This is a genomic window from Novosphingobium sp. HNCC26DJ243 (assembly GCF_057180545.1).
Map to the genome: position 1 here is coordinate 450,435 of NZ_JBXUGN010000001.1, position 114,081 is coordinate 564,515.

A 114,081-nucleotide genomic window follows, 5' to 3' on the forward strand; every position below is an offset into this window, starting at 1 on the left:
ATCGACGTGATCCGGGCCGGGCGTAAGCGTGCCATCTGCCTCGAGAATGTCGCCCGGCGCGGCCAGAGCAGCATAACGGCCATCGGCAGTCGCGCCTTCGCCCTTCGCTGCGATGCGGACGATCAGGCCGGGATTGGTCATGGGAGGCACTCTGCAAGGGCGGGACGAATGGCGTGGGCCAGTTCGGCCGGACCGAAGGCAGCACCGCAAAGCCGCGCCGCTTCGGCGTGGAGCCATAGACCTTCCTGCGCCGCACGCAATGCCTCACCGTGGACCGCCAGACGGCTTGCGATCGTTCCGGCCAGAACGTCCCCGGTCCCCGCGACGGAAAGCCACGAGGATGCACGAGGTGAGACGACCACTTCCCCCGCAGACGTTGCGATGACGCTGTCGGGCCCCTTGAATACGACGACTGCGCCGGTTGCCTTGGCCAGAGCCAGTGCCCGGTCTCGCCGCAATGGGGCAGGAGACAGGGAATAGCTGCGTTCGAGCGCTGCCATCTCCCCTTCGTGCGGGGTCAGTATGCAGCGCTTGCCAGTTGGCATAGTAGGTCGCAGGAGAACGAGCGCATCGGCGTCGATGACGGTTGGCGTGTCAGCCTGCAACATTTGCCAAAGCAGTCGCGACGCATCATCGGTGCGGCCAAGACCCGGCCCGATGAGCATGGCAGCAGCGCGCCGGTCCTTGAAGACCGAGGCCACATCACTGACGACCAGTTCGGATGGAGCGGCGACAGGGGCTTGGCCGGTCCCCAGCTTCACATAGCCTGCACCCGCTCCCTGAGCTGCCATCGCAGCAAGCATGGCTGCCCCCGGCATTTCGCCACCAATAATGCCAAGCAAGCCTCGGCGATACTTGTGAGCGTCTGCAGAAGGTGGCTGAATGGCGGGCTTGGTCAGAACCTGCGCCACACCCGCCTGCTCGGCAACGCCGATATCGACAAGGCGCAGCGCTCCCATCGACCGGCAGGCCGGCATCGCGAAATGGGCGTGCTTCCATGCGCCCAATGCGATCGTCACCGTCCAGTCGGGCAGTCCCTTATTCAAGGCCAGACCGCTGTCGCTTTCGATCCCGCTCGGCAGGTCAATGGCAATGCGATGAGGATGCCGTTCTGCCAGTCCGGTCAGAAGGTCGTACAGGTCCTGCGGCAGGCCGCGCGTCAACCCGCTTCCGAACAGACAGTCCACCAGCACGTCGCCTGTCAGAGCCGTCTCTGCAGCAACGACTTCCCCCCGGTAGAGAATTCGCGCCGTGCGTGCCGCCTCAGTCGCTGGTTCCCGCGCGGCGATTGCGCGTACGGGGTTGCCAAGTTCGCGAAGGTATTCTGCAATGACCCAGCCATCGCCGCCGTTGTTGCCGGGGCCGCACAGCACGGTCACCGAGCGACCGGCAGCAATCCTGCGGACCCACTCCCCCGCACCGCGCCCGGCGCGCTGCATCAGATTATCGACATCAATTCCCTTTGCGACGAGTTGCTCTTCGGCCTGGCGCATTTGCGCCACAGTGAGCACTTGCCGGAGGCAGCGCTCACGGCTGCGCGACATCGCTCTTCATCCGCGCCGGAAAGCGGTAGCGATCTGAGCCGACCACGACCTCGAGCACGCCTTCGGACGACCAGTTCGCGACCGCTTCGTCCGCCCCATCGGCAGCGACCACGCCGCGACCGTCATCGACCATTTCGAAGCGTCGGAATGCACCGTCTTTGTGACGCACGGTCAGGAAACGGCGCTCGCCAACGCGCGAATCTTCGACAAAGCAATCAGGCGCGAACTTGGCCGCACCCGATATCATGCAATCGATCACGCGGCCCTTGGGGGCATCTTCCTTTGCCGAGCAACCGGCAAGAGCAGCGGTGGCTGCGAGGAAGAAAAGCCCCCGCACTGGCTTACCGTTCCAGCTGCGAAACGTCGCGCACGGCTCCGCGCGATGCGCTGGTGGTCATCGCGGCGTAGGCCTTCAGCGCGTCCGAGACCTTGCGCGGGCGCTCCTTCGAAGGCTTCCAGCCAAGCGCCTGTTGCGCGGCGCGGCGCTGCGCAAGCACTTCGTCCGAAACCGCCAGATTGATGGTGCGGTTGGGAATGTCGATCTCGATCACGTCGCCATTCTCGACAAGGCCGATCTCGCCACCCTCGGCCGCTTCGGGCGAGGCATGGCCGATCGAGAGACCAGAAGTGCCGCCCGAGAAGCGCCCGTCGGTCAACAGGGCGCAGGCAGCGCCGAGGCCCTTCGACTTGAGATAGCTGGTTGGGTAAAGCATTTCCTGCATGCCGGGACCGCCCTTGGGCCCTTCGTAGCGGATCACGACAACGTCGCCCGCAATGACCTGGCCCGTCAGCACCGCCGTTACAGCGGCATCCTGGCTCTCGTAGACCTTGGCCGGGCCAGTGAACTTGAGGATTTTTTCGTCCACGCCCGCGGTCTTCACGATGCAGCCTTCGCGCGCGATATTGCCGAACAGCACGGCTAGCCCGCCGTCCTTGCTGAAGGCGTGTTCTGCCGAGCGGATCACCCCTGCCTCGCGATCGAGGTCAAGCTCGTTCCAGCGACGATCCTGCGAGAAGGCGACCTGAGTGGGAACACCGCCGGGAGCCGCCTTGTAGAATTCCTGCACCGATGGCGCGTTGGTGCGCTTGATGTCCCACAGGTTGAGCGCATCTGCCATCGTGCGGCTGTGAACGGTTGGCAGGTGGGTATGGAGCAATCCTGCGCGGTCAAGCTCACCGAGGATGGCATAGATGCCGCCGGCGCGATGGACGTCTTCCATGTGGACGTCGGACTTGGCGGGTGCGACCTTGGACAGGCACGGCACCTTGCGGCTCAGCCGGTCGATGTCGGCCATGGTGAATTCAAGGCCCGCTTCATGCGCGGCGGCGAGCAGGTGAAGCACCGTGTTGGTCGATCCGCCCATGGCGATGTCGAGGCTCATGGCATTCTCGAACGCCTCGAACCCGGCAATGGCACGCGGCAAGGCGCTTTCGTCGTCCTGCTCATAGTACCTCTTGCACAAATCGACGATCAGGCGCCCGGCTTCGAGGAACAGGCGCTTGCGGTCAGCATGGGTAGCAAGGGTCGAGCCGTTGCCCGGAAGCGAAAGGCCCAGCGCCTCGGTCAGGCAGTTCATCGAGTTGGCGGTGAACATGCCCGAGCACGAACCGCATGTTGGACAGGCCGAGCGCTCGATGCTCTGCACTTCCTCGTCGGTATAGGCTTCGTCGGCAGCGGCGACCATGGCATCGACCAGATCGAGCGCCACTTCCTTGCCGCGCAGCACGACCTTGCCAGCCTCCATCGGCCCGCCCGAGACGAACACGACCGGAATGTTGATGCGCAGCGCCGCCATCAGCATGCCCGGCGTAATCTTGTCGCAGTTCGAGATGCAGACCATCGCATCGGCGCAGTGGGCGTTGACCATGTATTCGACGCTGTCGGCGATCAGGTCACGGCTGGGCAGCGAGTAAAGCATGCCGTCGTGTCCCATGGCGATGCCATCGTCGACCGCGATCGTATTGAATTCCTTGGCGACGCCGCCCGCCGCCTCGATCTCGCGCGCGACCATCTGGCCCAGGTCCTTGAGGTGGACGTGGCCGGGCACGAACTGGGTGAAGCTGTTAACGACCGCGATGATCGGCTTGCCGAAGTCGGAATCCTTCATCCCGGTTGCACGCCACAGGCCACGCGCGCCTGCCATGTTGCGGCCATGGGTGGTAGTGCGTGAACGATAGGCGGGCATGAGGAAACTCCGGACAGGGAATCAGGCTTTTTTGCGACTTGCCAAGTGCCCTAAACCAATGCGACCGCCCGTGTCGAAGGTATTAATTACAACCAGGTCAGCAGTAATCGACGGGAAACTTCCTAGCTGATTTCAACGGCAACCTGATTGGCGATCCGGGCCAGTCGTTCCGCCCACTCGGCCTGTCCCTGGGGATGGCCGACAAGGTCTTGCCTGATCTCGATGCCGAGATAGGGCCGGCCCTCCGCTTCGGCGTGGCAGTTCATCGTCGCGTTGAGCAGCCGCCCCGAATAGGGCTGCTGATCGCCCACGCAGAGACCCTCGGCTGCAAGCAGGGGAATCGCGATCCGCGCCGCGCGATCGTCCTCGTTGTAGAGCACGCCGACGTGCCAAGGACGCGGCGCGTCGCTCGAAGCCAGTTGCGGCGTGAAGCTGTGGAGCGACAGGATCAGCGCTTGCGGCGTCTCAGCCAGAAGATCGGCCAGCGCCTCGTGATATGGGCGGAAAAAGCGCGCCAACCGCGCCTCGTGTCCCGCATGGTCAAGCGCGTTGCCGGGTATGGCGTGGCCGTCGCTGGCGATGGGAACGACCGTGGGCAAGTGTTCGTCGCGGTTGAAATCGCACACAAGCCGGCTGACGTTGCCCTGAAATGCTGCGATACCGGCACGCTGGGCCATCAGCGCGCCGACTTCCGCGACGCCTATGTCCACCGCGATGTGCTGGTCGAGCAGTTCCGGCGCTATCCCGAGATCGATGTCTGAGGGCACGAGATTGGAAGCGTGATCAGAAACGACAAGGATGCCACCGAAGCACGGCGTTCCAAGAATGCGGTAGGCTTCGCTCATCGCAGGGCTCCGCTCATCGTCCACCAGTTTTCGGGCATCGATGCCTGCGCGCGATCGCGTTGGTCGGCCGAGTCATAAAGCGCAAAGCAGGTTGCGCCCGATCCCGACATGCGCACCAGCCATGACCCCGTGCTGCGCAAAACGTCAAGGACTTCGGCGATCTGTGGAACGAGTGCCAGTGCCGGCATTTCGAGATCATTGCGCCCCTGCAGGGCCATCTCTCTGAGATCGGCACCTTCGAGGGGACCGCGATCGATCCCGTCCCACGCGCTGAAGACCGGCCCTGTCGCCAGCGGGACGCGGGGATTGACGAGAAGCACCGGGCATCCGGCGAGATCGTTGTCGACGATCTCGAGGTCGGTCCCCGTACCACGCCCGATGCAGGCACGGCTTTCAACACAGGCAGGAACGTCGGCGCCCAACCTGGCAGCCCTCTCCTGCCAATTGTCGGGCAGGCCATGGGCCGCGCGCACCATGCGGAATATCGCGCCCGCGTCGGCAGAACCTCCACCAAGCCCTGCAGCGACAGGCAGGTTCTTTTCGAGCGTGACCGCCCAGCCCGGTCCGTGCGGAAGACCGGAAAGCGCCTTGGCAACGATGTTGCCGAAAGGATCGTTCAATGCGCCACCGAATTCGCCGACGACATGGAGGCTGTCCCGGGCGGCGGGCGTCGCCGTCAGCTCGTCGCCCGCATCGACGAAGGCAAACAGCGTTTCCAGTTCGTGGTAGCCGTCATCGCGCCGTCTCCGTACGTGCAGAGCAAGGTTGATCTTGGCGTAGGCAGTTTCGGACAAGGTCATGGCTGTGAAACCCTGAAACGACGAAAGCGCCGAGGCAACCCCCGGCGCTTCGCCTTCCCCAACCCTTTCGGGCCAGACCGATCACATATTCGGATAGTTCGGGCCGCCGCCGCCCTCGGGCGTGACCCATTCGATGTTCTGGGTCATGTCCTTGATGTCGCAGGTCTTGCAGTGGACACAGTTCTGGGCGTTGATCTGCAGGCGCGGGTTGCCCTCTTCGACGCCAACATACTCATAGACGCCTGCCGGGCAGTATCGCGTTTCCGGGCCTGCATAGATCGGAAGGTTGATCCGTGTCGGGACAGTCGGGTCCTTGAGCACGAGGTGGCACGGCTGGTCTTCCTCGTGATTGGTGTAGGAGAACGCCACGCTGGTCAGGCGATCGAACGTGATCACGCCATCGGGCTTGGGATAGGCGATCGGCTTGTAGAGGTCGGCACGCTGGGTTGCCTCGCTGTCACGATGATGCTTCATCGGCTTCCAGATACCGAAGCCGCCAATCGTGCGCAGCCACATGTCCGCGCCCGCAAGCACCGTGCCCAGTTCACCGCCGAACTTTGCGACGAGCGGCTGGGCGTTCTGGACCTTCTTGAGTTCCTTTGCGATCCAGCTTTCACGGACGGCGGTGTCGTATTCGACCATGTCGTCCTTCTCGCGGCCCGCAGCGATAGCGGCCACGATGGAGTCGGCTGCCAGCATCCCGCTCTTCATCGCGGTGTGGCTGCCCTTGATGCGTGGCACGTTGACGAAACCTGCCGAGCAGCCGATCAGTGCGCCGCCGGGGAACGACAGGCGCGGCACCGACTGCCAACCGCCTTCATTGATCGCGCGCGCACCGTACGACACGCGGCGACCGCCCTCGAGTATCTCGCGGATCGCGGGATGCTGCTTCCAGCGCTGAAATTCCTCGAACGGGTAGACGTAAGGGTTGGCGTAATCGAGCGCGGTGACGAAGCCCAGCGCCACCTGGTTGTTGGCCTGGTGATAAAGGAAGCCACCGCCCCAGGAATTCGATTCCGACAGCGGCCAGCCCTGCGTGTGCAGTACCCGACCGGGAACGTGCTTGGCGGGATCGATGTCCCACAGTTCCTTGATGCCGATGCCATAGACCTGAGGTTCGCAATCGCGCTCGAGATCGTAATGCGCCTTTAGACGCTTGGTCAGGTGGCCGCGCGCGCCTTCGGCAAACAGCGTGTACTTGGCGTGGAGCTCCATACCGGGCTGGTAATCGCCCTTCTTTTCGCCATCGCGACCGACGCCCATATCGCCAGTGGCGACACCCATAACCGCGCCGTTCACGTCGAACAGCACTTCGGCGGCGGGGAAGCCGGGGAATATTTCGACGCCCAGTTCCATCGCCTGATCGGCGAGCCACCGGCACAGGTTGCCAAGCGAGCCAGTATAATTACCCTCGTTCGACATGAACGGAGGCATCGGCCAGTGGGGAATGCTGGTCTTGCCCGTCTTGGAGAGCACCCAGTGCCAGTTGTCGGTCACCGGCACTTCAGCCATCGGACAGCCCATCGTGCGCCAGTCAGGCAGCAGTTCGTCCAGCGCCCTGGGATCGACCACCGCGCCTGACAGGATGTGCGCGCCGATTTCGGAGCCCTTCTCGAGCACGCAGACCGAAAGCTCGGCATTGGCCTGCTTCAGCCTGATCGAGGCCGCAAGCCCGGCCGGCCCACCGCCGACCACAACGACGTCATACGGCATCGACTCCCGTTCGCTCATGCCCTGCACTCCCGATTAATTGCACGCTTGATTTCACCAATTGCCTTGAAAGAGCGGGCCTTGAAGGTCAAGACCGCAAATCTGACTGTGAGGAGTGACAGCTTGCCCGACACTGGCGACGCCAGACCCCATGATTGGGAGGTTGCCCTTACGGCAGCGCTGGATTGGTGGCGCGATGCAGGCGTGGACGGCACCTACGTTGACGATCCGCAGGACTGGCTGGCGGCAGCACAAGTGGCGTCGGCGGATCAAGTCACCCTGCCGCTGAAGCCGTTGCGTGACCTCATGGTTGCCACGGATTCGGCCCCAGCGCCAGAGGCACTCGACCGCTCGAATTGGCCCGCGCGGATCGAGGATTTCGCGACGTGGTGGCTGGCAGAGAAAAAGCTCGCCCCGACTGGACTGCGACGCCTGGGCCCGGTCGGCCCTGCCCGCGCCGATCTTATGGTGCTGGTTCCAATGCCCGCCGCAGATGATGGCGAGGCTTTGCTGACAGGTCGGGCAGGCCGGTTGCTGGAAGCCATGCTGTCGGCAATGGGCATCGACCGGGCTAGAACCTATCTTGCCTCGGCGCTGCCCGCGCATGTGCCGATGCCCGATTGGTCGACGCTAAAAACCATCGGCCTTGGCGACGTGCTCCTGCACCACATCGCGCTGGCGGCCCCGAAGCGCATGCTCATTCTTGGCGCATCGGGCGTTTCAGCGCTTCTTGGACACGACCCGCCGAATTTGGCTCACGGTTTACGTGCAATTAATCAAGAGACTGCAGGTATGGCCGTCATGCCGGCCTGGGATCTCGACGCCATGCTGGCTCGCCCTGCGCTGAAGGCAGGGTTCTGGAGCCGCTGGCTCGATTGGACGGGGACACAAGAGTGACTATCGCTCGCGCTGCACGATGCACGCTGATCGCGCTTGCGGCTTCCGCCGCAGTCGTAGCTGCGGTGCCTGCCCAGGCCAACAGCGCCGCTGCGGACTATTTCCGTGGCCGCGCAGATCGAACTGCCGTGCCCTCATTGCTGAGCCAGGACGACCGCACCTATTACAAATCGCTATTCGGTGCGATCGAGCGTGAAGACTGGACGCAGGTCCAATCGCTGTTCGCCCAGCGTGTAGACGGTCCGCTTCACACGGTAGCCCGTTCCCAGTACATCCTTGCTGCGACCTCGCCCAAGGCCGAGCTCGGGCCGATCTCGGACGTGCTCAACACCGCGCCGGACTTGCCTTGGGCCGAACAGCTTGGCCGCCTTGCCCTCAAGCGCGGCGCAAGCGACGTGCCAACGTTGCCGCAATCGCAGCGCTTCATTTCACTTCCCAATGTTTCCAAGCGCATTCGGCCGCGCTCGGTCAGCGACGGCACGATGCCGACAACCGTGGCCGATGCCATTGCCGAACGGATCAAGCTCGACGATCCGGTTGGCGCGCGTGTCCTGCTCGACGGCGTGGACGCAACGCTCTCGGCCGAAGCGCGTGCCGAATGGCGCCAGAAAATCGGCTGGGCATTCTATATCGAGAATGACGATGCCACCGCGCGGGCCATTGCACTGACGGCGGCAGAGGGCACGGGCCCGTGGGTGTCCGAAGCCTACTGGACGGCAGGTCTAGCCAGCTGGCGCCTGGGCGACTGTCTTTCGGCTGCCGACGCGTTCGAAAAGACCGCCGGCTCTGCCCACAACGACGAACTCGCGTCGGCTGCGCACTACTGGGCAAGCCGCGCCTGGGTCCGATGCCGCAAGCCGGAAAAGGTTTCTGCGGCCTTGCGTTCGGCAGCGCGATATGGCGAGACGCTTTACGGCATGATGGCGTCTGAAGCGCTGGGCCTGCGTGACAGCCAGGCGCCCGCAGCTCCCGATTTTTCGGCAGCTGACTGGCAGATGCTGCGCAACGTCCCCAATATCCGAACCGCCGTGCAACTTGCCGAAATTGGCGAAGACGGGCTGGCCGACGAAGTTTTGCGCCATCAGGCCCGTATCGGCGAGCCGGGCCAGTATGCGCCGCTTTCCCGCCTTGCGCGCGATCTCGGCCTGCCTTCGACGCAATTGTGGATGGCCTACAATTCGCCGTCGGGCGCGCGACCAGATTCTGCGGCGCGTTTTCCCGCTCCCAAGTGGGTTCCGGCCACAGGCTGGAAGGTCGATCCGGCCCTGCTGTTTGCTCACTCGCTACAGGAATCCAATTTCCGCACCGCGGTTACCAGTCCCGCTGGCGCCAAGGGGCTGATGCAGGTCCGTCCGGGTACGGCGCGAGACATGGCGCGGGTCGATCCGGCGATGTCCGGGCGCGAACGCCAGCTTGATCTGCCGGACGTCAATCTCGCTTTCGGCCAGCAGTATCTGCAGCAGTTGCGCGATTCGGAAGCCACGCAAGGGCTGCTCCCCAAGGTCATGGCGGCATATAATGCAGGTCCCCTGCCCATCTCGCGCTGGAACACCGAAATTCGGGGCGGCAGCGATCCGCTGTTGTGGATGGAATCCATCCCCTACTGGGAAACACGCGGCTACGTTGCCATCGTGATGCGCAACTACTGGATGTATGAACGTCAGGCCGGTGGCGCATCTGAAAGCCGCCTCGGGCTCGTCCAGGGCATGTGGCCGAAATTCCCGGGCCTTTCGGGTGCAGAGAACGTCAGGATCGCATCGCGTGGCAATTGATACTTCGCGCACATTCAAGCCGATCAATATCGCCCTGCTCACCGTTTCCGATACGCGCGGACCGTCCGAGGACACATCGGGCGACATTCTGGCCGAGCGCGTAAAGGCCGCAGGCCACAAGCTGGCCGCGCGCGCGCTGGAAAAAGACGATGCCGACCGTATCGCCAGCCGCCTCAACAACTGGATAGATGATCGCGCGGTCGATGCGGTGATCATCACCGGCGGCACGGGCCTGACCGGGCGCGATGTAACACCCGAAGCGCTCGACCGAGTGAAGACGCGCGACATTCCGGGCTTTGGCGAACTGTTCCGCTGGCTCAGCTACAAGACCATCGGCACCAGCACGATCCAGTCGCGCGCCTGCGCCGTCGTGGCGCGCGGAACTTACATTTTTGCGCTTCCCGGTTCGAACGGAGCCGTGAAGGATGGCTGGGACGGCATACTTTTGGAACAGCTCGACAGCCGTAACCGGCCCTGCAACTTCGTCGAACTGATGCCGCGCCTGCTGGAAAAATAGCACGCGCTCTTGCGCAAAAGTTCTCATTATGTTCTAAACCTGTCATGGCGGTTCATGGCAGAGGTGCGCAATCCGGGCAGGCCCCTACCCGGCTGGGCCTGCCCGCGCGCGAGGGCGATTTGGATTGGCTCGACGAGCGCGAAGGGGTCGACGGTCCTGGCCCGCGACTGCGCACAACGGTAACGATCGAACATCCACGCTCGATCCTGTCGTTCAACAAGTCGCCCGATATCCCGTTCGACCGATCAGTGAACGCCTATCGGGGCTGCGAGCACGGCTGCATCTATTGCTATGCCCGACCGACGCACGCCTATCACGATCTCTCGCCGGGCCTGGATTTCGAATCGAAGCTGTTTGCCAAGCCGGACGCCGCCAGGCTCCTGCGTGAAACGCTGGCCAAGCCTTCGTACAGCCCGGCACCAATCGCGATGGGGACCAATACTGACCCATATCAGCCCATCGAAGGACGCTATCGCATAACCCGAAGCGTGCTGGAACTTTGCCTGGAACTTCGCCATCCGGTGACTATCACCACCAAGTCGGCACGTGTGCTCGACGATCTGGACTTGCTGAGCGAACTGGCGCACCACAACCTAACTGCCGTCGGCATCTCCGTCACCAGCTTAGATGCGCGGCTATCGGGGCTACTTGAACCACGGGCATCGTCGCCCGCCAAGCGGCTCGACGCGCTTGCGCGACTGGTCGATGCCGGCATACCGACCCACGTGTCGGTAGCCCCCGTTATCCCCTCGATCACGGATGCCTATCTCGAGTCCATTCTCGAACAGGCCGCCCGCCGTGGGGTAACGTCGGCTAGCTGGATCATGCTCCGGCTTCCGCACGAGGTCGCTCCACTCTTTCGCGAATGGTTGGACACGCATTTCCCGGACCGCGCATCCAAGGTCATGTCTATCGTGCAGTCCGTTCGCGCCGGACGCGACAACGATCCGTCATTCTTCACGCGGATGAAGCCGACCGGAGTCTGGGCAGATCTCTTTCGCACCCGTTTCCGCGTAGCCTGCCGCAGGCTTGGGATAGGCAAGGCCCATGTCGACCTCGACTGCTCGAAGTTCAGGAAGCCTGGCCGGGGAGGTCAGCTTGACCTGTTCTAGCCTCGAAAGCGTATCAGCCGACTGTCCGCCACGGCGGCAGTCCGGTGCGGCAGTGCGTCGCGGGCATAGGCCTCGTCCTTGACCATGGCGAAGAACGCGTCGGCATCGGGATAGCCCATGACGAACGCTTCATCCCATTCACCTTCGGGCCCGGTAACGACGCATTCCATCGGCGCTTCCCACACCATCGCCGCCCCTGAACCAGCAACAATTGCCTGAAGCGCCGCGATGTAGATCGCGTATGCCTCGCGCCCGGTCAGTCCTTTGCCGTGGTTGGGATGGTCGGCGGGATAATCTGCCAGATCCTTGAACTTTATCAGGTTCAGCATGTGTATCGGCGTATCGCGAGGAAGCTGTTTGAACCTGTCGAAGTTCTCTCGGCCGGGATCGATGTAGACTTCGCCCATGTCAGGCGGCCCAGACCCAATCGCGGAACTGTTCGCGTAAATCCTTCTTGCTGATCTTGCCTGTCCCGGTGTGCGGGATCTCGTCGACGAAGGCGACCGCATCGGGGATCCACCATTTCGCCACATGGCCTTGCAGGTATTTGCGCAGTTCGTCCTGCGAGACCTCCATGCCCGGCTTGCAGATCACCACCAGAAGCGGGCGTTCGTCCCATTTCGGGTGATGAACACCGATCGCAGCCGCCTCGGCGACGGCAGGGTGGCCCACGGCCGCATTCTCAAGCTCGACCGAACTGATCCATTCACCGCCCGACTTGATCACGTCCTTCGTACGATCGGTCAATTGCAGCGTACCGTCCGGATGGATCAGCCCGACATCGCCGGTATCGAACCACTGGCCCGCGACTACGGCGTCTTGTTCGGCCTTGAAATAGCGTTTGACGATCCACGGACCGCGGACCTGCAAAGCACCGGATGTTTTGCCGTCGCGGGGCAAGACCTTGTCCGGATCGCCCAGATCGACGCAGCGAATTTCCACCCCGAATGGCGGACGCCCTTGCATGACCTTGACGCTCACCTGGTCGTCCAATGTCAGGTCGTCCCAGTTCCAGGTCTCGGCGCCGGTCGTCCCGATCGGCGAAGTCTCGGTCATGCCCCAGGCATGGGCGACGCGAATGCCGTTGCGCATGAAGCGCTCGATCATGGCCCGCGGCATCGCCGATCCCCCGCAGACCACAGTCTTGAGGCTTGCCGGAATTTCCCCTCCCGTCGTGTCGACATGTTGCAGAAGCGCCAGCCAGACGGTCGGCACACCGGCCGAGCAGGTAACCTGCTCGCGGTTCATCAACTCGCACAGCACCGCGCCATCATTGATTGCCGAGTAGACGAACTTGGCCCCCGCTGCCGCGCCGGCCCAGGGCAAACCCCAGCTGGCGGCATGGAACATCGGCACGATCGGCAACATCACGCTGCGGCAGTCCATTCCGAATACGGGTGGGCTGATCGCCGTCAGCGCATGAAGCATGGTCGAGCGATGCTCATAAAGCACGCCCTTGGGATTTCCCGTGGTGCCGCTGGTGTAGCAGAGCATGCACGGATCGCGCTCGTCGCCGTCGTGCCATTCCGCATTGCCGTCCTCGGCCGCGATCCACTCCTCAAAGTGAATTGCCGGCTCGCTGCCGTCGAAGCAGATGTAGTGCTCCACGGTCGGCCAGCGCGATTTCATGCGCTCAACGATCGGAGCCCACTGGCGGTCGAACAGCATCACGCGGTCTTCCGCGTGGTTCACGATGTACTCGAGCTGATCGTCGAACAGGCGGGGATTGAGCGTATGAAGAATTCCACCCACACCCACAGCGCCGTACCAGCTGACCAGATGCCGGGAATGGTTCATCGCCAGCGTCGCGATCCGGTCGCCCGGTTTCACGCCAAGGCGACGAAGTGCCTGTGTCATCTTGAGGGCATCGCGGCGAATTCCGGCCCAATCGGTCCGTGTTTCCGATCCATCCGCCCAACGGGTGACGATCTCGCGTTTTCCATGTTCGCGGGCGGCGTGATCGACGAGATGCGTTACCCGCAGCTTCCAATCCTGCATCGCACCAAGCTGACCCGTCACATCGCTCTCCATGCTTTTCTATTCTACCAGCCGCAGGTGCCTTTCGGGCCGAGCCGACAGCGCCACATTGGCAAGACCTTCTATCGAAATCAATCGCTCGATTAAGTCGCTGTCCAGTTTAAAATCATTGCCGAGCCGGATCAGCGGCTCCTTCGGGCCTCCCGTGCGCAAACGGGCCAGCACTTCGCCCTTGCCGCCAGGATCGCGCGGCAGCAGCATTGCCAGTTCGGCAATTGCCTGAGTGCTCGATACGTCGAGCTTCAATTGCATGCGCGACGCACTGGTAACCGATGCCAGAGGGCGGGCGCCGCGTACGGTCACCCGCGGTGGCTCGTCGGGGTTGGGCCGATCGAGTTCAACGTTGAGCAACACGCAAGTGCCCTCGCGCGCCCATTGCTGGAACGGTTCGACAAGGCTTTCCTCGAAGCATGAGGCGGAGAACAGGCCCGAGCTGTCCGAGAAGTCGGCCATGACGAAGTCCTTGCCCTTCTTCGTCTTTCGCTTCTGCACGTTCTCGACCAGCGCGGCCATGACTGCAGCGGAGCGTCCGCCGGGCTCGCCGGTGCCCGACATCAGGCTGCCATAGGTGCGTGCGCCATTGGCCGAGGCAACCGCACGATATTCCTCGACGGGATGTGCGGCGAAATAGAACCCGAAGTTTTCGCGCTCGGCTGCCATCTGGTCGGCGCGCGACCAGGGCTTGGCTTCGGCAAGGCGGGTTGCGGGCACAGCATGATCGTCGCCACCGAACAGACCGCCCTGGCCCGAGGTGCGTGACCGCGAGGCTTCGTCAGCCACGGCCATCAGCAGTTCGGCATTGGCAATCACTTGCGCACGGTTTGGCTCGAGGCAATCAAGTGCGCCGCCTGCCGCCAGCGCTTCGAGCTGCCGCCGGTTCATCGATCCTGCCGGTATGCGGCGGAACAGATCGTCGAGCGAGGCGAACGGCCCCTTGGCGTCCCGCTCCTCGACGATCTGTTCCATCGCCTTTTCGCCCACGTTGCGCAGACCCGCCAGAGCATAGCGCACCGCATATCCGTCGTGAGTCCGCTCGACCGTGAATTCGGCCACTGAATGATTGATGTCAGGCCCTGCCAATGCAACGCCGTTGCGGCGCATGTCGTCGACGAAGACCGAAAGCTTTTCCGACTGATGCATGTCGAAGCACATCGAGGCAGCGTAAAACTCATGCGGGTAATGCGTCTTCAGCCACGCCGTCTGGTAGGCGAGCAGCGCATAGGCGGCAGCATGAGACTTGTTGAAGCCGTAGCCCGCAAACTTGTCGATCAGGTCGAACAGCTCGTTCGCCTTGGGCGCGGGAATGCCAGAAACCTCGCGACAACCATCGACAAAGCGCTGTCGCTGGGCGTCCATCTCCGCCTGAACCTTCTTGCCCATCGCGCGACGCAGCAGGTCGGCGTCTCCGAGCGAGTAGCCGGCCAGGATCTGCGCGGCCTGCATGACCTGTTCCTGATAGACGAAAATGCCGTAAGTCTCGGACAGGATGCCCGCGAGCTTGTCGTGCGGATATTCGATCGCTTCCAGCCCGTTCTTGCGGCGACCGAACAGCGGAATGTTGTCCATAGGACCGGGGCGGTAGAGCGAGACGAGCGCGATGATGTCGCCAAAGTTGGTCGGCTTAACTGCCGCCAGCGTGCGCCGCATGCCTTCTGATTCCAGCTGGAACACGCCCACCGTGTCGCCCGACTGGAGCAGCTTGTAAGTCTGCACGTCGTCCCAGGCGAGCGCCGACAGATCGATTTCGATCTGGCGCTTGCCCAGCAGATCGACCGCCTTGCGCAGGACCGACAACGTCTTGAGGCCGAGAAAGTCGAACTTGACCAGCCCGGCGTCTTCGACATGCTTCATGTCAAACTGCGTGACGGGCATGTCCGAACGTGGATCGCGGTAGAGCGGGACGAGCTGAGCCAGCGGCCGGTCACCGATCACCACGCCGGCTGCGTGAGTCGAGCTGTTGCGTGGCAGGCCTTCGAGCTGCATCGCGAGATCGATCAGGCGCTTGACCTCAGGATCGCGGTCGTACTCACGCTTGAGTTCGAGCACGCCATTGAGCGCGCGCGGCAGCGGCCAGGGGTCGGTGGGATGGTTGGGCACCATCTTGCACAGCCGGTCGGTCTGGCCATAGCTCATCTGCAGGATGCGCCCGGTATCGCGCAACACAGCGCGGGCCTTGAGCTTGCCGAACGTGATGATTTGCGCGACGTGGTCGAGCCCGTACTTGCGCTGGACGTAGCGGATGACCTCGCCGCGCCGGGTTTCGCAGAAGTCGATGTCGAAGTCCGGCATCGAAACGCGTTCGGGATTCAGGAAGCGTTCGAACAGCAGGCCCAGCTTGATCGGATCGAGATCGGTGATGGTCAGCGCCCATGCAACGAGGCTGCCCGCGCCCGAACCACGTCCCGGACCCACCGGAATTCCCTGATCCTTGGCCCACTTGATGAAATCGGCAACGATCAGGAAGTAGCCGCCAAAGCCCATGCGGTTGATGATGCCGACTTCGAACTCGAGCCGGTCGCGATAGACCAGCACCTCGTCCCAGACCCCGGCCTCGGCCAGCAGCGGATAATCCTGCGCATCGGGCTTGGCATCGGGTCCAAGGCAGAGCACGCGATCGAGTTCGCCATGCGTTTCGGCGGGATAATAGGGCTGCATGCGCAGCACGAGACCCTTGCGGCTATCCACAGCGCACATCCGGGCTTCGCCTTCCTGATCGCCAGCAAGGCTTGGCAGGATTGGCTTGCGCTTGGGCGGCATGACTGCGCAGCGCTGTGCCACGACAAGGGTATTGGCGAGAGCTTCGGGCAGATCCTTGAACAGCTCTGCCATCACCTCTGCAGGCTTGATCCACCATTCCTTGCTCGAACGGGGACGGTCGGCACTGTCGACGTGGGTCGAGCTGGCGATGCACAGCATCGCATCATGCGCATCGTAGAAGGCCCGGTCGGCAAAGCACGCAGGGTTGGTGGCAACCAATGGCAGATCGCGGGCATAGGCCAGGTCGATCAGCGCAGCTTCCGACGCTTCTTCCACAGGATCGTTGCGGCGGCAGATCTCGATGTAAAGGCGCTGCGGAAACAGTTCCTGCAACCGGTCGAGGTAGGTCTCCGCGGCCGATTGCTGCTGCCCGGCCAGCAACCTCGCCAGCGCCCCTTCTCCGGCCGCCGTCAGGCAGATCAGGCCATCGGTGTGCCCGACAAGGTCAGCCAGCACGACATGGGCATCGAATTCGAGCGGACGATCGAGGTGCGCGCGGCTCACAAGGTGGCAGAGATTGTCGTAGCCCACCGTATCCTGCGCATAAAGCGCCACCCAGTCGATCGTGGGCGATGCCGGACCGAAGCCTGTCGCCGCGCCTTCCCGGTCAGGCCGGGCCACTGCGAGCATCGTGCCGATGACGGGCTGCACGCCCATGTCCTTGCACGCCTTGGCATAGGCGACGCTGCCGTAGAGACCGTTGCGATCGGTGATTGCGGCGGCAGGAAAACCACGTTCAGCTGCCGTCTTCGCGATAGCCTTGGGATCGATCGCGCCGTCCAGCATCGTGTAGGACGAGAAGATGCGCAGCGGAACGAAGGAGGCGTGGGGCATGGCTGCCAAGGTAGGATCAGCAGCCCGATTCTGCGAGGCGTTGGGGCGGCTTTATCCACTCTCGATTAAGCGCGCCGATCGCTTGTGTCCGCAAATGCAGCGGGATCAGAGCAACGCTTCGATGTCCTTGGCGATGCTTTCGGGCTTGTCGGTCGGGGCATAGCGACGCACAACCTTGCCATCGCGACCGATCAGGAACTTGGTGAAGTTCCACTTGATTGCCCTGGTGCCCAGAAGGCCCGGAGCCTCGGCCTTCAACCAGTCGTAAAGCGGGTCCGCGCTGCTGCCGTTGACGTCGATCTTGGCCATCAGCGGGAAACTCAGACCGAAGTTCACCTTGCAGAAGCTTTCGATCTCGTCTGCCGTGCCCGGCTCCTGCCCGCCGAACTGGTTGCAAGGAAACGCAAGGACTTCGAAACCGCGCTCGCCATACTGCTTCCAAAGCGCTTCAAGACCATCATATTGCGGGGTGAAGCCACACTTTGACGCGGTGTTGACCACCAGCAGGACCTTGCCCTGCTTTTCGGCGAGATCGATCATCTCGCCGTTGGGCTTGCGCGCCTTGAAATCTGCAATTGTGCGGGGGTTCATCATTCCAGACCTTCGGCCTTGGCAATCTCGATTATCTCGACAACGTTGAGTGATTTGCCGCCCGCGACATCGATCACCAGCCGAGCACGTTCATCAGTCGACATGGCGACAACCTGTGCCACCAAATCCCGCAAGGGAGCTTTTCTCAGAACGTTGAAATTGTACTGCATTTCCGAGCCGGCATCATCGCGCTCGTGCAGCGTCGCCTCGGCATTCCAATCAAGACCGGACATGACTTCTCCCCTTGTCGCCCGAAGAAGTCGCACGACAAGGGAAGTATATCAACGGCAAATGGCGGATATGTCAGCCGGGAAAATCGGTCCGGTTCGCAAGTGCGGCAATTTCGGCTGGCGAGTACTGGCGGTCGCCAGATTTCTCGATGACCATGTTTTCGCGATCGTCGGCGGGCATACGCGTGAACAGGCGGACCATCTCAGCAAACGAGCCAGAATGCAGCGAGGCAAATCCGTGGAATACGCCATCTGCCGCCTCACGGCGCAGAATGGTCGCATGGTCCTGCCAGTATTCGAGGCCGGCGGCTTCAGCGCGGATCGTGGTGTTCATGGGAATCCGATCTCCTTCTGCGCGGTAAAACGCATCAGTCGAAACTCGTATCCCTAGACCAGCACGCCTTCGTGGAGGCGCACCACGCGGTCCATCCGCAGCGCCAGTCGCTCGTTGTGCGTTGCGATCAAGGCAGAACTGCCCTCGCCGCGCACCAGCTTGAGGAATTCCTCCAGCACGCGGTCGGCGGTCGCCTCGTCGAGATTGCCGGTGGGCTCATCGGCCAGGACAAGTTCGGGACGATTGGCCAGGGCGCGCGCCACGGCGACACGCTGCTGCTCGCCGCCCGAAAGCTGGCTGGGACGGTGATCGAGGCGCTTGGCAAGGCCTAGAGCGCTGAGCAGTTCACTCGCCCGCGCATCGGCTGCGCTGCGCTCGGTCCCCGCCACCAATTGCGGCAGGACCACGTTCTCGAGCGCGTTGAAATCGGGCAACAGGTGGTGGAATTGATAGACGAACCCGAGATGGTCGCGGCGAAGCGCGGTCCGGTCGTCTCCCGAAAGCTTAGACGCGTCGGTCCCGGCAATCTCGATCAGACCGGAAAAGCCGCCCTCGAGCAGGCCGATCGCCTGAAGCATGGTCGACTTGCCCGAGCCCGAAGGGCCAAGCAGCGCCACGATCTCGCCCGGATGAACCTCGAGGTTCACGCCGCGCAGGACGTCGATCGTCACCCCGCCCTGGCTGAACGAGCGGCGCAGATCGGAGAGGCGAACGACGGGACTGGTGGACATCGGATCACTCATAACGCAGCACCTGGACAGGATCGGTGCTCGCCGCCTTCATCGCAGGGTAGAGTGTTGCCAGGAAGCTGAAGAGCAGCGCCATCAGGCAGATCGTCGTGATCTCGACGGGGTCCGAGCGGCTCGGCAACTCGGTAAGGAAGCGGATCGACGGGTCCCACAGGTTCTGTCCGGTCACGAACTGGATCGCATTGACGATAGGCTGGCGGAAAAACAGGAACACGAAACCGAGTAGCAGGCCCGACAGCGTGCCCAGCGCCCCGATGACGAAGCCGATCGTCACGAAGACCTTTAGCAGCGATCTGCGCGTTGCCCCCATGGTCCGCAGGATCGCGATGTCGCGCGTTTTTGCGCGCACCAGCATGATCAGCGACGACAGGATGTTGAACACCGCCACCAGCACAATGATCGACAGCACGATGAACATCGCAACGCGCTCGACCGCGAGTGCCTCAAACAGGCTGGCGTTGATCGTCTTCCAGTCGGTGATCACGGCTTGCCCCGCCAGTTGCTGCTTGAGCGGCCCCAGGGTGTCCATGACCGTGTCGGCATTGGTCGTCGAGACTTCGATCATGCCGATGGTATCGCCCGTGAGCAGGAGCGTCTGGGCATCCTGGATAGGCATTACCACATAGGCCTGATCGTAATCGTACACGCCGACCTCGAACAGTGCCGACACTGTATAGGCGATTTCGCGCGGGACCGTACCGAATGGCGTTGACCGTCCCTGCGGATTGATGATCGTGATCGTGTCGCCAACACGCGCACCAAGATTTTCGGCAAGCCTTGCGCCAAGGGCGACATTACTCGTCCCGGGTCGCAGCGAGCCAATGACCCCGTCGACGCGCTTGTCCTCGAGCCGCTTGATGTCCTCGTCGGTATTGCCGCGCACGAGGATTGCCTCGACCCGGCCATTGAAGCTCGCGAGCAGGGGCTGTTCGATCAGCGGCGATGCATGCGTCACGCCTTCGGTTGCCTGCACGCGCTTGAGGATGTCCTGCCAGTTGTCCAACCGCCCGCCATAAGCCTGAATGATGGCGTGGCCATTGAGCCCCACGATCTTGTCAAGCAACTCGGCGCGAAAGCCGTTCATCACGCTCATGACGATCACGAGCGCAGCGACGCCCAGCATCACGGCAATCAGACTGATGCCGGCGACAAGCGCGATGAACGCCTCCCCGCGGCCCGGCAGCATATAGCGCTTGGCGATGGTCCATTCGAACGGTGACAGGATCAAGCAGCAGCCCTTTGGAAGCGATTGGCCAGTGCGGCGTGCCCGGATGTAGGACCACGCGCGGCAAACGGCAATGGCTCAAGCGTGGGTTGGTTCCCCGCCTTCGAGCCGTGCGACGCGTTCCCGCATGCGGCGAAGCTCGGCCATGCGCCGGGATCGCTCACACGAGATTGGCAAGCCGGCGAGCACAGTCACGCCCACATAGAGCTGAAAGAACTGGATACGGTCACCGTAGTCCACATCCATCAAGGCAATCGGCCCCATTTCAAGCGCGGTCATCGTTCCGCCGATGATGATCAATAGGACAGGAAGCGCAGCGATCATCGCCTCTTCGAGAACCGCCGCGCCCACGACCAGAAACAGCAACGGAAAGACGAGCAGCACGCGCATGTCGAGCGAGAAAACGACCACCGTCAGCAAGGTGTATGCCACGAGGATAACAAGCGCCGAGGGCCAGTTTTCGCCACCGGGGAAGAAACTGCGCCCACGCGACGTCCGCCAGTAAACGAACCTGAAGATCGGGAGGCAGGACATGAGGCCGAGCGAATGGCCGATGATCCAGTGCGTGAAATTCTCGAGCGGATCACCGCTGCCGACCACGGACGCGACCAGTGTCGCCAGGCCGCCGCTGGTGAGCGGGATGATGAGACCGATTCCGATGTAGTAGGCCGCGATCCATTCCAGCGTGTCGTCGGGCCAGAAAGCGACCGAAATGCGACGCATGACCATTGCCGCAGCGGCGGCTTCACCGACATTCACAATCGCCATCGGCCCTGCTGCCGCCCAGCCCAGACCGAACGCACCAGTCGCGACGGCGCTTGCCGCGCCGCATGCTGCAAGGAACGATGCCCAACGCTTTTCGGGTGTGACCACCAGTCGGCCGGCCAGAAGAGCATTTGCAACCCAGACCATTGCAATGCCCCCGGAGAACCGGGAAAAGTGCACGGTGAAAACCGCCATGACGAAGAACGCCAGACCGACTCCGAGTGGACTCGCAAGACAACGGAACAGCCGCATCCTGCTGTTCCTGAACGAAATTAGTTAAGATTTAGCGCCTGTATCAGCGCAAAACCACGGCGATAAGGTAGGAAAGTGTTGCGGCCAGAACCGCAAATGCCACAAGCAACAGGATCGCGTTTCTGATCATATGCACCGTGCTTGCTCCGTTTTGCCCATCCACAGGATGCGACTACGCGCCAGTCCCGTTGCCGGTTCCGAAGCTTGCACTTGCCAATGTGCACAAACGTCGCCATTTGAGCGCCACGTTTGGCCGGCGCTTGTGCGCCCACGCGAGTCCACGGGACCCATGATTTCACAGAACCAGATTTCCGACTCCACCCCTTGGGACATCGGATCGGACGCAAGCGATGACGACGGCGACAAGCTGCGCGAAGAGTGCGGCATTTTTGGCGTACTCGGCGTTCGTGACGCTGCGGCGACAGTCGCACTCGGCCTGCATGCGCTTCAGCATCGCGGCCAGGAGGCGGTGGGCATCACCAGCTTTGACGGGCAGGAGTTCTATTCGCGCAAGGGCATCGGCCATGTCGCGGCGAACTTCTCGACCGGTTCGGCCATTGCCGAACTGCCGGGAATGATGGCCTCGGGTCACGTGCGCTATTCGACAACCGGTGGCGCCGGCCTGCGCAACGTGCAGCCCCTGTTCGCCGATCTCGCTTCTGGCGGGTTCTCCATCGCGCATAATGGCAACATCTCGAACGCGATGTTCCTGAAGCGCGATCTGGTGCGCAAGGGCGCGATCTTCCAGTCAACCTCGGACACCGAGGTGATCATCCACCTCGTCGCGACAAGCCGCTATCCAACCTTGCTGGACCGCTTCGTCGATGCCTTGCGCCTGGTCGAAGGCGCCTATTCGCTCATCTGCATGACGCCGGAAGGCATGATTGCCTGCCGCGATCCGCTTGGCATCCGCCCGCTGGTCGTGGGCAAGATGGGCGACGCCTTCGTCTTCGCATCGGAAACCGTGGCCCTCGATGTTGTCGGTGCCGATTTCCTGCGCGAAGTCGAACCGGGCGAACTCGTACAGGTCGATCTTGACGGCAATCTCAGCAGCCATCGCCCGTTCGGCAAGCCCGACGCCCGTCCTTGCATCTTCGAGCACGTTTACTTCAGCCGTCCGGATTCGGTCATGGGCGGCAGCTCGGTCTATCAGGTGCGCAAGGCAATCGGCGCGCAGCTGGCAATCGAGAGCCCTGCAGATGCCGACCTGGTCATCCCGGTTCCCGACAGCGGCGTGCCTGCCGCGCTGGGCTACGCTCAGCAATCCGGCATCCCGTTCGAGCTCGGCATCATTCGCTCGCACTACGTCGGGCGGACGTTTATCCAGCCTTCCGACGGTGCGCGCAATGCCGACGTCAAGCGAAAGCACAACGCCAACCGTGCGCTTGTCGCGGGCAAGCGCATCGTCCTGATCGACGATTCAATCGTGCGCGGAACAACGAGCCTCAAGATCGTGCAGATGATGCGCGATGCCGGTGCCGCCGAAGTCCACATGCGCATCGCCAGCCCGCCGACCGAGCATTCCTGCTTCTACGGCGTCGACACGCCCGAGCGCTCGAAGCTCCTGGCCGCCCGAATGGACGTTGCCGCGATGGCAGAGTTCATCCACGCCGACAGCCTGGCGTTCGTGTCGATCGATGGCCTCTACCGTGCCGTTGGCGAACCGCAGCGCAACAATGCCTGCCCGCAGTACTGCGACGCATGCTTTACCGGGGACTACCCGACCCGTCTTACCGACCTTGCCGATCGGGAAAGCCCGGATCAGCTTTCCTTCCCGGTTGAAAAGGTCGCCTGAATGAGCGGCGAAGGCGCACTGGCAGGGCAGCTCGCGCTGGTCACCGGAGCCAGCCGGGGCATTGGCGCTGCCACGGCCAAGGCGCTTGCGGCAGCGGGGGCCCACGTGATCCTCGTGGCCCGCAACGCCAAGGAACTCGAGACGGTCGAGCAGGAGATATTCGACGCTGGCGGCAGTGCCACGATCGCGCCGGTCGACCTGACCGAAGCAGACGGCATTGCCCGCCTCGCCACGGCGATAAGCGGGCGTTGGGACGCACTTGACGTTCTGGTGATCAATGCCGCCGTCCTGCCCACCCTGACGCCGGTCTGGCAGATCGACGCGCGAGAGTTCAACAATGCCCTGACTCTCAACGTGCTTGCCACGCAGGCACTGCTCGCAGGATTTGACGGGATGCTCCGCAAGAGCCGCAATGCCCGGGTGATCGGCGTGACCAGCAGCGTAGGCGCCAAGCCGCGGGCATACTGGGGCGCTTACGGATCATCCAAGGCCGCGTTCGACGCCCTGCTCGACAGCTATGCGCAAGAAGTGCGCAACACGTCGTCGATCCGCGTCTGCGTCCTCGATCCGGGCGCGACGCGCACCAAGATGCGTGCCAAGGCCTATCCCGGCGAAGATCCCCAGAGCGTCAAGGCGCCCGAAGCTGTCGCGGATCGTATCGTGACGATTCTTGGTGAACAATTCGACAGCCCGCACCGCGCCCGGGTTAACCACGTCTGATCAGCCCGAATTAACGCACTCGGAGTGATTCTCGGGCAAGTCTGCAGGCATGTGCCTTCAGGCAAGCCGAAATCGGGCGAGGACGTTCGGGCATGAGCACGACCGACAGCAATACCGGGGACTGGAACACCGGCACATACAGCCAGGCAGCGCTTGAAGACCGCTGTGCACCGCGCCTGCGCGTCAGTATCCCGGCCTCGCTGCGCCCCTCGGGGGGCCGCGGTTTTCAGACCGTGGTGACCGATCTGTCCTTGGGCGGCTTCTGCGCCAATTCGCTTCAGCGCATGTATCCGGGCAACCGCTGCTGGCTGACCATGCCGGGGATGGAAGCGCTGCAGGCCGACGTGGTCTGGTGGGACAGCGGCCGGGTGGGCTGCGCCTTTGCCAACCTGCTGAGCCCGATCGTGCATGACAATATCCTTGCCCGCTATCGCGGCGACGGGGTGTTCAGGCGAATCTGAGCGAGCCCGCTGATCCATTATGAACGTAACATGACTGAATTGTTGCCAAAGCCCTAGGCCACACCTACTGCTGTTCTGTAATTCAATTCGCTAGGGGCGAGCGAGTGACGGCAGCAGACAATAAGATTGCGGATGAAACTAATCTGCCAATAATGTGGCTGGCGTCTTATCCAAAGTCGGGAAGTACATGGCTACGGATCATACTTCGCGAGATTGTTGCTCCGGGATCAGAGGATCCGGACATTATTCCCTCGGTTCAGAAGAAGACTACCCCAAAAAGCACGGCAATTCTTCACCTGCATGGCAAAGCATCCCGCCTTTTTCGGACGCATTGCCACTTCGGCAGTTCGCGCATCGCTCCCTATGATCATCTCTCCATGGGAGCGATCAGCATCTATCGCCATCCCATCGATGTCTTTCTATCGGCGCTCAACTATTCCGCAGTCCGCAAGCATGCCGAGAGGTTCATCGGTGGTGTGCCAAAGACCGTCGAGGAAATCCTCAAAGACGGCGAGATGGATCACTATGTCGAAGAGTTCATTTCCGACCGCGGCGTTGCCACCTTTGCAGATGTATCCGGGCCGCTGACCGACCACTTTTCCGGCTGGCAATTTGGCACTCGCGACCTTGGTCTGCCGTTCCTGCCGATACGCTATGAGGAAATGTTCAGCGACCCGGCCGCCGCAATCACGCAAATCTTCGAATTTCTCGAGATCGAGCCCCCTCACGGCCGCATCGACGAAATCGTCAGCATGGCTGACGCACAGACCAAGGTTGACGGACGTTTCTACTGGAAGCGGCGGTCCTACAATTTCCTGGAAATGCTGCCGCAACATTGCATCCGGCGGTGTGAAGAGGCCCTCGCTGGCTCATTGGAGCAGCTGGGGTACGAACCGACGACCCGCGCCCCGATCAACGTAGCGGCTTCACGATAGTCACCTGGCTCACGTTGATCCCGCCCCCGCGAAAACCGCCTTCGCAATACATCAGGTAATAGCGCCACAAGTCGATGAACCTGCGATCAAAGCCGATAGGAAGACGATCCTCGGCAACCGCGCGGTCAAGCGCCTCACGCCAAAGTTTCAGCGTGCGAGCATAATCCAGCCCGAATGCTTCGGGTTCTTCCCACACAAGACCACGCTCGGCGGCGAGCGAACGGAATTCGCGCTCGCTGATCAACAATCCGCCGGGAAAGACGTAGGCCTGGATGAAATCCGCGCTTGCGGCATAGGCATCGAACAACTCGTCGCGGATGGAGATGTACTGCAGGGCTGCGCGCCCTCCTGGCTTCAGGCAGCGCGCGAGACAATCGAAGTACGACGGCCAGTATTCGCGACCGACCGCCTCGACCATCTCGACGCTGGCGATGGCATCGAACTGGCCTTCGACATCGCGATAGTCCTGATGGCGGTATTCGATGCCGCTCAGTGCCGTGGTCGCAAGCTCGCGCCGGGCCCATTCGAGTTGTTCGTCCGAGAGGCTGATCCCCGTGATCCGCGCACCCGATGTCTCGGCCAGACGGCGGGCAAGATAGCCCCAGCCACATCCGATCTCGAGCACATGGCTGTCGGGCGTCAGATCCAGCCGCTCACCGAGCCGGTCGACCTTGTTCGCCTGCGCTTCGGCAAGGGAAGCGCCAGGATCGATGCCGTGCCACATGGCGCTCGAATAGCTCATCGTCTCGTCGAGCCACTGGCGGTAGAAATCGTTGCCGAGGTCGTAGTGCGCAGCGATGTTCCGGCGGGCCTGCGCCTTGGAATTTCGCCGTGCCAGATTGAGCAATCGTCCTGCCCACCGCCACGGCCCCTTGGCGCGGCCGACATCGCCCAACGTGTCGGCATTGCGCATGAACAGGTCGAATATCTGGACCGGATCGGGACTGTCCCATTCGCCTGCAACCCAGGCATCGTACCAGCCGATCGAACCAGCCGTCGCCAGCCGAACGAGCGCGTTCCAGCTGCGTAATTCTATCCGGGCGACGGGGCCTTCGCCCCTGCCCCCGACCTTGCGCGTGGAGCGATCCGGCAAAGTCGCTATGATCGTGCCCTGGACAAGACCCTTGTCGATACGTTCGACCGCACCGGTGAAGGATCCTGCAAAAAGATGCCCGATCCAACCGCCGAGTGCGGAAATATTCCGTCCCCCGGCGACCAGATGCCCTCCCCTCGTTGGCGTCTGCGCGTTCATAAGCCGCATATGCGTCGGCAGGTCATACGGTGCAAGGTCAGGCTTGCTTCATGCACTGATGGGCAGCAAGCGCCCGTGCGCGCGCTTCGGCATGAGCAACAATCTTGGATGGATATCCGCGCGGGGGCACGGCCGGGTCATGAATCCGGTCATCGGAAAGGTTTGCAAGTTCAGGCACCCATTTGCGAATGTAATGGGCGGCCTCGAATTTGGGCGATTGGGTCAGCGGCGCCATGATCCGGACGAACATGTTCGAATCGACGCCCGTACCCGCCGTCCACTGCCAGTTGACCGCATTGGAGCCATAGTCGGCATCGACGAGCGTGTCCCAGAACCATCGTTCACCCTCGCGCCAGTCAATCAGCAGATGCTTCACCAGGAAACTTGCCGCGATCATGCGCACGCGATTGTGCATCCAGCCGGTTTGCCAAAGTTCGCGCATGCCGGCGTCCACGATGGGGTAGCCCGTCCGCCCTTGCTGCCACGCCTTCAGACCGTCCGGATCAGTGCGCCACTCGATCCGGTCGTAGGCTTCGCGAGCGTTGCGCGATCCGTAGTCCGGAAACTGCAGAATCACGTTCTGGGCGTAATCGCGCCAACCCAGTTCACCAAGGAAGACGTCCACCGATCCGCGCGCCTCTGCGACGCGATGCCAAACTGTCGCGGGCGAAATCTCGCCGAAATGCAGGTGAGGCGAGAGCCGTGACGTTCCTTCGATCGATGGCAGATTGCGGCACTCGCCGTAGCGACTGGCGCGCTCGGCAAATTCTTCCAGTCGGTCAAGCGCACCGGCTTCGCCGGGCGTCCATTCATCGCGCATGCCGCCAGCCCAATCCGGCTTGGATGGCAGCAGGTTCCAGTCCTCAAGGTTCTCGGAGGTTGGCCAGACCTCCGGGGCATCAAGCCTGTCCGGTGCCGCTGTTGGCGCCCCCGGTGGCATCCGTTGGCGCAGAGCGTGCCAGAACGGCGTGTAGATCTTGTACGGCGCTCCTGCGCCAGTCACAACAGACCCCGCCGGCGCGAGATAGTTGCCGTGATGCAGGACCAATTGGAACGCCTTGGCGACAGCGCGTTCGACATTGCGCCACCAAGGTTCGTAATGGTGCAAGGCATGGACGGTTCGTGCCCCTGTCTCTCTCCGCACCGCAGCCAGCTCTTCATGGCATTTGCCGCGCTTGAGGATCAGCCGTGAACCGCGCCTGCGCAGATCGGCATCGAGGCTGGCCAGGCTATGGTGCAGCCACCAGCGAGAAGCTCCGCCCATGCGGCAGTGCCGGGGAGCCTCATCATCGAGCACGTAGACAGGGATGACCGGGCCGTCGCTTGCAGCCGCCAGAATTGCTGCCTGATCCGCGAGGCGCAGATCCCGTCGCAACCAGACAATGGACGGGGGAGCCCCGGCGGAAGACGTCACAATCGGCATTTCCTGTTGCAATGGCGAAGTCGTGGGGGAACACCACCGGTTTAAACCCGTTCCCCTGCATCGCATGATGAACAACGCATCGGACAAATACCTGTCCCAAAGGACACATGGTTGGCGCATCGCGTCCGGACACGCTCTTCTGGCGGCCGCAGTGTGCTGGCTGGGCTTCGCGTTCGTGACGTTCGCCGTTTCCACGGGCCGCAGCGAGGCGATTGACAGCGCCGGCCTGATGTTCTGGCGAAGAGGTGCAACATTGCTTCCGGCGGGACCCGCATGGCTGCTCGAAGCCGTGCGTGATATGACCGGGCTTGGCGGCGTCCTGTTGAGGAACATGATCGCGCTGGGTGCCTTGACCGCGCTGCTGTTCTTGCGGCTTCGCCGTGAAGCCGTGCTGCTGGCGGCCACCATTGCGGGCGGCTGGATCGTCAATACCCTAGTGAAGCTGGCAGTGGGGCGGCCTCGACCGATGATCGTGCCGCATTTGACCGAAGCTGGCGGACAAAGTTTTCCCAGCGGCCACAGCTTCAATTCAGCCGTTGTCTACATCGCGATCGCACTGGCTTTTGCCGCAATGAGCCCGCGCCGCAGCGTGCGATGGACGTTAGTCGGCTTCGCGATCGTGCTGAGCGTTGCCGTCGCCATCAGTCGCGTCTGGCTTGGTGTGCATTTCCCGAGCGATGTTGCTGCTGGCTGGTTCGGCGGCGCGGGCTGGGCCTTCCTTGCCACTGCCATCCTGCATCGCCCGGCAAAGGCGGTTGCCGAGCAGGCCGACGATGCGCTCGCCCAGATCACGCCTGGCAGTTAGCAGGTCCTCAGCCGGACCACGGTGTTGAAGTTTCGTGCCATCGCGGGGCCGGTGAATCGCGCATCGCCGAACGTTACGACGCTTTCGCAACCGTGGGTTTCGATTTCTGCGACCGGCATCTGCGACCATGCGAGAAATTTCCGGACCTCTGGCCCCGATTGCGCCGCGCGCTTCACGATCGGCAGGCTCATGTTGTCGGCAAACGGCTGCCCACGATCCAGAGGATGTGACAGGCTGACGGTGGGATCGAACCTGGCAAAGGTGATCCGTCCGGCTTCGCGCCAGATCAGGTCCCGCTCCCAGAACTTCACCGGCGAGGGCGATGCGAACAGCCGGTCCGGCTGCGGGTAAGGTTCGCTCATCACCACGGCATCGCGGGCGAGCGCCGAAATGGCGATGTTGACCGCAATGAACAGAACGCACCCAGCAAGCGTCGCCACGGCAGGCACACCCTTCTCTCTTCGCCGCGCCAGCCAGATTCCCAGCCCGAGCATCGCCAGCAACCAAGGTGAGACGATGAACAGGCCGTCGGTGTGGAACCAATGGTCGCTGAACGGCGAGAGCAACTGAATTGCATAGACGTTCTGCAAATCGAGCAGCGGGTGCGAGATTGCGCCAATGTAGCTCAGCAGCACCAGCCACCCGAAGCGCAAGGGGGCCGCATCGACCGCGATCCGGCCGCGCGAAACTTGCCATTTGTCCAGCAGCCACAGCAGACCCGCCAGCAACGGCGGCATCAGTACGACGCCACCGACCAGCCCATGGGTGAATCCACGATGCATCGCCAGCGGCGCCCAGGGCACCCAGCCAAAGAAGATGTCGATGTCCGGCATGTTCGCCGCGAGCACCAGCGCCGCCAATCCCTTGCGCGTGCGATGCTTTAGCCCGGTTTCGGCAAGAACCCATCCGACAAGGCTGTGAGTCAGGTTGTCCAATCGGTGACCTCAAACAGGAAAAGGCCGCAAGGGCGCGAGTATGTCGCATCCTTGCGGCCTTCGAAGACCATTGCAAACCCGGTCGTCAGACCGGGTCGGCTGCCGTTCCGCTTACCGTCCAGGTCTGGCCCTTGGCGAGCAGCTTGGCGAGATTCGCATCCTTGCCTTCGCGCGACTTGGCATCCTGTCCGAGCAGAGCGTCCTCGTAGGTCGGGCGGGGATCGTCATAGATTACGCCCAGTGCCATCGGGAACGGCCCGAAAGGCATTTCGACCAGCATGTGTGCAATCGCGCGGTTCTTTGCGTTGTGCACGATAACGCCGGCGGCCTGCCAGTCACCATCCACGACATCGACCACCTTGAGGCTGAGCGTCTCCATGTCGAGCGCGATGCCCTTGATGCCGCCCGACTTCTCGCTGCCGAAAAGCATCGGCTGGCCATCTTCGACCCAAAGCTGGTTCTGGTCGGCCGCGCCCTTGGCGACGAAGTCGTCAAAGCGGTCCTTGTTGTAGACGATGCAGTTCTGGAAAATCTCGACGAACGAGGCACCCTTGTGCGCGTGCGCGGCCTTGAGCACGCCCGACAGGTTCTTGGATACGTCATAGGCCCGCGCGATGAAGCGCGCACCCGAACCTAGCGCAAAAGCGCAGGGGCTTGCCGGACGATCGACCGAGCCGAGCGGCGAAGTCGGGCTGTTGGTGCCTTCGCGGCTGGTCGGCGAGAACTGGCCCTTGGTCAGGCCGTAGATCTCGTTGTTGAACAGCAGGATCTGCACGTTCACATTGCGACGCAGAATATGCATCGTGTGATTGCCGCCAATCGACATGCCATCACCGTCACCCGTCACCAGCCAGACGTCGAGTTCAGGGTTGGCAAGCTTGATGCCCGTGGCAAACGCCGGTGCGCGCCCGTGGATCGTGTGGAAGCCGTAGCTTTCAACGTAGTAGGGGAAGCGGCTCGAGCAACCGATGCCGCTGACGAACACGGTGCTCGAAGGATCGGCGCCGATTTCGGGCAGCGTGCGCTGCACGGCCTTGAGGATTGCGTAGTCACCGCAGCCCGGGCACCAGCGTACTTCCTGGTCGGTTTCCCAGTCCTTGAGCGTGGTCTGGACCGCGATCTTGGTCATCTCGTTCATGGGTTAACACTCTTGATGCTGGGCAGCTGCGTATTGTCGGCGTCGACCTCGCCCCCGGCGTGACCACCGAGTGCGTCGTCGATTGCGGCTTCGATTTCCGCGATCGTGAAAGGCTGGCCGCTGGTCTTGTTGAGCGGCTTTGCATCGATCAGATACTGGTCGCGCAAGACGGTCTTGAACTGGCCGGTGTTCATCTCGGGCACGAGCACCCTGTCGTAGCCCTTGAGAAGCTCGCCCAGATTGTTCGGCAGCGGCCAGACGTGGCGAACGTGGATCTGTGCCACATCTTGTCCCTTGCGGCGCGCACGGCGCACGGCCTGGTGGATCGGACCGTAGGTGCTGCCCCAGCCCACAACCGCGAGCTTGCCCGAGGTCTCGCCAAGGATCACGTCTTGATCGGGAATACTGTTGGCAACGCCATCGACCTTGGCCTTGCGGGCGTCGGTCATGGTCTGGTGGCTGGCCGGACTGTAATCGATGTTGCCGGTGCCGGGGTTCTTCTCGATGCCGCCGATGCGGTGCATAAGGCCCGGAGTGCCTGGCTTGATCCACGGACGCGCGCCCTTCTCGTCGCGCGCGAAAGGCAGCAGTTCGCCGTCCGGCCCGTTCTTCTCGGTGAGGAACTTCGCCGGGAACGGCTTGAAGCTGGCGGGATCGGGCACCTTCCACGGCTCTGCCGCATTGGCGATGTAGCCGTCCGTGAGCAGCATGACCGGGGTCATGTATTCCACCGCGATGCGGCAGGCCTCGATTGCGACTTCGAAGCAATCCGCTGCCGAACGCGCCGCGATGACCGGCATCGGCGCATCGCCGTTACGGCCATAGATCGCCTGATAGAGGTCCGATTGTTCGGTCTTGGTCGGCAGGCCGGTCGACGGACCGCCGCGCTGCGAGTTGACGATGACGAGCGGCAGCTCGGTCATGATGGCAAGGCCCATCGCCTCACCCTTCAGCGCGATGCCCGGTCCCGACGACGAGGTGACGCCAAGCTGGCCCGCATAGGACGCGCCGATGGCCGATGCGATCGCCGCGATCTCGTCCTCGGCCTGGAAGGTCGTGACGCCGAACTCCTTGAGCCGCGCAAGGTTGTGCAGGATCGCCGAGGCGGGCGTGATTGGATAGCCGCCGAAGAACATCGGCAGCTCGGCCAGTTGCGCACCCGCTACCAGACCAAGGCTGATCGCCTCGGCGCCCGTCACGGTGCGATAGAGGCCTGGCTCGCTCTCTGCCGGAGCGATGTGATACTGCTTGAGCGGTCCAGCCAGTTCGGCTGTCTCGCCATAGGCGTGGCCGGCGTTGAGAGCAGCGATGTTGGCATCGGCCAGCACCTGGTTCTTCTTGAACTTGGCGTTGAGCCAGTCGATCAGCGGCTGCCGGTCGCGGTCGAACATCCACAGCGCAAGACCCAGCGTCCACATGTTCTTGCAGCGCAGCGCTTCCTTGTTGCCAAGGCCAAAGGGCTTCACCGCCTCGAGCGTCATCGCCGAGATGTCGAACGCCAGCAGTTGCCAGTTCTCGAGGCTGCCGTCCTCGAGCGGGTTGACCGTGTACTTGGCCTTCTCGAGGTTGCGCTTGTTGAACTCGCCGGTGTCGGCGATGATCAGGCCGCCGCGCTTCAATGCGCCGACGTTGGTCTTGAGCGCCGCCGGGTTCATCGCCACGAGAACGTCGGGCTGGTCGCCCGCCGTATCGATCGCGGTCGAGCCGAAGTTGATCTGGAATGCCGAAACACCGAACAGCGTGCCCTGCGGCGCACGAATTTCAGCGGGGAAATCGGGGAAGGTCGCCAGGTCATTGCCGGCGAGCGCGGTCGAGAGCGTGAACTGCCCGCCGGTCAACTGCATGCCGTCGCCCGAGTCACCTGCAAAGCGCACGACCACCGCTTCTGGGGTCAGTTCGTCCTTGCCGCCGGTCAGTGCGTCCGGTCCTTCAACTATTGTCGCCATATCGTCCTCTGCTGCGTGCGGAAGGAACGTGCCTTCCGCCATAAGCCGCGTCTCAATGAACCACGCGCCTATGCCCCTCCCGTTCCAATCGCAAAGAAGAAAAACTCCTGCGAGAGAAAAATCGGCACACGATGATGATTCTGTCTGCGAAGGCTAGTCAAGTTGCAATGACGGACTTACCCCGATGTCGATAACGATTCCCGCAGGCTATCCCGGCAGGATAACGAGGAGAGACCATGACCGACCATTTCGTGCGCCCCGACGTGAAGGCCTTCCTCGATTTCCTTAACGGCACGCAGGCTCCGCCAATGAGCCAACTCCCGCTCGAGATGGCCCGCGCGAGCTATATCGCGATGGGCGAACTGGCCGAACAGCCGCCGCGCGAACTGGACGTGATCCGCGACCTGACCTGCCCCGGACCTGGGGGCGACATAAAGCTGCGCCTCTATGACCTGCGCGAAGCTCGCGAACCGGGACCGGCAGTCGTGTTCATGCACGGCGGTGGCTTCGTCATCGGTGACCTCGACAGCCACCACAGCCTGTGCACGGAGATTGCCGCCGAGCTGGACATGCCGGTCATCGCCGTGGACTACCGCCTCGCGCCCGAACACCCCTTCCCCGCCGCGCCCGACGATTGCGAAGCCGCGAGCCGCTGGATCGCCGCAAACTCGTCCGCTCTGGGCCGCGAGATCACCGGCCTCATCCCGATGGGGGATTCTGCCGGCGGCAACCTCACCATCGTCGTCACACAGGCGCTGATGGAAAAGCCCGCTGCCGTTCCGGTTGTCCTGCAGGTGCCGATCTATCCGCTCAGCGATGACAAGCCCGACCACAAATCGTTCCTCGATTTTGCCGAGGGTTTCCTGCTGACGGCCGAGACGATGACCTGGTTCGCCGACGCCTACAAGGCCGTCATCGGCGACAAGCGCGCCTATCCGATCTACGGCGACCATTCGACCGCGCCGCCAACAGTGCTAGTGACGGCAGGGCTCGATCCGATTCGCGACAGCGGTCGGGTCTATGGCGCGGAACTGATCCGGGCCGGGGCGGAGGTCGTGTTCCTCGAGATGAAGGGCACGATCCACGGCTTCACGCAGGTGCGCAAGGCGATCCCGAGCGCGCAGGCAGACATGCAATCGATCTTCGCAGCCGTGCGGCTGCTGCTGGAAAGGTCAAGATGAACGATCAATCTGCCGGGCTTCCCTATCGCCCTTGTGTCGGGGTCATGCTGGTAAATGGCGCCGGGCGCGTGTTCGTCGGCAAGCGGATCGACAACAAGGAAGGCGACGCCTGGCAGATGCCGCAAGGCGGCATAGATGATGGCGAGGAGCTTCATCCTGCCGCACTGCGCGAACTCGCCGAGGAAACCGGCGTTTCGGCAGAGTTGGTTACGATCATTGCCGAAAGCCGCGAAGAGCATTTCTATGACTTGCCCGACGAACTGCTCGGGCGACTGTGGGGCGGAAATTATCGCGGGCAACGCCAGAAATGGCTGCTGCTGCGATTTGGCGGCAATGACGAGGACATCAATCTCAATGCCCATGACCCGGCCGAATTCCTCGACTGGCGCTGGGTCGAGCCCGAGCAACTGCCTGACCTGATCGTGCCGTTCAAGAAGCGGGTCTATCGTCAGGTGGTCGAGGAATTCCGCGACCTGATTTGACCGGTCAGTTGCTCTCGATCTTGGGCTCGGGCTTCACGGCTTCGGCCGAGACGACACGCGGCGCAGGTCCGCGGGCGATTGCGGCGGCAAGGTCCGCAGTTTCAGTGCAGCCCTTTCCGCACAGGCCTTCAAGCCGGGCCAGATTGCGGCGCGCCTTCTCCAGCGCGCCCTTTTCGACCATTGCTCCGCCCTCGCCCGAGATCGCGGCGACATTGTTCGGGTCGCGCTCCAGCGCCTCACGGTAATAGTGGATCGCCTTGCCCTGCAGGCCATCGCGTCGCGCGGCATCGGCCAGTGCAACAAGCGGTGCGGGGCTTCCCGGCTCGATAGCCAGCGCGGCTTCGAAACTGTCGGTCGCTGTGCCGATATCGCCCTTTGCCATCGCGGCCCGGCCATCCCTGATGAGAGCTTCGACACGCGGATCAACAGGAGCGGAGCTCTTGGCCGTGCTCATGCTGCCGGTAACGCCAACGATCAGGGACAAGGCAAGAGCCACGGGGGCGTAACGCATCAACAACTCCTTGAGCCGGCGACCACTGCTGAATGAACCGGCTTGCATGAGCGCTCAGTTAACACGCCGGACGATTGTTGCGAAGAAAAACCCGTCGGTCCCTTCGGACAGGGGCGTGAGCCGCCATCCATGCCCGCGGGCGCGCCCGGCCGGCAATGGTGGTATTGCCACGTCCCATCCGGGGTTGGCCCGCAGGAAGCTCCCGATCCGGTCCGGCCCTTCGGCATCGAGCAGCGAGCAGACAATGTAGGTCAGCCTGCCACCCGACCTGACCAGGCGCGAGCCGATGTCGAGCACATTGGCCTGCATCGCATGATAGCGGGCCAGCGCCTTGGCGTCGAGCCGCCAGCGGGCCTCGGGATTGCGTCGCCATGTGCCGGTGCCGGAACAGGGCGCATCGATCATCACCGCATCTGCCTTGCCCTCGAGATCCGCCAGCGCCTGCATCTCACGGCCGGGGTCGAGCAGACGCGTTTCTACCAGCACGCCCGCGCGAGCCGCGCGATCGGGCAGGCGTGAAAGCCGCGCGCGGTCGATATCGCAGGCAATCAGCTTGCCCCGGTTGGCCATCGCCGCCCCGAGCGCCAGGGTCTTGCCCCCGGCGCCTGCACATAGGTCAACCACCGCTTCGCCCGGCTGGGCGTCAAGCGCAATGCAGGCGATCTGGCTGCCTGCGTCCTGTACTTCGAACAGGCCTTCGGAGAATTCGGGCCAGCTTTCGGCTGCAGTCCCGGATGGAAAGCGCAAGCCCTGCGGCGCAGCCACGAACTCACCTTTTGTCTCGAGCCGCTCGCGCAGGTCGTTGCGGGAAATCTTGATAGCGTTTGCGCGAATGTCGAGCGGAGCGCGGCCAAGAAGCGCCGCCTGCTCATGCCCATCGAGCCCGGAGGCCTCGAGTTGCCTGACCAGCCACTGCGGCGCAATCCCGCCACCGGCAACCGGTTCCCCCTCGACCAGCGGCGCAGGCCCATAGCTCGACCCATCGAACAGAGCGGTCAACGCGGCGTCGCCTTGGGCAAGGCGCAGCATTGCCGCCCGCCCATTCTCAGGCACGTCGCCACAGGCCCGGATGGCGTTCCACGCCAGATCGCGGATGGCGCGACGGTCCTTCGAGCCGACAAAACGCCGCGCCCTGAACCATTCCGCCGCGATCCGGTCCGCCGAAGCGCCCTGCCCTCTCGCCGCAGCGATCACCGCATCAAGGATGTCGATCGCCGCCTGTACGCGCGCAGAAGGCGTCACCCTTGCAGCCTCAGCCGACCTTGTAGTTTGGCGCCTCGCGCGTGATCGTCACGTCATGGACGTGGCTTTCGCGAAGGCCCGCATTGGTTATGCGAACGAACTGCGCACGCTTGCGCAGATCCTCGATGGTGGCGCTGCCGGTGTAGCCCATCGCCGCCTTGATGCCGCCGACAAGCTGATGGACAACGTCCTTGGCCGGGCCCTTGAACGGCACCTGGCCTTCGATGCCCTCGGGCACCAGCTTCATCTGGTCCTTGATGTCCTGCTGGAAATAGCGGTCCGCGCTGCCGCGCGCCATCGCCCCGACCGAGCCCATGCCGCGATACGACTTGTAGGCGCGACCCTGGTAAAGGAATGTCTCGCCCGGCGCTTCCTCGGTTCCGGCCAGCATCGAGCCGATCATCACCGTGCTTGCGCCTGCGGCCAGTGCCTTGGCCGCGTCGCCCGAAGTGCGAAGGCCTCCATCTGCGATCACCGGAACGCCCGACTTTTCGGCTTCCTCGGCACATTCCATGACAGCGGTGAGCTGCGGCACGCCGACACCCGCAACGATGCGCGTGGTGCAGATCGATCCCGGCCCGATGCCGACCTTGATCCCATCGGCGCCTGCATCGACCAGCGAGCGCGCGGCCGCTGCGGTGGCGACATTGCCGGCGATCACCTGAACGGAATTCGAAAGCTTCTTGGCCGCCTCGACAGCGCGCGCCACATCACGATTGTGACCGTGCGCGGTATCGATGACAACGACATCGACCTCGGCCTCGACCAGGGCCTGAGTGCGGAGCAGGCCCTTTTCTCCCACGGTCGTCGCGGCGGCGACGCGCAGGCGGCCCGCGGCGTCCTTGGTCGCGTTGGGGAAAGTGACCGCCTTCTCGATATCCTTGACCGTGATCAGGCCGATGCACTTGAACGCATCGTCCACCACAAGCAGCTTCTCGATCCGGCGCTGGTGCAGGAGGCGACGGGCATCGTCCCCGCTTGCCCCGAGCTTTACCGTCGCAAGGTTCTCATGCGTCATCAGCTCGCGGACGGGCTGCTGCGGATTGTCGGCGAAGCGGACGTCGCGGTTGGTGAGAATGCCGACCAGCTTGCCCGATGCCTCGACAACGGGGATGCCGCTGATCTTGTGCTGGCGCATCAAGGCCTGAGCCTCGCCCAGCGGTGCATCAGGCGTGATCGTGATGGGGTTGACGACCATTCCGCTTTCGAAGCGCTTGACCGCCCGGACTGCGGCGCACTGCTCTTCGATCGAAAGATTGCGGTGGAGCACGCCGATTCCGCCGAGCTGTGCCATGACGATGGCCATGTCCGCCTCGGTTACCGTATCCATTGCCGACGACAGGATCGGGATGTTGAGGTGGATGCCCTTGGTCAGGCGCGTGCGCGTATCGGCCTGCGAAGGCACGATGTCCGACTCGGCAGGACGCAGAAGCACGTCATCGAAGGTAAGGCCGAGAGGGATATCCATGATGCGCGCCACTTCCATGTGTCCGGGGAGATTCGTGGCGGCCCATGTAAACAGGAAGGCCCGGTTCCGCTAGGGGGTTTGGGCCCGCTTTTGCGAGGGTCCCGGATAACGCCTGGGATCGGCGAAGGCGCGGACAAGTTCGACCTGCAGCGCGACGTCGTCGGCCATTCCGCGATAGTCGATCGACGGTCCCGCCTGATCCCCCGGCCTGTGGTAAGTATCCTCCATGAACCGCTCGATGCGATCCATGTCGCCATAGCTGCTGCTGACCATGACCGCAGGCACATCGTGCTGCATCAAGACCCAGCTGTCCTGCCGCTTTATATAGGCATTCGGACCGTCGCCCGGCGCGAGCCTGCGCTTCATTCGCCGCACGACATCGCCGATCAGCGGATCGAGCGGCGTCAGACCCTTGCCGACGATCCCGATTGCGCCACCCGGAGGCACAAGCCCCGTGCTGTCCACATTGAACGCGGCAACGACGCGGTCAAGCGGGATCGGCGGATCTTCGGCGAAAGCCATCGCGCCAAGCAATCCCAGTTCCTCGCCCGTCGTCGCCACAAAGTAGACATCGCGGTCCATCGCCTTGCCCCTGGCAAGCTGCCGCGCCGCTTCGGTCACCACGGCCAGACCGCTGGCATTGTCGACCGCGCCGTTGCAGATCAGGTCTTCGGCAGGCGGTTCGGCGCATTCGCCGAAATGATCCCAGTGCGCCATCATCAAGACCGCGCCCGCTCCGGGATTGCGGCCTGGAATGCGCCCGATGAGATTGTGGGTCTTGATCCGCGTCTCCCGGCTCGTCGCTTCCAGGGTGCCCGAAACACCCAGAGCGTAGGGCGCAAAGGCCGGGCTGGCGGCATCGGCTTTCAGCCTCGCCGTCGTCGGATAGGCCGAGCCGCTCAGGAGCAAATCCGCCGTGGCAGGTGTCATGAAGGCTTCGATCTCGTTTCCGATCTTGTCGCCCGCAACGGCATATCCCGCTCGCCTGCGCCGGGACATGACATCTTCCAGCCCCCGATCGTCATCAAGGATCGTGACGACTGCCAGAGCCCCTGCATCCAGCAAGCGCCCTGCCCGGTCGCCGGCGGCCTGCCCGTCGATACCTGCCGGCAGGCTGTCGAGCATCACCGCCACGCGACCGGCAAGTTCTGCCCGGGGTACGACAGGTGAAGCGGCATGTCCCATGAAAACTAGCGGCGCATCCAGCACGAGGCTGCGCAGCCCCGACGTCACCACGAATACGCTGTCCGCCGGAAGGATAAGCCGCTTGCGGCCACGCATGAAACTGGCGCGGGACATCACGGGTTCGCGTTCGACCAATTCGACCGGCGCGAACCACCCGCTGCCAGGAATATTCGTGCCCGCCTCGAGCCCGATGTCGAACCACTGTCGCGCGAGGTAGCGCAGGGTCTGGGTCTCGCCATCCGTACCGGGCTCGCGCCCTGCGAAATCATCGCTGGCCAGCGTTTCAACATGGGCCTGAAGCGCCGTTTCGAGTGGAGTGGGTTTCCGGGGTGCAGGCTTGGCGGCGACGAGCAGAAGCGCGCTGCAAACCAGCGCCCCCGTCATCGTCAGTCGCCAGCCCCCCGCACGCTTCATCGCCGCCCTCAAACGCTTCGTCGCAATCCCTTGCTCTCAAAAGCAGCAACGACGCGCAAGTTCCCAATTGGGCCAAATCACATGAACGGGAGTTTACACAAGCGCCCCTAGAGCGGTTATTCGGCCACCCAGCCGCCGTCCATGTTGTAGTTCGCGCCGGTGATGTTCCGCGCCTCATGTCGGCACAGGAACAGCGCCAGAGCCGCAAGGTCTTCGGGCTGCACGAATTCCTTGGTCGGCTGACGCACCAGCATCACGTCGTTGATGACCTGCTCCCGCGTCATGCCGCGCGCCTTCATCGTATCGGGAATCTGGTTTTCGACCAGTGGCGTCCAGACATAACCCGGGCTGATGCAATTGGCGGTCACGCCGTGAGTCGCCAGTTCCAGCGCCAGCGTCTTGGCAAGCCCGGCGATGCCGTGCTTCGCCGAAACGTAGGCCGCCTTGAACGGCGATGCGGTAAGAGAATGCGCCGATGCGGTGAAGATTATCCGGCCCCACCCCTTTGCCTTCATGCCGGGAATGGCGAGCCTGCAGGCATCAAAGGCAGAGGTCAGATTGAGCGCGATGATTGCGTCCCACTTTTCAACCGGAAACTCCTCCACGGGCGCGACGTGCTGCATGCCTGCATTGTTGATGAGAATGTCGACTGCCCCGAATTCGGCCAGGGCGGCGGCCACCATGGCTTCAGTGCCTTCGCGCCGGGTCAGGTCGGCCGGGGCGTAGATCGCGCGGCCGCCACTGGTGGCGGAAAGTTCCGCGCACAGAGTGGCGATCTGCGCAGGGTCTCCGAACCCGTTTAGTACGATATCGGCACCCTCGGCCGCCAACGCCTTTGCGTAAGCCAGGCCGATGCCCGAGGTCGAGCCGGTCACAAGCGCGCACTTGCCCTTCAGGAACATTCAATTACTCCGGAGATTCTGGGTACCAGTAGCCAACTGGCATCGCGGTCCGCACCGCGCTTGTCCAGTGGCCAGTGCAAAAAGGGGATGCCCGATGCGGCTCGACGATTTCGACGGTTCCATCAATGTCGAAGACCAGCGCGGCGGTGGAGGCCGCTTCCCGATGGGCGGCGGCGGCAAACTCGGCTGCGGTTCGATCGTGATCGCTTTGATCGCGGCTGTGGTTTTTGGCGTCGACCCCGCGCAAATGCTGGGCTCGCTCCAGCAGGGTCAGGTCAGCGCTCCGGTCGAGCAGCAGGGCGGCGCTTCGGTGGCCGAGAGCTGCTCGGTCAACGAATTCAGCCGCGAGAGCTGCAACGCCCTGTCCTCGCTCAACAAGACCTGGCAGCCGTTGTTTGCGCAGGCCAATATCAATTTCCAGGCACCCAAGCTGGTGTTCTATTCCCAGGCAGGCCAGTCGGGCTGCGGCGCGGCACAAAGCGCGATGGGACCATTCTATTGCCCGAGCGATGCCGGGATCTACATCGACACGGATTTCTATACCGATATGGACAAGCAAATGGGCGCGGGCGGCGATTTCGCCCGCGTTTACGTGATGGCGCACGAATACGGCCATCACATCCAGAACATGCTTGGCACATCCGACCAGGTGCGCCAGTTCCAGCAGCGCAACCCAAGCCAGGCCAACCAGTTCTCGGTGCGCCTGGAACTTCAGGCCGATTGCTACGCGGGGGTATGGGCAGGCCGCAATCGCGACCGGATTGAAGCGGGTGATATCGAGGAAGGCATGCGTGCTGCCCACCAGATCGGTGACGATACCCTTATGAAAGCTGCCGGCCGTCGCCCGGTCGAGGACGCCTTCACCCACGGCAGCGCAGCTCAACGCATGCAGTGGCTGCGCAAGGGCCTAGAAACCGGTGACGAGGATCAGTGCGACACTTTCAAGGACATCTGAAAAACCTCTCCGGAACCGAACGGCTTCCAGATGCTTCTTTTGGCAAAAGGGGGCACACTATGACTTTCACCAAGGCTCTTCGGTTCGCACTACTGCCTTGTACTTGTGCCATCGCCGTCCCTGCCTTCGGGCAGACGGCGGTGTCGCAGGACAATGTTACCGCTGGTGACGTCGTCACCACACCGCTCAGCGATCTCAACATCAAGAAGGACGAGGTTCCTGAGCTGCTCGTACGCGCACGGGCCAAGCCGTATGACCTATCAGGTCTCAGCCGCTGCCCCGCAATCGGTGCTGAAGTCGCGAAGCTCGACGCGGTGCTGGGCGACGATATCGACATCGCGCGCGATGATGGCAATTCGACAATCAAGATGGGCAATATCGCCAAGTCTGTAGTCAGTTCGCTGATCCCGTTCGGAGGGGTGATCCGCGAGATCAGCGGCGCCAATGCCCAGCAGCGCAAATGGAACGAGGCGATCTATGCCGGATCGGTCCGGCGCGCCTTCCTCAAGGGTGTAGGCCAGCAGCGCGGGTGCAAGTACCCTGCCCGCACCGCCACCGCTAACGATGCGCAAAAGCTTTGGGCCAAGCGCGATGCGGCAGAAGCTGCCGCAAAGGCCGCCAAGGATAATTCTTCCAAGTCGTCGGAAGGCAAATCAAATTCCAAATCCGAAAAGGACTCGAAGAACAACTCCGGCAACTAGGAAGGTCGACCGACCTTCCCGTCACAACGGCAGACCTCAGCTTTCGCGGCTGAGCCGCTCAATCTCGGCATCGAGTTCGCGAAGAACGTCCTTGCGGATCTCATTCGACAGACTCTTGTCTCCGGCTATCTCTTCACGCGCCTCGCGCACGCCCTTGAGCGCCTGCGCCATGGCATGCTTCTCCATGTCCCCCGGCGTGCCGCACATGCGGATGCGGACGCGCGTCAGCTTGCCGTTTTCCTCTGCCGTGGTGTCGACGTCGGAGATTGCGTCCTTGTCCGTGCAGTGCGAGCCGCCATGCTCGGTAACCACGTCGGTAATGCCTTCGCCGCTGTCGTCGAGAACGATCACGCGCTGTTTCATCATGCGATGGTCATCACCTGCCATAGGCGGAACGGGCGGGATCGGAGGGATGCGCGCATCGGCGGCTGCTACACGCTGCTCGACCTCCGCATCGCTCAGCGGTCGGGCGGTCTGGAACACGAAAGTCTTGCCGTCGCGCGTAATGGTCCGGACGTATTCCTTGCCGTCCTCGCCTCCGTGCTTCTCGACGATCACGATCTGCCGCGCCATCTCCGGAGGAGCGGGAGGAGCGGGAGGCGCTGGCGGCGCAGGAGGTGCAGGCGGCGCGGGAGGTGTGGGTGGCATGGGCGCATCCACAGCGCCATAGGCAATCGACCCGGCGGTCACTGCCAGCACGGCCCCTGCTAGCAGGGCGAACTTCGTAACGGTGTTCTTGGTCATCGAACCGACTCCCGAAAGGGGCCGCTGCCGGCCCCAAAAAGCATTGTGCCGGGAATACACATGTCCCGGCACAAGCTGTTTCGGTGTTCGACGAACCACCGGTCCTGCTGGACGGGCGTCAGGTGCTTAGTACACGCGCTTCTTTGGCTTGATGTACTCGACGTCGTCGGTGAGCGTGTATTCGTGGACCGGGCGATAGTCGATGCGCACTTCGCCGCCCTTTCCGCCCCAACCGTTGAACCAGGCCGCGGTGTGCTTCATCCACTCGGCATCGTTGCGATCGGGGAAATCCTCGTGTGCGTGCGCGCCGCGGCTTTCCTTGCGGTTGTGCGCCGAATGCATCGTCACGGCAGCCTGGCTGATCAGATTGTCGAGTTCGAGCGTTTCGACCAGGTCCGAGTTCCAGATCAGCGAACGGTCGGACACGTTGATGTCCTCCATGCGCTTGTAGGTCTCGGCGAGCTTGACCTTGCCTTCGGCCATGAGTTCGTCGGTGCGGAACACCGCCGCATGGGCCGACATCGTGCGCTGCATCTCGATGCGCACTTCTGCCGTGGGCGATCCGCCCTTGGCATGGCGGAAGTGATCGAGACGGGTCAGCGCGAGGTCAGCACTGTCCTTGGGCAGCGAGTTGTGCGCAGTGCCGGGCTTGATCAGTTCCTTGAGACGCAGACCCGTGGCGCGTCCGAACACGACAAGGTCGATCAGCGAGTTCGAGCCGAGGCGGTTTGCACCGTGGACCGAGACGCAGGCCGCTTCGCCGACAGCGAACAGGCCGGGGATGATCGTTTCCGGATTGCCATCCGCGCCGATCGTCACGACTTCGCCGTGATAGTTCGTCGGGATGCCGCCCATGTTGTAGTGAACGGTCGGAACCACCGGCAATGGCTGGCGGGTCAGGTCGACGCCGGCGAAGATTTTGCCGCTTTCGGTGATGCCCGGCAGACGCTCGGCCAGCACCTTCTGGTCGATGTGATCGAGGTGCAGGAAGATGTGATCCTTGTGCGGACCGACGCCGCGACCTTCGCGGATTTCGAGCGCCATCGAACGCGACACCACGTCGCGCGAGGCGAGGTCCTTGGCCGAAGGCGCGTAGCGCTCCATGAAGCGCTCGCCCTCGGAGTTGGTCAGATAGCCACCCTCACCACGAGCACCCTCGGTGATCAGCACGCCCGCTCCATAGATGCCGGTCGGGTGGAACTGGACGAACTCCATGTCCTGCAACGGGAGCCCCGCGCGCAGCACCATGCCGCCACCGTCGCCCGTGCACGTATGGGCCGAGGTTGCGGTGAAGTACGAACGGCCATAGCCGCCGGTTGCCAGCACCACCGCGTGGCTGCGGAAGCGATGGATCGAGCCATCGTCCATGCACAGCGCGATCACGCCACGGCATTCGCCGTTCTCCATGATCAGGTCGATCGCGAAATATTCAATGAAGAAGTCGGCGTCGTACTTCAGGCTCTGTTGATAGAGCGCGTGAAGCATGGCGTGGCCGGTACGGTCGGCAGCGGCGCAAGTGCGCTGGACCGGCGGGCCCTCGCCCATGTTCTGCATGTGACCGCCGAAAGGACGCTGGTAGATCGTGCCTTCGGCATTGCGGCTGAAGGGAACGCCCGCGTGCTCGAGTTCGTATACCGCCGCAGGCGCTTCGCGCACCATGTATTCGATGGCGTCCTGGTCACCCAGCCAGTCCGACCCCTTGACGGTGTCGTACATGTGCCAGGTCCAGTGGTCCGGGCTGTTGTTGCCGAGCGATGCGGCAATGCCGCCCTGCGCCGCGACGGTGTGCGAACGGGTCGGGAAGACCTTGGTGATGCAGGCCGTGCGCAAGCCTGCCTGGGCCGAACCCATCGTGGCGCGCAGGCCCGATCCGCCCGCACCCACGACGACCGTGTCGTAGGTGTGGTCGATGATCTTGTATGCCGGCTGAGCGGAAGTGGAAGCCATGACTTACGCGCCCCCCAGAGCGATGCGAAGAACCGAAAGGATGCCGAACGCGGCAGCGGCGAAAGGCACGATGTTGACCAGCAGCCAGGCCGCGATCTTGCCGCCTTCCTCGTGGACGTAATCCTCGAGCATGACCTGCACGCCCATGCGCGCATGGGTGAAGGTGTTGATCATGATCAGGATCAGCGCGATCGACGGCAGCGGCCGTGCAACCCAGCCACGCACGGTGGCGTAGGAATAGTCCGGCAGCAGCGCGAGGCTGGCGATCAGGAAGGTGATCAGAACGAGGTTGCCGACAGCCGTGAGGCGCGCGGTAAGCCAGTGATGCGTGCCGTGGTGGCTGGAGCCGAGGCCCCGCACGCGGCCGATGGAAGTGCCGTTACCCATGAGGCTTTGCCTTTTCTTGAATTGCCATGTCCCGCCGGCGCTCAGCGCAGCAGCAGGAAAGCCCAGAACAGGACGGTGGCGCCGATCGAGAAGACCAGCGTCGCGATTGACCAGCGTGCATTGGCTTCAAGCTCGTAGCCTGCACCGATGTCGAGGATCAGGTGACGGATGCCCGAAGCGGCGTGCTGGAAGAATGCCCAGCTTAGGCCGACAAGCACGACCTTGCCGAGGATCGCTGTGACAGATTGCAGACCGCCGCCAGCGCCCGTCCACGTATAGTCGAGGAACGACTGGTAGCTTTCCGGGCCGCTTGCCAGAGCACCGATCCACCACAGCAGGAGACCGAGCCCTGCAAAGGCCAGCCCGTTTCCGGTGACGCGGTGTAGGATCGAAACCAGCATCGCCGGGCCCCAGCGCCAGATCTGGAGATGCGGCGAGATCGGCCGTGCTTTGCGCGCCTGCGCCATGAACAAACCCCCTTGAAGTCAGCATGGGTCGGGCAAACGCCCAGACCGGGATGCGATTCGTATTAGTCGAATTGATCGACCGTGCAAGCGCGCCGGGGATGTAAAAAAGGACAGCCCGTTGCGCGCACCTGCAAGCGCTCCTAGACAGCGGCCATGACCTTTCGTCCATCCCTGATTTTCGCGTGTGCCGCGCTGGTGTTCGGCAACTCCGCCTTGGCAGCAGCCGCACCACAAGCCGCTGACCCTGCGGCGGGCAAGCGCTTTGCCGAGCAGTGTGCCGGCAAGGAAAGCTTCGACGATCCCGCCCCGCCCGTGCACATATTCGGCAATGTATGGTACGTCGGCACCTGCACCGTGACGGTCCTGCTGCTGACTTCGCCGAAGGGTCACGTACTGGTCGATGCAGCAACTGAAGGCGCAGTGCCGCATGTCCTGGCAAACATTCGCGCTGCGGGCTTCGACCCCAGAGACGTGCGCTGGATCGTATCGAGCCATGAGCACTTCGACCATGTCGGCGGCCTCGCCCTGCTCAAGCAGGCGACCGGCGCGAAGGTCGTCGCCCGCGCCGAGGCCGTGCCGGTCCTGCGTAGCGGCAAGGTAAGCCCGGCCGATCCTCAAGCGCAGGAGATCCATGGCTTTACCCCGGTCCGGCCGGACAAGGTGATGAAGGCAGGCGGAGTTCTGAAGGCGGGTCCCCAGAGACTCACCATGATTGCAACCCCGGGCCACACGGAAGGATCGACGAGCTGGTCGTGGACGAGCTGCGATGGCGCGACGTGCGAGAAGTTCACCTACCTCGACAGCATATCTGCCCTGCCGCTCGGCACGTATCGCTTTGCCGATCACCCTGATCGCGTCGCCATGTTCCGCAAGACCTTCGACATGATCGATGCGATGGATTGCGGCATCGTCCTGACCCCTCATCCCTCGGTCAGCGCGATGGTGGAGCGGATGGCGGGTACCGAGCCGCTGCGCGAGCCAGAGGACTGCCGCGTGATTGCCAAAGGCGCAAGTGCGCGGCTCGATACGGCGTTGCTGCCATGAGTTGGAAAGTCACCATATTCGCCCCGCGCGACATCGTGCAGGCTGCACTCGTGGCACATGAGGATGCGTGGAACTGGGACCACGATATCGTCATCGCCGGGAGCGAGATCGCCGAGGACAAGCCTGAGGATTGGCAGCTGGAAGCCTGGCTGGATCGCAAGCCGACCAGGGCCGACCAGACCATGATCGCCGACCTGTTCGAAGGCAAGCCGCCGAAACTGCAGATCGCCAGGCTGCCCGAAACCGACTGGGTGACGTTGAGCCAGCAGGGAGTCGAACCGATCCGCGAAGGCGCATTCCACGTTCATACGCCTGAATACCCGCCGCTCGATCAACCCGGTGTGCGCGATTTCGTGATCCCGGCCAGTCAGGCCTTCGGCACCGGACAGCACGCGACGACGGCGGGATGCCTGGCGATGCTCACGCACATGAAACGACAGGGCGTGCGAGTGAAGAATCTCGCCGATATTGGCACAGGCACGGGCCTGCTCGGCTTTGCCGGCCTGCACCTCTGGCCCGGCGCACGCGCTGTGGCGAGCGATATCGACGCCGTATGCGGGCCGGTCGTTGCCGAGAACGCCGAGAACAACGGCATCACGCTCGGCGATGGTGCCGGCCGCATGGCGATGGTTATCGCTGCGGGCATGGATCATCCGCTCCTGCAGGCGGCCGGCCCCTATGATCTGCTGATTGCCAACATCCTTGCCGGCCCTCTGGTCGAACTCGCCCCGGCTTTTGCACAAGCGGTTGTCCCGGGCGGCAGCGTGCTGCTGGCAGGCCTGCTCGAAACGCAGGAAGCAGGCGTTCGTGCGGCCTATCGCAAGGCTGGACTGCGTCTTGCCGCGCGCATGGTGCGCGGCGACTGGTCGATCCTGTGGCTGCGTCGCCGCAGCGGAGGCCGGGTACGTTCGAGCAGGGTCGGCGCACTGCCGGACTGGTCGAAGCGCTGGTAACTCCCGTTCAGCTTGCACGCCGCCGCATCAGCGGGTTTGCAGGGTATCGCAAAGCAAGCGCAGCGCTGTTCCGGTGAACGCCGCCATATTTGCTAACCGGTCGTCACTGCCCGTGGCGACAAGGCTCGATGCCTTGAGACCGTCAGGCCCGACGACCGCGACGGCGCTCGTCCCAGAAGCGACACCGAGCGGGTGGACGCTCTTGCCTCCCGCGGCGCCGGTTTCGGCAATTCCCCAGTCCGCGCTGTAACGCTCCCGGATCAGTTCGGCTTGGGCGATGGCGTAGGCTTCGGTTGCCGAGTTCAGCCCGCGCAGCGATCCCGGTGGATGCCCGAGCACGACCCGCCGCCCCTTGAGCGTGTAGATTACCCCGCCACCAAGGTAGAATGCCGAGGCTCCGGGCATGGCCAGCAAGCTCGCCGAGATCAACCCGCCGGTTGCGCCGTCGACAACCGCGATCGTCTGGCCGCGCGCCTTGAGCAGCGCACCGGCTTCTGCTCCGATCGCGGCAAGTGCCTCCAGCATCAGGTGCGCGAGCCGAGCATGGCGAGGCCGAAAGCGACGAACACCCCGCCGGTCACCCGATTGAACAGAGTTCTGAGCGACGGTCGCTTAAGCGCGCCCGCGATCGACCGACCGCCGACTGCGTAGACAAAGAACCAGGAAATCTCGACGACGCCGAAGGTCAGGACCATGATCGCGAACTGCGGCAGTTCGGGGCGGCTGGCATCTATGAACTGGGGCAAGAAGGCTGCGGCGAAAAGCAGCGCTTTGGGATTGGAAATGCCAACGCCGAACGCGGTTCGAAACACGCGCACGTTCGAGATCGTCGGTGGGATTTGACCGCCTTCGAGATCGACTTCAGCATCGCGCGCGGTCCAGGACTTGTATCCGAGCCACAGCAGGTAGGCCGCGCCCGCCACGCGCAGGACCGTGAACGCGCCCGGCAGCGCCGAGAGCAGCGCGGTCAAGCCGAGTGCGGAAGCCGTGAGCAGGCTGACGACCGCAAGAAAACAACCCGCCATCGCGAAGATCGATCGCGGCAAGCCCAGTTCTACGCTCCGGGTCATGACGTGAAGCATGTTGGGGCCGGGCGAACCCGAAATGAAGAAGACGGTGACGACGAACACCCACCAGGTATGAAGATCCATCGCGCCCCTACCCTGCGTTCCTGACGATTTCGGCCCATGCGGCTTCGTCTATGACGTCAATCCCGAGCGCGGCCGCCTGCTTCAGCTTCGATCCCGCGCCGGGACCTGCAACCACGAGGCCGGTTTTTGCGGAAACCGAGCCGGCGGCGCGTGCGCCCAGGGCTTCGGCTTGCGCCTTGGCCTCGTCACGGCTCATGGTTTCAAGTTTGCCGGTAAATACCACGATCTTGCCAGCTACCGCGCTGGCTTTGGTTTCGACGACATAATCGGGGGGCGAAACTTCCGAGAGCAGGTCTTCCCAGACCTCCACGTTATGATGCTCGTGGAAGAAGTCGGCGAGTGCTTCGACGACGACCGGACCGACGCCATCGATCGACAGGAGTTCAGCCGTCGCATCACGGTGCGCGTCTGAATCCGTGTCATTCGATACCGTATGGGCAGCTTCCGCTGCCTCACGCAACCGGGGCAACGTGACGAAGCGCTTCATCAGATCGCGCGCCGTGACCGCGCCGACATGGCGGATGCCAAGACCGAACAGGAGGCGCGCGGCATCGGGCGTGCGCTTGGCCTCGATCGCTGCCAACAGGTTGTCCACAGACTTGTCCTTCCAGCCTTCGCGCCCGACGATGTCGGCACGGCGCTTGCGCAGGCGGAAAATGTCGGCGGGGCTCCCGAGCCAGCCAAGCTGGTAGAATTCGACAATGGTCTTCTCGCCCAGCCCCTCGATATCGAGCGCGGCCCGGCTGACGAAGTGCTTGAGACGTTCGACACGCTGGGCCGGACAGATCAATCCGGCGGTGCAGCGGACATCGACCTCGCCTTCTTCGGCCACGGCTTCGGACTGGCATTCGGGGCAACGATTGGGAAAGTGATAAGGATCGCGCGGCTCATCGCGGCTCAGATTCTCGACCACTTGCGGGATCACATCGCCCGCGCGCTGCAGGACGATGCGGTCGCCGATGCGAAGCCCGAGACGGCCGATCTCGTCGCGGTTATGAAGCGTGACGTTGGTGACGGTTACGCCGCCGACCAGAACGGGCTTGAGCCGACCGACCGGCGTCAGCTTGCCGGTGCGGCCCACCTGGATGTTGATGGCGTCGAGCGTGGTTTCGGCGCGCTCGGCGGGGAACTTGTGCGCCATGCCCCAGCGCGGCGCCTTCGCGACAAAACCGAGCCGCTCCTGCCAATCGAGCCGGTCGACCTTGTAGACGACGCCGTCGATATCGTACGGCAAATCCACGCGTTGCTCTCCGATGCTGCGGTAGTGGGCCAGCAAGTCTTCAGTCGAAGTGCAGCGCACCAGCAGCGGCGAGACCGGCACGCCCCAGCGCGCAATCTTCTGCATCATCTCAAACTGCGTCGCGGCGGGCACTTCGCTGGCTGCGCCCCATCCGTGCGCAAGGAAACGCAAGAACCGGCTACCCGTGACACTGGCATCCTTCTGGCGCAGTGAACCGGCGGCGGCATTGCGCGGGGTCGCAAAGATCTTCTCACCCTTTTCCGCCTGCGCATCGTTAAGCGCGGCAAAATCTGACTTGGCCATGTAGACCTCGCCGCGGATCTCGAAGACGGCGGGGATGTCGAAGAGCCCCTCGCCTTTCAATTCCTGCGGAATATCCTTGATATGCGCGACATTGGCGGTGACGTCTTCGCCCACCTGCCCGTCACCGCGCGTGGCCGCACGGACGAGCTTGCCGTTTTCATAGCGGAGCGAACAGGAGAGACCGTCGATCTTGTCCTCAGCGGTCATCGCCACTTCCACAGCATCAGGCAATGCGAGGAAGCGGCGGACGCGCGCGACGAATTCTGCAACTTCCTCATCGGAAAAAGCATTGTCGAGGCTCATCATCCGAACCTCGTGCGCGACCTTGCCCAGCGGCGATGACGCAACCTCGTGGCCAACCTGTGCGCTTGGGCTGTCGGGCCGGATCAGATGCGGGAATGCAGCCTCGAGTTCCGCGTTGCGGCGAACAAGCGCATCGTATTCTGCGTCGGAGACTTCGGGCGCGTCCTCGGCATGATAGAGCCGGTTGTGCCTTGCAATCTGACGCGCAAGCCGCATCAGTTCATTGGCGGCATCCGCTTCGGTCAACGCACTCATGCCTTCCCGCCCCTCCTCCTCAGAGTATGGGGCCGAGGGGTGGTTCTGGTTCAACGCTTGCCCCCTGCTCTCTCAACCTCAGCCCGCGCACCGAACCCGGCGATGATCGGGCGTGCCTTGCGGATGGCCTCCTGCACTTGCGGCAACCCGAGGCTGGCCTTGTGCGACGCTTCGTCCTTCCACACCTCGGTGATCCAGATCGAATTCTCGTCGGCCTTGTCGCGCCAGATCTCGTACGACAGGTTGCCGGGCATGTCCCGGATGCCTTCGGCAAGGTAGCCGATCAGTTCTTCGCGCTTGCCCGGAGCGGACAGCATCTGGCCGATGATCGCATAGACCTTGGCGGGATCGACTTCTTCCATGGTGTGCCCTTTCGAGGCGAGCAGCAGCGCGGCTGCGGTGCTGCCGATGAATGTGCGGCGCCCGATCATCTGGACCGGGATCATGCCTGTTCGAGCAGGCGGTCGGCCTGAGCGCGCGCCTCAGCGGTCACTTCGGCGCCCGAGAGCATGCGCGCGATCTCTTCCTTGCGGGCGGCGGCATCGAGCAGGCCGACCGAGGTGCGCGTGACGGTGCCCTGGGAGGACTTGGCGATCATGTAGTGCCGGTCCCCCCGCGCCGCGACCTGCGGGCTGTGCGTGACGGCGAGGAGCTGGCCGCCCGAGGCAAGCCGCGCAAGGCGCTCGCCAATGGCGCTGGCGACGGCGCCGCCGACGCCGCGGTCGATCTCGTCGAAGATGATCGTGGCAGCCCCGCCCTCCTCGGCAAGCGCAACCTTGAGCGCGAGAATGAACCGCGAAAGTTCGCCGCCCGAAGCGATCTTGCCCAAAGGCGCGAAATCGGCGCCGGGATTGGTCGAGATGAGGAATTCGACCGCGTCCATGCCACCTGCGCCCCAGCGGTCCTCGGGCAGGCGCAGGACGGCGGTGTGAAACTTTGCCGAATCGAGCTTCAAGGGCGCCAGTTCTGCGGCGACCGCCTTGTCGAGGCGACGGGCAGCCTCGGCACGGACGACCGAGAGCGTCTCGGCCTTGGCCTGATAATCCAGCGCCGCTTCGCGCGCAGTGCGTTCGAGCTTGCCGACCTGCGCCTCCCCACCTTCGATCGCGTCGAGCGCGTCGCGCATCTCATGCATCTTGTGCGGGAGCTCGTCGACCGTGCAGCCGTGCTTGCGGGCCGCCGCACGCAATTCAAACAGGCGCGTCTCGATGCGATCGAGCAAGGCGGGATCGTGGGCGAGCAGTTCGGCCGCACGGGCCAGCTTGTCTTCGGCCTCGCCCGCCTCGATCACGGCGCGGTCAAGCGCTTCGAGCGCTTCGGCAAGCATGGGGTGTTCAGAGGCGATCCGATCAAGCCGGCGGGCGGCGCTGCGCAAGGTGGCGAGCGCGGAATCCGACCCTTCCCAAAGACGCTGGAGTTCGACGAGATCGCCCGACAGGCGTTCGCCCTTCTGCATGTCGGCGCGCTGGCCGGCGAGTTCGTCTTCCTCGCCTATTACAGGAGCGAGCGCGTTGAGTTCGGCAAGATGAGCGAGAAGGAGGTCCTGTTCTTCAGCAGCCCTGGCTACCGCAGAACGGGCCTGCGCCAGCGCGTCTTCAGCCTTGCGCCATCTGCTCCACGCCTGCTCGACGCCGGCGACATCGGCACCGGCGTAGCGGTCGAGCAGGGCGCGGTGACCGCGGGCGTTGACCAGACCGCGATCGTCGTGCTGGCCGTGAAGTTCGACAAGACTGCGCGCAAGGTCGCGCAGCAGGGCGACGCCGACGGGCTGGTCGTTGATGAAGGCCTTCGATCCGCCATCGGCCTTGAGACGGCGCTTGACGATCAGCGGCTCGCCCGGCTCGATATCGACCTCAGCCTCGGAAAGCGCGCCGCGCAAAGGATCGGGCAGGCGATCAAACTCGAATGTGGCGACGACGCTGGCCTGGTCTTCCCCCGCGCGGACAAGGCCGCTGTCGGCACGATCACCCAGAACGAGGCCCAGCGCATCGAGCAAAATCGACTTGCCCGCGCCGGTCTCGCCCGTCAGCACGCCGAGCCCGCTGTCGAACGAAAGGTCCAGTGCTTCGATGAGCACGACATTGCGGATCGACAGGCTGGTGAGCATCGCGACCGATTCTCTAGCGCCTTGAACGCGCTTCGTCACCAACGTTCCCCACTTGTTTCATCGGCGTGACACCCTGCCACACGCCCGCAACGCGAATCCGCCATTGCTGCCTCCGAACTGGAGAAAGGTGCGCATCATGGCTTTCCGCGCGAAATGGGACGGTTCGTCGTCCTTCAAGTCCTCCTCGGAGCTGCTCTCGTCGATCCCGGCCTGGCTGGACATGCCCGAGCCGCGGGGTTTTCGCCCCAAGCGCAAGCTGCGCACGGTGTTCATTTCCGACGTCCATCTTGGCACGCGCGGCTGCAACGCGGCGCTTCTGCTCGATTTCCTCGCCTCGATCGAATGCGAGACGCTCTATCTGGTTGGCGACATCGTCGACGGATGGCGGCTACGCAAGGGATGGTACTGGCCCGACGAGCATAACGAGGTGGTGCGGCGCGTACTCAAGATGGCGCATCGCGGCACGCGTGTGGTGCTGATCGCGGGCAACCATGATGAAATGCTCCGCCCCTATGCCGGCATGGAGTTCGGCGGTGTCGAGCTGGCGCTTGAGGCAATCCACGAGACCGCCGATGGCCGACGCCTGCTGGTAACGCATGGCGACGGGTTCGACGGCGTGGTGCTCTACGCCCGCTGGCTCGCCTTCCTTGGCGACAAGGCCTACTCGCTGCTTTTGCGGGCCAATGGCTGGTTCAACGTGGTGCGACGCCACCTCAAGATGCCTTACTGGTCGCTCTCGGCCTATCTCAAGAAGCGCGTGAAGAACGCGGTCCAGTTCGTCTGCGACTATGAAGAGGCCGTGGCCCACGCCGCGCGCGACATAGGTGTCGATGGCGTGGTTTGCGGGCACATCCACTGCGCCGAAATCCGCCAGATCGGTGATGTCACCTACTACAACGACGGTGACTGGGTGGAAAGCTGCACCGCTCTGATCGAGGAACGGGACGGCTCGATGGCGATCCTCGACTGGGCCGAGGAAACCCGCCGCGCCGCAGCGCTCAAAGCCGCGCTCGCACCGATACCCGCGCTTGAGGAGGAACCGGCATGAGAATCGCGATCTGTACCGATGCCTGGCACCCTCAGGTCAATGGCGTGGTCCGCACGCTAGCCACCACGGTCGATCGGCTGATCGCGCGCGGTCACGAGGTTGAACTGATTACGCCTGGCCAGTTTTGCACGATGCCGCTCCCTGGCTACAGCGAAATCCGGCTGGCGATGGCACCACGCTTCGGCACGCGGCGCACCCTAGCAGATTTCGCGCCCGACATCGTGCACATCGCGACCGAAGGCCCGATCGGCTGGAGCGCGCGCAGCTGGTGCAAAGCCAACGCCGTGCCGTTCACCACTGCCTTCCACACGCGATTCCCGGAATATGCCGCCGCACGCACCGGGCTGAAGCCCGAACACTTCTGGCCGCTCATGCGTCGATTCCATCGCCCGAGCAGCGCTGTGCTGGTATCGACGCCAACGCTTGCCGACGAGCTGGCTGCACAGGGCATCGGTCAAACCCGTCAGTGGACGCGCGGGATCGACCGCGACCTGTTCCACCCCCGGCACGACCCCCTGCCCGAACTGGCGGCACTCCCCGGCCCGGTCCTGCTCAGCGTCGGACGCGTTGCGGTCGAAAAGAACCTCGGCGCTTTTCTGGATGCCGACGTGGAAGGCACAAAGGTCGTCGTTGGTGACGGGCCGGATCTTGCCCGTCTCAAGGTGCGCTACCCGGACATTCGCTTCCTCGGTGCCCTGCACGGCACGGACCTGGCACGCGCCTATTGCTCGGCTGACGTCTTCGTGTTCCCGAGCCGCACCGACACGTTCGGCCTTGTGATGATCGAGGCGCTGGCCTGCGGCGTGCCTATCGCGGGATTTCCCGTTCCTGGCCCCCTCGATGTAGTGGGCCTGCAGGGCTATGGCCCGGCGAACATGTTGCCCATGTGCGTAGGCGCGGTTAACGAAAATCTGGCGCTCGCCATCCGCAAAGCCCTGCGTTGCGATCCACTTGGCGCAGCCGTCCATGGCGCCTCATTCAACTGGGAACGCTCAACTGACCAGTTTCTCGAGGCCGTTAGCGGTGCGATAGCGCCGGTTCACGAAGTTGCTTTCGCGTAGCACGCACGCAAACAAAGGCCGGCAGATCATTGATCTGCCGGCCTGATTGCCTACGCCAGATCGCGGACCTTCGGCTCGCGGGCCCAGTGGCGCACGGGGCCTGTGGAGAGCAGTTCCTCGTTCGGGACCACGCCATCGTCGGGAAGGACGCCGGCCTTGTCGAGAATGATCTGCGTGCCCTTGCAGTGGGCAATGGTCTTGCAGTGGCCATAGGCATCCATGAACCATTGAACGGCTGCGCCCTGCTTTGCCAGTTCGGCTGCAGCGTCAGGCATGAGCACCGAGGCGACGGCGTCGAAGAGGACCGATGGCGAGCCGTCGAGCTTGCCGTGCGCCTTGAGCGTGCCACCCTTCACCGGAATGCCCCCGACCTTGGGCGCGACCAGAAACACGGTGCCACCGGCGTCCTCAACGCCCTTTGTCAGCGTGTCGATCATCGCCTTGTCCGAACCTTCGGCGAAGAGAATGCCGACCTTGCGGCCTTCGAAGGTGTTCATCGATTGCTTCTGGATCGAGAGCGCATCCGAAGTGGGCAGATCGACCGGCTCGCGCGCGGCAGGAGCTGCCGCGGGCAGGTCCATCGCGAGACCTGCAGCGACGCGGCCTGCCAGATCCTCATCGATATTCCGCAAGCGTGAAAGCACGCGCAGGCGGACATGCTCGAGCGTCACCTTCGACAGTTCGAACACCAGTGCCGATGCAATATGCGCTTGTTCGCTGGCGGTTTGTGACAGGTAGAACATCGTCGCCTGGCTGTAGTGATCGGCGAACAGCTCTGCACGAACGCGAACCTTCTCTGTCGGATCATTGCGTTCTGTATTTTCGCCGAAGGTGCTGAAGCCCGTTTCCGGCATGGCGCGGGGACCGGAGTCTTCACCCGCCTCATCAAGGCTGTTCGGTTCGTAATTCGCGCGGCCCGTGGGAACGAGCGTCTGCATCAGTCCATCGCGTTGCATGTTGTGGAAAGGGCATTTGGGTGCATTGATCGGGATCTGATGGAAATTGGTCGTGCCCAGACGCGATTTCTGCGTATCAAGATAGGAGAACAGGCGACCCTGAAGCAGAGGGTCGTTGCTGAAATCGATGCCGGGGATCACGTTGGTGGGCAGGAACGCCACCTGTTCGGTCTCGGCAAAGAAGTTGTCGACGTTGCGATTGAGCGTCATGCGCCCGACGATCTGCACCGGGACCTCCTCTTCGGGGATGAGCTTGGTTGCGTCGAGCACATCGTAAGGCTGCTTTGCCGCCCATTCCTCGTCAAAGACCTGAACGCCCAGATCCCAGGCGGGGAAGCTGCCTGAATCGATCGATTCGAACAGATCGCGGCGGTGGAAATCGGGATCTGCTCCGGCAATCTTGACCGCCTCGTCCCAGGCAAGCGATTCGATTCCCAACACCGGCTTCCAGTGGAATTTGACGAACTTGCCCTCGCCCGCCGCATTGACGAGGCGGAACGTGTGAACGCCAAACCCTTCCATGGTGCGTAGGGTGCGCGGGATCGCGCGGTCGGACATGGCCCACATGATCATGTGCATCGATTCGGGCATCAGGCCGATGAAGTCCCAGAAGGTATCGTGAGCACTGGCCGCCTGCGGATAGCCGCGATCGGCTTCCATCTTTACCGAATGCACGAGGTCGGGAAACTTGATTGCGTCCTGGATGAAGAACACCGGGATATTGTTACCGACAAGATCCCAGTTGCCCTCCTGCGTGTAGAGCTTGACCGCAAACCCGCGCACGTCACGCGGCGTATCGATCGAACCTGCACCACCGGCGACGGTCGAAAAGCGGACGAACACAGGACAAGTGGCACCGGCTTCCTGCAGGATTCCCGCCTTGGTCAGTTCGGGGATGGGGTTGGTGCATTCGAAAACGCCGTGTGCGCCCGAACCGCGCGCATGGACAATGCGCTCTGGGATGCGCTCGTGATCGAAGTGGAAGATCTTCTCACGAAGGATGAAATCTTCGAGCAGCGTCGGCCCGCGCTCGCCAGCCTTGAGGCTGTTCTGGTTGTCGGCGATCGCGTGGCCGAAGTTATCGGTCAAAACGGCTTTGCGATCTGCATCGGCACCAAGGTCCTGATGGGTTTCGCCGCCACTGCCTTCAGTAGTCTCGAAAGGAAACGCGCCTGCGCCTGGTTGGTGATCGCGAAGGGCATTTTCGGTGGCGGGAGTGGGTTTCGGCGTGGTCATTGGGCTCTCCGGTGGGGTCGGCAAAGATTCGCCGACCACGGGGTCGCCCATCAACGGTATGGGGCAATGCCGGTTCCGCTCCCGGCAATTGTTATGATGCCAAACAAAGAAAAAGACGCCCCCTCTCAGGAGCGCCTTTCGAATTGTTGGGAAATGCGGGCTTCAGATGGCCTGTGTGCCGGGCGCGTATTTGTTCATCAACTCGAACGAACGCTCGTACCACTTGCTGCCCGGGTAGTTGGTTCCAAGCACTGCTGCCGCCTTCTGTGCTTCGACCGGCAGGCCAAGCGAGAGATAGCTTTCGACGAGGCGATAGAGCGCTTCGGGCGCGTGGCTTGTGGTCTGGTACTTCTCTGCAACGGTGCGGAAGCGCATCGTACCGGCAAGCCACTTTCCGCTGCGCTGGTACATGCGGCCGATTTCCATCTCCTTGCCGGCAAGGTGATCGTTGATCAGGTCGATCTTCAGGCGGGCGTCGGCGGAGTAATCGGTGTTGGGATAGCGGCGGACCAGTTCGTTCATCGCGGTCAGCGCCTGCTGGGTGATCTTCTGGTCGCGCGTCACGTCGCTGATCTGCTCGTAATAGCAGAGCGCGACGAGGTAGTAGGCGTAGGGCGCGTCCTTGTTGCCTGGGTGGATCGAAAGGAAGCGCTGTGCCGACTGGACCGACTTGGAGTAATCGCGCGCTGCGTAGTAGCTGAAAGCGCTCATCAACTGGGCACGGCGGGCCCAGGGCGAATAGGGGTGCTGGCGCTCGACCTCGTCGAACAGCGCTGCTGCCTGCTTGGCATCGCCACGGTCAAGACGGTCCTTTGCGGCGGCATAAAGCGTGTCCACGTCACGCGCGACATAGGCAACATCCTTCTTGCCCTTGCTGCCCGAGCAGCCCGCGGTAAGCCCCATGGCAACGGTGGCGGCAGCGAAAACGGCGAGGCGCACAGGGCGGCGGACAAGAAGCGTCATGCCGACCCTATAGCCAGCAGGTTCCTGAACGCCAAGTGAAGGTTGCAGGGTTTCACACTTCTGCGAACGGTGGCTCGACCGCAATCGGATCGGCAAGGGTGATCCGGTCGAGAATCGCGGCGGTATCGTCACGCAACTGGAGCATAAGCCCGCGCAGGCGGCACTCGGCCTCGGGGAGGCAATTGTTGCAGTGTTCGTGCGCATTGCGGGCTGCGCAAGGCACCAGCGCAAGGCTTCCGCGCGTCAGCCGGATGATGTCGCCATAGCGGATATCGACCGGAGGCAAGGCAAGTTCATATCCCCCGTCCCGCCCGCGATGCGAGACGACGATACCTTCGCGCGCCATTTCAGAGAGAATGACTGTCAGGAACTTGCGGGGAATGTTCTGGGCTTCGGCGATCGCATCGAGCCGGATCGCGCCCTGACCCCAGGTGTCGGCCAGGTGTTGCAGGGCACGGATCGTGTAACGCGTCTTTTGCGAGAGCATGGAAAATAGATGAACGCTCGGACGCGAAAGTCAACGCGTCCGGTAGAATTACCTGTTCAGGATCGGATGTGTGTCGAAACGGAATCGTTATGCCTCCGCCCGTGAAGACGGAGGCATAACATAAAAATCCCTCGGTGCGACCCGTCGGGCTCTACTTTCCGTTCGCGATCAGACTTTCCACGAAATCGAGTCGCGCGCGATATGGATCTTCGACATGGTTTGCGCCTTTGACATCGATCACCATGACCCGCGTGTCTTCTGCCGTTGCCGCCGGCCAATCCGCGCCGGGCTTGCCGGTCCTGGCAAATTCGACCCAGAGCTTGTGCGTCGTCCTGGCGACCGCGGCTTCCTCGGCAATCATTGCCGGGTGCGTCCGCGCAGGAACGGTGTCGAACACGTAGGGCAGTTCGCTGGCGTGCGGCGCGCCGCCCATGGCCTTGCGCGGTTCCGGGTGGGCATAGGCGAAGCGATAGAGATAGGCTTGCTGGCCGCGCTTGGCGAGACTGCGCGCGACGGCACGGGCTGGCTCGATAAACGTGCGATCCGCGCTGGTCATCGTGCCCACAACTAGACCGGATTCGGTGCCCGCAGGATCATAGAGCTTGCGCGCCTCACCGGCCTTGTCGCCGTAGGTTGCGAAAATCTTGTCCTTGTCGGTGACGAAGGGAAAACCGTCAGCCGAGTTGGCGCCGACAATGACCGGGACGTTGGCGTAAAGTCCAGCCTGAATGCCAGAAATGCCTTCGCCCAGAATTGTCCTGCCATCGACCATCGGCCCCGAATAATCAGGCTTGCCCATCGTCATCATCGAGAGGTCGCCAGTGACCTTTTCCGCAGGGATGGCCCGCAGGCCGGCCGCGTCGAGTCCGGGGGCAAAAGTGTCGCCCGACTTTGCCGCAACGGCCATCGTGGGCATCGGGAGAGCGCGATCACGCCCACCGCCGCTTTCGATAATTGCCTTGCTGAAAAGGCCACGGGCGAGTGGCGACTGGAGGAGCATGTGCATCGACATGCCGCCTGCGCTCTCACCGAACACCGTCACATTGGCCGGATCGCCGCCGAAGGCTGCCACATTGGCCTGTACCCACTTGAGCGCAGCGATCTGGTCGAGGAAGCCGAAGTTCCCTCCGAACCCCTCAGCTGCAAGCCCAGGGTGCGCGAAGAACCCGAAACGACCGAGGCGGTAGTTGAGGCTGACGAGCACCACACCGTCGCGGGCAAAGTTTTCGCCGGAATAGACGCCGGGCGAGGACCCGCCGTTGACGAACCCGCCGCCATGAATCCACACCATGACCGGGAGCTTCGCGCCGGCCTTGGCGGCCGCGGGCTTCCAGACGTTGAGATAGAGGCAGTCTTCCGATGGGGTCGTCGTGATCGGCGCGGCGTCTGGCGGGAACGGCGCCTGTGCGCAGTCCGCACCATAGGCCGAGGCATCGCGCTCCCCGTTCCACGGTGCGACGGGCTGCGGCGCGCGCCAGCGGTTGTCACCAACCGGAGCGGCTGCATAGGGAATGCCCTTGAACGCGCTGACTGCGCCCGAAGTCACGCCCTTGACCGCGCCCGAACCGGTCGCGACCGTCTGGGCCTGTGCCGAACCCAGCATGAGACTTGCCCCGAAAAGCAGAGTTGCGATGCCTGCGCGCATGTTCAATCCTTCCACTTCTTGGCAGCGAACCTGACCTTGACCGGCGCGGACAGCGTTTCGGCATCCTTGCCAAGGGCGAAGGCATATTCGCCAGCAGGCAGAATCCAGCCCCCGTCCTTCCAGTCCGCCAGAACGCGCGGATCGAAGGTCACGCTCACCGACTTGGTGGCACCCGGCTCGAGGGTCACGCGCTGGAAGCCGACAAGGCGCTGCTTGGTTTCACCGTTGCGGCTGATCAGATAAAGCTGCGCGACTTCGTCACCAGAGCGGCTGCCGGTGTTCTTGACCGAGAAACTCGCGGTCATGCCCTTCACCTTGAGGCCAGTGCTTTCAAAGGTCGTGTAGGACAGGCCATGTCCGAACGGGAACAGGGCCTTCTGACCCTTGCGGGCAAACCAGCGATAGCCCACATCCGACCCTTCGATATCGTAATCGCTGTAGAGCTTGTCCTTGCCCGGCTCGGGATCGCCGGTGAAGTTGGGCTCGACCCAATCCGCGCCATCAAGCTTCGGACGAGGAAGCTGATCGACACTCGCCGGGAAGGTTACCGGCAGACGACCACCTGGGTTGGTCTCGCCGAAAAGGACCGACGCGATTGCCTGGCCACCGCGAGCGCCAGAATACCATGCCTCCAGAACGGCGGCCGTCTTGTCGAGCCAAGGCATGGCCACCGGCCCGCCGGTTTCCAGCACGACAATCGTGTTGGGATTTGCAGCCGCAACAGCGGCAATCAGCGCATCCTGACCATCGGGAAGCGAGAGATCGGGCTGGTCCTGCCCTTCGGTCCGCCATTCGGTAGCAAAGACGATCGCCACTTCGGCCTGCTTTGCCTTCTCAACCGCGTCGGCGATGTAGCGACCGTCGCGGAAAGTTACCGTAGCCTGCGGTGCCATTGCCTTGATGGCGGTAAGCGGCACCGAGCGATGGTAGGTCTGCTGCATCAGCGACGCGAACGGGCTGTCTCCGCCCAGCGAGCGGGTCGCGCCCGGACCGTCGGCGCTGTGCACGAGGCTTGAGCCAGACCCTGCAACGACGCCGCTGTCGGCATAGCCGCCGATGACGGCGATCGACTTCGCGGTCTTGGCCAGGGGCAGAACACCCTTGTTGCGCAGGAGGACGATGCCTTCCTTGGCGGTCTTTTCCGCGACCAGCGCATTCCTGGCCATGTCGATCGTCCCGCCAGCCTTTGTCGGGTTCTTGTCGAGTCCCGAAGCATAGATCGCGGTCAGAATGCGGCGGTTCATGTCGTCGAGCTTGGCGGCGTAGGCCGGATCGCTTGCCGCCTTCGCCTTGAGAACGTCACCGAAGAATACGCCCTTGTCGAGCTGTGCGCCCGACTGCTGGTCGAGACCGCCCAGGGCCGCCTCGACACCGGGAACCGCTCCCCAGTCGGACATCACGAAGCCCTTGTAACCCCATGACTGCTTGAGCACCTTGTTGAGCAGCCAGTCGTTGGCGCAGGCTTGCGCGCCGTGGACGCGGTTGTACGCGCACATGACCGAACCCGGCTTGCCCTGCTCGATACCGATCTGGAAGGCGAGCAGGTCGCTTTCACGCGCCGCGCCTTCGCTGATCTTCACGTCCACGTACTTGCGGCCAGTCTCCTGCCCATTGAGCGCGAAATGCTTGATGGTTGAAATGATGTTGTTCGACTGGACCCCGCGGATCGCAGCGCCGACGAGAATGCCCGACAGGTAGGGATCTTCGGCGAGATACTCGAATGTGCGGCCATTGCGCGGATCGCGCATAAGATTGACGCCACCTGCAAGGAGCACGTTGAAGCCCTTGGCGCGAGCCTCTGCACCGGCCATTGCGCCGCCTTCGTAAAGCACCTGTGGGTTCCAGGTAGCTGCCTGGGCAAGGCCAGATGGCAGGGCAGTTGCGCCATCCTTGCGGATGCCGCCAACCCATGAAACGCCAAGGCTTGCGTCGGTTTCGGTCAAGGCAGGAATACCAAGGCGCGGAATCCCGGGGATGTAGCCCGCGCCATAGATCGCGCCCTCAGGGATCACGGTGCCGGGGAAAAACGGCAGGGGCATGATTCCGTTGGTCAGGATCACCTTTTCGTCAGCAGTCATCTGCTTGACCGTGGCGGCTGCGCGTGCATCGGCTTTGACCACATCGACGGCAGGCGCCTGTTGTGCGTGGGCACCGCTTGCAGCAAGTGCAAGAACCGAGCAGGCGGCAAAGGTCAGGCGGCTGGCGAAGGTCATCAATTGCTCCCGTGTTTCGTACAGATGCGGGAGCGTGCGAAACGAGTGACGGCGTGCACGCCAAGTGCAACGCATTCGACCATCAACCGTCTTCACTCTCCCGATCGAGTCCGTTGACTCGTCGAGATAAAGGTTGAACATCATTGTCAGCGCTGTCAAGGTGGCTGGATGCTTGGCACGCCTCTTTTGCGGCCCGGTTTAACAAGGGCTGATGACTAAACCGCAAGATCGGCTAAAACGCCGCGAATATGACAAACGGCACGGACAGGATGAATTTGGCAGCGACAGGTCGGGGTACCGCTCACGCGACGATGGAAGACGTCGCCAATATGGCAGGTGTCTCACTCAAGAGCGTATCGCGCGTGATCAACGGCGAGCCGCACGTTTCCGTAAAGCTGCGCAGCAAGGTCGAGGTGGCGATTGCCGAATTGAACTATGTGCCTGACACGGCCGCGCGCTCTCTTGCCGGTTCGCGGGCTTTCATCATAGGCCTGTTGTTCGACAACCCCAGCCCGAACTACACGATCAAGATTCAGTCGGGCGTGTACGATGCCTGCAGCCTCAACCAGTTTCACCTTCGGATCGACAATATCGATTCCGTGGTCCCGCGCGACGTCCTCGAAGCGCAACTCTCCGCCATGCTGCGCAACAGTCGCTGCGACGGTTTCGTGCTCACCCCCCCATTGACCGACAATCTAGTCGTGCTCGATTACCTCGACCGCGTAGGTGTGCGCTATGTGCGGATCGCGCCCAACGTTGATCCTGGACGCTCGCCCGGAGTGGGGATCGATGACGCCGCAGGCGCTGCCGCTGTCGCGCGGCACCTCTGGGAGCTTGGCCATCGACGCTTTGCCATCGTGCGTGGCCCGGACACGCATGGCGCGGCCGGTCAGCGTGTTCAGGGATTCCTCGACGAATTGACCCGCCTCGGTCATTGCGATCCCGTGCTGGAAGCCGATGCAGGGTTCTCGTTCGAGCGCGGCATAACCGCCGGTGCCGAACTGCTGGCGCATAACCCCCGCCCCACCGCGATTTTCGCCGCCAACGACGACTCCGCTGCGGGTGTCATGGTGGCCTGCTCGCAGGCCGGCCTGAACGTGCCGCGCGATGTCTCCGTCTGCGGCTTCGACGACAGTTGGATCGCCAAGTCGGTTTGGCCCTATCTGACCACCGTCTATCAGCCAATCGAGGAAATGGGGCGCGCCGCGGCAATGCTCCTGCTTCGCCGCGACGATCCTGAAAACGTTCTCCACGAGATGGATTTCCACCTCGTGGTCAGGGACTCTACCGCTCCCCCGCCGACGCTGTCTCAAGCGTGACAGGACCGATCAGGCCGGAACGCCGCAAAGGTGCGTCGGCACTGTAGGTCGGCAGCGCGGTCCAGGTGACTTTCATCGCATTTGGCTGCTGGTCACCCACGAGCCGGTTTACCCAGAGATTGGCCACCTTGACCTCGACCCGGTTCACGCCCTTCGCAGCGGCGCGCGAAATGTCGACACGGTAAGGCTTGTGCCAGGCATAGCCTGCGTGCTTTCCGTTGATGGAAACTTCCGCAATTTCGCCCACTTCACCAAGGTTGAGCCAAAGCGGCTGGCCCACCTTCACCCCCTTGGGCAGGGTGAACGTGCTCGTATAGGTCGCAAGGCCCGAGAAGTACTTCACGCCCGGATCGGCCTGTTCGCTGAGCGATCCAAGCCGTGGCATGGGGACCGAGGCCGGAGCCCCGCGCCCTGGCTGGAACGCGACGTGCCAGGGCTTTGTCAGAGTGGCGGCGGTGACGGGCGCGATCTTCTTGATCGACAGAGAATCCGCCTTCGCCGGTTTGCGGAACACTACAAAAACCGAATCCTCGCTGTCGATCGTGAGTGGCACTATCGTCTGCCCGTTTTCGATGCGATAGGAGACCGCTTCGGTTTCGCCGGTATCGGCATGCCAGAGTTCAGGCTGCTTGCCGGCAACGCGGAAGCGGGCTTCCAGCATCTCGGGCGCTGCCTTGCGATTGTTGAGAAACCATGCATCACCATCGGCCAGCGCGCGATGAACGAACAGGACCTGCCCTCCATCGCTCATGCCTCCTAGAACGACATCAGGCGCGACACCCGATCCGGCCAGCGCCTCGTCGATTGCCACTGAATCGATGACCTTTCCGGCACCGATGCTGGTTGTTCCCTTGCCGGACCAAAGCTTGCCGACCAGCGCCGAAAACTCGGCCGAATCGTCCTTGAGCGATGGCGAACCGGCTGGAGGCCGCCCGACGAGGGTAGCGCCGGCTTCGACAAGGGCTGCCAGCCGCTTGAGCGTCGGCAGTGTCATCTTGTGCGAGGAACCGCCGAGCTGGATTGCCTTGTAGCGCGCACCGCCCTTGCTCACGATCTCGCCGTCTTTCACTTCGACAGCGTCAAACAGGGCATCGCGGTTGATAAAGTCGTAGGCGTGGCGCTTGGGCGCATCGGAAATCGGAGCCTTGCCGTACAGTGCCGTCAACGGCCCTTCCTCACCATAGAAATAGGCGACGTCGGCGACGTTGCGGCCGGCTTGGAGCAGGAGCGAAGAGCGCGCCATGTAGTCGACCCAAGGGCGGGCGAGTTCTGCCCAGGCTTCGTGGCGGTTGAAGTACTGGCCGAAGATCATCAGCGACAGGCCGGGCACCTTGTCGTCCACGGGCTGGTGTACGGATGTGTGGACGACCGGACGGTTGACGCCGCTGGCAAACTCCAGATCGATGATCCGGCGCAACTCGTTGGGCGCATAGGCCCAGGGTGCAAGCGCCGAGGTCATCGATTCGGCTGCGACCAGATTTTGGCCGTAGATATGCGCCACCGAGGCCGCGCCCTTCATGTCGGCGACGTAACTGGGATTTGGACCGGTCTTGCGCGAAAACGTCCACAACGCTGCCATCGGCACATCGGCATGGCTGCGCATTGCGATGTCGTCGCCCAGCGAAGGGCGATTGTCCTCGAGCGCCTCACCATAGACTTTCAAGCCGTTCTCGTGCGCGACCTTGGCGACAGTACCATAGTGTTCGGACGCCATGAGATCGGCCAGAGTCTGGCGGTAATCATGCAGAAAGCGGTCGGAGTCCGTGCGACTTCCGATCAGCACGCCTGCGATCGTGGGCAGCCAGGGCGTGGGATCGTAGCCGCGCAGGCGCTTGAACTGCTCGACCATGCGGGGCGTCCAGTTCGCAGCACCCACCTCGATGGAATCGGTAAGGATCGCGCGCACGCCGCGCTTGCCGACGAGGTCCGCGCCCGCCGCATCCTTGTACATGCCGATATAGTGTTCGAGGTAGCGCCGCACCGCATCGCCATCGAACTTGTCGACTTCGAGGCCGGTCGCCTCGGGCGGTGCCGGATGGTTGGTCGTACCAAGCAGGCTCGCACCTAGGCGCACGACCCGCCAGTTGCCCTTTGGCGGGGTCCAATCGAGCGTGCCGTCAGATTTCATGCGCGCCGTAAGATCGATCACCTTGTTGGGATCAACGCCCGCAGCGGCAGCATCGGGCGTGCCGAGCGCGTAATAATCGGGAACGACAGCAAAGCCCGCCTTGCTTTCAAACTGGTCGACCGAGACATCGGATGAGAGACGGAACTGTTTAACGTCGAATGGTGCCTTGGCGGCAGCCGCCATCATCTCGAGAAATCCGCCGATTGGAGCAAGGCCGGGCGTCGGGTCGCCCATGTTCGAACCGTTGAACGGCAGCGGAACAAGAACCAGCCGGAACTGGCTCGCGGTCACAGCAGGAAAGCCCACTGTCGAAGGCGCAGCGGTCACAGGGAAGTCGGCGACTTTGCTCCAGGCTTGACCATCGGTGCTGGATTCCAGATGCATCTGCACGGTCGGACCCGAGAACGTGCCCTTGGCGCCCGGGATCGAAACGGTGGCGGAGCGGACCGTCTGCGGAGCAGCAAAGCTGGCAACAACAACCGTAGGTGAATCAGCGGAACCGCGGGCAAGCGATACGCCCGACGTAAGGCTGCCGTCCGACAAGGCCGCTGCGTCGAGTGGCTTGCCGCCTGCCGAATATGCGGGAAGAGGCAACGGCTTGCCCTCATCCGGGATGGCAAGCACCGCTATATCGCTGTAAAGTTCCGGCGCCTTGAAGCCATGCCCGCCAGCGAGGGCGGCCAGAGGATCCACATCCGGCATGTCAAGGAACGGGCCAGTGTTGACCGGAGGCATTGGCACCTTTCCCTTGAAGGGCTTGCCGCCCTTCACCAGCACCTCACTCCACACGACCTTCTTGAGGCCGTCCTCGCCTTTCACCCAAGGGCCGCCTGTTTCCGACCAACCCGGCGAGGCCGCAATCGCCAGTTCGAGCCCGAGCCGGTCCGCTTCGGTTGCGGCAAAGCGGAAGGCGTCCTTCCATTCCGGAGTCATGTACACCAGTCGCTTGTCCACGATCTGGGGCGTATCGAGGCCGGCGTCGAAGTTCTGAAGGCCCCCGATGCCGACACGCTTCATCCACGCCAGGTCCTTGGCGATGCCGTCCTTGGTAACGTTGCCGTTCATCCAGTGCCACCAGACGCGCGGGCGAGCCTCATTCGGCGGATCCAAAAACTGCTTTTCGAGTGTCGGTTCGGCAGTTGCAGGAGCAATCTCTTCCGCAAAGACAGCAGGCGTCAGCAGGGTTGTGCTGACTATAAGGCTTGCGACCGACAGGCCCTTGCGAATGCTCATGATGCTCTCTCTCCGGAATTTTTCTGTTCGTTTGCGCCGGTTTAGACGATACCTGCGCCCAGCCCCACAGCCGAGCGTTCCTGCGCCTTGCGCTGGCGGTATTGGCTGAGACGATAGGCTTCGAGCACGTCGATTGCGCCTCCCGCCTCGAGCCGCGCCTTCGCCAGGATCGGAGCGACGTCGACGTTGTAGGCGCGGCGGAGCGCCTGAAAAGCCATCATCGTGTCGTTCGATTCCTGCGCCCCATGAAGCGCGGCGCGATCGACCAGTTGCGCCTTGGCGAAGCACTGGGTGATCGTCTCGGCGCTCGAGAGCATGGATTCGATCGGGTCGGTCACGTTGTGCGACTGGTCGATCATGTAGCTGGGGTTGAAGCCGTCTTTCGGGTCGAGTTCCGCCTCGACCAGTTCGTTGAACACCAGGAACAACTGGTGCGGATTGATCGAGCCGCTGTCCAGGTCGTCGTCGCCATACTTGCTGTCGTTGAAGTGGAAGCCTCCAAGCTTCCCGAAGCGGTGCAGCCGGGCCACGATCTGCTCGATGTTCACGTTGGGCGCGTGATGGCCAAGGTCCACGAGGCACTTGGCCTTGGGCCCGAGTTCCTGCGCGGCCAGGATCGACGAACCCCAGTCGCTGATGACCGTAGAATAGAAGGCCGGCTCAAACATCTTGTGCTCAAGCAGCATGCGCCAGTCTTCGGGAAGGGCGGCATAGATCTTCGAAGCCGCCTCGAGATAGCGATCGAGGCTGCGACCCAGATCCTGCTGGCCAGGGAAGTTGGTGCCGTCCCCGACCCAGACGGTCAGGTCGGTGGAGCCGAGCTGGCGGCCGATCTCGATGCACTCGATATTGTGATCGACGGCCTGCTGGCGCGTTGCCGCGTCCTGTGCGGCAAGCGAGCCGTTGGCATAAGTATGGGCCTGCCCGACCTGATCCTGAAAGGTGTTCGAGTTGACCGCGTCCCATCCGAGACCAAGCGCCGCTGCTTTCTCGCGCAGGGCAATGAAGTCGCTCACCTTGTCCCAAGGGAAGTGCGGTGAGACACGCGGAGTAACGCGCGAGAGTTGCTGGATGACCGCGCAGTCTTCAAGTTTCTCGTGGATGTTGGTTGGCTCACCCGGGATCGGGAACTTGGCAAAGCGCGTGCCGCCGCGCCCTGCGCCCCAGGAAGGGACCGCGACCGAGAAGCCTGCAACACGTTCCTTGATCGCGTCAATGTCGATGCCAGTACGCGCAAGTTTGCGGCCGAGCGCTTCATAGTCCTCGGCCAGCGCCTCGGCATGGACGGCGTTGCGCTCGGCGATCAGGTCGGCAGAAATGGGAAAGGTCACTTGGCATCCTTTCGCGCGAGAAAGCCCTGCATCGAGAGCCAAGCGGTGAATTCGTCGATCATGAGTGCGTTCGTGGTGCCCGGCGCGCCAAGCCCGAAGCCGTGATCGCCGGTCTGGTAGCCGTGAATCTCGACAGGCCGCTTTGCAGCGAGATAGGCCTGGGCGAAGGGGAAGCCCTTGTTGGGGAAAAGACTGTCATTCAGCGCAATGGCATTGAACAGCGGGGGCGCATCTGCGGGAATGGCCTCGGAGGCGTCCTGAGGGCCGTAGATATAGCCAAGGAACGCGGGACGCGCCGAGGCATCGGGATCAAGCCCGACCCGGCGAGTGGTCATTGCCCCTGCCGAAAAGCCCATCATGCCGACGCGCGCCGGATCGACACCATACTTGGCAGAATTGGCGCGCACCCATGCGACAGCTGCCTTGCCGTCAGCGGGCGCCATCGATTGCGCGAGCAACTTGCCGCCCATGATGTCGCCGACTTCCTGCATGACCTGTTCGCCCATGTACTTGCCGGCGGCCGCCTCATCCTTTGGCGTGGGGTTCAGGCGATACTTCAGGACGAAGGCGGCAATCCCGCGATCGGCGAGCGCTCGCGCAACCGCCCAGCCTTCGTGGTCCATGGCGAGCAGCATGAACGCTCCTCCCGGCGCGACCACGACCGCAGCCCCGGTTGCCTTGGCGGGATCGGGCAGGACCGGCGTGATTGTCGGGCGCGAGACGTTGCGGACGATCAGCGTCGTTCCGTTGAAGCGGGCCCACTGCTCGGTGCTCGCGCTTCCGGGAGTCTTGTCGCCATAAAGAGCGATCGCGGCAGGTTCTGCCGGAGCATCGGCAGACACAGGCACAGGCACAGGCATTCCATTCTGCGCCACTGCGGGAGCCGAAAGGGCAAGTGCCACGGCGGCGAACAGTGCAGACTTTTTCATTGTTATCCTCTCCAAAGTCGTCAGCGTGTGAAAGCTTGCGCGTTCCCAGCATCGACATTGATCATGTTGCCGGTCGACTTTGCCGACATATCCGAAGCAAGGAAATAGACCGCCTCGGCGATATCCTCGGGCAGAACGTCACGCTTGAGCATCGAGCGCTGGCGGTAATGTTCTTCGAGCTCCTTGCCGCTGTCGATACCGTGCGCGCCTGCACGCTCCTTGCGCCAGTCGCCGTCCCAGATCTTGCTGCCCTTGATGACCGCATCGGGGTTGACGACGTTGACGCGGATGCCTTGCGGCGCGCCTTCAAGTGCCAGGCAGCGCGCCAGATGGTTCGCCGCAGCCTTGGCCGAGGCATAGGCGCTGGCATTGGTTGCTGCGGCGACACCGTTCTTTGAACCGATGAACACGACGGAGGCACCGCCCTGCGCCTTCATCCGCTTCAGCAGCGGCCATGCTGCGCGAGAGGTAAGGAAATAGCCTTGTGCCAGCACATCGTAATTGCGGTTCCACAGCTCGATCGTGGTTTCCTCGAGCGGCGCGGAACTGGCGATGCCGGCGTTGGCGACGAGAATGTCGAGCCCGCCGAATTCGCGCGCGGCGACATCGAACGCAGCCTGGACCTGATGCTCGTCAGTCACATCGCAAACGGCAGCGCGCACGACGTCCTTGCCGAACAGTCGCGCAAAGCCTGCACGGACTTCTTCGACCGCGTCTGCGTCGCGGTCTGCCAGAACAACGCAGGCCCCTTCGCGCAGCAGCCGAGCGGCGGACGCGGCACCGATGCCCCCCGCCCCGCCGGTGACCAGCGCAATCTTGCCGACCAGCGGCTTGGGCGCAGGCATACGCTGGAGCTTGGCCTCCTCGAGCAGCCAGTACTCGATGTCGAAGGCTTCCTGTTCATCAAGCGCAATGTAATCGCCGATGGCCTCGGCTCCGCGCATCACGTTGATCGCGTTGCCATAGAACTCGCCGGCAAGCCGTGCAGTTGTCTTGTCCGTGGCAAAAGTGATGCGCCCAACACCAGGAACCAGCACGACGACCGGGTTGGAATCGCGCACAGCCGGCGAATTCCCGCGCTTGCAGCGCTCGTAATAGGCCAGGTACATCTCGCGATAGGCGGCGATCCGCGCTTCAAGGTAACCATCGTCCTGCAGCCGAGCCGGATCGAGCGGCAGGGGTGCGATCTTGGTGCGCAGGAAGTGATCAGGGCAGGATGTGCCAAGCGCGGCGAGGCGTTCGAAATCGACGCTGCCGACGAACTCGAGTGCTTCGGCATCATCCGAGAAATGCCCGAGCTTCTGGCGCGCGCCGGTCATGAAGCCTCGCAGGCGGGGCATGAGATCAGCCACAATCGCGACACGGTCCGGATGCGGCGCGACCTTCTGGCCGCCGAATGCTGGCCTGTCGCCCAGCTTGGCATTGAGATAGTTCGCGGCATCGGCAATCAGTTGAACGGTGTGTTCGTAACAGGCCCTGGCGCTGTCGGCCCAGCAGATGATGCCGTGGCCCGCGAGCATGACGCCCTCGACGCCCGGATTGGCTTGCACGTAGTCGCGCAGCATCACGCCCAGCGTGTACCCGGGGCGCTTCCATGGCAGCCAGCCGATACGGCCGCCCCAGATATCCAGCGTCGCCGCCTCGCCGCCGGAGGACGCCGCAAGCGCGATGATCGCATCGGGATGAACGTGATCGACATGGGCGAACGGCAGAAGCGAGTGCAGCGGGGTGTCGATCGAAGCCGCACGGCCGTTCAGATTGAAGGTGCAATGCGGCAGGAAGCCGACCATCTTGTCGTCATCCTCAGGCCCCGCATAGTGCGCCTCCAGGCCGAGAAGCCTGGTCTGGTAGAGGGTCGCGAAACCATCGAGCTTCATCGAGCCGATGTCTCCGCCAGAACCTTTCACCCACAGGACTTCGACCTTCTCGCCTGTCAGCGGATCGATTTCATCCAGCTTGGCCGATGTGTTGCCGCCGCCGAAGTTTGTAACCGTCAGGTCTGAACCCAGAAGGTTGGAACGGTAGAGCAGAAGTTCGGCCGGGCTGAGCTTGGCAGCGACCGCATCGTCCCAGCGGCTCGTCGGCACAGCGAAAGGTAGGGCGGCGGAGGTGATAGTCGTCTGCGCGTTCATGGCATCCCTGCAAGGCAAATCATCGGCGTGGGGCCGGTTGCAGGAGTCGCTAGCATTTTGCCCAAAAACGATCAAGAATGATCGTTATTGATCGTTTTAATTTAATATCCCACGAAAAAGACCCCGCACCGCGGGGTGCAGGGCCTCCGCTTGCCGTTCTGGCGAATTCCCTTAACGCGCAGACTGCTGCAGGAATGCAATCAGATCCGCCCGATCCTGCGCATTTGCGAGGGGCGGAAATGCCATGCGATTGCCGGGAATGTACCGCGCCGGCCCCGCCAGATAGGCGTCAAGCGAGGCTGCATTCCAGGTCACGGCCTTATCCTTCATCGACTGCGAATAATTGAAGTTGGGCATCGTGCCAGATGTGCGGCCAACCACGCCCTTGAGCGAAGGGCCGAGCCGGGTTGCGCCGGTATTGAGGTCGTGACACGCTGCGCAACGGGCATAGACCGTCTTGCCGCGCACTGGATCGCCTGCGGGCTGGGCGCTGGCAAGCCCCGCACCTGAAACAGTGAGCAAAATGGCAGAGGCAATGGCAAGACGCTTCATCGGTCGAATTCCTTTGAACTTGGCGTCAGTTGTAGCCGATACCTGCTTTCACCGTGCTGAATAATTTCAATCCCTGGCCGGCGCCTGAAGATACAACTTCATCAGGATGCGGAAGAGTTCCGATTTTTCACGGCTGGTCAGGCATCCGGTCAATTCGTCTTCGTGCTCCGCGATCCGCCTGCGCGCCTCGGCCAACGCCTCGCGCCCTTCGTCGGTCAACCACAGGCCGCCGGCGCGGCGGTCGAGCTTGGAGGGTTCGTTAAGCAGGAAGCCGTTCTTGATCAGCTGCCGCACGAACTGGTGCACGGTCGGACGTTCGATCTGGAAAAACCGCGAAAGATCGGTTTGCTTCACGCCTGGATTGGCGTTCACCAGCCAGAGGATCGCCACCTGCTTGGGCGTAACACGAATTGGATCCAGTTGGCGCTCAAGCCTTGAAACGAACAACGTGTTGACCGTGCCGATATGCAAGCCGAGCACCGAATCGATCCCGTCGAGATCAAGCTCGGGGACGACGGTTTGCCGCGTGATTACAGCCGTGGCCAAGGGTAGTCCTTCCAACGCAATGTCATGTCTGCCCCACCCCTGCCGGACACGCGCTGACCGGGGCAGTCAAAGGCAAGGTCATTAGTTACAGATTCCATCTTCTGCAAAGCGTTTGTGCGCTGCATATATCCGGAAAACCACGGCCGGGGTTGGTGCGTCCGGACGAGCGATATGCCATGAAATTGCGCTGCTTTCATGGTCAAGCGGATTTCGGGAGAGTAAGATTGTCGATCAAGAGCCTGGTTCTGTTCCTCGCCTCACCCTTCGCGCTCGGCGGTTGCGCACTGGCTGCAGAGGGTCCCGCTGCCCCGGCGCCATCATTGACTTACGCCTTCTCCGTCCGAGCCACGCTGGCCCCAGCGGTAGAGGAAGGCGAGGTCGACGGCGGCCGGAGGCGCTTCATCCCCATTACCGGCGGCGAAGTCGGCGGCCCTGCCCTGAACGGAACAGTGCTGGCAGGAGGCGGTGACTGGCAAGTCATCATGCCCGGCGGCCTGACCAGCATCGAGGCTCGCTATTTCCTGAAGACAGCCGACGGTACAGTCATCGAAGTCACCAACCCCGGCGTGCGCACGGCAGCGCCCGAGGTGATCGAGAAGCTTGCCAAGGGCGAGCCGGTTGATCCGTCCGCCTACTACTTCCGCACGACACCGCGCTTCGTGGTCAAGGATGGCCCCTACGCTTGGTTGCGCCGCAAGGTCTTTGTCGCGCGCGGGATTCGTCGGCCGGACAGCGTGGTGATCGACTTCTACGCCGTGGAGTAAGCGTCAGGCCTCTACCGGCGCCGTTGTCATCCCCAGTGCCGGAATGCCGACCGAGCGACGACCGCCATAATCGGTGCGCACGACGATGAGATTGCTCTTTTCAAGATGCTCGAGCAGTCGGCGGATGCGGCCCGAAGAGCGCGTGCCGTAGATGGTGGCCAGTGCTTCATCATCAGGACATGCAGCGCCCTCGACCGCTGCGCGCGCCAGCACGAGGAACGGCGCGAGGAGATCGTCCGGCACTTCACGCCCGATGCGCAGGAGTTCCTGCCAGCGCGGCTCGGCATCGTCGGAAATCCCGGCCACGGCCATGGCAAAGCGGCGGCGGAAGGCGACAAGATCCATGCCCGGCAGAATGCGCAGCATGCGACAACGGACCGTGAAGTCCTGGTAGAGCTGCGCCGCAGGCTGAAACGTGCAGTCGGGCTCTAGCGCCATCTCGGCCAAAACAGCAGCGATGCTCGATGCAGTCTCCTCGGCGGCGAACAGGCTCGGCTCAACCGGAGGCTCGACATCCTCGCCGGGAGGCACGAATCCTGCGATCTGGCCGAGCAATTCCTCGCTCTCGACCGGAACCACGTCGGGCTCGGACGCTCGTGGCAGCGGCTCCATCGCCAGCGGCTCTGAAAGCAGCAACGATTCCATCTCCGCCCCGCCCGCATTGGGCAGTGGCATCAGGCCCTGTATGACATTGCGCGCCCGTGTTTCGACATCGGCGATCCGCACGCCGACCGGTCGGCGCGCAATCGCAGGACCAAGGCCCAGAAAGTGGCCCCGTTCGAGATCGCGGATCGTCTCGGCCTGCTTGCGCTCCATGCCGAGCAAATCCGCCGCACGCGCCATGTCGATGTCGAGGAATGTGCGGCCCATCAGGAAGTTCGAGGCCTCGGCGGCGACGTTCTTGGCAAGCTTGGCAAGGCGCTGCGTTGCGATCACGCCCGCCAGCCCACGCTTGCGGCCACGGCACATCAGGTTGGTCATCGCCGAAAGGCTCAGGCGGCGGACCTCGTCGGTCACGTCACCAGCGGCAGCCGGCGCAAACATCTGCGCCTCGTCGACCACCACCAGCGCGGGATACCATTCCTCGCGCGGGGCATCGAACAGGGTATTGAGGAACACGGCGGCGCAGCGCATCTGGGCCTCGAGTTCGAGACCGTCGAGCGTGAGGATGACCGAGGCGCGGTGCTTGCGGATGCGGGCTGCAAGCTTTGCAATCTCGGCGGCGTCGTAGGCCGAGCCATCAACCACGACATGACCGAAGGCATCAGCCAGCGTGACAAAATCGCCTTCGGGATCGATCACAATCTGCTGGACGATGCCCGCGCTCTGTTCGAGCAGGCGGCGCAACAGGTGCGACTTGCCAGACCCGCTGTTGCCCTGCACCAGCAGGCGGGTAGCAAGCAGTTCCTCGACGTCGATCCTGACTGGGGCGCCGGATCGGTCGGCGCCGATGACGATTGTTGCACTCACGCTGGCGTCTGTGGCCGAGCGTTCGGGAGTCGGCAAGGCCGGGCTATCGGATTTCCCCGGCCTTTAGGATCCCGCATCAGGGATAGGTAATCCCGTCGCCACGCCGGTAGAGTGGATTGGCGCTGTCATCGGGCCGCGCGGGGTGCTGGTCCTCGACCGCCTTGGCCGATGAGGGCAGTTCGAAGGGCAATTTGCCCTTTGGCCGCGCCTTGCCGGTAACCAGATCGAGCAGCACCGCATCACTTGCGCCGAACAGGCCAAACAGCGCGCTCGCCTTGTCCTTGAGCAAAGTCAGAACCGCAGGACGATCGAGGTCGACCGCAACGATTGTCGGCACCTTGGCCGATGCCATGGCGATAGCCCTGGTCGCTTCGTCATCGACACGGAAATCGAGACGACCTTCGTTCTGGCGGCTGCCGAAGAAGTGGTTGGGATGCAGCTTCTCGTAGGGCGTCGCCACGCGCACGAGCGCGACGTCGGCCTGCTCGACGGAGTCGACGACCGTCAGCCCGGCCGCGCGCGCAGCCTCGGCCGAAACGCCCGACAGCCATACCTTGCGCCCGGCTTGCAGGGGGAGAAGCCCCCCCTTGTTCTCAAGCAGCACCTGCGCAGCGCGCTGCGCCGCATCAGCTTCGGCCTGGGTCGCCTTGCTACCGACGATCTCGGTTGCCTTGGCGACGTCGACAAAAGGATTTTCGAAAAGCCCGAGTTCGAACTTCAGGCGCAGGACACGGGCCGCGGCCTCGTTTACCCTAGCCAAGGGAACCTTGCCGGCCTTGACCGCCGAAAGCAGCGGCGCCGGGTTGTCAACACCGCCGAACTGATCGATGCCGGCGTTCGCGCCAAGCGCGTAGCGATCTTCTTCCGCCATGTTTTCCACGCCCCACGGCATGGCGATGGCGAAGCCCTGCGGCTTTTCGGCCGTCGGGTTCATGCATTGCTCGGGACAAGTGTTCGTGATCGCCCAATCGGAAATCACGATACCGCCGAACTTCTTGGTCTTGCGCAGCAGGCCTTCGATCAGGGGCTTGCTGAAACCGGCTCCCACCTGCGGGACAGGCTTGCCATCGATCGTGACGCCGTCGGCAATTACGTAAGTCGGCATCACGCCTGCCGACCTGGCTGCCAGTGCGCCCTCGAAAGCCGCTACGTGCTGGGCAAAGCTCTCGTTGTCGAGCCTTGCGCTGCGCCCGTAGTAGTTGTGCCCATCAAAGCCTTCAGGCAGCGCGCCATAGCCCACCCAGTGCTTGACGACAGTGGCGACACCCGATTTCACCAGACCGTTGGCGCTTCCCTGAAATCCGCGGACATAGGCGCCAGCAAGGCGAGAGACGGTGGCCGGGTCCGATCCAAAGGTTGCGTTGCCGCGCGGCCAGCGCGGTTCGGTATAGAGATCGGCCTGGGGGCTCAAGGCCATCTGAATGCCGACCGCGCGATATTCGGCAGCCACGAGGCTTCCGAAGCGCTCGACCAACTTCTCATCGCCGATCGCAGCCATGCCCAGTGTTTCTGGCCACTGCGAAAAGCCGCCGCTGGCAGTACTTGCGCCGACGGTAACCTGGAAATGATTGCGCGGATCGGTGCTGATCGTGGCAGGAATACCGAGACGGGTCGCCTCGGCGAGCTTCTGAATTGCGTTGTTCTCTTCGGCGAACGATCGCGCGTCGGGCGAAAGGCGGGTGATGAAGCTGTTCACGCCACTTGCCAGAAGGTCGTGGGCAGCCGTCTTGTCGTATGCCGTTCCCACGCCGATGCCGCGGCCGTTATCTGCCTGCAGCGTGCCATGGAGCATCAGCGCGACCTTTTCTTCCAGCGTCATGCGCTTGAGCAGGTCCGCCACGCGCTTTTCGACCGGCAACGTCGGATTTTCGTACGCGTCACGCTTCCCGTTGCGGTTGAGATCGCGATAGCCGGTCTTGCCAGATGCCGACGCGGACACCGCGAGGCATGCGACGCTGCCCGCAAGAACGGCCAATCCAAGTTTGCGACGGATGGTGACGGAGTGGCTGGTCATCGAATCTCTCCCGGCATGCGCCTTGACAGCGCTAGACAATCGTCAAGTTACCGGCATGGCCCCGGAAATGCAAACGGCGACGTGGCCGCTCAGAGCCACGCCGCCGTTCTGCGACCCGAAGGGCTGTTGAATCAGCCCTGCCGAATAAGATGGTCAAACGCAGACAGCGCAGCCTTCGAGCCCTCACCCATCGCGATGATGATCTGCTTGTAGGGCACGGTCGTCGCATCACCGGCACCGAAGATCCCAGGGATGCTCGTCGCGCCACGCGGGTCGACCTCGATCTCGCCCCGTGGCGAAAGATCGATCGCGCCCTTGAGCCATTCGGTGTTCGGCACCAGACCGATCTGGACGAAGATACCTTCAAGTTCGACCGTGTGCAGAACCTCGGTCTCGCGATCCTTGTAAACCAGGCCGGTGACCTTTGCGCCATCGCCCAGCACTTCGGTAGTCAGTGCCGATGTGACGATCGTGACGTTGGGCAGCGAACGCAGCTTCGACTGGAGCACGGCATCTGCGCGCAGCACGCTGTCGAACTCGATCAGGGTGACGTGTGCCACGATCCCGGCAAGGTCGATTGCGGCTTCGACGCCCGAGTTGCCACCGCCGATCACTGCCGTCCGCTTACCCTTGAACAGCGGGCCGTCGCAGTGCGGGCAATAGGCCACGCCTTTGTTGCGATACTCGTCCTCGCCAGGCACACCCATCTGCCGCCAGCGCGCGCCGGTGGAGAGGATCAGCGTCTTCGCCTTGAGGCTCGCCCCGTTTTCGAGCTTGATTTCATGCAGGCCATCATCACCTGCAGGAACCAGACCGGTCGCCTTCTGCAGGTTCATCACGTCGACTTCGTATTCCTTGACGTGGTTCTCGAGTTGCGCGGCCAGCTTGGGGCCTTCGGTGTGCTGCACCGAAATGAAGTTCTCGATGCCCATGGTATCGAGCACCTGACCGCCGAAGCGCTCGGCCACTATGCCGGTACGGATGCCCTTGCGAGCGGCATATATCGCCGCAGCCGCACCGGCAGGGCCACCGCCGACGACGAGGACGTCGAACGGTTCCTTGGCCGCCAACTTCTCGGCGGCGCGGGCCGAAGCATTGGTATCGAGCTTGGCAACGATCTGCGCGAGGTCCATGCGGCCCGAGCCGAAAGGCTGACCGTTGAGAAACACCGTCGGCACGGCCATTATCTGGCGGCGTTCGACTTCGTCCTTGAACAGCGCGCCGTCGATGGCGACGTGGCTCACGTTGGGATTCAGCGCGGCCATGATGTTGAGCGCCTGCACCACATCCGGGCAGTTCTGGCAGGTCAGCGAGAAGAAGGTTTCGAAGTGCAGCGGACCTTCAAGGCCAAGCACCTGATCAAGCAGGTCAGGGTCTTCCTTGGGCGGGTGGCCGCCGACGTGGAGCAGAGCAAGCACCAGCGACGTGAATTCGTGGCCCATCGGCAGGCCTGCGAAAACGGCTTGAGCGCGGCCTTCATCGGCGCGAATGGCAAAACTCGGAGTGCGTTCGTCGGAACCATCGAAGCGCGCCGAAGCCTTGTCGGACAGCGCCGCAATCTCTTCGACCAACGCGCGCATCTCGGCCGACTTGGGTGTAGCGTCGAGCGTCGCGACCAGTTCGATCGGGCGGCGCAGATTGCCAAGATAGGCCTTCAGCTGGGCCGTGGCGTTGGCGTCGAGAACGGGCATCATGCAAACCTTTCGGACAGAGCGCGGCCGCGCGTCACCGAAGGGTCGGCGCGCGGGATCGCGATCATGGTAAATTCCTGGGGCGTGGAGCCGGCGGGCAGCCCTCAAGCGGCACGGCCCGACCGGCGGGCTTTAGGGGAGGCGTGCCCCACGCGGCACGCCTCCTCAGGGGAACATCAGATCTTGCCGACGAGGTCGAACGAGGGAGCCAGCGTTTCGCCGCCTTCTTCCCACTTGGCAGGGCAAACCTGGCCGGGGTTCTCGCGCCAGTACTTGGCAGCCTTGATCTTGCGCAGCAATTCGGTTGCATTGCGGCCCACGCCCTCGGGGGTGATTTCAACGAGCTGGATCGTGCCATCCGGATCGGTCACGAACGTGCCGCGATCGGCAAGGCCGACGCCTTCGCGCAGGATGCCGAAGTTGTTGGAGATCGTGTGGTTCTGGTCACCGAGCATGTAGTAGTTGATCTTGCCGACAGCGGGCGAGCTGTCATGCCATGCCTTGTGGCTGAAGTGCGTGTCGGTGGAGACCGAGTACACTTCGACGCCGAGGCCCTGCAGTTCACCGTAGATGTTGGCGAGGTCTTCGAGTTCGGTCGGGCAGACGAAGGTGAAGTCGGCAGGGTAGAAGAAGAACACGCCCCACTTGCCGGTGACGTCGGCATCGCTGACATCGACGAACTTGCCCTGGTGATAGGCGGTAGCCTGGAACGGCTTCAGCTTGGTTCCGACGATCGACATAGACTCAAATCCTTCTGATTGGTCGGTTGGGAAACTCTGTACGAATGGCGAGATAGGACACAGCCTTCGCTTTTTCCAACGAGCAATTCCGCCTTCATTGATTGAGTGTGTCGATCAATGGTCGGCATCTTAGATGAGATATTGGTCTGACCCTGCCCTGCTGGGTGTGTCGAAAAAGCGGATGGTCCTTTGGAAATGCCCATAAAAGCGGGCTGCTCTGCAAAAGGCTGCATTTTTTGCACCTTGCCGGGCAAATTCCGCACTTGCCAAAACGCGATGGCCAAACCAAGTGGCAACTTGCAACGAAACGATTTCGTTCAATTAACGTCGTGACTGGATGATCCATGGCCGCCACCGCTGATTCCCCCTCCCTCGAAAACGAACGGACCGCTGCGAATGGGGGTCGCAAGAAAGCTGCGGGGCGGATCGCGCTCGGAGTGCTAGCGCTTGGTGCGGCTTATGGTGCCTACGCGCTCTACGGGTACGAAACAGTCGGCCGTTACATGCAGGAGACCAACGACGCTTACGTCAAGGCCGATGGCGTGTCGGTAAGCTCGAAGCTGGCGGGCTATGTCCGCGAGGTGCCCGTGGCAGACAATCAGGCGGTCGCGGCAGGCGCCTTGCTCGTGCAGATCGACCCGACCGATTTCACGACGCGACTTGCCCAGGCTAGCGCGCAAGTGGACGTCGCCCGCGCAACCGAGGTGGCAACCGTTGCCGCGATCAGCGAGGCCCAGTCCGCAGTCGGGCAGGCCCGCGCCGCAATGCAAGCAAGCGCGCGCGAACTCTCCTACCTCAACGGCGAAGTCGCACGTTTCCGCCCGCTTGTTGCCTCGGGTGCCGAACCGAAACAGATGCTCGACCAGTTGATCGCCAATCGCGACAAGGCGGCAGCCGACGTGAACGCCAAACAGGCGATGCTTGCCGCCGCGCACGATAGGGTCAACAGCGCGCGCGCTCAGGCGGGTCAGTCTGCCGCCCAGATCAAGGCTGCACAGGCGCAACGTGCGGCTGCCGACAACGATCTCGGCACGACGCGCATCATCGCACCAACCGCGGGTCGCATCGGCAATTCGACCGTGCGCGTCGGCCAGTTCGTGCAACCAGGCCAACGCTTGATGACCATCGTGCCGACCCAGGCGCTCTATATCGAGGCCAATTTCAAGGAAACGCAGATCGGACTCATGCGACCGGGCCAGCCAGTGACGATCAGCGTGGATGCCCTGCCCGACGTCGATTTCCACGGCACGGTCGAGAGCATTACCCCCGGGACCGGAGCCAATTTCTCGCTGATCCCGCCGCAGAATGCGACTGGCAACTTCACCAAGATCGTCCAGCGCGTGCCGGTGCGCATCCGCATCAATGCTGGTCCTGAATCGCGCAAGGTGCTGGTCCCCGGCCTGTCGCTGACCGTCGAGGTGGACACCCGCTCGGCCAAGTCGGCAGTCGAGGCAATCCGCAAGGAGCAGGAACAGGTGGCCAAGTGAGCGCCGCCGCCACATCCTTCGACGACGGCAAGGTGTTGCCGCCGCCATTGCCCGCAGCGAGCGACAAAGCGGACGTGACGGCCTGGCTCGGCGTAGCAGCGGGCGCAATCGGCTCGCTGATGGCGACGCTCGACATTTCGATCGTCAACGCCTCGCTCCCGACGATCCAGGGCGAGATTGGCGCGTCCTCGTCCGAGGGAACATGGATCGCGACGGCCTATCTCGTCTCGGAAATAATCATCATTCCGCTGACGGGCTGGCTCGAACGCGTGTTCGGCCTGCGCCGGTTCCTTCTGATCGCGGCAGCGCTGTTCACGGCATTCTCGGTCGTTTGCGGCCTGTCGACGTCGCTGACCATGATGATCATCGGCCGCATCGGTCAGGGCTTTACCGGCGGCGCGATGATCCCGACCGCGCTGACCATTATCGCCACCCGCCTGCCCCCAAGGCAGCAGCCAATCGGTACGGCACTGTTCGGATCAACAGTGATCATGGGGCCGGTCATGGGGCCGCTTGCCGGTGGCTGGCTGACCGAGAACTTCAGTTGGCATTACGCGTTCTTCGTCAACGTGCCGATCTGCATCGTGCTTATCGTGCTCCTTCTCGTCGGCTTGCCCAAGGGCCGGATGAAGCTGGACGAACTGGTCAACGCCGACTGGCTGGGCGTGATCGGCATGGTGCTTGGCCTTGGCGGCATCACCGTCGTGCTCGAGGAAGGCCATCGCGAACAGTGGTTCGAATCCGCGCTGATCTGGAAGCTCTCGGCCGTGACCCTGCTCGGCTTCCTGATGATCGCTGCGGGCCAGATCTACGCCAAGCGTCCGGTCGTGAAGCTGGCGCTTCTGCGCAACCGCGAGTTTGCCGCCGTCTTCGGGCTTTCGCTCGTGCTTGGCGGCGTCATGTTCGGCACGGCCTATGTGATCCCGCAGTTCCTTGCAGCGATCGCCGATTACAACGCGATGCAGGCGGGTAAGATCGTGTTCCTGTCAGGCATTCCGGCCATGCTGATGATGCCGCTTTTCCCGATTCTGGTAGCAAGGGTGGACTTGCGCGTCATCGTCGGCACCGGCGTGATGCTGCTCGCGCTGTCATGCTATCTCGACGTCAACCTGACTGCCCAATCGCGGGGCGGTGAATTCGTGGTGACGCAGTTGCTGCGCGGCCTTGGCACGGTGTTCTGCATGCTGTTCCTCAATCAGGCGGCGATCAGCTCGGTGCCCGTCGCCGATGCCGGCGACGGAGCGGGCCTGTTCAATGCCGGGCGCAACCTCGGCGGCTCGATCGGCCTTGCCCTGCTTGCAACGCTCCAGGACGAACGCTGGGAGTATCACCGCTGGACGATTCACGGCGCGCTGGGTGCCAACGACCTCAACATTCAGGACTGGGTGGGCCAGCAAAGCATGAATTACGGCGGCGGGACCGACGGCATGGCGGCGGCGCTGCGTTCGCTCGACAGCATGGTCATGCGCGATGCGCTGGTCATGGCCTTCAACGATGATTTCATGGCGCTGACGATCGGCATCCTGCTCGTCGCGCCGTTGGTCCTGCTCCTGCGCCCGCTACCCAAGGGCTATCACGCTAAGGCTTCGCACTGATGACTGCTTTCCGCTCCTTCCGCTCTCTGGGCGTTACCCTGGTTACCTCGACGCTGCTTGCCGGTTGCACGACGGTAGGCCCGAATTATGCGGGTGCGCCGGACGCTGCGCCTCAGGCCGCATCGCGCGGCACATTCGTCCGCGCGCAAGGCTTGTCAACGCAGGCACCCGATGCCCGCTGGTGGACCGCGCTGCAGGATCCGGTGCTCGACGCTCTGATCGACGAGGCCCTTTCCGACTCGCCTTCGCTGGCCATCGCAAATGCGCGCGTGGCCCAATCGCGCGCCGCGCTTGCGGCTAACAAGACGGCGGTGCTGCCCACGCTCAACGCCTCGTTTGCAGCGCCTTACATCAATGTGCCGGGAAACCTTCTGGGCGGCAGCGGTGGCGGTCGTGACGAGATCAACGCCTTCAATCTCGGCTTCGATGCGGCGTGGGAAATCGATCTGTTCGGTGGCACGCGACGCAAGATCGAACAGGCCTCGGCAAGGGCCGAAGCAGCAGAGGCCGGAGTTGCCGATGCGCGCGTGACGCTTTCTGCCGAGGTTGCCCGCGCCTATGTCGGTCTCCGCGCAAGGCAGGCGATGCTGCAATTGCAACAACGGCAGGTCGAGATCGACCGTGCGCAGGCAGGTCTTGCACGCGAACGGCTGCAGGCCGGTACCGCGCCCGCGCAACCGCTGAACGCAGCCGAGGCTCAAGCCTTTGCCAGTGAGGCGGACCTTGCGCGCACCGGCGCGGAAATTGCTGTTCTGATGGACCAGATCGCGGTTCTGGCCGGCAAGGAGCCCGGTGCGCTGGATGCGCAGCTTGGCAAACCGGTTGCGATTCCCCTTCCCCCGGTCGACGTAACTGTAGGCGATCCGGCGTTGCTACTGCGCAGCCGCCCCGACATCCGGGTGGCCGAGCGGCAACTCGCCGCAGCCAATGCCGAAATCGGCGTGCAGATCGCCAACAAGTTCCCGAAGATCAGTTTCCTCGGTCTTCTCGGACTTGGTGGCCAGACCATTGGCGACGTGTTCGATCCGGGCAATATCGTCGGGCTCGCCCTGCCCCAGATCAGATGGTCGCCGTTCGATGGCGGTCGCGGCGAGCGGCAAATCGATGCAGCCAGGGGCGCCTTTGCCGAGGCCGAGGCCCGCTATCGCCAGACAGTGCTTGCGGCCTTGCAGGACGCCGAGGGATCGCTTGCCCGGTTCGGTGCGCACCGCATCGCTTTCGCACGCACGGTTGACGCCGAGCAGCGCGCGCAGAGAAACGTCGCGCTGCAAGCCCAGCGGCTTGCGGCGGGCACGGCGAGCAGAACCGACAAGCTGAGCGCTGAGCGCCAGGCCCTTCAGGCCGCGATGGCGACAGCGGGAGCGCGCGCCGAACTGACCACGGCTTTCGTGGCCATCGAGAAAGCGCTCGGCCTTGGCTGGAAGGCGCCGGAGCCTGCAAAATGAGCCGGCTTCGTCCATTTTATAGCATATTGACTCTGTCGATGGCTGAGGCACTCTCAACCCACAAAACGCCGCAAAGGCGGAAAGGTGGGATGGATGAGCTGGATAACGGACGCGAGCCGCCGTCTGTGGCAGGCCTATTGCCAGGGTCTGGAGATGTCGTGCCCGGTGCAGCGGGTAGATCAGTGGCTGGCATGCGCGCGGGACGAGACGCATGACGCCACCCGTACCGCCGCCCGGATCGTCAAGGACACCGAACCCACCATGCACTGAGGACCACTGCGGCCTTCCCGAGGTTGCCAGCATGGGACGGCGCGGCAGGCCGTCGCTTGAAGAAGCGCAGAAGCTGCCTGTCCGCATCCTTGAGGCTGGATGGGACATACTTGTCGAACATGGCTTCGACAGCTTCACTTTTGACCGACTGGCCCGCCATGCGCGGATCGGAAAAGTCACGATTTACAACCGCTTTCCCGGCAAGCGCGAATTTCTGGAAGCCCTGCTTCGGCACAAGGTAGACCAGCGCCGGGTCTCGATCCTCGCCACAGGCGCCGGACTCCCGCTCGTCGAGAGCTTCTGCCAGCGCGCCGCGATGGTAGTGCAACTGCTGCTCTCACCCGACGGGATCATGATGGAGCGGCTGGTCGACTGGTGCGACCAGGAATTCGGTGATGGCGATGTCAATTATCGTCACGCCATGTTCGCGCATGCCCTTGCCGATATCGAATCCGAACTGCGCACGGCAGCGATTGAGGAAGGCGTCGTCATTGCCGACCTCGGCCTCGCCGCGCGCTTCTGGCTCGAAGGTATTCTCGGGCATGCGCGTCTGGTAGGAAGCGCACACGTTTACGACCACGCAGAAACCGAACGCTGGGCGCGCAGCTATTCCGACTTCTTCTTCGCCGGACTGCGCGGCTGATCAGTCCGCCTTGCGGGTCGCCTTGAGAGCGAAATCGACTCCGACCGCATCCTTGAGCTGATCCGTGGCCGACCATTCCGCTTCGCCGACGCCGAAGGACAGGCGTTGCAAGGATGCATTGCCCGTGGCCATGGCCTTGTCACCGTCAATCTTGAGAGCGAACCTCACGGCCAGCGGCCGCGCTTTGCCGTGTAGCGAAAGCGTGCCCGCAGCAATGTATCGACCCGCGCCGCTCTCACGGATCGAGGTCGAGCGGAACACGGCCTTCGGATTGGCACCGGCCCCGAAGAAGCTGTCGCTTTTGAGCATGTCATCGCGCTGACCGTCGCCGCTTTCGACCGAAGCGAGATCGACCGTGACCTTGATCGACGATCCGGGGAGGTCTTCGGGATCGAAGACAATTGCCGCGTCCCAACGCGTGAAGGTGCCCTTGATCGCTTCACCGGTGTAGTCGGCGGTGAAGCCGAGACGGCCGCCCTTCTCGACCGTCCACGGCGTTGCCTTGGCCGAGGCGGCTGGCTCCGACGCCGCAACGCCGGGCAGGGCCTCGCTCGGCAGTGCGGCAGGCTCCGAGGCATCGGGGGCTGCAACGGCTTCAGATTCGGAGGCCACAGGAGCCGCTGTCGAGGCGGGGGATGCAAACGACATCGTGCGGCCGGCAATCATCAGGCCGAGGCCGCCCACAATCGCGATAGCCGCTGAAACGCCAATAGCCTTCTGGCTGGCGATCGAGGCCGGAAGCATCCGCCCGATCACGTCCTCGCGCTTGAAATGATGATAGAGTGCGCCGGCAATGTGCAACACGATGAGCAGGAAACCGACGGTCCCGATGAGTCCGTGAATCCCCTCTGCCGGCTCGTGCAGCGCCTGACCGACAGGCAGATCGGGCCATGGGATGGTACCGAACAGCATCGTCTGGAGCCGTACCTTGGCGGTCGAGACAATGATCCAGCCCGTCAGCGGACCAAGGATCATCACGCCGTAAAGCAGCAGGTGGACGCCCGACGCCAGCACCATCTGTGGCTTGCTTGCCAGCACCGGCGCCGGACGCGGCTTGATCAGTCGCACAAGGACGCGGGCTAGGCTGAGCAGCAGGATCGTGATGCCGACCGACTTGTGGAACTGGTACCCCGCAAACTGCGCCACGCCCTTGGGAAGGTCTTCCAACCCCCAGCCCAGACCGATCTGGAGGAGAAGCAACGCGGCAATGGACCAATGGAGGATGACAGCGGCAAGCGAATAGCGTGCCGGGCGCAGGTCAGTCATTCAGATGTCTCCCGTTCGACGGCTCGGTTATGAACTGGAACAGTCTGCTCTGTCCATTGCCAGAGCATCTGCGGCAAACTTTCGGAACTGGGAAAGCCGCGCCTCGTCGCTGTCCGTGCCATAGGCAGAGCGCGTGCCCTCGCGACCATCGGGCAACCCGCGCGGAGGAACGTCGAGTGCAGCGGCAGTCACGAAGCGGATGCGCCATGCAAGCGCTTGCGGGTCCACGCCCGTCAGGCACGCCTCGAACGCTGCCTGCACACGCGCCACGCCATCGGCAAAGACCGCCCAGATCCGGGCATTGAGATCCTGCCCGGATCGCGAGAATACCTCGTCCAGCACGACGATCGCCCGGTACCGCGGGTTCATGGCTGCGCGGGCCCACAGAGGAACGACCAGTGCCTCAACCGCGCCTGCGAAATCGCCGGGGGACAAACCATCAAGGAGGCGCGTGCGTGCATCGGAAAGGCATGCGGCGTTGCGCAGAGCAAGTTCTCCGAGCAGGCCGTCGGTATCGCCGAAGTGGTAACGAACAAGGGCAGAATTGACGCCCGCTTCTTCGGCGATCCGGCGCACGGTCAGCGCCCGCACACCTTCGCGCACAACCAGCCGTTCGGCCCCCGCGAGCAAGCGGTCGGGAGTTGTCAGAGCGTCTTGCATCGTTGCCATGACGAGCGTCATACCAGCGTCGACGAAAGCTGGGTATGCCCTCTCGCATCGCGACGGGTCATGCTTATGTCTGTCGCAGTAATTCATGGGAGATCACTTGCATGTCCAACAGTCCATGGGCCCATCAGCGCCGTGAAAGCATCGCCGACGACATCGATTTCGAGATCAAGGGGCAGGAACTGCAGTTCGTCGAGATCGAGCTCGATCCGGGCGAAAGCGCCGTGGCCGAGGCTGGAGCGCTGGTGTGGAAAGACGCCGCGATCGGCATGACGACCGTTTTCGGCGACGGCAGCGGTGGCAGTGATGGTGGTTTCATGGGCAAGCTTCTGGGCGCGGGCAAGCGGCTGGTGACCGGAGAAAGCTTGTTCACCACCGTGTTCACTCACAACGGCGGCGGTAAGGCGCGGGTCGCTTTCGCCTCTCCTACACCTGGCGCGATCCTGCCGATCAAGCTTTCGGACGTGGGCGGCACGCTGATCTGCCAGAAGGACAGCTTCCTTGCCGCTGCGCGCGGGGTGTCGATCGGAATCGCTTTCCAGCGCCGGGTGATGACCGGCCTGTTCGGCGGTGAAGGCTTTATCATGCAGAAGCTTGATGGCGATGGCTGGGTCTTCGTCCAGATGGGCGGTACCGTGGTCGAGCGGGAACTTTCCCCGGGCGAGGAACTGCATGTGGATACAGGCTGCCTCGCCGCCTATACGCCATCGGTCGATTTCGATCTGGTAACCGCAGGCGGTGTGCGTTCAGTCCTGTTCGGCGGTGAAGGCCTGTTCTTTGCGCGTTTGCGTGGCCCGGGCAAGGTATGGATCCAGTCTCTGCCTTTCTCGCGTCTTGCCGGGCGCATGCTGGCAGCGGCGGGATCGCGCGGCGGGCAGAACCGCGGCGAAGGTTCGGCTCTGGGCGCGCTTGGCGACTTCATCGGCGGAAACAACTGACGAAAAAGGGCCGGTGGATCGCTCCACCGGCCCCAGGTGCCGCACACGGTGCGGGGTGGTCGATCAGAATGCAGTGCGGATGGTGAAGCCCCAGGTACGGGGATCGCCGGGAAGCCCTGCGATCAGGCCAGTGTTGCCGGGTCCGACAAACAACTGGTCGAAGTAGTTCGCGTCGAAGGCATTGCGCACCCAGCCATAGACGTCGAAGCCGCTGTCCGTCCGGAAGCCGGCGCGGAAGTTCGACAGCGAGTAGCCATCTACCCACGTATAGGCAGAAGGCGACGGGTTGGACGAGAACTTGGAGCGATAGCTTCCGTCATAGCCGAAGTAGACCTGCCCCTCGCGCCCGATGAACTTGACCGGCGCATTGGCTTCGAGACCCCATGAGAACGACCATTCCGACACGCCCGGCAGACGTTGACCGGAAATATCGCAATTCGCAGGGCTGAGCGCGCCCGGCGTGCCTGCCGCTCCGGGGACCTGCGAACCGGTAACCACCGTGCCGCCCGACAGTTCTGGCGGGCAAGGCGCATCGACGAACTTGCGGTATGTGGCATCGGTGTAGGCACCGTTGACGTAAGCGTTGAAACGCTCGGTCGGGCGGATCGAGAAATCCGCTTCCACACCCTGCGAGCGCACGGCGCCAGCATTGGCGAGATAGCCGCGAAGAACACCGAACTGGCCGTTGTTCACGTTGGCTTGGTAATCCTTGATGTCCGTACGGAACACCGAAAGGTTGAGGATCGCACCGATGTCGCGGAACTCGGTCTTGATGCCGGCCTCGTAGTGCCGGACAGACTCCGGCTTCACCGTGGCGGCGGCAAGAATCGGATTGTTGGCGGCATCGGTCGGGACACCGTTCTGGTTGATGCCGCCCGACTTGAAGGTCTTGGCGTAAGTTGCGTAGAACAGGATGCCCTGGGCAGCCTTGTAGCTTGCGGTGAAATCGTAGCTGAAATTCCAGTCACTGAACTTGGGCGAGATCGTCTGCGGCGTGAAAATACCAAGCTGCGCGGTCTTCGTGGGATTCGTCGTGCCGTCGAGCAGCACTTCATTGCCGGCAGCGGTGAAGACCCGGCGCTGGTAGAAACCGTCCTTCTTGTCGTAGTTGACGCGCAGGCCCGGCTGCAGGGTCAGTTCCGGCGTGACCTTGAAGCTCGCCTGGCCGTACAGCGCAAGGCTGGTGTTCTTGAGATACTGCGTGTTGAGCGCGGTCAGGCCATCGAGCACGTTGGAATTGTACAGTGCGTTCGATGGCGAGAGATTCCACTTGGTCGACGCGCTGCCATGCGCTTCTGTGCCTTGCGTGTCGATGCGCTGATAGAAGCCGAACGCACCGATCACGAAATCCAGACGATCAGCGCTGTAATTATAGCGCAGTTCCTGAGTGTACTGGTCCTGCTGCGACGGGTTCTGCGACTTGGCCACGATCGGAAGACCAGTGAAATCGCGGTCGTTCTGAGGCTTCCAGTCCCAGAAGCGCCACGCGGTCACTGAAGTGAGGGTGCCAGCACCAAGGTCCCATTTCACGCGCAGAGATGCACCGCCGATCTTGTTGCCCGCCTGAAGGGGCGAATCGAGATCGGTCAGGCGGTCAAAAGGGTTGGTGCTCGGCACGGCATAGCCCTGCGCGGCGGCAAGCGCTGCAAACTGACGGTTCAGCGCGCGCTGCGTGGTACCGGTGCGGACATAGACCGAACCGCAGCACACGGCATCCTGTTCACTGTAATCGCCAGCCAGCGTGATACTGAGCGCGTCGCTTGGATGGAACAGCAATTGTGCACGCAGGCCGAGGTTGTCCTGGCTCTGGATCCACTGGTTGGATGTGACATTGTAGATCGTGCCACGGCGGTTGGTCGACGAGACCGCGAGACGCGCGGCCAGCGTATCGGTGATCGGACCCGAGACTGCTGCCTTTGCCTGAACATAGTTGAAATTGCCGACACTGACCTCGGCCTTGCCTTCGAAATCGAAGGTCGGCTGATTGGTCGTGATATTGATCGCGCCCGCAGTCGTGTTCTTGCCATAAAGCGTACCCTGCGGACCGCGCAGGACTTCGATCTGCTTGACGTCAAGGAAATCGAACGTGGCCGAAGCAACGCGCGAATTGTAGACGTCGTCGATATAGATGCCGACGCCCTGTTCGATGCCATCGTTGGTGAGGCCGAACGGCACCCCGAGACCACGAATGTTCACGGCGGTATTGCGGGGATTTGAAGAGTAGAACTGAAGCGTCGGCGTAAGCTGCTGCAAACGCCCGACATTGAAGCTTCCGGTGCTGTCGATATGTTCGCCGCCGATCACGGAGATGGCAAGCGGCACGTCCTGGGCGGTTTCGGCGCGACGTCGAGCGGTGACGACGATCTCTCCGCTGTCATTGGCACCTGTGCCCACCGAGGTGGTCTGCGGGTCAACAGGAGCGACGTCAGACGTGGCCGTAGCCGTCTCGGCAGGAGTAACGGGCGCTTCGACGGCGTGGACGCCATGCGAAGCCAAGGCGAGAGGCGCAGCCCCCGCCGCGAGTAAGACGCGGAAGTTCATCGTAGGACCTCATGGGTGTTCCGAACGATGCTTCCGGTGGTCCGGTCAGCGGTGCGGTGTTTAGTTCTGGTTTTTTATTGTTTTGCGGTGATGATCAGTTCGGCTTGAGCCGTCGCTTTTCAGTCACGTCAATCTGCACGACCCGCCCTTCGTGGACGGTGAGGGAAACATTGCCGTAGCGCAGCCCGGTGAGAGCTTCACGCACGCTGGCGATGCTTTCCTCGAGTTGCTGCTCTCCATCGAGGGAAGTGGCAGCGCGAGGGATAGTCTGTCCGGTCATCGCAAGTCTTGTCCTGTTCCTGTCCTCCGTTGAGGCGAATGTTCGAGCAATGTCGCCCCGAGATGTTTCCGGCCGGCGATTCGTGGTACGCCGCAACCTCTTATACTCAACTGTTTTAATAGACATTAAAGAAGCACTGTCCCGTGGTCAAGTTCAGCTATCAATGCCTCTGAGATTGCTGAGCCCGGCGTTTGGCACCCGCCGTCCGATCCATGAGCGATTAAACTCAATTGGATCGATAGACAATAAGGATTGCGACGAAGCGGTCTGATCTGTCGACGATTGCCACGGTCGCAAAAAAGGGGGCAAAAGCCCCCTGTCCCCTAAAGCAATGCGCTCAAACGCCTTCAGGACGAGGATGCAACGATCCGCAACCTTGGACCTGCAGAGGAAAAGACTGGGCCACGATCCACCTCATCAGGGCCGTCGATCGCAGAGCGAAGGCAATCCACAGCCATAGCCAAATGCAACGCCGCCATGGCATGCCCGTGGCTGTCGAGATCGTCGAGCGCGACGGAGAGGCTGTCATACACGTCGCGAATAGGTCTTGCTGATGCATGCATGGCTACAGTGCAGTCCCCGTCAGACCTGCCAGCATCGTTGCAGGCAGGAGCCGCATCATTCGTCGTGCGGCCATGGGGCATCGTCCTACCTGCGAAACGATCGATCCCAAGTGGAAATTGCACCGCTTATGATCGAATTAGGCGGCATTGAGCGAGGCCAGCAGACGAGCCGCACCCAAATTACTTACACGCCCTATAGTTAGCTTTCCGGATGCGTCAGGCAGTGAGGACACTATGCACCATGTGGGTGCCCACGAAGATGAGACCGAATTGGCACCATCACTGCGCACGCCGGATTTGCCCGCCTTCCCGGCTCAAATCCAGCACGCCCTGCTCCGCTATCATTGCGTGATTCGCGCCTTCCCTGGCAACGCCGGATCACCGGCGGCGGCGAGGCCAACCGACTGTTCAGGCCCGAACCGGGGTCCGAAAAGCCCGCGGACGTAAATCTTCCGAAACTGAACAGTCAGCCGTTTGAACGAGGGACTTGGTGGACTTTCTCGCCCTTCCGGCGCGCAAACTGCGTCATGCCATCGCCGCCTGCGAATCCCGCCAGTCACGCTTTACCTTCTTGGCAAGGCTCCACTTATGAACCTCGGTTGGACCATCGTAGATGCGGAAGGCGCGCACTTCACGGAACATCTGCTCCACTATCGTGTCGGTGGTGACGCCCGATCCACCCATGACCTGCACGCACTTGTCGGCCACGCGCATCAGCGCTTCGGAGACGGCAACCTTTGCCATCGAGCTCTCGACCGTGCCGAGCGATCCGGTGTCGAGCACGCCGGCGCACCAGTCGATCATCAGTTCCGCCTGCTTGAGATCGATGCGGTTCTCGGCCAGCATGAAGCCCACGCCCTCATGGTCGATCAGGGTCTTGCCAAATGCCATGCGCTTGCAGGCATAGTCGGTGGCAATTTCCTGCGCACGAATACAGCCGCCGAGCCAGCGCATGCAGTGCGAGAGACGGGCCGGAGAAAGGCGAACCTGGGCGTACTTGAATCCCTCGCCCGGTTCGCCCAGCATCTGGTCTGCCGAGACGCGCAGGTTGTCGATGGCGATGACCGCGTGGCCTCCGGGCATGGAGCTGTCGATCGTATTTGGCACGCGCTCGATACGGATCGCGGGATCAGGCAGGTCGACCAGGAACATGCAGGCACCCCCGTCCTCGTCCTTGGCCATGACGATGCCGACCTTGGCGCCCTTCGCTCCGGTGATGAAGGCCTTGCGCCCGTTGATCACCCAGTGGTTGCCATCGCGGCGGCAAGTGCTCTGCATCATCGAGGGATCGGACCCGGCCCCGCCTTCGCTTGCCGGTTCGGTCATGAAGAAAGCCGAACGCGCCTCGCCCGAGACGAGCTGCTTGAGGAAGCGTTCCTTGAGATCGGGACTGCCGACCTTGCCAAGCAGGTACATGTTTCCTTCGTCGGGCGCCTGGGTGTTGCAGGCGAGCATGCCGAGCGGTGAGAGGCCCGAGCGGATCAGGACGACCGCTGTCTCACGCTGGTTGAGATGGCGGCCATCGGACAGGATATGCGGTGTGAGAACGCCCGCCTCGCGCGCCAGCCCGCGCAGTTCCTGAACTAGCTCATCGAGCGGCGCGCCATGATCGTCACGGCGTGGATCATTTTCGAATGGAACGACGACTTCGCGAACGAAGCGTTCAACACGATCCGCGATGTCGAGCGCGGCGTCCATGCCGATGCCATGATCCATGAAAATTCTCCTCTACCGTCGGACGGGCTGCGCTGGCTTTTGCCTTCGCATACATCGGCATTGGTCCCTGCGGGGGATGCCTTGATCCGCCAACTGGCACAACACGCAGGTTCGTGCGGCACCATACAAAGAGAACGGTCGCGCGACCTTTGGGTGTCATGTGCCCGCTGGCCCTTCGCACCTGCCCAACAAGGTGCTTGACCCGCGCGAGATGGCTCTTCACGCTTCAGCGGTGGCGCATCGTGCGCAGGCCTCAAATGCCCCGGACAATTCCAGTTTCTCGCGAGGATTCAAATCGATGAGCGTTTCCTTCACAGTGAACGGTCGAAAGCGCGTGGTGGACGCGGAGGCGGACAAGCCCCTGCTTTGGGTCCTGCGCGAAGATCTCGACATGCCGGGCACGAAATTCGGCTGCGGCGCAGGTCTGTGCGGGGCGTGTACGGTCCATCTCGACGGTGAAGCCGTGCGATCGTGCCAGACGCCGATTGCGGATGCCGCCGGTCGGTCGATCACGACAATCGAGGGCGTAGCTACCAGCCCGATCGGCCAGCGCGTGACCGAAGCCTGGATTGCGCTCGACGTGCCGCAGTGCGGATATTGCCAGGCCGGCCAGATCATGTCGGCCACCGCCCTGCTCAAACAGAATCCGAAGCCGAGCGCCGACGACATTGACGGCTGGATGAGCGGCAACATCTGCCGTTGTTCCACCTACCTGCGTATCCGGGCAGCGATCCGCAAGGCCGCTGGTCTTCCCGCCGAGGCCGCAACAGCGGATCAGGCCGCCGGGGAGCAGATGGCATGACGAGCACGCCAAACCTCAATCGCCGATCTTTCATGATTGCCTCGCTTTCCGGTGGCGCGGCACTGACGCTCGATGCGTCAATCGTGCTCGCGGCACCATCGGCGAGCGCACAAGCGGACGTCCTCAACGCCTTCGTGCGCATAAATCCCGACAACACCGTGACCATCGGCGCGAAGAATCCCGAGATCGGCCAGGGCGTGAAGGTCATGCTGCCAATGCTGATCGCCGAGGAACTCGATCTGGCCTGGGAGCAGGTCAGGATCGAACAGACCGACGCTGACGAAAAGCGCTATGGCCCGCAAGTGGCCGGGGGCAGCACCGCAACGCCGCGCAACTGGCTGCCGATGCGTCAGGTCGGCGCGGGCGCACGCGCGATGCTGGTCGCAGCGGCTGCCGAGCAGTGGGGCGTCGATGCTGCAGGATTGACGACGGCGCGCGGTGCCGTGCTGCACACAGCAAGCGGCCGGAGCATGACCTATGCATCGCTGGCCAAGGCCGCTGCGGCACAGACGCCGCCCGATCTGGCCCAGGTTCCTCTCAAGGATCCTGCGACCTTCACCATCATCGGCAAGTCCCGCCCCGGCATCGACGTTCCGAAGATCGTCAAGGGCGAGTCCCTGTTCGGCATCGACACGCGCCTGCCCGGCATGGTGCACGCTGCCGTGGTGAAATGCCCGGCGCACGGCGGCACGGTCGGCTCGTTCGACGATGCCTCAGTGAAGGCCATCCCCGGCGTCCTCGCCGTGGTTGCTGTAAACAGCGGCTTCGTGCCCGAAGGCAAGGCCGACACTCTGCTCGTCATCGCCGACAGCTGGTGGAAGGCGAGCAAGGCGCGCGACAAGCTGGTAGTGAAGTGGGAGGATGCCGAGGTGAGCGGCTTTTCGTCCGCAAAGTACGAAGCGGACGCCGCAGCGCTGATGTCAACCGCACCCCAGTCATCCGCGTTCAGGGCGGGCGATGCCGATGCGGCACTGTCGGGGGCCGCAAAGGTCGTCAAGGCGGACTACAACTACCCCTTCCTCGCTCACGCCACGCTCGAGCCGCAGAACTGCACTGCCCTGTTCCGGGATGGAAAGCTCGAAATCTGGGCGCCGAGCCAGAATCCCGGTCAAGGCCGGGCTGATACGGCCAAGTTCTGCGGCATTTCACCTGATGCTCTGACCATTCACCTGACGCGCATCGGCGGCGGTTTCGGTAGGCGGCTGATGAACGACTATATGGTGATCGCAGGCCAAGCGGCCAAGGCACTTCCGGGAAGGCCGGTGAAGGTCCTGTTCGATCGCACCGACGATTTCCGCCATGACTTCTACCGCCCGGCCGGATGGCACCGCTTCACTGCCGGGCTTGATGAAAAGGGCGCCTTGGTCGCGTTCAAGGACCACTTCGTCACTTTCGGTAAGGACGGCAAGCCCTTGCGCGCAGCGCAAATGGCACCCACCGAATTTCCCGCGCCGGTCGTACCCAATGTCGATCTGGGTGTCAGCTATATGGCAAGCAATCTGGCAACCGGCTGGCTGCGCGCGCCCAGTTCGAATGCAATGGCGTTCGTGTTCCAGTCCTTCCTTGACGAGGTAGCGGAAGCTGCTGGTCTGGACCTGCCCGACCTGATGCGCCGCACGCTTGGCGACAGCCGCGAGATACCGGGCGAGAGGGTGGCGTTCCATACTGGCCGGGCTCGCGGCGTGATCGATGCCGTGTGCAGGATGTCCGGTTGGAAAGGGCGCAATAACGGCCGCGGGTTCGGCTTCTACTTCAGCCATCTGGGCTACTTTGCCGAGGTGGTCGACATTTCCATCGTCGATGGCATGGTGAAGGTCGACAAGGTGTGGATGGCCGGTGACGTAGGATCGCACATCATCAATCCGATCAACGCCGTTCACCAATCGCAAGGCGCGGCAATCGAAGGGCTTGGACAGGCCATGCTCGGACAGAAGCTGGTGCAGGAAGCAGGCGCCATCACCGCAGGAAACTTCGGCGACTTCGATCTGATGCGGATAAATACCGTCCCGCGCGAGATTATGGTCGAATTCGTCAAGACCGACTTCCCGCCAACTGGCCTGGGCGAACCGGCGCTACCGCCGGTCATCCCCGCTCTGGCCAACGCGATCTACGCCACAACCGGAAAGCGGCATCGCCGTCTGCCTCTGGAGATGCTATAGCGCGCGACGCATGATCGCCACTACCCCTATCGATATCCTTCGTTTTGTCGCAGCCCGCGCTGCAGAAGACGTGGATTGCGCGCTCGTAACTCTTGTCGGGATAGAGGGCGGCTCGTCTCGTGCAGTCGGCGCGCAGATGGCGGTCGCCGCCGATGGCCGGCGGGTCGGATCGTTCTCCGGCGGCTGCATCGAGGATGCCGTGGCTGCCGAAGCGATCGAGACGCTTGCCGAAGGCTGGGGCCGGGTCGTGCGCTACGGCATCGGCTCGCCCTACATCGATCTGCGCCTGCCCTGCGGCGGCGGGATCGACCTGTTGTTCACCCCCAGGCCGAGCGCCGCGATCGTTGCGCAAGTGCTTGAAGCGCTCGATGCGCGTGGCGCTGCTTCGCTGAAGATCGGGTGCGATGTGATTGCAGGATCACCTCACACGGGAACCGAGCGCTGGGATGGTCAGCACATTACCATCAGCTACCAACCAATGTTGCGCATCATTGCCTTGGGTCAGGGCGAAGACCTTACCGCCATTGCCAGGCTGGCCAGTGCATTCGGCGCAAGCGTGCTTGCGCTGACACCGGACGATACGACTGGCAAAGTGCTCGCCGCGTCAGGCATCGCGTACACCCCGCTCCCAACCCGCAACACGCTGCCGACAATCGCGACTGACCCGTGGTGCGCGATCCTGTTTCTGTTCCACGGCCGGGATTGGGAAGAGTTTCTGCTTCCTCAAGCGCTGGCGCTGCCGGCCTTCTATTATGGAGCCATCGGCAGTCGGCGCACCCATGCAGCACGAGTTGCGGCGCTCGAGGCCGCAGGGGTTCCGGCGGCGCGCATCGCGAACCTGCGCGGTCATATCGGCCTCATCCCAGCTACGCGCGATCCGGCAACGCTGGCGCTCTCAATCCTCGGCGAGATCGTTGCGGACTACAACGCGCTGGCACATTGGCAGGAATGGATGGGCGCACCGCTCGCCGAAAGCGTTGAGGGGTGACGGCACTGGTCCTGCTGGCAGCGGGACGCGCATCACGCTTCGGTGGTGGCAAGCTCACGGCTGATCTTGGCGGAAAGCCGCTCATAAACCACGCAGCGCAGGCCCTTGCCGATTTACCGCTAGCAGAACGGATCGTGCTATGCTGCGACGAGACGCCCGACCTGCCGGGATACAGGCGAATACCATTGCAGCCGACCGGCGCGCCACTCTCGCGCTCCATTGCTCTGGGCACTGCTGCTGCGACCCGGCATCAGTCGGTGCTGTTCGCGCTGGCCGACATGCCGCTTGTCCCCGGCGCGCATTTTGCAAAGTTGCTTGAGCGCTTCGACTCCGATTGCATCGGGACGCGTGTCGGCGGTGTGACGATGGTGCCGGCCATTTTCGGCGCGAGGCACTTCTCCGCACTTTTGGCTCTCGAAGGGGATCGCGGCGCAGGTGCGCTTTTGCAGCGAGCACCATCAGTGGAACTCGATCCGCGCCTTGCGCTGGACGTTGATACCGCAGACGATCTTGCCCGGGCAGCCGCCAGGCTTCAGGGCTTGTAGGTCCGCTCTACGTGGCCTTCGAGATCACTCTGATAGAAATAGACCGGCCTGAGGCGTCCTGAGGCATAGATCTCTGCCTGATCGTTGAAATGCGGCGAACTTTCGCGCCCGCTGGCCCCGCCAGATGAGACCGCCATCGCCTTCACGCGCGGACCGAACTCCACGACTGCGACGAAGCTGTTGCCACTGGTCCCATACCATCGCTTAGTGCCGGGATATTGCCTCGCGCCGAATGAAGCAAGCGACCCCCAGCGTGCGGAGGCGAACACGACTGGAAGGCTTGGCTTGTCATCGGCAAAGGGCTGGACGATGGCAGAGGTGGTGCGCTGGTAACGATTGACCTCGCCCCATGCCACGCGCCAGGTACCCCAATCCTTTTCCATGCGTGAAACAGCACTGCGCAGCGCCTCTGCCTTTTCGGCGGGCGAGGTCTTGCGCATTTCGTCGAAGACGTTGGCGTTTCGCGGCATCTTGGCCCGAACCGCCGTTTCCAGTTCATCCCCCCAATAGTTCGCAAGGCTCATCGCCTGTGAATCCGCAGACCAGCGCCTGTCCCACGCTTTCAGCATGGCAGCCGGCCCGGCCAAGGGATCGTCCGCCATAGGCATAGGGAGACCGGGAATGAGGTCTTCGAACAGCGGCAAGCGCGGATCGTAGGCCAGCGCATGGAGCGACTCCAGCGTCAGCCCCTTCGCCTTGCCGAGCAAATCGATGGCATGATCGCCGCGAGGGTTCGCGCCGACGCGGTCAAACGTGGCGGGATAATCCTTCTCGTTCAGCGTGCCCTCGCCCGCTGCGCGCCAAGGGGCATCGTTTGAATTGTAGATCCAGCTCGAGGCCGGGTTCACCACCTTCGGTGCCTGCGCGAACGTATAAAGGCCCTTCCAGTCCGCGGCCCGCTTCGTGCCGTCAACCGGATCGCGATAATCGAAGCGATCGGAACGGCGGGGCGCGAATTGCGGCATGAGGAGCGCGATGTTGCCCTTGCCGTCAGCGTAAAGCGTGTTGTTCGACGTATTGGCATTGAAACCCGCGACTTCGAGATATTCGCTCTGGCTGCGCGCCTTGGTCCGCAGCCACGACTGGCTGAGTGCGGCGATCGGGCGATTCATCAGCGACATCGCGATCCACCGATTGTGATCGCTTCGCACGATGGGTCCGTGGTGCGTGGCATAGGTCGTGAAAGTGCGATGGCCCATCGTGCCATCTGCCTTGCGATAGCCAAGAACAATGGTGCGCTCTGCGACACGCTTCCATTTCCCGCCATGCCGATATTGCCACTTGCCGTTGCGCTTACGGACGGTTTCGGCGAACTCGTCGACATTGTCCGCGCCGCTGGTCGTGTGCATCCAGCCAAGGTTCTCGTTGAAGCCCTGATAAAAGAAGAACTGCCCCCAAGTGGACGCACCATAGGCGTGGAGGCCCTCGCCGCTTTCCATCGCCAGTTCGGAGCGGAAAAACAGAGACGTGTGCGGGTTGATCAGCAGCATGGCCTGACCACTGGCAGAAAGCTTTGGCCCGATCGCGATGCCATTGGAGCCGCGCGGTTCGCGGTCGCGCCTCTGCTCGTCGAGCAGTGCAAGTGGTCCTGCCTCGCCGCCGTAGAACGAGGCGAGCGGCTTGATCGCGGCCTTCTCGATGTCGCCGCCGATCGAACCTTCAGTAAAGGAAAGGGCCATCCACGGTTCGAACTTCGAGATCACACGTGGTTTGTCGGCAGGGTGCGTGGCAATGTAATGATTTAGACCATCGGCCCAGGCATCCATCAATGTGCGTAGCCATGGCGGAGAAGCAGCATAATCGCGCTTGAGCGCTTCGGGATCGATCCAGAGGCGCTGGCGTAAGTCCTGCCAAACCGCATCATCGCCATCAGCTTCAGCAGTGCGGCCCAACGCCGTCAGGAGATTGGCCTCTACGCGCGGGAAATCGTCCTCGGCCTGCGCATAGATTGCGCCGAAGACAGCATCGGCATCGGTCTGGCCGCTCACATGTGCAATGCCCCAATCGTCGCGGGTGATGGTGACGTCGCGGGGCGCGACGGCCCCGGCCGATACTGCCGAAAGTGCGGCAAGGACGATGGGAAGGCGGCGGAGCGGTGCTGTCGAGATCATGTCCCGAAGCTAACCGCTTTCGCGCGCCGGGGCCAAGGTTTCGTCACACCCTTTTAAGGCACCGGAACGCTGGCACGATGCCTGCGTTTGTTGCTGCAAGGAGAAGCAACCATGCCCGCAAAATCCGCCGCGCAGCAGAAGGCTGCCGGAGCCGCTCTTTCCGCCAAGCGCGGCGATACCGCGAAGTCGGACCTCAAGGGCGCTTCGAAATCGATGGAGAAATCGATGACCGAGCAGGAACTCGAGGAACTCGCATCGACCAGCCGCAAGGGCAAGCCCGACCACAAGCGCAAGGCTTGAACGGAGAGATGGATCGCTTCTTCACATCTGTCGCAAATCGCGTTTCCGGCTGGGCAGGCCGCCCGGCGACTTTCATCACGGCGCTGTTGGTAATCATCATCTGGGCGGTGAGCGGGCCGTTGTTCCAGTGGAGCGACACCTGGCAGCTCGTCATCAACACAGGCACTACGATCATCACCTTCCTGATGGTGTTCCTGATCCAGAACAGCCAGAACCGCGATGCCGCTGCGATGCAGGCCAAGCTCGATGAGTTGCTGCGCGCGGTCGACAAGGCGCGCGAAGGCTTTGTCGGCATCGAGCATCTGACCGACGACCAGATCTGCCGCCTGCGCACGGCCCTTGAAGTCGAGGTTGGCCAGATGACGGACAAGCAGGCTACTGCAGACGATACCGTCGAAGCTCTGCTAAACCGAACCTGACCCAAAGGCGGCAGGAGGCCCCATGAAGTACCGCACAGAATCCGATAGCCTCGGCACCGTGCACGTGCCTGCCGGCGCCTATTGGGGCGCGCAGACGCAGCGCAGCATCGAAAATTTCCCGTTCGGTCCGACCGAGGCAATGCCGCTCGGTATCGTTCGAGCATTGGCTTTGATCAAGCAGGCGGCAGCTACGGTGAACCGCAAGCATGGTCTGGACAGCTCGATTGCCGAGGCAATTGGCGAGGCCGCCAGAGAGGTGTGCGAAGGCAAGCTCGACGACCAGTTCCCCCTTGTGATCTGGCAGACCGGAAGCGGTACCCAATCGAATATGAACGTGAACGAGGTGGTCGCAGGACGCGCGAACGAAATCCTGACGGGCGCGCGCGGAGGCAAGTCTCCGGTTCACCCCAATGACCACGTCAACATGGGTCAATCGTCGAATGACACCTTTCCTACCGCGCTGCACATCGCCGCGGTAGAAGCGCTGAACGACACCCTGCTGCCGGCGCTGGGCCGTCTGCGCGGCGCTCTGGCGGGGGCGGCGCTGGCGTGGTCGGACATCGTCAAGATCGGACGCACGCATCTGCAGGACGCGACGCCGCTCACGCTCGGTCAGGAGTTTTCGGGCTACGCACAGCAATTGAGCGACGCGACCGAACGTCTGAAGGATGCGGAGCGTCATCTTCTGCGTCTGGCTCAGGGCGGGACGGCGGTCGGCACGGGCCTCAATGCGCCCGAGGGTTTCGCGGAAGATATCGCCGCCCAGATCGCGCAGTTCACCGGTCACAGCTTCGTCACCGCACCCAACAAGTTCGAGGCGCTGGCCTCGAACGATGCGCTGGTCCAGTTCTCGGCGACGCTGGCGACGCTGGCTGTGACGCTCACCAAGATTGCAAACGATACCCGGCTGCTCGGCTCGGGGCCGCGTTCAGGACTTGGAGAACTGGATCTGCCCGCCAACGAGCCCGGCAGTTCGATCATGCCGGGCAAGGTCAACCCGACCCAGGCCGAGATGTTGACGATGGTGGCCGCGCAGGTCATCGGCAACCATCAGGCTGTCACCATCGGCGGGCTGCAGGGACATCTCGAACTCAATGTATTCAAGCCAATGATCGGCGCGGCAGTGCTGCGTTCGGTGCATCTCTTGTCGGTTGGAATGGCGAGTTTCGCCACGCGGTGCATCGAAGGCATCGAACCGAACCGCAAGCGTATCGCCGAGCTTGTCGAACGCTCGCTCATGCTGGTCACCGCTCTCGCGCCGGAAATCGGGTACGACGGCGCAGCGAAGATCGCCAAGCATGCGCATGAGCATGATACAAGCCTGCGTGAGGCGGCGCTGGCGTTGGGCCTTGTCGACGAAGCAACATTCGATCGCCTCGTGCGACCGCAAGACATTGTCTAGAATTCCGGCAAGGCTTGGGCTGCCACGCCCCAGCCGGCCAGCGCTTTGCCAGAAGCGCGTTTCAGCAAATCTTCCGCGTCTGCAATAGAAAAGGGGTGGGCACTGTCAAAGCCTTCGAGCTCATCCCAGGTGATCGGCACCGCCACCGGCGCCCCTTCGCGCGCTCGGGCGGAGTAGGGCATCACCGCGGTGCTGCCACGCTGGTTGCGGAGCCAATCAATGAATATGCGGCCCTTGCGCTTGGCCTTGCTCATCGTCGCTACAAATCGTTCAGGCTCCGCAAGGCTCATCGCCTTGGCGAAGCGCTCGGCGAAGTCGGCATGTTCGGCCCAAGTGTGATCTGGGCGCAGAGGAACGACCACGTGAACGCCCTTGCCGCCTGACAGCATGGCGAAGCTGACAAGGCCGAGGTCGGAAAGACGGTCGCGGATGTCCTTTGCCGCGCGTTTGACGTCGGCAAAATCGAGCGCTTCGTCGGGGTCGAGGTCGATGACCATCCGATCAGGTGCTTCGACGTCGTCAACTCGGGCACACCATCCGTGGAATTCGATCGTGCCCATCTGGACGCAGGTCAGGATACCGGCAGCGTCAGTGACATAAAGGTAATCCTCGGTTGTCCCGTCCTTCTCGCGGATCGGGACCTGGCCGACATGGTCGCCGAACGATCCGCTGTCATGCTTCTGGAAGAAACATTGCTTCGCACGCCCTTGCGGGCAGCGAACCAGACTGATCGGCCGGTTTGCCGTGAACGGCAGCATCGCAGGCGCGATCGCCGAGTAGTAATCCGCGAGGTTGCCCTTCGTCTGGCCGGTCTCAGGGAAGATGACGCGATTGCGATTGCTGATCGCGACAGCCTCGGGCGCGTCGGCGAGATGGACCGCACGCTCGGGCACGATCTCCGATGCCTTCTTGTCTTCCCGCAAGCCGACAAAGCTGCCATGGCGCACACGCCCTTCGCCCGTGAACTCGGCAAAGGCAATTTCCGCAACGAGCTTCGGTTTGAGCCACGTAACGCCGCGCGCATCAGGCTTGGGAACGTCCACAGGTGCCTTGGCGGTCTCAAGCTTGGCGAAGCGTGCGGCAAGATCGTCGAGCAATTTGCCGTCAAATCCCGTTCCGACTTTTCCCTTGTAGACCAGCGCACCGCCTTCATTCTGCGCGAGGAGCACCGAGGCGAACGGACGCGCGCGCGCCGACGACCTGGTGTGTCCGACGATCACGAATTCCTGGCGAAGAATGCACTTCACCTTGAGCCAGTTCTGCGTCCGTTTTCCGACGTAGGCAGCGTCAGCGCGCTTGCAGATGATGCCTTCCTGTCCCGCGCCGCATAGTGCGCCGAGCAGTTTTTCCCCGCCACCGATGATGTGTTGTGCCACATGTATCGGGGCCGGTGCCCCTGCAAGAAGCGCAGAAAGCCTTTGCTTGCGCTCGATATTGGTCAAGGGGCGCAAGTCCTCGCCCTCCTGTTCGAGCAGGTCGAAGGCGTGAAACGACAGCGCGTCGCTTTCAGCCTGTTCGCCATGACCGCGCTTGAGGACGGTCTGCAGGCGGGAGAAATCGGGATTGCCGTCGCTGTCGGCCGCGACGATCTCGCCGTCGATCAGGCAAGCTGGCAGGTCAAGCTTCGCCATGTGGCGGACTAGCGGCGCGAATTTTTCGGTCCAGTCGAGCCCGCTGCGCGTGAACACACGCACCTCCCGACCTCGCGCCGCGATCAGGGCACGATAACCGTCGAACTTGATTTCGTGCAGCCACTGGCTCCCGGCGGGAACGTCATCGACAAGTGTCGCAAGCTGCAATGGCTTGAATTCCGGCAGCGGGGCGTTGGCCCGCGCCTTCGGACGCGCTTTCTTTGCATTGTGCCGGGCTGCGGAACTCATCTCCTGCGCAAACGACGCGCCGTTCTTGCCTTTCAGGGAGTGCGAGCCCTGCTTGTCTGCGGCGATCTCAGCCATCGTGCGGTCAGTCAGGACGCTGGTCAGCGCGCGTTCGACCAGCCCTGCGCCAGGACTTGCGAACTCGTCATCGATCTTGCGAAGCAGCCAATTGACGCGCTTCTCGTTGCCACGAGGCTTGAGGCGGATGAGCAGCCATTCGCCTTTCATTCGCTCGCCATCGAGCCTGAAATGCAGATGCCCCTTTTCGAGGTCCGTCGCGCTCTTGCCGGGTACAGGCTCCCAGGTTCCGCGATCCCACAGCATGACGGTGCCGCCGCCGTATTCGCCTTCGGGTATCGTGCCTTCGAATTCGGCATATTCGAGAGGATGGTCCTCGGTCTGCACGGCGAGGCGCTTGTCCTCGGGATCAAGGCTCGGCCCGCGCGTCACGGCCCAGCTTTTGAGCACGCCATCGACCTCGATCCGGAAATCCCAGTGCAGCCGCGTCGCATCATGCTTCTGGACAATGAAAAGATTGCCTTTGGCGCTCGACTTGCGCTTGCCCGCAGGTTCTGCAGTGCGCTTGAAGTCGCGCTTGGCGTTATAGGCGGATAACGGATCGTTGACCGCCACTGTCAGGCCCTCCGCCGCGTCTTGGCAGCAGCGCGCTTCCTGGGCGCACCTTCAGCTTTGTCGTCATCGCCCAGCGATTTCTTGAGAGCGGCCATCAGATCGATGACATTGCCGCCCTTGGGTGCTTCATCGGCGTCAGGATCTTCGACAATGCGCTTGCCTTTGGCCTTGACCTTCTTCTCGATCAGGGCTTCGAGCGCGTCGACATAGCGATCATGGAACTTGTCGGGCTCGAACTTGGCGGTCTTCTTTTCGATCAGCGTTGCCGCAAGGTCGAGCAGTTCGGGGTCGGCATCGCGCGCGGGGATGTCGCGAAACCAGTTCTGGGCACGCTGCACTTCATCGGCATAGCGCAACACCTCCATGATCAGGCCACGACCGCAGGGCTTCAGCGATACGAGTTGTTCGCGCCCGCGCACCGACAGCTGGCCCAACCCGACCTTGCGGGTTTGCCGAAGTGCTTCGCGCAGGACAATGTAGGCATCCTCGGCAAGATCGTCCGCCGGGACGACGAAGTAGGGCTTTTCGTAATAGAGCACGTCGATCTCGTCCGCCCCCACGAACTGGACAAGCTCCAGCGTCTTGCGGCTCTCGATCTTGACGGACTCGATCTCCTCGTCGTCAAGAAGGACGTAGTTGCCCTTCGAAACTTCATAGCCCTTTACGATCTCTTCGGGATCGACTGCGCCGATGCCGGGAGCCGTCTTTTCATAACGGATGCGCTTGCCGCTTGGCTCGTGGATCTGGTGAAAACTGATTGCCGCCGCGCTGCGTGTTGCCGGGTAGACTTCCACCGGGATCGAGACCAGCGCGAGGCGAAGCTGTCCCTGCCAGAATGCGCGCGCGGCCATTGTCATAGATCCTTTGTCCGGTGCACCGCCTGGTGCTGCCGCAAGGGTCTATGCGCGACGTCCTCGCAGGTTCCCGCCTGCACGGTTGGCCGACGCGGCTAAAGCCACTCTACGTGTTCATACTAAGCGATGTTATCCCTGAAAAACCGCAGAATACCGTAGTTCCTTCCATTTCGCCGCTGCACGTTAACCAGTTGGGAAAACCTGCTGTTGGGGAACCGGCATGCACAGTTCGGACATCCTAACGGAGTTCGGCCAATGAAATCCATCACTACGCTTTTCTACATTGCAGGGGCGGCAATGCTCATATCCGGCGGAGCGGTTTCCGCTTCCGATGTGATGTCCTCTCTGCGCATCCATGGCACGGTACCCGTGGTGTGTCGCGTCACGATCGAAAACGGCGCTAGCGGGACTGTTTCGGCCAGCCAGGCCCGCGGCACGTTGCGCGAATTCTGCAATAATGGCGCAGGCTACCGCGTCGTGGCCAGCTATTCACCGCAGCTCGCTTCTGGTCGGCTCATCATCGATGGTCAGGTCCTGAATCTTGGAACATCGGGTGAAGTGGTTGTCAGCGATAGCAATCACGCAGCATCGGCAACCCGATCTATCCAGATCGAAAGCAATGGCTCGAAGGGTGGCTCGATCCGATTCCGCATTGAGCCGCGCTGAGCGTCAGAGTGCGATATTGCCGCAGTCCACGGGTGCGGACGTACCGACGGCCAGAGGGGTGACCGTGACGATGAGGTACTCGGAATAACTGGGCGACACCGCCTTGTTCGAGCCTCCATCGATCAGGGTCCCCTGAAGGGGCAATCGGTCTTCCACACTATCGCCCACCCCGGCGCGCGCGCAGGTCTGCGTGATCGCGCTGGTGGCTGTGGCAGAGCGCGTCTGTCCGAGAAATTTGAGTGAATAGCGAATGCGCTGCAAAGGGTCGGTCGTCGCGCTCGCTCCGGGAGTGAGCGTGAAGGGGTTGGCGTCGGTTGAATCGACGGCAAGGGAAACCGAATAGGGCCCCGAACTTTGCACCCGGACATAGTTCGACGTCGAGGTCTTGATAGCGGATGCCTGAGCGTCCGAAATTTGCGCCAGTTCGCCAAAATCGAGGGCTGTGCCGACAAAGCTGGCACGCAACGCGCTGCGCACTTCGATGTTGGCTGTAATCGCTCCGGGAACCGTCCCGGTTTCACTGAACTGGCCACCCCCGCCCGTGCCGGCACAGCTGTAGACGATATCGAACGAAAGCTGTGTGCCCGCGGTGAGGTTAAGGTTCTGTGGCAGGGTGATCGAGGCGCTGACCGTAAAAGTGTCAGACTGGGCATTGTTGCCCGAAAACTCCCAGCGAAAGACCCCAGCGGGCGGGCTGCTCGAGTTGTTGAGAGGCGACGGACCCGTCGATCCGTAATTGAAAAACAGATTCTGGTTGTAGCCGGTGCCGCTGCCCGAGCCGCTGCCACTGCTGAAGACGATGGTCGAACCGTTCTGGGCCGGGCTCTGCCCCTGAATGAAGAAGTTGATCGACGACGTCTTCTCGCCATTTGCGCCATTTACTCGCGAGAGTACGAGATTGGTGACGTTTACGGTCGTCGCGGCGGGATTGAACGGATCGTAGACCGTGGTCGTATTGCCCCCGCTGACTGTCGTCAGACCGCAACGCGCAGCTTGGGCTGCCCCCGGAGCGAGGATTGCGACGCATGCTGCGACAAATGCACCAAGGCCGAGCACAGGCTTCATTTCAGCGGCTTCCCTCTTTCGGCTTGATCTCGCCAAGCCTGACGATTCCAGTGGACTGCGACGGAATATCAATGACGTAGATCGATCTCGCCGGATCGAGCATTTCGATCCTCCATTTGCCGGCGGCGAGGCCGGTGATGCCAAAGCGTCCCTGACGGTTGGTGAAGACGGTTTGGGCGGAACGATCGGGATGCGCCAGTTCGGTGGCGGTGCCGGTCACCAGCGAAACGGGCTCACCGTCGATGTTCACCAGCGTGCCGAGTGCGGTAACGTTGTAGTCCGACCCTACCGTGACGAGATATCCGCTGCGATACTTGGGGAAAACCCGGAACGTTCCTTGTCCGATGTCTGTGCCGACCGGAGCGTTCTTGACGTCGAGCGGTACGGTACGTTCGGAGTAGGACGGAAGGCTCGGCATCGTGGCCGTCCGCAGCGCCCCGGTGTTGGCCGCGTCGCCAAACGGCGACGCGTCAACAATCACGTCGGCCTTCCCGAGGCTCTTGTGCGGTTTGACAATCGCGAAGCTGTCATAGATCGGGCGCCCCACCGAAACGGCACCACCAGCAAGGGCCAGCGATGTGCCGAGGCGGAACGTGCTGCGCTGGTTCAGGCTTTCGCCAAACCCGCGTGTGTAGGTGCCGAAATGACTGAAACCGAGCTCGCCGCGATTGGCAAAGTAGTTGGCGTTCATGCTGACGCCTGCGCCATTGTCCGAGCGTTCGACGTCGGCGGTCACGTTGTAGCTTCCCACACCGCTGCCATTGAGCGTCTGGTAGGATGAGCGGAAGCGATTGTCGCGCGAGTCAAACTCGGAACGGATGGTCGAATAGCGACCGAGGCGGACGATCAGCGAGATGAAACCGCTCACATCCCTGCCGAGCGAATCCTGCTGGAAGCGCGTTTCGGCATTGAGCGTAGCGCGGTCCGAAAGGCGCCAGCCCGCGCTGATGCGGTAGTTGTGCACATCGCGACGACCATTGCGGCCTTTCGAGAAGCGCGCGTCCACGCCCCCATAAAGGCTTGTCGTGAAGGAGTGCGTATAGCCCCCACCGATTTCGAACCGATAGGGGTTGTCGGGCAGGAAGAAGCTGACGGGCGCAAAGCGACGGCTCCGGCGCTCAAAAAACAGATTGAAGGTATCTCCAAGTCCGCTTGGCCGCTGGATCAGACGCTGGAACGTTGCGTTGAACGCATGCCCTGAGCCAATGCCATCAACCTTGCTGACCGAAAGGTTTGCGCCAAGCGTACCGATTGGCGTCCCGAACACTGCCTCAAACCCGCCCATGCGACTGCGCGCGTCTGCCTGGACATTGGCTCCGAGCGTCACGGCGTCCGAAAGTCCCCGGCGATAGTAACCGGAGACGATCCAGTCGTTCGAATAGCTAGGTCCGCGCAGGCCCAGCGGTGCCTTCACCCCGGCATAGAGCCCGAATTCGCTCAGGCCTTTGCCAAGTTGCGTCTGATCGACGAAGATGTTGAACCGCACTACCTCCGATCGGCCAGCATCATCAAGAATGTTGAGGCGGATGTCGTTCGCGCCCTGCGCAAAGGGAAAGTCGCGAAGGTTGTAATTGCCTGGCGCCAGTTGAAGGCGGCGCACCTGCTGGCCGTTGACCACGACCTCGACCGTCGACGCGCGATCAAGGCGGAAGGCACGGTCGCCGCGTGGGCGTACGATCTGCTGCGGGTTGAGCGTGCCGTAGGATCGAAACAGCGAGATTCCGGCCATATCGGGTGCTGATTGAAATCCGCGCGCCTGCGTTTCAAGGTCGCCCGCCGAAATCCGCACGAGGTGTTTCATGTCATCGAACACAAGGCGGCTGCCGAGACGCTGGAAATCTGCACCAAAGCCGCCCGGCTGCCAGATGGCATCACTCTCCGCGACAACAGGCCCCATCCGCATCGCGCCGTCGAGCAGCATGACGGGCGATTGCAGCCCGGTAGCAGCGCCATCCTCGATCAGATCGAGCGACCCTCGCATATTGATGTAGGCGCTGAAATTCGCCGGGCGAGCGAGTTCGCCGATCTGCGAGCGGTCAAGCGTCGAAACCGAGACGCTGCGCGACGCACGGCGTTCAGTAGGGATCTGAAACTGCAGTTCGAGCGTGCGCGGATCGTAGCCGACGACAATCCCGGCTGGCGCAAAGTCTTCAGGCCCGATCTGCGCGCGTCCGCCGAACGCTGTGCGAAGGCTTTCAAGAACATCTGGAGCCAGTGTTGACGAGAGAACCTGGATCGCGCGCGTCGCGGGAAAAGTCAGGCGATCATCCGGATCGATCTGCAACGGGATATCGCCAAGGAACGTGCCACCGTCCTTGGCGGGAACGGTCAGCACCACGACGCGGCCCGTCGGATTCAGCTTTTGCGTGCGAAAGGCCGGTGCCGGAAGTTGCTGGCCGCTACCTGCAGCCGAAGCAGCGGCCAAAGCTACGCCATCGCTGGCCAACCCCGGACTCGCAGCGAGCGCGCAATCGATCGACCCGCGACCGATGATCAACATGCTCGCGCCCAGCGCACATACCCGCTTTGCCCCGGACCTCATATCATCTCTCCGGGCTGACGCTCGCCTCGACCGTGCCATCGGCCGCAGGCAGTTCCAATGGCACCGTGACCTTGCGGGACTGGTTGCCGCCGACGAGGCCAAAGCCCATTGTCTGTTGAATCTCCGGGCCCGACAGCGTGCGGCGGAACAGTTCCTTCCCGGCAGCGTCGCGCTCGACCAAACGCAGCTTGCTGGCGCTCAGGTACCCGTGAACCGGCGAGCCGTTCGCAACCGTCAGCACGGCAACCGGCTTTCCCTGTCCATCCTTTCCAACTTCAGCCGATGTCACCTCGATCAACGGCTTCACACCGACTGGTGCAACGCTGGCAAGAACCTGAAAATTGTAGAGTATCTGGATCGCCGACTGACCTTCGGGCAACTTCACCGGCAACTGCGCAACGGTGATGTAATAGTGCTTGCTGCTCGCCAGTGCGGGATCGCCCACATACTGCACGCGAAAAGACTGGGTCTGGCCCGGCTCGATCATCGCTTGGGGAGGAAAGACCAGCAGGTCCCCGGCATCCTTCCCAGTGGCCACGACGCCGGTGTCGGTGAGCGCCAGGTCCTGAACCGTGAGTTCGACCGGCAGAGGATTGGCAAAGGTGTTCTCGACCGTGACAACCTGAGACATTTCGCGTCCCGAGGTCTTCAGGTCGATCACCACAGGCTGGACCGTCATCGCAGAAAGAGGGCTGCTGCAGACGCCGACAATGGCCGACGCCGCTAGCAGGATTGAATGCAATGGCTTCATGGAAAGCCTCCTTGTCGGCGCAGCGCGACTCAACTGGCCGGCTGCAACTGGATCACGATGGAATCGTCGTATTCGCCCGCGACAAGGGGCGTTCCGCCTGAAGGCGTGGCAATGCGCAGCAAGAGGTCTCCGGTCGCGCCATTACCGACCGCAAGCGCCAGTGGACCGACGTTGCTGGCCTGGTCTCGCGTATTGCCGGCCCACACCAGTCTGAGCGCATAGGGGAGATACTCGGCAAAGCCGTTGCCCGATCCACTCGTGGTGCCGAGACGGCGCAACCCGCCCCGCCCGGAAATGGCGGACACGCTGTGTGACGAATTGCATGTCGCGCCGATCACCAGTTCCGTCGTTGCAGCGCGCGGCTCGGCCGTGTCCGGATCGACCAGCCGGGTGATCGTGACCGTCCCGCCCGACGAACCATTGGCCTGGAACGAGGAGTTGCTTGTGACCAACGCACGCGCTGACTTGATGACACAGGCAGGCGGCGCCGTAGCGCTCAGTTCCAGCGCCTGCGACGCCCGATCCGCGTCTTGCGCGGCCAGCGGCTGCGCAAAAATCATGGCCGCAGGGGCGCAAAGGAGTGCGCAGCGCATCAGCGTGGCTCCAGATAGATGCGCAAGGTATCGCCGTAGGCCCCTGCAAGTACCGGTGCATTGGTGCCGACATTCGACGCGCCCGCAGCGATGGCGAGTTTCAGCGTCAGCGTGCCAGAAGCAGCCTGATCGAGCGTGATCAGCCGAGTTCTGCTGCTGCGAACGAGCGCATCGGTTTGCAGTCGCCCGGACCGATCGGACCAGGTAACGCTGGCATCGTAGGGCAACGCAGTCGCGAAGCCGGATGCCACGATGACAGTGCGCCCGTCGGTTGGCCACAGCCCGTTGTTTTCAGACTCTATGCGTATCTGGTGCGGATAGTTGCAGACCGCATCAAAGGACACAGTGGCGCTTGCGGCGCGGGCGGCAAGTGTCTGGTCGTCGACCAGTTGGGTGACCTGAAGCGTATCTCCGGAAAGCCCATTGAAATTGATCAGCTGACCAGCTTGAAGGTCCCCTTCGCCTACCGTGCAGACCTGTGGCACGGATCCCGTTACGGGTATCGATCGCGAATCAGGGGCAGCCTGGGCAAGGGCGGCCTGAACACAGCCCGCTGCAATTAACGCAGCACTTGCAGCGCGCGCGAACGGGAGAGAAGGAAACATCACCATCTTCAGCTCTCCGGCGTCAAGGTTACAGTGACTTCTCCACGGTAGCCCTCATCGGCAATCATCCGCAGCGCCGAACCGCCAGAAGTGGCAAAGTCCGAAAGGCTGACGGTGATCGCGCCACTGAAGGCCGTGTCACGTGTTTGCAGCGCCGCGGCATTCGTTGCGTTGGCAGTGCCGAAAACGGCGGGTGCTTCCGTCCAGCCCGATGCTGTCGCTACATAATCGACGCTTCTTGAAAAACCGCTGGGTGTGGGCCCAGCGAAGTTCTGAGCGGCAAGCGGCGTCGCGGCGATCGCGATAGTGCTGCGTGACGAGCAGAAGCTTCCGCTCAACACCTGGACCGGCGCGCTCAGATCAGACCTGAGCAGTCCGGTCGAAGTGTTGGTCAGCACACCGAGATCGAAGATACCGCCCGTTTCCGATACCGATCCGCCGACGCAGATGGAAGGGACCGTGCCAACTACAGCGAACTCCTTGGTATCCGACACAGATTGAGCGTTTGCCGTAATGGGCAGCAACGCCAATCCGGCAAGGCTCGCAAGACTGATGCGCATCATGGCCCGTCACTCCGAAATCGGCACGGGGCCGAGCGTGACGGTCACCTGACCGGTGTATCCTCCGGCAATGAGCAAAGCGTTGCCCGGGACACTATAGGCCGCAAGCTGCAGATCGATATCCGCGAGCCGGGGATCGGCTTGCGTGCCGCCTAAGGCGAAGCTTTCGCCATCGCTGCCATCTGCGGCCGCGTTCGTCGTGGCGGAGGCAACGGCATCGCCCCATCCCGAGGCCGTTGCGGCATAGTTTACGGCGTTGGCAAATCCGGCCGGCGGCGTGCCGGCAGCATCGCCGACCAAGGCGTTCGCCGTCACCGAGACGACCGAGCCCGCAAAGTTGCAGAAGCTCGATGGCAAAGTGACGGTCTGCGCTGGCAGTGCGGAAATGCGGCCGACGTTAGCACCCGATGTCTGTGCCATCTGGCCCAGATCCACGACCGACCGCGAAGGTTCGCCCAGAATGCAAAGCCGGGCAACCCGGCCGTTCACAGCAACCTGAGCGCTATCCTGGTCCGAGGGCCCGTCCGCAGCCGCGGCGACCGTCGGGGCGAGCAGCAGAAGTGTCAGAGCCGATGCTGCAAGATGTTTGAGTGACTTCATGGAAGTTCTCCGAAATGGGCAGCCTCTCGCAAGCGCGTGGCCAGGCGGGCGGTAGGTCAGAAGTTGGGAGCGAGCGTGACGAGCACCTGGCCCGAATAGTCCCCGGCGACGAGGAGCTTTCCGGCAGCCGATGCACTGGCCAGCGTTACGACCACATCGCCCGCGAACATGCCGACGCTCTCTTCGCTGCCTGCGACCGTATCGATGGTGGTGTCGCTGGCCGTGGCGCCATTTGCGTCTGCCGTGGCTAGAAAATCGATGCGGTTGGTGAACGCTGCATCGTTGGCCGCAGCCGTGTTGAGCAGCGGCAGCGCCTCGACCTTCATCGTCGCTGCCGCGTGGTTGCACCATCCGCCGAGCGTTGCGGACTGGTTATCGACTTTCGCGGTGTCCAGCCGCCCTGCCAAGCCGTCCGCGCCGGAAAGCGCTAGTTCTCCCAGACTGATCGTTTCGTTCGGTACGGTGAAGAGGCAACGCCCCTCCACCGATCCTGTCAAATCAACCGTGCCGGTCGCCGATTGGCCGAGCGCGGGTGTGGACAATGCTGCCATGAGCATTGCTCCGACGAAGCCTTGCGTTCTCATGTCGGGCCTTTCCAATGGCTTGCTCAAGCGACGGGAGCGACGTGGACTGTAATCGTGGACGAGTAGTCACCTGCCACGAGCAAGTTGGTGCTCGCCCCCTTTGTGGCAAAGCCATAGGCGCGAACGGTGACATTGTTTCCGCTTGCTGCAAGACGGCCGACCGTCTTCGTAGCCGACGCGTTCGACGCTGCGGCGGTGGCATATGTGACCTTGTCAGTGGTGCCACCGGCAAGCGCGACCTCCATTTCGGCCGTGTAGTTGATCTCGTTCGCGTAGCCGGAGGCTGGTGCCGTCCCGCGATCGCCGAAAGCCAGCGTGTCAGCGGCAACATCGATGTTGACGGTCGCCGAAGTGCAGACGACCCGCGTGGTGATCGGCGTGCCTCCCGATGCGGCGCTCGTCGTACCCTCGAGCCCGGACTTCAGCGTGCCGTCATCCTCGTCGAGCTGACCCAGGCCAATCGTTCCTGCAAATGACTGTACCGCAGCGCCACCGGCTGCGACCACCGCACAACGTCCCTGCACATTACCGGTGACATTGACCTGCCCGGTCACATTCTGCGCCATGGCCGGTGAGGCGATGACAGCAACGAGCGCAGCTGAAACCAGAAGAAGCTTGTTCATCCTCAATTCCTTTCCAATTTTTCGCCGGATTTTTTCGGCATGCACTTCGAATGGCCGGCATCGCCGGGGCCGGAAAAAGCATCAGATCGCGGCGGAGACCGTGACCGTCAGCGTGTCGGAATAGGTGCCCTGGACCAGCACGCCGGGCCCGGTGTAGGCCGCCGCGCTCACTTCGAGATATGAGCCCGACAGGCTCTTCGAACTGGGCGCGATGCGCAGTCCTTGCGTCTGTGTGGCCGGACCAATGAACGAGCACGGGCTGCTCGTGCCCGTCGCAAGGGTGGCGACGGCGCACTGTCCGCTGGCATTCGCACCACCTTCGCCTGCCAGATTGAGCCTGACGTTATAGGGAGCGATACCCAGGTAGCCCTGCTCTGTCGGTTGTGCGGGCGTGCGCAGGCCTCCATTGAGCGAGGTGACCGCAACACGGGCCGCGCCATTGCAATCAAGTACGAATGGGAACTGGTTGGTCCAGCCGAACTGATCGATCTGGCCTGCGTCGAAACTTCCCGACGGTGCCCCGTTAAGCGCGAACGTACAGCGGCCACCGACAGAAGCGATGACCGGGATTGGGGGCAGTTGGCGGCTCCCGCCCACATAGGCGGTGGGACCGGCAATCGTGGACTGCGCTGAAGCGGATTCGGCCTGAAGGCCTAGCGTCACCAATGACGCGCAGCATAATAGGCGATGCAAAAACATGCGAACACCCCACTGACCGTAACCGGCCCCGAGGACGCGTCGCCGCAATTTGCGAACCCCGATAAACAAGGGCGCACATCATCAACCGAAATTCGCCTGAAAACTGCAAGATTCAATCCCGCAGTGCGTTCAAGCCGAATGCCCGGTGACAAGTATTACAAGCAATGCGTCAAAAATGGTTAATCTGTTGGAAACCTTTTAGACCACTATCTGAAGATTGGGTGAATCGTGTTAGGTTGGAAACGGACTAAACATCCGACTGATACATCGGAACCGGACGTTTAGTCGGCCAGAGCCGAGCCAATGCTTGAGCGTGGGCCATCCGG

101 protein-coding genes (1 of these 101 cut by a window edge) are annotated in these 114,081 nt (G+C 62.8%); 33 read left to right on the top strand and 68 right to left on the bottom strand.

Features of this window, described 5'->3' with window-relative positions:
* The 7 genes from AC2A04_RS02245 to AC2A04_RS02275 all read right to left on the bottom strand — a co-directional run.
* A protein-coding gene (locus AC2A04_RS02245) for a class I SAM-dependent RNA methyltransferase (protein WP_484210685.1) crosses the window boundary here: on the bottom strand, nt 1–141 show its 5' end (the start). Its footprint begins 1,065 nt before the window's first position; the window shows 141 of its 1,206 coding nt (coding positions 1–141); it begins with the start codon at nt 139–141; the stop codon falls past the left edge of the window.
* Nucleotides 138–1,544: an NAD(P)H-hydrate dehydratase gene (locus tag AC2A04_RS02250; RefSeq protein WP_484210686.1), complete on the bottom strand. Its 1,407-nt coding sequence runs from the start codon at nt 1,542–1,544 to the stop codon at nt 138–140. The genes AC2A04_RS02245 and AC2A04_RS02250 overlap by 4 nt, the downstream gene beginning before the upstream one ends.
* Entirely contained in the window at nt 1,528–1,881 is a 354-nt protein-coding gene (locus tag AC2A04_RS02255) for a hypothetical protein (protein WP_484210687.1), read from the bottom strand. The genes AC2A04_RS02250 and AC2A04_RS02255 overlap by 17 nt, the downstream gene beginning before the upstream one ends.
* 4 nt (nt 1,882–1,885) lie before the next feature.
* Complete coding sequence (gene ilvD / locus AC2A04_RS02260) at nt 1,886–3,730, bottom strand: dihydroxy-acid dehydratase (RefSeq protein ID WP_484210688.1); 1,845 nt, start codon at nt 3,728–3,730, stop codon at nt 1,886–1,888.
* Nucleotides 3,731–3,852: 122 nt separating this feature from the next.
* Nucleotides 3,853–4,575: an N-formylglutamate amidohydrolase gene (locus AC2A04_RS02265; RefSeq protein WP_484210689.1), complete on the bottom strand. Its 723-nt coding sequence runs from the start codon at nt 4,573–4,575 to the stop codon at nt 3,853–3,855.
* A complete protein-coding gene (locus tag AC2A04_RS02270) occupies nt 4,572–5,375 on the bottom strand; it encodes a 4-(cytidine 5'-diphospho)-2-C-methyl-D-erythritol kinase (protein ID WP_484210690.1) in 804 nt (267 codons plus the stop codon). The genes AC2A04_RS02265 and AC2A04_RS02270 overlap by 4 nt, the downstream gene beginning before the upstream one ends.
* 81 nt (nt 5,376–5,456) lie before the next feature.
* A complete protein-coding gene (locus AC2A04_RS02275; protein ID WP_484210691.1) occupies nt 5,457–7,106 on the bottom strand; it encodes an electron transfer flavoprotein-ubiquinone oxidoreductase in 1,650 nt (549 codons plus the stop codon).
* Between the two features lie 102 nt (nt 7,107–7,208).
* Between AC2A04_RS02275 and AC2A04_RS02280 the strand changes: the two genes are divergently transcribed.
* Genes AC2A04_RS02280 through AC2A04_RS02295 form a run of 4 tightly spaced genes read left to right on the top strand, consistent with a single transcriptional unit; the run spans nt 7,209 to nt 11,383 of the window.
* The gene (locus tag AC2A04_RS02280) at nt 7,209–7,982 is read left to right on the top strand and encodes a uracil-DNA glycosylase family protein (RefSeq protein WP_484210692.1); all 774 of its coding nucleotides are present in this window, start codon (nt 7,209–7,211) and stop codon (nt 7,980–7,982) included.
* Complete coding sequence (locus AC2A04_RS02285; RefSeq protein WP_484210693.1) at nt 7,979–9,754, top strand: lytic transglycosylase domain-containing protein; 1,776 nt, start codon at nt 7,979–7,981, stop codon at nt 9,752–9,754. The genes AC2A04_RS02280 and AC2A04_RS02285 overlap by 4 nt, the downstream gene beginning before the upstream one ends.
* Nucleotides 9,744–10,271: a molybdenum cofactor biosynthesis protein B gene (moaB, locus tag AC2A04_RS02290; RefSeq protein ID WP_484210694.1), complete on the top strand. Its 528-nt coding sequence runs from the start codon at nt 9,744–9,746 to the stop codon at nt 10,269–10,271. Before AC2A04_RS02285 ends, moaB begins: the two co-directional genes overlap by 11 nt.
* 44 nt (nt 10,272–10,315) lie before the next feature.
* Entirely contained in the window at nt 10,316–11,383 is a 1,068-nt protein-coding gene (locus AC2A04_RS02295; protein WP_484210695.1) for a PA0069 family radical SAM protein, read from the top strand.
* Here AC2A04_RS02295 and AC2A04_RS02300 read toward each other — a convergent pair.
* The 9 genes from AC2A04_RS02300 to AC2A04_RS02340 form a co-directional block, all read right to left on the bottom strand.
* The gene (locus AC2A04_RS02300; protein ID WP_484210696.1) at nt 11,380–11,790 is read right to left on the bottom strand and encodes a DUF1330 domain-containing protein; all 411 of its coding nucleotides are present in this window, start codon (nt 11,788–11,790) and stop codon (nt 11,380–11,382) included. The two genes, AC2A04_RS02295 and AC2A04_RS02300, sit on opposite strands and share 4 nt — an antisense overlap.
* 1 nt (nt 11,791) lies before the next feature.
* Complete coding sequence (locus tag AC2A04_RS02305; protein ID WP_484211670.1) at nt 11,792–13,381, bottom strand: long-chain fatty acid--CoA ligase; 1,590 nt, start codon at nt 13,379–13,381, stop codon at nt 11,792–11,794.
* A gap of 39 nt (nt 13,382–13,420) precedes the next feature.
* Nucleotides 13,421–17,011 carry a DNA polymerase III subunit alpha gene (gene dnaE, locus AC2A04_RS02310; protein WP_484210697.1) on the bottom strand — a complete coding sequence of 1,197 codons (3,591 nt, stop codon included), beginning with the start codon at nt 17,009–17,011 and terminating at the stop codon, nt 13,421–13,423.
* Nucleotides 17,012–17,116: 105 nt separating this feature from the next.
* Nucleotides 17,117–17,605: a glutathione peroxidase gene (locus AC2A04_RS02315; protein WP_484210698.1), complete on the bottom strand. Its 489-nt coding sequence runs from the start codon at nt 17,603–17,605 to the stop codon at nt 17,117–17,119.
* A complete protein-coding gene (locus AC2A04_RS02320; protein ID WP_484210699.1) occupies nt 17,602–17,835 on the bottom strand; it encodes a hypothetical protein in 234 nt (77 codons plus the stop codon). Before AC2A04_RS02320 ends, AC2A04_RS02315 begins: the two co-directional genes overlap by 4 nt.
* A 70-nt stretch (nt 17,836–17,905) precedes the next feature.
* On the bottom strand, nt 17,906–18,166 hold the full coding sequence (locus AC2A04_RS02325) for a hypothetical protein (RefSeq protein WP_484210700.1): 261 nt from the start codon (nt 18,164–18,166) through the stop codon (nt 17,906–17,908).
* Between the two features lie 53 nt (nt 18,167–18,219).
* The gene (locus AC2A04_RS02330; protein ID WP_484210701.1) at nt 18,220–18,897 is read right to left on the bottom strand and encodes an ABC transporter ATP-binding protein; all 678 of its coding nucleotides are present in this window, start codon (nt 18,895–18,897) and stop codon (nt 18,220–18,222) included.
* A gap of 4 nt (nt 18,898–18,901) precedes the next feature.
* Nucleotides 18,902–20,143 (bottom strand): lipoprotein-releasing ABC transporter permease subunit, encoded by a 1,242-nt coding sequence (locus AC2A04_RS02335; RefSeq protein ID WP_484210702.1) that lies wholly within the window; start codon nt 20,141–20,143, stop codon nt 18,902–18,904.
* Between the two features lie 75 nt (nt 20,144–20,218).
* Complete coding sequence (locus tag AC2A04_RS02340) at nt 20,219–21,100, bottom strand: hypothetical protein (RefSeq protein WP_484210703.1); 882 nt, start codon at nt 21,098–21,100, stop codon at nt 20,219–20,221.
* A gap of 346 nt (nt 21,101–21,446) precedes the next feature.
* Here AC2A04_RS02340 and purF point away from each other — a divergent pair, with 346 nt between their 5' ends.
* The 4 genes from purF (at nt 21,447) to AC2A04_RS02360 (ending at nt 25,068) form a co-directional block, all read left to right on the top strand.
* Entirely contained in the window at nt 21,447–22,952 is a 1,506-nt protein-coding gene (gene purF, locus AC2A04_RS02345; RefSeq protein ID WP_484210704.1) for an amidophosphoribosyltransferase, read from the top strand.
* Nucleotides 22,953–23,672 carry an SDR family NAD(P)-dependent oxidoreductase gene (locus tag AC2A04_RS02350; protein ID WP_484210705.1) on the top strand — a complete coding sequence of 240 codons (720 nt, stop codon included), beginning with the start codon at nt 22,953–22,955 and terminating at the stop codon, nt 23,670–23,672.
* Between the two features lie 92 nt (nt 23,673–23,764).
* Nucleotides 23,765–24,133 (top strand): PilZ domain-containing protein, encoded by a 369-nt coding sequence (locus tag AC2A04_RS02355; protein WP_484210706.1) that lies wholly within the window; start codon nt 23,765–23,767, stop codon nt 24,131–24,133.
* A 104-nt stretch (nt 24,134–24,237) separates the two neighbouring features.
* The gene (locus AC2A04_RS02360) at nt 24,238–25,068 is read left to right on the top strand and encodes a sulfotransferase domain-containing protein (protein ID WP_484210707.1); all 831 of its coding nucleotides are present in this window, start codon (nt 24,238–24,240) and stop codon (nt 25,066–25,068) included.
* Here AC2A04_RS02360 and AC2A04_RS02365 read toward each other — a convergent pair.
* Both AC2A04_RS02365 and AC2A04_RS02370 read right to left on the bottom strand, forming a co-directional pair.
* Complete coding sequence (locus AC2A04_RS02365) at nt 25,046–26,320, bottom strand: class I SAM-dependent methyltransferase (protein ID WP_484210708.1); 1,275 nt, start codon at nt 26,318–26,320, stop codon at nt 25,046–25,048. The genes AC2A04_RS02360 and AC2A04_RS02365 overlap by 23 nt on opposite strands.
* Nucleotides 26,321–26,357: 37 nt before the next feature.
* Nucleotides 26,358–27,743 (bottom strand): cryptochrome/photolyase family protein, encoded by a 1,386-nt coding sequence (locus AC2A04_RS02370; protein ID WP_484211671.1) that lies wholly within the window; start codon nt 27,741–27,743, stop codon nt 26,358–26,360.
* Between the two features lie 175 nt (nt 27,744–27,918).
* On the opposite strand from AC2A04_RS02370, the gene AC2A04_RS02375 reads away from it, so the two are divergent.
* Nucleotides 27,919–28,548, top strand: a complete 630-nt coding sequence (locus AC2A04_RS02375) for a phosphatase PAP2 family protein (RefSeq protein WP_484210709.1) — start codon at nt 27,919–27,921, stop codon at nt 28,546–28,548.
* On the opposite strand, the gene AC2A04_RS02380 is transcribed toward AC2A04_RS02375, so the two are convergent.
* The 3 genes from AC2A04_RS02380 to AC2A04_RS02390 all read right to left on the bottom strand — a co-directional run bounded on the left by AC2A04_RS02380 (nt 28,545) and on the right by AC2A04_RS02390 (nt 32,567).
* Entirely contained in the window at nt 28,545–29,483 is a 939-nt protein-coding gene (locus AC2A04_RS02380; RefSeq protein ID WP_484210710.1) for a metal-dependent hydrolase, read from the bottom strand. The genes AC2A04_RS02375 and AC2A04_RS02380 overlap by 4 nt on opposite strands.
* An 85-nt stretch (nt 29,484–29,568) precedes the next feature.
* Nucleotides 29,569–30,621, bottom strand: coding sequence for a 2-oxoacid:ferredoxin oxidoreductase subunit beta (locus tag AC2A04_RS02385; RefSeq protein ID WP_484210711.1), 1,053 nt, complete (start codon nt 30,619–30,621; stop codon nt 29,569–29,571).
* Nucleotides 30,618–32,567, bottom strand: a complete 1,950-nt coding sequence (locus tag AC2A04_RS02390; protein WP_484210712.1) for a 2-oxoacid:acceptor oxidoreductase subunit alpha — start codon at nt 32,565–32,567, stop codon at nt 30,618–30,620. The genes AC2A04_RS02385 and AC2A04_RS02390 overlap by 4 nt, the downstream gene beginning before the upstream one ends.
* Nucleotides 32,568–32,803: 236 nt before the next feature.
* Between AC2A04_RS02390 and AC2A04_RS02395 the strand changes: the two genes are divergently transcribed.
* On the top strand, nt 32,804–33,748 hold the full coding sequence (locus tag AC2A04_RS02395; protein WP_484210713.1) for an alpha/beta hydrolase: 945 nt from the start codon (nt 32,804–32,806) through the stop codon (nt 33,746–33,748).
* On the top strand, nt 33,745–34,230 hold the full coding sequence (locus AC2A04_RS02400; protein WP_484210714.1) for an RNA pyrophosphohydrolase: 486 nt from the start codon (nt 33,745–33,747) through the stop codon (nt 34,228–34,230). Before AC2A04_RS02395 ends, AC2A04_RS02400 begins: the two co-directional genes overlap by 4 nt.
* 4 nt (nt 34,231–34,234) lie before the next feature.
* Here the strand turns inward: AC2A04_RS02400 and AC2A04_RS02405 are convergent, their stop codons facing one another.
* The 5 genes from AC2A04_RS02405 to AC2A04_RS02425 form a co-directional block, all read right to left on the bottom strand.
* On the bottom strand, nt 34,235–34,741 hold the full coding sequence (locus AC2A04_RS02405) for a tetratricopeptide repeat protein (RefSeq protein WP_484210715.1): 507 nt from the start codon (nt 34,739–34,741) through the stop codon (nt 34,235–34,237).
* A 54-nt stretch (nt 34,742–34,795) separates the two neighbouring features.
* Nucleotides 34,796–35,983, bottom strand: a complete 1,188-nt coding sequence (locus AC2A04_RS02410; protein ID WP_484210716.1) for an RsmB/NOP family class I SAM-dependent RNA methyltransferase — start codon at nt 35,981–35,983, stop codon at nt 34,796–34,798.
* A gap of 10 nt (nt 35,984–35,993) precedes the next feature.
* A complete protein-coding gene (gene guaB, locus AC2A04_RS02415; RefSeq protein WP_484210717.1) occupies nt 35,994–37,451 on the bottom strand; it encodes an IMP dehydrogenase in 1,458 nt (485 codons plus the stop codon).
* Between the two features lie 69 nt (nt 37,452–37,520).
* Nucleotides 37,521–39,050, bottom strand: coding sequence for a M28 family metallopeptidase (locus AC2A04_RS02420; protein WP_484210718.1), 1,530 nt, complete (start codon nt 39,048–39,050; stop codon nt 37,521–37,523).
* 116 nt (nt 39,051–39,166) lie between these two features.
* A complete protein-coding gene (locus tag AC2A04_RS02425; RefSeq protein ID WP_484210719.1) occupies nt 39,167–39,952 on the bottom strand; it encodes a 3-hydroxybutyrate dehydrogenase in 786 nt (261 codons plus the stop codon).
* Nucleotides 39,953–40,046: 94 nt separating this feature from the next.
* Between AC2A04_RS02425 and ypfJ the strand changes: the two genes are divergently transcribed.
* Nucleotides 40,047–40,907, top strand: a complete 861-nt coding sequence (gene ypfJ / locus AC2A04_RS02430) for a KPN_02809 family neutral zinc metallopeptidase (RefSeq protein ID WP_484210720.1) — start codon at nt 40,047–40,049, stop codon at nt 40,905–40,907.
* 140 nt (nt 40,908–41,047) lie between these two features.
* The gene (locus AC2A04_RS02435; protein ID WP_484210721.1) at nt 41,048–41,608 is read left to right on the top strand and encodes a hypothetical protein; all 561 of its coding nucleotides are present in this window, start codon (nt 41,048–41,050) and stop codon (nt 41,606–41,608) included.
* A gap of 36 nt (nt 41,609–41,644) precedes the next feature.
* On the opposite strand, the gene AC2A04_RS02440 is transcribed toward AC2A04_RS02435, so the two are convergent.
* From AC2A04_RS02440 to sdhC, 4 genes are all read right to left on the bottom strand, one after another.
* Nucleotides 41,645–42,352, bottom strand: coding sequence for a hypothetical protein (locus AC2A04_RS02440; protein ID WP_484210722.1), 708 nt, complete (start codon nt 42,350–42,352; stop codon nt 41,645–41,647).
* A 126-nt stretch (nt 42,353–42,478) separates the two neighbouring features.
* Nucleotides 42,479–44,299, bottom strand: coding sequence for a succinate dehydrogenase flavoprotein subunit (gene sdhA / locus AC2A04_RS02445; RefSeq protein WP_484210723.1), 1,821 nt, complete (start codon nt 44,297–44,299; stop codon nt 42,479–42,481).
* Nucleotides 44,300–44,302: 3 nt separating this feature from the next.
* A complete protein-coding gene (gene sdhD, locus AC2A04_RS02450) occupies nt 44,303–44,686 on the bottom strand; it encodes a succinate dehydrogenase, hydrophobic membrane anchor protein (RefSeq protein ID WP_484210724.1) in 384 nt (127 codons plus the stop codon).
* A 41-nt stretch (nt 44,687–44,727) separates the two neighbouring features.
* The gene (gene sdhC / locus AC2A04_RS02455; RefSeq protein WP_484210725.1) at nt 44,728–45,153 is read right to left on the bottom strand and encodes a succinate dehydrogenase, cytochrome b556 subunit; all 426 of its coding nucleotides are present in this window, start codon (nt 45,151–45,153) and stop codon (nt 44,728–44,730) included.
* A gap of 153 nt (nt 45,154–45,306) precedes the next feature.
* On the opposite strand from sdhC, the gene bla reads away from it, so the two are divergent.
* Nucleotides 45,307–46,197, top strand: a complete 891-nt coding sequence (gene bla / locus AC2A04_RS02460; protein WP_484210726.1) for a subclass B3 metallo-beta-lactamase — start codon at nt 45,307–45,309, stop codon at nt 46,195–46,197.
* Nucleotides 46,194–47,150 carry a 50S ribosomal protein L11 methyltransferase gene (locus AC2A04_RS02465; protein ID WP_484210727.1) on the top strand — a complete coding sequence of 319 codons (957 nt, stop codon included), beginning with the start codon at nt 46,194–46,196 and terminating at the stop codon, nt 47,148–47,150. Before bla ends, AC2A04_RS02465 begins: the two co-directional genes overlap by 4 nt.
* A 27-nt stretch (nt 47,151–47,177) precedes the next feature.
* Here AC2A04_RS02465 and AC2A04_RS02470 read toward each other — a convergent pair whose 3' ends face one another.
* From AC2A04_RS02470 to recN, 5 genes are read right to left on the bottom strand one after another with little or no spacing between them, the layout of a single operon-like run.
* On the bottom strand, nt 47,178–47,675 hold the full coding sequence (locus tag AC2A04_RS02470; protein ID WP_484210728.1) for a CinA family protein: 498 nt from the start codon (nt 47,673–47,675) through the stop codon (nt 47,178–47,180).
* Nucleotides 47,675–48,301, bottom strand: coding sequence for a LysE family translocator (locus AC2A04_RS02475; protein WP_484210729.1), 627 nt, complete (start codon nt 48,299–48,301; stop codon nt 47,675–47,677). Before AC2A04_RS02475 ends, AC2A04_RS02470 begins: the two co-directional genes overlap by 1 nt.
* A 7-nt stretch (nt 48,302–48,308) precedes the next feature.
* Nucleotides 48,309–50,402: an NAD-dependent DNA ligase LigA gene (gene ligA, locus AC2A04_RS02480; RefSeq protein WP_484210730.1), complete on the bottom strand. Its 2,094-nt coding sequence runs from the start codon at nt 50,400–50,402 to the stop codon at nt 48,309–48,311.
* A gap of 50 nt (nt 50,403–50,452) precedes the next feature.
* Complete coding sequence (locus tag AC2A04_RS02485) at nt 50,453–50,848, bottom strand: putative quinol monooxygenase (RefSeq protein WP_484210731.1); 396 nt, start codon at nt 50,846–50,848, stop codon at nt 50,453–50,455.
* Nucleotides 50,845–52,509 (bottom strand): DNA repair protein RecN, encoded by a 1,665-nt coding sequence (gene recN / locus AC2A04_RS02490; protein ID WP_484211672.1) that lies wholly within the window; start codon nt 52,507–52,509, stop codon nt 50,845–50,847. Before recN ends, AC2A04_RS02485 begins: the two co-directional genes overlap by 4 nt.
* Nucleotides 52,510–52,645: 136 nt before the next feature.
* Here recN and AC2A04_RS02495 point away from each other — a divergent pair, with 136 nt between their 5' ends.
* Nucleotides 52,646–53,557, top strand: coding sequence for a UDP-2,3-diacylglucosamine diphosphatase (locus AC2A04_RS02495; RefSeq protein WP_484210732.1), 912 nt, complete (start codon nt 52,646–52,648; stop codon nt 53,555–53,557).
* Nucleotides 53,554–54,618, top strand: coding sequence for a glycosyltransferase family 4 protein (locus tag AC2A04_RS02500; protein ID WP_484210733.1), 1,065 nt, complete (start codon nt 53,554–53,556; stop codon nt 54,616–54,618). Before AC2A04_RS02495 ends, AC2A04_RS02500 begins: the two co-directional genes overlap by 4 nt.
* Before the next feature lie 50 nt (nt 54,619–54,668).
* Here AC2A04_RS02500 and AC2A04_RS02505 read toward each other — a convergent pair whose 3' ends face one another.
* The 5 genes from AC2A04_RS02505 to AC2A04_RS02525 form a co-directional block, all read right to left on the bottom strand.
* Entirely contained in the window at nt 54,669–56,810 is a 2,142-nt protein-coding gene (locus AC2A04_RS02505) for a catalase (protein ID WP_484210734.1), read from the bottom strand.
* Nucleotides 56,811–56,972: 162 nt separating this feature from the next.
* Entirely contained in the window at nt 56,973–57,773 is an 801-nt protein-coding gene (locus AC2A04_RS02510; protein ID WP_484210735.1) for an outer membrane protein assembly factor BamD, read from the bottom strand.
* Nucleotides 57,774–57,825: 52 nt separating this feature from the next.
* Nucleotides 57,826–58,260 (bottom strand): RrF2 family transcriptional regulator, encoded by a 435-nt coding sequence (locus tag AC2A04_RS02515; RefSeq protein ID WP_484210736.1) that lies wholly within the window; start codon nt 58,258–58,260, stop codon nt 57,826–57,828.
* Nucleotides 58,261–58,411: 151 nt separating this feature from the next.
* Complete coding sequence (locus AC2A04_RS02520; protein ID WP_484210737.1) at nt 58,412–59,905, bottom strand: carboxylesterase/lipase family protein; 1,494 nt, start codon at nt 59,903–59,905, stop codon at nt 58,412–58,414.
* A gap of 2 nt (nt 59,906–59,907) precedes the next feature.
* Entirely contained in the window at nt 59,908–62,118 is a 2,211-nt protein-coding gene (locus AC2A04_RS02525) for a beta-glucosidase (protein ID WP_484210738.1), read from the bottom strand.
* A gap of 311 nt (nt 62,119–62,429) precedes the next feature.
* On the opposite strand from AC2A04_RS02525, the gene AC2A04_RS02530 reads away from it, so the two are divergent.
* Entirely contained in the window at nt 62,430–63,437 is a 1,008-nt protein-coding gene (locus AC2A04_RS02530; RefSeq protein WP_484210739.1) for a LacI family DNA-binding transcriptional regulator, read from the top strand.
* Here the strand turns inward: AC2A04_RS02530 and AC2A04_RS02535 are convergent.
* The 6 genes from AC2A04_RS02535 to AC2A04_RS02560 form a co-directional block, all read right to left on the bottom strand.
* On the bottom strand, nt 63,403–66,798 hold the full coding sequence (locus AC2A04_RS02535) for a glycosyl hydrolase (protein ID WP_484210740.1): 3,396 nt from the start codon (nt 66,796–66,798) through the stop codon (nt 63,403–63,405). The two genes, AC2A04_RS02530 and AC2A04_RS02535, sit on opposite strands and share 35 nt — an antisense overlap.
* A gap of 41 nt (nt 66,799–66,839) precedes the next feature.
* Nucleotides 66,840–68,129: an L-rhamnose catabolism isomerase gene (rhaI, locus tag AC2A04_RS02540; protein WP_484210741.1), complete on the bottom strand. Its 1,290-nt coding sequence runs from the start codon at nt 68,127–68,129 to the stop codon at nt 66,840–66,842.
* Nucleotides 68,126–69,058, bottom strand: coding sequence for an alpha/beta hydrolase (locus AC2A04_RS02545; protein WP_484210742.1), 933 nt, complete (start codon nt 69,056–69,058; stop codon nt 68,126–68,128). Before AC2A04_RS02545 ends, rhaI begins: the two co-directional genes overlap by 4 nt.
* A gap of 20 nt (nt 69,059–69,078) precedes the next feature.
* Nucleotides 69,079–71,190, bottom strand: coding sequence for a bifunctional rhamnulose-1-phosphate aldolase/short-chain dehydrogenase (locus tag AC2A04_RS02550; RefSeq protein WP_484210743.1), 2,112 nt, complete (start codon nt 71,188–71,190; stop codon nt 69,079–69,081).
* Nucleotides 71,191–71,361: 171 nt separating this feature from the next.
* Nucleotides 71,362–71,742: a c-type cytochrome gene (locus tag AC2A04_RS02555; protein WP_484210744.1), complete on the bottom strand. Its 381-nt coding sequence runs from the start codon at nt 71,740–71,742 to the stop codon at nt 71,362–71,364.
* 66 nt (nt 71,743–71,808) lie between these two features.
* The gene (locus AC2A04_RS02560; protein ID WP_484210745.1) at nt 71,809–72,222 is read right to left on the bottom strand and encodes a MarR family winged helix-turn-helix transcriptional regulator; all 414 of its coding nucleotides are present in this window, start codon (nt 72,220–72,222) and stop codon (nt 71,809–71,811) included.
* Between the two features lie 290 nt (nt 72,223–72,512).
* On the opposite strand from AC2A04_RS02560, the gene AC2A04_RS02565 reads away from it, so the two are divergent.
* Nucleotides 72,513–73,052 carry a DUF3237 domain-containing protein gene (locus tag AC2A04_RS02565; protein ID WP_484210746.1) on the top strand — a complete coding sequence of 180 codons (540 nt, stop codon included), beginning with the start codon at nt 72,513–72,515 and terminating at the stop codon, nt 73,050–73,052.
* A gap of 3 nt (nt 73,053–73,055) precedes the next feature.
* Here the strand turns inward: AC2A04_RS02565 and AC2A04_RS02570 are convergent, their stop codons facing one another.
* The 4 genes from AC2A04_RS02570 to ahpC all read right to left on the bottom strand — a co-directional run bounded on the left by AC2A04_RS02570 (nt 73,056) and on the right by ahpC (nt 78,967).
* Nucleotides 73,056–74,522 (bottom strand): helicase HerA domain-containing protein, encoded by a 1,467-nt coding sequence (locus tag AC2A04_RS02570; RefSeq protein ID WP_484210747.1) that lies wholly within the window; start codon nt 74,520–74,522, stop codon nt 73,056–73,058.
* Between the two features lie 76 nt (nt 74,523–74,598).
* Nucleotides 74,599–76,536 carry a glycoside hydrolase family 3 protein gene (locus tag AC2A04_RS02575; protein WP_484210748.1) on the bottom strand — a complete coding sequence of 646 codons (1,938 nt, stop codon included), beginning with the start codon at nt 76,534–76,536 and terminating at the stop codon, nt 74,599–74,601.
* A 131-nt stretch (nt 76,537–76,667) separates the two neighbouring features.
* Nucleotides 76,668–78,227, bottom strand: coding sequence for an alkyl hydroperoxide reductase subunit F (gene ahpF, locus AC2A04_RS02580; RefSeq protein ID WP_484210749.1), 1,560 nt, complete (start codon nt 78,225–78,227; stop codon nt 76,668–76,670).
* 176 nt (nt 78,228–78,403) lie between these two features.
* Entirely contained in the window at nt 78,404–78,967 is a 564-nt protein-coding gene (ahpC, locus tag AC2A04_RS02585) for an alkyl hydroperoxide reductase subunit C (RefSeq protein WP_484210750.1), read from the bottom strand.
* A 344-nt stretch (nt 78,968–79,311) separates the two neighbouring features.
* Between ahpC and AC2A04_RS02590 the strand changes: the two genes are divergently transcribed.
* From AC2A04_RS02590 to AC2A04_RS02610, 5 genes are all read left to right on the top strand, one after another.
* Nucleotides 79,312–80,454 carry an HlyD family secretion protein gene (locus AC2A04_RS02590; RefSeq protein WP_484210751.1) on the top strand — a complete coding sequence of 381 codons (1,143 nt, stop codon included), beginning with the start codon at nt 79,312–79,314 and terminating at the stop codon, nt 80,452–80,454.
* Nucleotides 80,451–82,049 carry a DHA2 family efflux MFS transporter permease subunit gene (locus tag AC2A04_RS02595; RefSeq protein ID WP_484210752.1) on the top strand — a complete coding sequence of 533 codons (1,599 nt, stop codon included), beginning with the start codon at nt 80,451–80,453 and terminating at the stop codon, nt 82,047–82,049. The genes AC2A04_RS02590 and AC2A04_RS02595 overlap by 4 nt, the downstream gene beginning before the upstream one ends.
* Nucleotides 82,049–83,494: an efflux transporter outer membrane subunit gene (locus tag AC2A04_RS02600; protein WP_484210753.1), complete on the top strand. Its 1,446-nt coding sequence runs from the start codon at nt 82,049–82,051 to the stop codon at nt 83,492–83,494. The genes AC2A04_RS02595 and AC2A04_RS02600 overlap by 1 nt, the downstream gene beginning before the upstream one ends.
* 93 nt (nt 83,495–83,587) lie before the next feature.
* Nucleotides 83,588–83,764: a hypothetical protein gene (locus AC2A04_RS02605; protein ID WP_484210754.1), complete on the top strand. Its 177-nt coding sequence runs from the start codon at nt 83,588–83,590 to the stop codon at nt 83,762–83,764.
* A gap of 31 nt (nt 83,765–83,795) precedes the next feature.
* Nucleotides 83,796–84,407 carry a TetR/AcrR family transcriptional regulator gene (locus AC2A04_RS02610; RefSeq protein WP_484210755.1) on the top strand — a complete coding sequence of 204 codons (612 nt, stop codon included), beginning with the start codon at nt 83,796–83,798 and terminating at the stop codon, nt 84,405–84,407.
* Here the strand turns inward: AC2A04_RS02610 and AC2A04_RS02615 are convergent, their stop codons facing one another.
* Nucleotides 84,408–85,673: a cytochrome b/b6 domain-containing protein gene (locus AC2A04_RS02615; RefSeq protein ID WP_484210756.1), complete on the bottom strand. Its 1,266-nt coding sequence runs from the start codon at nt 85,671–85,673 to the stop codon at nt 84,408–84,410. It lies immediately after the preceding gene.
* Between the two features lie 27 nt (nt 85,674–85,700).
* Nucleotides 85,701–86,342 (bottom strand): TetR/AcrR family transcriptional regulator, encoded by a 642-nt coding sequence (locus AC2A04_RS02620; protein WP_484210757.1) that lies wholly within the window; start codon nt 86,340–86,342, stop codon nt 85,701–85,703.
* A gap of 101 nt (nt 86,343–86,443) precedes the next feature.
* Here AC2A04_RS02620 and AC2A04_RS02625 point away from each other — a divergent pair, with 101 nt between their 5' ends.
* A complete protein-coding gene (locus AC2A04_RS02625) occupies nt 86,444–87,277 on the top strand; it encodes an AIM24 family protein (RefSeq protein WP_484210758.1) in 834 nt (277 codons plus the stop codon).
* A 63-nt stretch (nt 87,278–87,340) separates the two neighbouring features.
* On the opposite strand, the gene AC2A04_RS02630 is transcribed toward AC2A04_RS02625, so the two are convergent.
* The 3 genes from AC2A04_RS02630 to AC2A04_RS02640 all read right to left on the bottom strand — a co-directional run bounded on the left by AC2A04_RS02630 (nt 87,341) and on the right by AC2A04_RS02640 (nt 92,377).
* Nucleotides 87,341–89,818 (bottom strand): TonB-dependent receptor, encoded by a 2,478-nt coding sequence (locus tag AC2A04_RS02630; protein ID WP_484210759.1) that lies wholly within the window; start codon nt 89,816–89,818, stop codon nt 87,341–87,343.
* A gap of 94 nt (nt 89,819–89,912) precedes the next feature.
* A complete protein-coding gene (locus tag AC2A04_RS02635) occupies nt 89,913–90,098 on the bottom strand; it encodes a YezD family protein (RefSeq protein ID WP_484210760.1) in 186 nt (61 codons plus the stop codon).
* Between the two features lie 1,088 nt (nt 90,099–91,186).
* Nucleotides 91,187–92,377 carry an acyl-CoA dehydrogenase family protein gene (locus AC2A04_RS02640; protein ID WP_484210761.1) on the bottom strand — a complete coding sequence of 397 codons (1,191 nt, stop codon included), beginning with the start codon at nt 92,375–92,377 and terminating at the stop codon, nt 91,187–91,189.
* A 298-nt stretch (nt 92,378–92,675) separates the two neighbouring features.
* Here AC2A04_RS02640 and AC2A04_RS02645 point away from each other — a divergent pair, with 298 nt between their 5' ends.
* Genes AC2A04_RS02645 through AC2A04_RS02660 form a run of 4 tightly spaced genes read left to right on the top strand, consistent with a single transcriptional unit; the run spans nt 92,676 to nt 96,871 of the window.
* On the top strand, nt 92,676–93,179 hold the full coding sequence (locus AC2A04_RS02645; RefSeq protein WP_484210762.1) for a (2Fe-2S)-binding protein: 504 nt from the start codon (nt 92,676–92,678) through the stop codon (nt 93,177–93,179).
* Nucleotides 93,176–95,338, top strand: a complete 2,163-nt coding sequence (locus AC2A04_RS02650; protein ID WP_484210763.1) for a xanthine dehydrogenase family protein molybdopterin-binding subunit — start codon at nt 93,176–93,178, stop codon at nt 95,336–95,338. Before AC2A04_RS02645 ends, AC2A04_RS02650 begins: the two co-directional genes overlap by 4 nt.
* A gap of 10 nt (nt 95,339–95,348) precedes the next feature.
* A complete protein-coding gene (locus AC2A04_RS02655; protein ID WP_484210764.1) occupies nt 95,349–96,326 on the top strand; it encodes an XdhC family protein in 978 nt (325 codons plus the stop codon).
* Complete coding sequence (locus AC2A04_RS02660; protein WP_484210765.1) at nt 96,323–96,871, top strand: nucleotidyltransferase family protein; 549 nt, start codon at nt 96,323–96,325, stop codon at nt 96,869–96,871. The genes AC2A04_RS02655 and AC2A04_RS02660 overlap by 4 nt, the downstream gene beginning before the upstream one ends.
* Here AC2A04_RS02660 and AC2A04_RS02665 read toward each other — a convergent pair.
* Nucleotides 96,859–98,982 carry a penicillin acylase family protein gene (locus tag AC2A04_RS02665; protein ID WP_484210766.1) on the bottom strand — a complete coding sequence of 708 codons (2,124 nt, stop codon included), beginning with the start codon at nt 98,980–98,982 and terminating at the stop codon, nt 96,859–96,861. The genes AC2A04_RS02660 and AC2A04_RS02665 overlap by 13 nt on opposite strands.
* Before the next feature lie 111 nt (nt 98,983–99,093).
* Between AC2A04_RS02665 and AC2A04_RS02670 the strand changes: the two genes are divergently transcribed.
* The 3 genes from AC2A04_RS02670 to fumC are packed head-to-tail and all read left to right on the top strand — an operon-like array spanning nt 99,094 to nt 101,103.
* On the top strand, nt 99,094–99,282 hold the full coding sequence (locus AC2A04_RS02670) for a DUF3008 family protein (RefSeq protein ID WP_484210767.1): 189 nt from the start codon (nt 99,094–99,096) through the stop codon (nt 99,280–99,282).
* An 8-nt stretch (nt 99,283–99,290) separates the two neighbouring features.
* Nucleotides 99,291–99,701 (top strand): low affinity iron permease family protein, encoded by a 411-nt coding sequence (locus AC2A04_RS02675; protein WP_484210768.1) that lies wholly within the window; start codon nt 99,291–99,293, stop codon nt 99,699–99,701.
* Between the two features lie 22 nt (nt 99,702–99,723).
* Nucleotides 99,724–101,103: a class II fumarate hydratase gene (gene fumC, locus AC2A04_RS02680; RefSeq protein WP_484210769.1), complete on the top strand. Its 1,380-nt coding sequence runs from the start codon at nt 99,724–99,726 to the stop codon at nt 101,101–101,103.
* Here fumC and ligD read toward each other — a convergent pair.
* Both ligD and ku read right to left on the bottom strand, forming a co-directional pair.
* The gene (gene ligD, locus AC2A04_RS02685; protein ID WP_484210770.1) at nt 101,100–103,613 is read right to left on the bottom strand and encodes a DNA ligase D; all 2,514 of its coding nucleotides are present in this window, start codon (nt 103,611–103,613) and stop codon (nt 101,100–101,102) included. The two genes, fumC and ligD, sit on opposite strands and share 4 nt — an antisense overlap.
* A gap of 2 nt (nt 103,614–103,615) precedes the next feature.
* Nucleotides 103,616–104,464, bottom strand: coding sequence for a non-homologous end joining protein Ku (gene ku, locus AC2A04_RS02690; protein WP_484210771.1), 849 nt, complete (start codon nt 104,462–104,464; stop codon nt 103,616–103,618).
* Nucleotides 104,465–104,722: 258 nt separating this feature from the next.
* Between ku and AC2A04_RS02695 the strand changes: the two genes are divergently transcribed.
* A complete protein-coding gene (locus tag AC2A04_RS02695; protein WP_484210772.1) occupies nt 104,723–105,133 on the top strand; it encodes a hypothetical protein in 411 nt (136 codons plus the stop codon).
* A gap of 3 nt (nt 105,134–105,136) precedes the next feature.
* Here the strand turns inward: AC2A04_RS02695 and AC2A04_RS02700 are convergent, their stop codons facing one another.
* The 10 genes from AC2A04_RS02700 to AC2A04_RS02745 all read right to left on the bottom strand — a co-directional run bounded on the left by AC2A04_RS02700 (nt 105,137) and on the right by AC2A04_RS02745 (nt 113,719).
* Nucleotides 105,137–106,198, bottom strand: coding sequence for a hypothetical protein (locus AC2A04_RS02700; RefSeq protein WP_484210773.1), 1,062 nt, complete (start codon nt 106,196–106,198; stop codon nt 105,137–105,139).
* A 1-nt stretch (nt 106,199) separates the two neighbouring features.
* Nucleotides 106,200–108,698, bottom strand: a complete 2,499-nt coding sequence (locus AC2A04_RS02705; protein WP_484210774.1) for a fimbria/pilus outer membrane usher protein — start codon at nt 108,696–108,698, stop codon at nt 106,200–106,202.
* A 43-nt stretch (nt 108,699–108,741) separates the two neighbouring features.
* The gene (locus tag AC2A04_RS02710) at nt 108,742–109,491 is read right to left on the bottom strand and encodes a fimbria/pilus periplasmic chaperone (RefSeq protein WP_484210775.1); all 750 of its coding nucleotides are present in this window, start codon (nt 109,489–109,491) and stop codon (nt 108,742–108,744) included.
* 29 nt (nt 109,492–109,520) lie between these two features.
* A complete protein-coding gene (locus AC2A04_RS02715) occupies nt 109,521–110,084 on the bottom strand; it encodes a hypothetical protein (protein ID WP_484210776.1) in 564 nt (187 codons plus the stop codon).
* Nucleotides 110,084–110,569, bottom strand: a complete 486-nt coding sequence (locus tag AC2A04_RS02720; RefSeq protein ID WP_484210777.1) for a hypothetical protein — start codon at nt 110,567–110,569, stop codon at nt 110,084–110,086. The genes AC2A04_RS02715 and AC2A04_RS02720 overlap by 1 nt, the downstream gene beginning before the upstream one ends.
* 128 nt (nt 110,570–110,697) lie before the next feature.
* Nucleotides 110,698–111,213 (bottom strand): hypothetical protein, encoded by a 516-nt coding sequence (locus AC2A04_RS02725; RefSeq protein ID WP_484210778.1) that lies wholly within the window; start codon nt 111,211–111,213, stop codon nt 110,698–110,700.
* Nucleotides 111,214–111,258: 45 nt separating this feature from the next.
* Nucleotides 111,259–111,849 (bottom strand): hypothetical protein, encoded by a 591-nt coding sequence (locus AC2A04_RS02730; RefSeq protein WP_484210779.1) that lies wholly within the window; start codon nt 111,847–111,849, stop codon nt 111,259–111,261.
* Between the two features lie 56 nt (nt 111,850–111,905).
* Nucleotides 111,906–112,433 carry a hypothetical protein gene (locus AC2A04_RS02735; RefSeq protein ID WP_484210780.1) on the bottom strand — a complete coding sequence of 176 codons (528 nt, stop codon included), beginning with the start codon at nt 112,431–112,433 and terminating at the stop codon, nt 111,906–111,908.
* Nucleotides 112,434–112,456: 23 nt separating this feature from the next.
* Entirely contained in the window at nt 112,457–113,056 is a 600-nt protein-coding gene (locus AC2A04_RS02740) for a hypothetical protein (RefSeq protein WP_484210781.1), read from the bottom strand.
* An 81-nt stretch (nt 113,057–113,137) separates the two neighbouring features.
* Nucleotides 113,138–113,719, bottom strand: coding sequence for a hypothetical protein (locus tag AC2A04_RS02745; protein ID WP_484210782.1), 582 nt, complete (start codon nt 113,717–113,719; stop codon nt 113,138–113,140).
* Nucleotides 113,720–114,081: the final 362 nt, after the last annotated feature.

Excerpts from the sequence above, each read along its gene's own strand:
- AC2A04_RS02655 (WP_484210764.1), top strand. The coding sequence starts at position 95,349 with ATGATCGCCACTACCCCTATCGATATCCTTCGTTTTGTCGCAGCCCGC.
- AC2A04_RS02425 (WP_484210719.1), bottom strand. The coding sequence starts at position 39,952 with ATGTTCCTGAAGGGCAAGTGCGCGCTTGTGACCGGCTCGACCTCGGGC.
- AC2A04_RS02330 (WP_484210701.1), bottom strand. The coding sequence starts at position 18,897 with ATGTCCACCAGTCCCGTCGTTCGCCTCTCCGATCTGCGCCGCTCGTTC.
- AC2A04_RS02695 (WP_484210772.1), top strand. The coding sequence starts at position 104,723 with ATGAAATCCATCACTACGCTTTTCTACATTGCAGGGGCGGCAATGCTC.
- AC2A04_RS02600 (WP_484210753.1), top strand. The coding sequence starts at position 82,049 with ATGACTGCTTTCCGCTCCTTCCGCTCTCTGGGCGTTACCCTGGTTACC.
- dnaE (WP_484210697.1), bottom strand. The coding sequence starts at position 17,011 with ATGCCCCACGCCTCCTTCGTTCCGCTGCGCATCTTCTCGTCCTACACG.
- AC2A04_RS02265 (WP_484210689.1), bottom strand. The coding sequence starts at position 4,575 with ATGAGCGAAGCCTACCGCATTCTTGGAACGCCGTGCTTCGGTGGCATC.
- AC2A04_RS02650 (WP_484210763.1), top strand. The coding sequence starts at position 93,176 with ATGACGAGCACGCCAAACCTCAATCGCCGATCTTTCATGATTGCCTCG.
- AC2A04_RS02550 (WP_484210743.1), bottom strand. The coding sequence starts at position 71,190 with ATGAACGCGCAGACGACTATCACCTCCGCCGCCCTACCTTTCGCTGTG.
- AC2A04_RS02545 (WP_484210742.1), bottom strand. The coding sequence starts at position 69,058 with ATGAAAAAGTCTGCACTGTTCGCCGCCGTGGCACTTGCCCTTTCGGCT.
- AC2A04_RS02700 (WP_484210773.1), bottom strand. The coding sequence starts at position 106,198 with ATGAAGCCTGTGCTCGGCCTTGGTGCATTTGTCGCAGCATGCGTCGCA.
- AC2A04_RS02645 (WP_484210762.1), top strand. The coding sequence starts at position 92,676 with ATGAGCGTTTCCTTCACAGTGAACGGTCGAAAGCGCGTGGTGGACGCG.
- AC2A04_RS02250 (WP_484210686.1), bottom strand. The coding sequence starts at position 1,544 with ATGTCGCGCAGCCGTGAGCGCTGCCTCCGGCAAGTGCTCACTGTGGCG.
- AC2A04_RS02350 (WP_484210705.1), top strand. The coding sequence starts at position 22,953 with ATGAGCGGCGAAGGCGCACTGGCAGGGCAGCTCGCGCTGGTCACCGGA.
- AC2A04_RS02535 (WP_484210740.1), bottom strand. The coding sequence starts at position 66,798 with ATGAGCATTCGCAAGGGCCTGTCGGTCGCAAGCCTTATAGTCAGCACA.
- AC2A04_RS02575 (WP_484210748.1), bottom strand. The coding sequence starts at position 76,536 with ATGACCAGCCACTCCGTCACCATCCGTCGCAAACTTGGATTGGCCGTT.
- AC2A04_RS02315 (WP_484210698.1), bottom strand. The coding sequence starts at position 17,605 with ATGATGAACCCCCGCACAATTGCAGATTTCAAGGCGCGCAAGCCCAAC.
- AC2A04_RS02440 (WP_484210722.1), bottom strand. The coding sequence starts at position 42,352 with ATGACCAAGAACACCGTTACGAAGTTCGCCCTGCTAGCAGGGGCCGTG.
- AC2A04_RS02620 (WP_484210757.1), bottom strand. The coding sequence starts at position 86,342 with ATGGCAACGATGCAAGACGCTCTGACAACTCCCGACCGCTTGCTCGCG.
- AC2A04_RS02670 (WP_484210767.1), top strand. The coding sequence starts at position 99,094 with ATGCCCGCAAAATCCGCCGCGCAGCAGAAGGCTGCCGGAGCCGCTCTT.
- AC2A04_RS02525 (WP_484210738.1), bottom strand. The coding sequence starts at position 62,118 with ATGACCTTCGCCAGCCGCCTGACCTTTGCCGCCTGCTCGGTTCTTGCA.
- AC2A04_RS02475 (WP_484210729.1), bottom strand. The coding sequence starts at position 48,301 with ATGGATCTTCATACCTGGTGGGTGTTCGTCGTCACCGTCTTCTTCATT.
- AC2A04_RS02675 (WP_484210768.1), top strand. The coding sequence starts at position 99,291 with ATGGATCGCTTCTTCACATCTGTCGCAAATCGCGTTTCCGGCTGGGCA.
- AC2A04_RS02395 (WP_484210713.1), top strand. The coding sequence starts at position 32,804 with ATGACCGACCATTTCGTGCGCCCCGACGTGAAGGCCTTCCTCGATTTC.
- guaB (WP_484210717.1), bottom strand. The coding sequence starts at position 37,451 with ATGGATATCCCTCTCGGCCTTACCTTCGATGACGTGCTTCTGCGTCCT.
- AC2A04_RS02470 (WP_484210728.1), bottom strand. The coding sequence starts at position 47,675 with ATGCTGGAGGCACTTGCCGCGATCGGAGCAGAAGCCGGTGCGCTGCTC.
- AC2A04_RS02370 (WP_484211671.1), bottom strand. The coding sequence starts at position 27,743 with ATGCCGATTGTGACGTCTTCCGCCGGGGCTCCCCCGTCCATTGTCTGG.
- AC2A04_RS02615 (WP_484210756.1), bottom strand. The coding sequence starts at position 85,673 with ATGACTGACCTGCGCCCGGCACGCTATTCGCTTGCCGCTGTCATCCTC.
- AC2A04_RS02275 (WP_484210691.1), bottom strand. The coding sequence starts at position 7,106 with ATGAGCGAACGGGAGTCGATGCCGTATGACGTCGTTGTGGTCGGCGGT.
- AC2A04_RS02485 (WP_484210731.1), bottom strand. The coding sequence starts at position 50,848 with ATGATCCCGGTCCAGATGATCGGGCGCCGCACATTCATCGGCAGCACC.
- ypfJ (WP_484210720.1), top strand. The coding sequence starts at position 40,047 with ATGCGGCTCGACGATTTCGACGGTTCCATCAATGTCGAAGACCAGCGC.
- AC2A04_RS02365 (WP_484210708.1), bottom strand. The coding sequence starts at position 26,320 with ATGAACGCGCAGACGCCAACGAGGGGAGGGCATCTGGTCGCCGGGGGA.
- ahpF (WP_484210749.1), bottom strand. The coding sequence starts at position 78,227 with ATGCCCGTTCTCGACGCCAACGCCACGGCCCAGCTGAAGGCCTATCTT.
- AC2A04_RS02390 (WP_484210712.1), bottom strand. The coding sequence starts at position 32,567 with ATGGCGACAATAGTTGAAGGACCGGACGCACTGACCGGCGGCAAGGAC.
- AC2A04_RS02420 (WP_484210718.1), bottom strand. The coding sequence starts at position 39,050 with ATGAAGCGTGCGGGGGGCTGGCGACTGACGATGACGGGGGCGCTGGTT.
- AC2A04_RS02735 (WP_484210780.1), bottom strand. The coding sequence starts at position 112,433 with ATGAGAACGCAAGGCTTCGTCGGAGCAATGCTCATGGCAGCATTGTCC.
- ku (WP_484210771.1), bottom strand. The coding sequence starts at position 104,464 with ATGGCCGCGCGCGCATTCTGGCAGGGACAGCTTCGCCTCGCGCTGGTC.
- AC2A04_RS02530 (WP_484210739.1), top strand. The coding sequence starts at position 62,430 with ATGGAAGACGTCGCCAATATGGCAGGTGTCTCACTCAAGAGCGTATCG.
- AC2A04_RS02305 (WP_484211670.1), bottom strand. The coding sequence starts at position 13,381 with ATGCAGGATTGGAAGCTGCGGGTAACGCATCTCGTCGATCACGCCGCC.
- AC2A04_RS02740 (WP_484210781.1), bottom strand. The coding sequence starts at position 113,056 with ATGAACAAGCTTCTTCTGGTTTCAGCTGCGCTCGTTGCTGTCATCGCC.
- AC2A04_RS02465 (WP_484210727.1), top strand. The coding sequence starts at position 46,194 with ATGAGTTGGAAAGTCACCATATTCGCCCCGCGCGACATCGTGCAGGCT.
- AC2A04_RS02635 (WP_484210760.1), bottom strand. The coding sequence starts at position 90,098 with ATGACCGGACAGACTATCCCTCGCGCTGCCACTTCCCTCGATGGAGAG.
- AC2A04_RS02295 (WP_484210695.1), top strand. The coding sequence starts at position 10,316 with ATGGCGGTTCATGGCAGAGGTGCGCAATCCGGGCAGGCCCCTACCCGG.
- AC2A04_RS02630 (WP_484210759.1), bottom strand. The coding sequence starts at position 89,818 with ATGAACTTCCGCGTCTTACTCGCGGCGGGGGCTGCGCCTCTCGCCTTG.
- AC2A04_RS02400 (WP_484210714.1), top strand. The coding sequence starts at position 33,745 with ATGAACGATCAATCTGCCGGGCTTCCCTATCGCCCTTGTGTCGGGGTC.
- AC2A04_RS02495 (WP_484210732.1), top strand. The coding sequence starts at position 52,646 with ATGGCTTTCCGCGCGAAATGGGACGGTTCGTCGTCCTTCAAGTCCTCC.
- AC2A04_RS02665 (WP_484210766.1), bottom strand. The coding sequence starts at position 98,982 with ATGATCTCGACAGCACCGCTCCGCCGCCTTCCCATCGTCCTTGCCGCA.
- AC2A04_RS02355 (WP_484210706.1), top strand. The coding sequence starts at position 23,765 with ATGAGCACGACCGACAGCAATACCGGGGACTGGAACACCGGCACATAC.
- AC2A04_RS02270 (WP_484210690.1), bottom strand. The coding sequence starts at position 5,375 with ATGACCTTGTCCGAAACTGCCTACGCCAAGATCAACCTTGCTCTGCAC.
- AC2A04_RS02520 (WP_484210737.1), bottom strand. The coding sequence starts at position 59,905 with ATGCGCGCAGGCATCGCAACTCTGCTTTTCGGGGCAAGTCTCATGCTG.
- AC2A04_RS02300 (WP_484210696.1), bottom strand. The coding sequence starts at position 11,790 with ATGGGCGAAGTCTACATCGATCCCGGCCGAGAGAACTTCGACAGGTTC.
- AC2A04_RS02715 (WP_484210776.1), bottom strand. The coding sequence starts at position 110,084 with ATGCGCTGCGCACTCCTTTGCGCCCCTGCGGCCATGATTTTTGCGCAG.
- ligA (WP_484210730.1), bottom strand. The coding sequence starts at position 50,402 with ATGAGTGCGTTGACCGAAGCGGATGCCGCCAATGAACTGATGCGGCTT.
- AC2A04_RS02515 (WP_484210736.1), bottom strand. The coding sequence starts at position 58,260 with ATGCTCTCGCAAAAGACGCGTTACACGATCCGTGCCCTGCAACACCTG.
- sdhA (WP_484210723.1), bottom strand. The coding sequence starts at position 44,299 with ATGGCTTCCACTTCCGCTCAGCCGGCATACAAGATCATCGACCACACC.
- AC2A04_RS02320 (WP_484210699.1), bottom strand. The coding sequence starts at position 17,835 with ATGTCCGGTCTTGATTGGAATGCCGAGGCGACGCTGCACGAGCGCGAT.
- AC2A04_RS02405 (WP_484210715.1), bottom strand. The coding sequence starts at position 34,741 with ATGCGTTACGCCCCCGTGGCTCTTGCCTTGTCCCTGATCGTTGGCGTT.
- AC2A04_RS02610 (WP_484210755.1), top strand. The coding sequence starts at position 83,796 with ATGGGACGGCGCGGCAGGCCGTCGCTTGAAGAAGCGCAGAAGCTGCCT.
- AC2A04_RS02505 (WP_484210734.1), bottom strand. The coding sequence starts at position 56,810 with ATGACCACGCCGAAACCCACTCCCGCCACCGAAAATGCCCTTCGCGAT.
- purF (WP_484210704.1), top strand. The coding sequence starts at position 21,447 with ATGATTTCACAGAACCAGATTTCCGACTCCACCCCTTGGGACATCGGA.
- AC2A04_RS02510 (WP_484210735.1), bottom strand. The coding sequence starts at position 57,773 with ATGACGCTTCTTGTCCGCCGCCCTGTGCGCCTCGCCGTTTTCGCTGCC.
- AC2A04_RS02605 (WP_484210754.1), top strand. The coding sequence starts at position 83,588 with ATGAGCTGGATAACGGACGCGAGCCGCCGTCTGTGGCAGGCCTATTGC.
- AC2A04_RS02625 (WP_484210758.1), top strand. The coding sequence starts at position 86,444 with ATGTCCAACAGTCCATGGGCCCATCAGCGCCGTGAAAGCATCGCCGAC.
- recN (WP_484211672.1), bottom strand. The coding sequence starts at position 52,509 with ATGCTCACCAGCCTGTCGATCCGCAATGTCGTGCTCATCGAAGCACTG.
- sdhD (WP_484210724.1), bottom strand. The coding sequence starts at position 44,686 with ATGGGTAACGGCACTTCCATCGGCCGCGTGCGGGGCCTCGGCTCCAGC.
- fumC (WP_484210769.1), top strand. The coding sequence starts at position 99,724 with ATGAAGTACCGCACAGAATCCGATAGCCTCGGCACCGTGCACGTGCCT.
- AC2A04_RS02385 (WP_484210711.1), bottom strand. The coding sequence starts at position 30,621 with ATGAACGAGATGACCAAGATCGCGGTCCAGACCACGCTCAAGGACTGG.
- AC2A04_RS02325 (WP_484210700.1), bottom strand. The coding sequence starts at position 18,166 with ATGAACACCACGATCCGCGCTGAAGCCGCCGGCCTCGAATACTGGCAG.
- ahpC (WP_484210750.1), bottom strand. The coding sequence starts at position 78,967 with ATGTCGATCGTCGGAACCAAGCTGAAGCCGTTCCAGGCTACCGCCTAT.
- AC2A04_RS02500 (WP_484210733.1), top strand. The coding sequence starts at position 53,554 with ATGAGAATCGCGATCTGTACCGATGCCTGGCACCCTCAGGTCAATGGC.
- bla (WP_484210726.1), top strand. The coding sequence starts at position 45,307 with ATGACCTTTCGTCCATCCCTGATTTTCGCGTGTGCCGCGCTGGTGTTC.
- AC2A04_RS02590 (WP_484210751.1), top strand. The coding sequence starts at position 79,312 with ATGGCCGCCACCGCTGATTCCCCCTCCCTCGAAAACGAACGGACCGCT.
- ilvD (WP_484210688.1), bottom strand. The coding sequence starts at position 3,730 with ATGCCCGCCTATCGTTCACGCACTACCACCCATGGCCGCAACATGGCA.
- AC2A04_RS02555 (WP_484210744.1), bottom strand. The coding sequence starts at position 71,742 with ATGAAGCGTCTTGCCATTGCCTCTGCCATTTTGCTCACTGTTTCAGGT.
- AC2A04_RS02710 (WP_484210775.1), bottom strand. The coding sequence starts at position 109,491 with ATGAAGCCATTGCATTCAATCCTGCTAGCGGCGTCGGCCATTGTCGGC.
- AC2A04_RS02340 (WP_484210703.1), bottom strand. The coding sequence starts at position 21,100 with ATGGCGGTTTTCACCGTGCACTTTTCCCGGTTCTCCGGGGGCATTGCA.
- AC2A04_RS02730 (WP_484210779.1), bottom strand. The coding sequence starts at position 111,849 with ATGAAGTCACTCAAACATCTTGCAGCATCGGCTCTGACACTTCTGCTG.
- AC2A04_RS02640 (WP_484210761.1), bottom strand. The coding sequence starts at position 92,377 with ATGGATCATGGCATCGGCATGGACGCCGCGCTCGACATCGCGGATCGT.
- AC2A04_RS02705 (WP_484210774.1), bottom strand. The coding sequence starts at position 108,698 with ATGTTGATCATCGGTCGCGGGTCGATCGATTGCGCGCTCGCTGCGAGT.
- sdhC (WP_484210725.1), bottom strand. The coding sequence starts at position 45,153 with ATGGCGCAGGCGCGCAAAGCACGGCCGATCTCGCCGCATCTCCAGATC.